This is a genomic window from Labilibaculum manganireducens (assembly GCF_963665805.2).
In the GTDB taxonomy this organism is placed as follows: Bacteria; Bacteroidota; Bacteroidia; order Bacteroidales; family Marinifilaceae; genus Labilibaculum; species Labilibaculum manganireducens.
Genome location: NZ_CAXXEE010000003.1, coordinates 1 through 115,343 on the forward strand (window position 1 = coordinate 1; position 115,343 = coordinate 115,343).

Annotated in this window: 92 protein-coding genes, 4 tRNA genes and 3 rRNA genes (1 of these 99 running past the window's edge); 53 read left to right on the forward strand and 46 right to left on the reverse strand. The window is 36.1% G+C overall.

What is annotated here, in order from left to right:
- Positions 1-55: 55 nt before the first annotated feature.
- Complete coding sequence (locus tag ACHZAX_RS00040) at positions 56-154, reverse strand: ATP-binding cassette domain-containing protein (RefSeq protein ID WP_394698196.1); 99 nt, start codon at positions 152-154, stop codon at positions 56-58.
- A gap of 609 nt (positions 155-763) precedes the next feature.
- On the opposite strand from ACHZAX_RS00040, the gene ACHZAX_RS00045 reads away from it, so the two are divergent.
- Both ACHZAX_RS00045 and ACHZAX_RS00050 read left to right on the forward strand, forming a co-directional pair.
- The gene (locus ACHZAX_RS00045) at positions 764-1,156 is read left to right on the forward strand and encodes a carboxymuconolactone decarboxylase family protein (protein ID WP_101309952.1); all 393 of its coding nucleotides are present in this window, start codon (positions 764-766) and stop codon (positions 1,154-1,156) included.
- Positions 1,157-1,288: 132 nt separating this feature from the next.
- A complete protein-coding gene (locus tag ACHZAX_RS00050) occupies positions 1,289-1,639 on the forward strand; it encodes a rhodanese-like domain-containing protein (protein ID WP_320017589.1) in 351 nt (116 codons plus the stop codon).
- Positions 1,640-1,703: 64 nt separating this feature from the next.
- On the opposite strand, the gene ACHZAX_RS00055 is transcribed toward ACHZAX_RS00050, so the two are convergent.
- From ACHZAX_RS00055 to ACHZAX_RS00085, 7 genes are all read right to left on the reverse strand, one after another.
- Positions 1,704-3,842 (reverse strand): hypothetical protein, encoded by a 2,139-nt coding sequence (locus tag ACHZAX_RS00055; protein WP_320017590.1) that lies wholly within the window; start codon positions 3,840-3,842, stop codon positions 1,704-1,706.
- A 4-nt stretch (positions 3,843-3,846) separates the two neighbouring features.
- Entirely contained in the window at positions 3,847-6,564 is a 2,718-nt protein-coding gene (locus ACHZAX_RS00060; protein WP_320017591.1) for a TonB-dependent receptor, read from the reverse strand.
- 11 nt (positions 6,565-6,575) lie between these two features.
- Positions 6,576-7,265, reverse strand: coding sequence for a hypothetical protein (locus ACHZAX_RS00065; RefSeq protein ID WP_320017592.1), 690 nt, complete (start codon positions 7,263-7,265; stop codon positions 6,576-6,578).
- 11 nt (positions 7,266-7,276) lie between these two features.
- A complete protein-coding gene (locus tag ACHZAX_RS00070) occupies positions 7,277-8,404 on the reverse strand; it encodes a DUF4249 domain-containing protein (RefSeq protein WP_320017593.1) in 1,128 nt (375 codons plus the stop codon).
- A 14-nt stretch (positions 8,405-8,418) separates the two neighbouring features.
- Positions 8,419-9,552, reverse strand: a complete 1,134-nt coding sequence (locus ACHZAX_RS00075) for a DUF4249 domain-containing protein (RefSeq protein ID WP_320017594.1) — start codon at positions 9,550-9,552, stop codon at positions 8,419-8,421.
- Positions 9,553-9,795: 243 nt separating this feature from the next.
- Positions 9,796-10,917, reverse strand: a complete 1,122-nt coding sequence (locus tag ACHZAX_RS00080; protein ID WP_320017595.1) for a DNA alkylation repair protein — start codon at positions 10,915-10,917, stop codon at positions 9,796-9,798.
- A 127-nt stretch (positions 10,918-11,044) separates the two neighbouring features.
- On the reverse strand, positions 11,045-11,485 hold the full coding sequence (locus tag ACHZAX_RS00085; protein ID WP_101309949.1) for an NfeD family protein: 441 nt from the start codon (positions 11,483-11,485) through the stop codon (positions 11,045-11,047).
- Positions 11,486-11,768: 283 nt separating this feature from the next.
- On the opposite strand from ACHZAX_RS00085, the gene ACHZAX_RS00090 reads away from it, so the two are divergent.
- From ACHZAX_RS00090 to ACHZAX_RS00115, 6 genes are all read left to right on the forward strand, one after another.
- Positions 11,769-12,914 (forward strand): acyl-CoA dehydrogenase family protein, encoded by a 1,146-nt coding sequence (locus tag ACHZAX_RS00090; protein WP_320017596.1) that lies wholly within the window; start codon positions 11,769-11,771, stop codon positions 12,912-12,914.
- A gap of 10 nt (positions 12,915-12,924) precedes the next feature.
- Positions 12,925-13,920, forward strand: coding sequence for a beta/alpha barrel domain-containing protein (locus tag ACHZAX_RS00095; RefSeq protein WP_320017597.1), 996 nt, complete (start codon positions 12,925-12,927; stop codon positions 13,918-13,920).
- A gap of 125 nt (positions 13,921-14,045) precedes the next feature.
- Entirely contained in the window at positions 14,046-15,377 is a 1,332-nt protein-coding gene (locus ACHZAX_RS00100; RefSeq protein WP_101309982.1) for a hydroxymethylglutaryl-CoA reductase, degradative, read from the forward strand.
- Between the two features lie 3 nt (positions 15,378-15,380).
- Positions 15,381-16,307, forward strand: coding sequence for a GYDIA family GHMP kinase (locus tag ACHZAX_RS00105; protein WP_143470888.1), 927 nt, complete (start codon positions 15,381-15,383; stop codon positions 16,305-16,307).
- A gap of 14 nt (positions 16,308-16,321) precedes the next feature.
- Positions 16,322-17,374, forward strand: coding sequence for a diphosphomevalonate decarboxylase (gene mvaD / locus ACHZAX_RS00110; protein ID WP_320017598.1), 1,053 nt, complete (start codon positions 16,322-16,324; stop codon positions 17,372-17,374).
- A 6-nt stretch (positions 17,375-17,380) separates the two neighbouring features.
- Entirely contained in the window at positions 17,381-18,343 is a 963-nt protein-coding gene (locus ACHZAX_RS00115; RefSeq protein ID WP_320017599.1) for a GHMP family kinase ATP-binding protein, read from the forward strand.
- A 49-nt stretch (positions 18,344-18,392) separates the two neighbouring features.
- Here ACHZAX_RS00115 and ACHZAX_RS00120 read toward each other — a convergent pair whose 3' ends face one another.
- From ACHZAX_RS00120 to ACHZAX_RS00130, 3 genes are all read right to left on the reverse strand, one after another.
- On the reverse strand, positions 18,393-20,321 hold the full coding sequence (locus tag ACHZAX_RS00120) for a tetratricopeptide repeat-containing sensor histidine kinase (RefSeq protein WP_320017600.1): 1,929 nt from the start codon (positions 20,319-20,321) through the stop codon (positions 18,393-18,395).
- Between the two features lie 245 nt (positions 20,322-20,566).
- Entirely contained in the window at positions 20,567-22,498 is a 1,932-nt protein-coding gene (locus ACHZAX_RS00125; protein ID WP_320017601.1) for a tetratricopeptide repeat-containing sensor histidine kinase, read from the reverse strand.
- Between the two features lie 227 nt (positions 22,499-22,725).
- Positions 22,726-23,976 carry an OmpP1/FadL family transporter gene (locus ACHZAX_RS00130; protein WP_320017602.1) on the reverse strand — a complete coding sequence of 417 codons (1,251 nt, stop codon included), beginning with the start codon at positions 23,974-23,976 and terminating at the stop codon, positions 22,726-22,728.
- 221 nt (positions 23,977-24,197) lie between these two features.
- Between ACHZAX_RS00130 and ACHZAX_RS00135 the strand changes: the two genes are divergently transcribed.
- On the forward strand, positions 24,198-25,352 hold the full coding sequence (locus ACHZAX_RS00135) for a Fic family protein (RefSeq protein ID WP_320017603.1): 1,155 nt from the start codon (positions 24,198-24,200) through the stop codon (positions 25,350-25,352).
- 70 nt (positions 25,353-25,422) lie between these two features.
- On the opposite strand, the gene sucD is transcribed toward ACHZAX_RS00135, so the two are convergent.
- Both sucD and sucC read right to left on the reverse strand, forming a co-directional pair.
- A complete protein-coding gene (gene sucD, locus ACHZAX_RS00140; RefSeq protein WP_101309940.1) occupies positions 25,423-26,301 on the reverse strand; it encodes a succinate--CoA ligase subunit alpha in 879 nt (292 codons plus the stop codon).
- Positions 26,301-27,470 (reverse strand): ADP-forming succinate--CoA ligase subunit beta, encoded by a 1,170-nt coding sequence (gene sucC / locus ACHZAX_RS00145; RefSeq protein ID WP_101309939.1) that lies wholly within the window; start codon positions 27,468-27,470, stop codon positions 26,301-26,303. Before sucC ends, sucD begins: the two co-directional genes overlap by 1 nt.
- 450 nt (positions 27,471-27,920) lie before the next feature.
- On the opposite strand from sucC, the gene ACHZAX_RS00150 reads away from it, so the two are divergent.
- The 8 genes from ACHZAX_RS00150 to ACHZAX_RS00185 all read left to right on the forward strand — a co-directional run bounded on the left by ACHZAX_RS00150 (position 27,921) and on the right by ACHZAX_RS00185 (position 34,562).
- Positions 27,921-28,316, forward strand: coding sequence for a YbjN domain-containing protein (locus ACHZAX_RS00150; RefSeq protein WP_101309938.1), 396 nt, complete (start codon positions 27,921-27,923; stop codon positions 28,314-28,316).
- Between the two features lie 20 nt (positions 28,317-28,336).
- Positions 28,337-29,041, forward strand: a complete 705-nt coding sequence (locus tag ACHZAX_RS00155) for a PspA/IM30 family protein (RefSeq protein ID WP_101309937.1) — start codon at positions 28,337-28,339, stop codon at positions 29,039-29,041.
- A gap of 30 nt (positions 29,042-29,071) precedes the next feature.
- On the forward strand, positions 29,072-29,608 hold the full coding sequence (locus tag ACHZAX_RS00160; protein ID WP_320017604.1) for a DUF4178 domain-containing protein: 537 nt from the start codon (positions 29,072-29,074) through the stop codon (positions 29,606-29,608).
- A gap of 75 nt (positions 29,609-29,683) precedes the next feature.
- Entirely contained in the window at positions 29,684-30,475 is a 792-nt protein-coding gene (locus ACHZAX_RS00165) for a hypothetical protein (RefSeq protein ID WP_320017605.1), read from the forward strand.
- A gap of 93 nt (positions 30,476-30,568) precedes the next feature.
- Complete coding sequence (locus tag ACHZAX_RS00170; protein WP_320017606.1) at positions 30,569-31,441, forward strand: DUF350 domain-containing protein; 873 nt, start codon at positions 30,569-30,571, stop codon at positions 31,439-31,441.
- A gap of 112 nt (positions 31,442-31,553) precedes the next feature.
- Complete coding sequence (locus tag ACHZAX_RS00175) at positions 31,554-33,095, forward strand: polyamine aminopropyltransferase (RefSeq protein ID WP_320017607.1); 1,542 nt, start codon at positions 31,554-31,556, stop codon at positions 33,093-33,095.
- A gap of 80 nt (positions 33,096-33,175) precedes the next feature.
- Complete coding sequence (locus ACHZAX_RS00180) at positions 33,176-33,526, forward strand: S-adenosylmethionine decarboxylase family protein (protein WP_320017608.1); 351 nt, start codon at positions 33,176-33,178, stop codon at positions 33,524-33,526.
- Positions 33,527-33,536: 10 nt separating this feature from the next.
- Positions 33,537-34,562, forward strand: a complete 1,026-nt coding sequence (locus ACHZAX_RS00185; RefSeq protein ID WP_320017609.1) for a potassium channel family protein — start codon at positions 33,537-33,539, stop codon at positions 34,560-34,562.
- 17 nt (positions 34,563-34,579) lie between these two features.
- On the opposite strand, the gene rnhA is transcribed toward ACHZAX_RS00185, so the two are convergent.
- From rnhA to ACHZAX_RS00215, 6 genes are all read right to left on the reverse strand, one after another.
- A complete protein-coding gene (gene rnhA / locus ACHZAX_RS00190; protein WP_320017610.1) occupies positions 34,580-35,038 on the reverse strand; it encodes a ribonuclease HI in 459 nt (152 codons plus the stop codon).
- Between the two features lie 458 nt (positions 35,039-35,496).
- A complete protein-coding gene (locus ACHZAX_RS00195) occupies positions 35,497-37,674 on the reverse strand; it encodes a S46 family peptidase (protein WP_320017611.1) in 2,178 nt (725 codons plus the stop codon).
- 266 nt (positions 37,675-37,940) lie between these two features.
- Positions 37,941-38,546 (reverse strand): ribonuclease HII, encoded by a 606-nt coding sequence (locus tag ACHZAX_RS00200; RefSeq protein ID WP_101309927.1) that lies wholly within the window; start codon positions 38,544-38,546, stop codon positions 37,941-37,943.
- A gap of 65 nt (positions 38,547-38,611) precedes the next feature.
- The gene (locus ACHZAX_RS00205; protein WP_320017612.1) at positions 38,612-39,691 is read right to left on the reverse strand and encodes a hypothetical protein; all 1,080 of its coding nucleotides are present in this window, start codon (positions 39,689-39,691) and stop codon (positions 38,612-38,614) included.
- 19 nt (positions 39,692-39,710) lie between these two features.
- Complete coding sequence (locus ACHZAX_RS00210) at positions 39,711-40,388, reverse strand: DUF4956 domain-containing protein (RefSeq protein ID WP_320017613.1); 678 nt, start codon at positions 40,386-40,388, stop codon at positions 39,711-39,713.
- A 12-nt stretch (positions 40,389-40,400) separates the two neighbouring features.
- Complete coding sequence (locus ACHZAX_RS00215; protein ID WP_320017614.1) at positions 40,401-41,549, reverse strand: metallophosphoesterase; 1,149 nt, start codon at positions 41,547-41,549, stop codon at positions 40,401-40,403.
- 131 nt (positions 41,550-41,680) lie between these two features.
- On the opposite strand from ACHZAX_RS00215, the gene ACHZAX_RS00220 reads away from it, so the two are divergent.
- The 15 genes from ACHZAX_RS00220 (at position 41,681) to gcvH (ending at position 61,266) form a co-directional block, all read left to right on the forward strand.
- Positions 41,681-42,133 carry a DUF4268 domain-containing protein gene (locus tag ACHZAX_RS00220; protein WP_101309923.1) on the forward strand — a complete coding sequence of 151 codons (453 nt, stop codon included), beginning with the start codon at positions 41,681-41,683 and terminating at the stop codon, positions 42,131-42,133.
- Between the two features lie 164 nt (positions 42,134-42,297).
- A tRNA-Met gene (locus ACHZAX_RS00225) sits at positions 42,298-42,369 on the forward strand.
- Between the two features lie 64 nt (positions 42,370-42,433).
- Positions 42,434-42,505: transfer RNA gene (locus ACHZAX_RS00230), tRNA-Met, on the forward strand.
- Positions 42,506-42,626: 121 nt separating this feature from the next.
- A complete protein-coding gene (locus ACHZAX_RS00235; protein ID WP_101309922.1) occupies positions 42,627-43,499 on the forward strand; it encodes a M23 family metallopeptidase in 873 nt (290 codons plus the stop codon).
- Positions 43,500-43,523: 24 nt separating this feature from the next.
- Positions 43,524-44,672 (forward strand): 1-deoxy-D-xylulose-5-phosphate reductoisomerase, encoded by a 1,149-nt coding sequence (locus tag ACHZAX_RS00240; RefSeq protein ID WP_101309921.1) that lies wholly within the window; start codon positions 43,524-43,526, stop codon positions 44,670-44,672.
- 78 nt (positions 44,673-44,750) lie between these two features.
- Entirely contained in the window at positions 44,751-46,106 is a 1,356-nt protein-coding gene (gene rseP / locus ACHZAX_RS00245) for an RIP metalloprotease RseP (RefSeq protein WP_320017615.1), read from the forward strand.
- A gap of 52 nt (positions 46,107-46,158) precedes the next feature.
- Complete coding sequence (tatA, locus tag ACHZAX_RS00250) at positions 46,159-46,359, forward strand: twin-arginine translocase TatA/TatE family subunit (protein ID WP_101309919.1); 201 nt, start codon at positions 46,159-46,161, stop codon at positions 46,357-46,359.
- A 219-nt stretch (positions 46,360-46,578) separates the two neighbouring features.
- Positions 46,579-48,027 carry a lytic transglycosylase domain-containing protein gene (locus ACHZAX_RS00255; RefSeq protein ID WP_180327291.1) on the forward strand — a complete coding sequence of 483 codons (1,449 nt, stop codon included), beginning with the start codon at positions 46,579-46,581 and terminating at the stop codon, positions 48,025-48,027.
- Positions 48,028-48,055: 28 nt separating this feature from the next.
- A complete protein-coding gene (locus ACHZAX_RS00260) occupies positions 48,056-49,054 on the forward strand; it encodes a DUF4837 family protein (protein ID WP_320017616.1) in 999 nt (332 codons plus the stop codon).
- A 3-nt stretch (positions 49,055-49,057) separates the two neighbouring features.
- Positions 49,058-49,438: a hypothetical protein gene (locus ACHZAX_RS00265; RefSeq protein ID WP_320017617.1), complete on the forward strand. Its 381-nt coding sequence runs from the start codon at positions 49,058-49,060 to the stop codon at positions 49,436-49,438.
- A 198-nt stretch (positions 49,439-49,636) separates the two neighbouring features.
- A complete protein-coding gene (locus tag ACHZAX_RS00270) occupies positions 49,637-51,076 on the forward strand; it encodes a leucyl aminopeptidase family protein (RefSeq protein ID WP_320017618.1) in 1,440 nt (479 codons plus the stop codon).
- Positions 51,077-51,325: 249 nt separating this feature from the next.
- Entirely contained in the window at positions 51,326-52,381 is a 1,056-nt protein-coding gene (gene pdxA / locus ACHZAX_RS00275; RefSeq protein WP_101309915.1) for a 4-hydroxythreonine-4-phosphate dehydrogenase PdxA, read from the forward strand.
- A 142-nt stretch (positions 52,382-52,523) separates the two neighbouring features.
- The gene (ruvA, locus tag ACHZAX_RS00280) at positions 52,524-53,105 is read left to right on the forward strand and encodes a Holliday junction branch migration protein RuvA (protein ID WP_320017619.1); all 582 of its coding nucleotides are present in this window, start codon (positions 52,524-52,526) and stop codon (positions 53,103-53,105) included.
- Positions 53,106-53,147: 42 nt separating this feature from the next.
- Entirely contained in the window at positions 53,148-60,716 is a 7,569-nt protein-coding gene (gene sov / locus ACHZAX_RS00285; RefSeq protein WP_320017620.1) for a T9SS outer membrane translocon Sov/SprA, read from the forward strand.
- A gap of 175 nt (positions 60,717-60,891) precedes the next feature.
- A complete protein-coding gene (gene gcvH, locus ACHZAX_RS00290; RefSeq protein WP_101309912.1) occupies positions 60,892-61,266 on the forward strand; it encodes a glycine cleavage system protein GcvH in 375 nt (124 codons plus the stop codon).
- 212 nt (positions 61,267-61,478) lie between these two features.
- Here gcvH and ACHZAX_RS00295 read toward each other — a convergent pair whose 3' ends face one another.
- From ACHZAX_RS00295 to rimP, 7 genes are all read right to left on the reverse strand, one after another.
- On the reverse strand, positions 61,479-61,742 hold the full coding sequence (locus ACHZAX_RS00295; RefSeq protein WP_320017621.1) for an IS66 family transposase: 264 nt from the start codon (positions 61,740-61,742) through the stop codon (positions 61,479-61,481).
- Positions 61,714-62,811: an IS4 family transposase gene (locus tag ACHZAX_RS00300; protein WP_320017622.1), complete on the reverse strand. Its 1,098-nt coding sequence runs from the start codon at positions 62,809-62,811 to the stop codon at positions 61,714-61,716. The genes ACHZAX_RS00295 and ACHZAX_RS00300 overlap by 29 nt, the downstream gene beginning before the upstream one ends.
- 83 nt (positions 62,812-62,894) lie before the next feature.
- On the reverse strand, positions 62,895-64,139 hold the full coding sequence (locus tag ACHZAX_RS00305) for an IS66 family transposase (RefSeq protein WP_320017623.1): 1,245 nt from the start codon (positions 64,137-64,139) through the stop codon (positions 62,895-62,897).
- 74 nt (positions 64,140-64,213) lie between these two features.
- Positions 64,214-64,576: an IS66 family insertion sequence element accessory protein TnpB gene (gene tnpB, locus ACHZAX_RS00310; RefSeq protein ID WP_320017624.1), complete on the reverse strand. Its 363-nt coding sequence runs from the start codon at positions 64,574-64,576 to the stop codon at positions 64,214-64,216.
- Between the two features lie 282 nt (positions 64,577-64,858).
- Positions 64,859-67,876 (reverse strand): translation initiation factor IF-2, encoded by a 3,018-nt coding sequence (infB, locus tag ACHZAX_RS00315; RefSeq protein WP_320017625.1) that lies wholly within the window; start codon positions 67,874-67,876, stop codon positions 64,859-64,861.
- 61 nt (positions 67,877-67,937) lie between these two features.
- Entirely contained in the window at positions 67,938-69,173 is a 1,236-nt protein-coding gene (gene nusA / locus ACHZAX_RS00320) for a transcription termination factor NusA (protein WP_101309910.1), read from the reverse strand.
- Positions 69,174-69,192: 19 nt separating this feature from the next.
- Positions 69,193-69,657 carry a ribosome assembly cofactor RimP gene (gene rimP / locus ACHZAX_RS00325; RefSeq protein ID WP_320017626.1) on the reverse strand — a complete coding sequence of 155 codons (465 nt, stop codon included), beginning with the start codon at positions 69,655-69,657 and terminating at the stop codon, positions 69,193-69,195.
- A gap of 355 nt (positions 69,658-70,012) precedes the next feature.
- Here rimP and ACHZAX_RS00330 point away from each other — a divergent pair, with 355 nt between their 5' ends.
- The 5 genes from ACHZAX_RS00330 (at position 70,013) to ACHZAX_RS00350 (ending at position 75,476) form a co-directional block, all read left to right on the forward strand.
- The gene (locus tag ACHZAX_RS00330; protein ID WP_320017627.1) at positions 70,013-71,266 is read left to right on the forward strand and encodes an HD domain-containing protein; all 1,254 of its coding nucleotides are present in this window, start codon (positions 70,013-70,015) and stop codon (positions 71,264-71,266) included.
- Between the two features lie 240 nt (positions 71,267-71,506).
- Positions 71,507-72,544: a UDP-3-O-(3-hydroxymyristoyl)glucosamine N-acyltransferase gene (gene lpxD / locus ACHZAX_RS00335; protein ID WP_101309908.1), complete on the forward strand. Its 1,038-nt coding sequence runs from the start codon at positions 71,507-71,509 to the stop codon at positions 72,542-72,544.
- 57 nt (positions 72,545-72,601) lie between these two features.
- Positions 72,602-73,993, forward strand: a complete 1,392-nt coding sequence (locus ACHZAX_RS00340; RefSeq protein WP_320017628.1) for a bifunctional UDP-3-O-[3-hydroxymyristoyl] N-acetylglucosamine deacetylase/3-hydroxyacyl-ACP dehydratase — start codon at positions 72,602-72,604, stop codon at positions 73,991-73,993.
- Positions 73,994-74,064: 71 nt separating this feature from the next.
- Entirely contained in the window at positions 74,065-74,847 is a 783-nt protein-coding gene (gene lpxA, locus ACHZAX_RS00345; RefSeq protein WP_101309906.1) for an acyl-ACP--UDP-N-acetylglucosamine O-acyltransferase, read from the forward strand.
- A gap of 287 nt (positions 74,848-75,134) precedes the next feature.
- Positions 75,135-75,476: a transposase gene (locus ACHZAX_RS00350; RefSeq protein ID WP_324292983.1), complete on the forward strand. Its 342-nt coding sequence runs from the start codon at positions 75,135-75,137 to the stop codon at positions 75,474-75,476.
- A 277-nt stretch (positions 75,477-75,753) separates the two neighbouring features.
- On the opposite strand, the gene thiL is transcribed toward ACHZAX_RS00350, so the two are convergent.
- The 13 genes from thiL to ACHZAX_RS00415 form a co-directional block, all read right to left on the reverse strand.
- Complete coding sequence (gene thiL, locus ACHZAX_RS00355; RefSeq protein WP_320017629.1) at positions 75,754-76,800, reverse strand: thiamine-phosphate kinase; 1,047 nt, start codon at positions 76,798-76,800, stop codon at positions 75,754-75,756.
- A gap of 505 nt (positions 76,801-77,305) precedes the next feature.
- A complete protein-coding gene (locus tag ACHZAX_RS00360) occupies positions 77,306-77,782 on the reverse strand; it encodes a hypothetical protein (protein ID WP_320017630.1) in 477 nt (158 codons plus the stop codon).
- Positions 77,783-77,837: 55 nt separating this feature from the next.
- A complete protein-coding gene (locus ACHZAX_RS00365; RefSeq protein ID WP_320017631.1) occupies positions 77,838-78,914 on the reverse strand; it encodes an efflux RND transporter periplasmic adaptor subunit in 1,077 nt (358 codons plus the stop codon).
- A 6-nt stretch (positions 78,915-78,920) separates the two neighbouring features.
- Complete coding sequence (locus ACHZAX_RS00370) at positions 78,921-80,171, reverse strand: ABC transporter permease (RefSeq protein WP_320017632.1); 1,251 nt, start codon at positions 80,169-80,171, stop codon at positions 78,921-78,923.
- The gene (locus ACHZAX_RS00375) at positions 80,164-82,329 is read right to left on the reverse strand and encodes a peptidase domain-containing ABC transporter (RefSeq protein ID WP_320017633.1); all 2,166 of its coding nucleotides are present in this window, start codon (positions 82,327-82,329) and stop codon (positions 80,164-80,166) included. The genes ACHZAX_RS00370 and ACHZAX_RS00375 overlap by 8 nt, the downstream gene beginning before the upstream one ends.
- Positions 82,319-82,855: a peroxiredoxin family protein gene (locus ACHZAX_RS00380; RefSeq protein ID WP_320017634.1), complete on the reverse strand. Its 537-nt coding sequence runs from the start codon at positions 82,853-82,855 to the stop codon at positions 82,319-82,321. Before ACHZAX_RS00380 ends, ACHZAX_RS00375 begins: the two co-directional genes overlap by 11 nt.
- 2 nt (positions 82,856-82,857) lie before the next feature.
- Positions 82,858-83,580, reverse strand: coding sequence for a hypothetical protein (locus tag ACHZAX_RS00385; RefSeq protein WP_320017635.1), 723 nt, complete (start codon positions 83,578-83,580; stop codon positions 82,858-82,860).
- 7 nt (positions 83,581-83,587) lie between these two features.
- Positions 83,588-84,991 carry a carboxypeptidase-like regulatory domain-containing protein gene (locus tag ACHZAX_RS00390; protein WP_320017636.1) on the reverse strand — a complete coding sequence of 468 codons (1,404 nt, stop codon included), beginning with the start codon at positions 84,989-84,991 and terminating at the stop codon, positions 83,588-83,590.
- Between the two features lie 78 nt (positions 84,992-85,069).
- Complete coding sequence (locus ACHZAX_RS00395) at positions 85,070-85,231, reverse strand: hypothetical protein (protein ID WP_320017637.1); 162 nt, start codon at positions 85,229-85,231, stop codon at positions 85,070-85,072.
- A gap of 347 nt (positions 85,232-85,578) precedes the next feature.
- Positions 85,579-86,955: a carboxypeptidase-like regulatory domain-containing protein gene (locus ACHZAX_RS00400; protein WP_320017638.1), complete on the reverse strand. Its 1,377-nt coding sequence runs from the start codon at positions 86,953-86,955 to the stop codon at positions 85,579-85,581.
- Positions 86,956-87,061: 106 nt separating this feature from the next.
- Positions 87,062-87,205 carry a hypothetical protein gene (locus ACHZAX_RS00405; protein ID WP_320017639.1) on the reverse strand — a complete coding sequence of 48 codons (144 nt, stop codon included), beginning with the start codon at positions 87,203-87,205 and terminating at the stop codon, positions 87,062-87,064.
- 141 nt (positions 87,206-87,346) lie between these two features.
- Positions 87,347-87,487, reverse strand: a complete 141-nt coding sequence (locus ACHZAX_RS00410) for a hypothetical protein (RefSeq protein WP_320017640.1) — start codon at positions 87,485-87,487, stop codon at positions 87,347-87,349.
- Positions 87,488-87,799: 312 nt separating this feature from the next.
- Complete coding sequence (locus tag ACHZAX_RS00415; protein ID WP_101309902.1) at positions 87,800-88,045, reverse strand: HTH domain-containing protein; 246 nt, start codon at positions 88,043-88,045, stop codon at positions 87,800-87,802.
- A gap of 581 nt (positions 88,046-88,626) precedes the next feature.
- On the opposite strand from ACHZAX_RS00415, the gene sufB reads away from it, so the two are divergent.
- The 16 genes from sufB (at position 88,627) to ACHZAX_RS00495 (ending at position 107,451) form a co-directional block, all read left to right on the forward strand.
- Positions 88,627-90,078, forward strand: a complete 1,452-nt coding sequence (sufB, locus tag ACHZAX_RS00420) for a Fe-S cluster assembly protein SufB (RefSeq protein WP_320017641.1) — start codon at positions 88,627-88,629, stop codon at positions 90,076-90,078.
- Between the two features lie 53 nt (positions 90,079-90,131).
- Complete coding sequence (gene sufC, locus ACHZAX_RS00425; RefSeq protein WP_101309900.1) at positions 90,132-90,884, forward strand: Fe-S cluster assembly ATPase SufC; 753 nt, start codon at positions 90,132-90,134, stop codon at positions 90,882-90,884.
- Positions 90,885-90,947: 63 nt separating this feature from the next.
- Complete coding sequence (sufD, locus tag ACHZAX_RS00430; RefSeq protein WP_320017642.1) at positions 90,948-92,309, forward strand: Fe-S cluster assembly protein SufD; 1,362 nt, start codon at positions 90,948-90,950, stop codon at positions 92,307-92,309.
- A gap of 43 nt (positions 92,310-92,352) precedes the next feature.
- Positions 92,353-93,579 carry a cysteine desulfurase gene (locus tag ACHZAX_RS00435; RefSeq protein WP_320017643.1) on the forward strand — a complete coding sequence of 409 codons (1,227 nt, stop codon included), beginning with the start codon at positions 92,353-92,355 and terminating at the stop codon, positions 93,577-93,579.
- 134 nt (positions 93,580-93,713) lie between these two features.
- On the forward strand, positions 93,714-94,136 hold the full coding sequence (locus ACHZAX_RS00440) for a SufE family protein (RefSeq protein WP_101309897.1): 423 nt from the start codon (positions 93,714-93,716) through the stop codon (positions 94,134-94,136).
- A gap of 10 nt (positions 94,137-94,146) precedes the next feature.
- Positions 94,147-94,458, forward strand: coding sequence for a metal-sulfur cluster assembly factor (locus ACHZAX_RS00445; RefSeq protein ID WP_101309896.1), 312 nt, complete (start codon positions 94,147-94,149; stop codon positions 94,456-94,458).
- A gap of 618 nt (positions 94,459-95,076) precedes the next feature.
- A complete protein-coding gene (queG, locus tag ACHZAX_RS00450) occupies positions 95,077-96,018 on the forward strand; it encodes a tRNA epoxyqueuosine(34) reductase QueG (protein ID WP_320017644.1) in 942 nt (313 codons plus the stop codon).
- Positions 96,019-96,180: 162 nt separating this feature from the next.
- The gene (locus ACHZAX_RS00455; RefSeq protein ID WP_320017645.1) at positions 96,181-97,032 is read left to right on the forward strand and encodes an alpha/beta hydrolase; all 852 of its coding nucleotides are present in this window, start codon (positions 96,181-96,183) and stop codon (positions 97,030-97,032) included.
- A gap of 3 nt (positions 97,033-97,035) precedes the next feature.
- Entirely contained in the window at positions 97,036-98,025 is a 990-nt protein-coding gene (locus ACHZAX_RS00460) for a GSCFA domain-containing protein (protein WP_320017646.1), read from the forward strand.
- Between the two features lie 617 nt (positions 98,026-98,642).
- A 16S ribosomal RNA gene (locus tag ACHZAX_RS00465) occupies positions 98,643-100,162 on the forward strand.
- Positions 100,163-100,308: 146 nt separating this feature from the next.
- A tRNA-Ile gene (locus ACHZAX_RS00470) sits at positions 100,309-100,382 on the forward strand.
- 107 nt (positions 100,383-100,489) lie between these two features.
- Positions 100,490-100,563 (forward strand) — tRNA-Ala (locus ACHZAX_RS00475).
- A gap of 120 nt (positions 100,564-100,683) precedes the next feature.
- Positions 100,684-103,560, forward strand: a 23S ribosomal RNA gene (locus tag ACHZAX_RS00480).
- Positions 103,561-103,666: 106 nt separating this feature from the next.
- Positions 103,667-103,778, forward strand: a 5S ribosomal RNA gene (gene rrf, locus ACHZAX_RS00485).
- The 16S, 23S and 5S rRNA genes sit together here with 2 tRNA genes alongside, the layout of an rRNA operon.
- 183 nt (positions 103,779-103,961) lie before the next feature.
- On the forward strand, positions 103,962-105,944 hold the full coding sequence (locus ACHZAX_RS00490; protein ID WP_320017647.1) for a putative porin: 1,983 nt from the start codon (positions 103,962-103,964) through the stop codon (positions 105,942-105,944).
- 172 nt (positions 105,945-106,116) lie between these two features.
- Positions 106,117-107,451 (forward strand): MltF family protein, encoded by a 1,335-nt coding sequence (locus ACHZAX_RS00495; protein ID WP_320017648.1) that lies wholly within the window; start codon positions 106,117-106,119, stop codon positions 107,449-107,451.
- Here ACHZAX_RS00495 and ACHZAX_RS00500 read toward each other — a convergent pair.
- From ACHZAX_RS00500 to gdhA, 7 genes are all read right to left on the reverse strand, one after another.
- The gene (locus ACHZAX_RS00500) at positions 107,440-108,099 is read right to left on the reverse strand and encodes an NUDIX hydrolase (RefSeq protein ID WP_101309599.1); all 660 of its coding nucleotides are present in this window, start codon (positions 108,097-108,099) and stop codon (positions 107,440-107,442) included. The genes ACHZAX_RS00495 and ACHZAX_RS00500 overlap by 12 nt on opposite strands.
- Before the next feature lie 117 nt (positions 108,100-108,216).
- Positions 108,217-109,599 (reverse strand): Glu-tRNA(Gln) amidotransferase subunit GatD, encoded by a 1,383-nt coding sequence (gatD, locus tag ACHZAX_RS00505; RefSeq protein ID WP_101309600.1) that lies wholly within the window; start codon positions 109,597-109,599, stop codon positions 108,217-108,219.
- Positions 109,599-111,572: a Glu-tRNA(Gln) amidotransferase subunit GatE gene (gene gatE, locus ACHZAX_RS00510; RefSeq protein ID WP_320017649.1), complete on the reverse strand. Its 1,974-nt coding sequence runs from the start codon at positions 111,570-111,572 to the stop codon at positions 109,599-109,601. The genes gatD and gatE overlap by 1 nt, the downstream gene beginning before the upstream one ends.
- Positions 111,573-111,674: 102 nt before the next feature.
- On the reverse strand, positions 111,675-112,148 hold the full coding sequence (locus ACHZAX_RS00515; RefSeq protein ID WP_101309602.1) for a DUF2059 domain-containing protein: 474 nt from the start codon (positions 112,146-112,148) through the stop codon (positions 111,675-111,677).
- A gap of 26 nt (positions 112,149-112,174) precedes the next feature.
- Positions 112,175-112,975: a class D beta-lactamase gene (gene blaOXA, locus ACHZAX_RS00520; RefSeq protein ID WP_320017650.1), complete on the reverse strand. Its 801-nt coding sequence runs from the start codon at positions 112,973-112,975 to the stop codon at positions 112,175-112,177.
- A 6-nt stretch (positions 112,976-112,981) separates the two neighbouring features.
- Positions 112,982-113,872 (reverse strand): CPBP family intramembrane glutamic endopeptidase, encoded by an 891-nt coding sequence (locus ACHZAX_RS00525; protein ID WP_320017651.1) that lies wholly within the window; start codon positions 113,870-113,872, stop codon positions 112,982-112,984.
- A 138-nt stretch (positions 113,873-114,010) separates the two neighbouring features.
- Positions 114,011-115,343 carry the 3' portion of an NADP-specific glutamate dehydrogenase gene (gene gdhA, locus ACHZAX_RS00530; protein WP_324292978.1) on the reverse strand. Its footprint extends 23 nt past the window's final position, so 1,333 of the gene's 1,356 nt are visible here — the last part of the coding sequence; its start codon lies off the right edge, out of view; the stop codon is at positions 114,011-114,013.

Genomic DNA, 115,343 nt, shown 5'->3' on the forward strand with positions numbered 1-115,343 from the left:
TAAATAGCCCAACATGTTTCTGATTTCTTTTCGGTTTTTTTCCAAATCAAACGAATCAATGGAAACAGAACCTATGCTTGGTTTCATTAAAAGTCACCAAAATTCGCATTAAGCTTGATTTCCCTGCACCATTTGGACCCAGTAAGCCAAACATTCAGGTACCAATTTTCCAGATTTACATTGTCCAGTGCTTTTTTTCCGTTTGGATAAATTTTGCTTAGTTCCTGAATATTGATTTGCATCTGTTTGTTGGTTTCAAAGTAAATAAGCTAGAATAATCTTAGACAGTAAATAGTAGATAAGGTTTAAATAAATTTTTGTCTATCGACCAAATTTACAATTTATGCTTAGTAATGCTTTCTCATCCATTCGTTTTTCGATAAACAGGATAGTTTACCTGTTCTACACAAAGTATGAGACAAGAAATGTGAACAATAGGTTACAGATTTTATCAATTTAATCTTCTTTCAATTAAAAGATAGAATAAGAATAGCATCTAATTTAAGCGGAATTAAATTCAGCTATTCTAAATAACTGGTAGTAAATGATTCTTTCGACACCAATGTTATGATTATTACAATAAGAGAAGTAAGTGTTCATAAACGAATATTGTTATTTGAAGGATAAAAGAATATATTCTGAGTTGTATTGTTTTTTTTGTGATGAGATTGTAGTATATCTTATTAATTTAGAATCGATTATTGGGTTGATTTTTGATGAGTAAAATCGTAAATTTAGTCTTATTAAAAATAAGGAGGAAATTATGAAGAGGAGAAGGATTTATGACGAAATTGAGCAAATGTTCGGCTTAGTGCCAACAATGTTCAAATCAATTCCTGATTCAACACTGGAATTGGAATGGGAGTTATTTAAAAGACTTCAACTGGAAGAAGGTGCAATTGGCGTTAAGAATCGTGAGTTAATAGGTTTGTCAATTGCAGCAGTTACAAAATGTCGTTATTGTGCATATTTCCATACTGAAATGGCCAGATTAAATGGAGCAACAGATCAGGAAATTGAGGAAGCCATTCATTTTGCAAAAGCATCAGCAGGTTGGAGTGCTTATGTTAATGGAATGCAGTTGGATTTTAATGATTTTAAAAAGGAAATTGATCATGCTTGTGATCATGTCCGCGATTTGCATTTACAGCATTAATGCAATAATTAATTTGGAGTAATTGATTATTGATTGTGAAAATAAAAGAAGGAGATCTTATTAATAGATTTCCTTCTTTTTGTTTATTATACTTATCTTTATTAAGACTAATAATAAACAATAGGAACGACAATGAGAGTTTTTTTTACTAATGATTCATCGGATAAGCTGGAATATACACCTCTGGAATTGGCACAGGAAATGGAGAAAAGGCAGGATCTTCTGATGCTTGATGTGCGTGAGCATACAGAGATACAAATTTGTCATTTGAAAGATGCAATGCACGTTCCTATGGGACAAATTCCTAATAGGCTGGAAGATTTGCCTAAGAATAAGGATTTGGTTGTATTTTGTCACATGGGCGTGCGCAGTAAGCAGGTGATAAATTATTTGCGAAAAAATGGGTTTTCCCGTGTATTTAATTTAAAAGGAGGTATTGATCGTTGGTCGGTTGAGGTGGATCCAAAGATTCAGAGATATTGATAAAGTATACATTTTAAGGAGCCTCATTCATAATGAAGTGAGGCTCTTTTATATGTTGTGATTTCTATTTTATAAATATGCTTTGTTTGAGAACAATGGGTTCACCATTTTCAGAAATTCCTTCAACAATTAATTCATACTCACCTTTCACATCACTTGCTGTAAATTCTAACTTAAAATCCTGTTCTTTGCTTAGTGTTATATTTGGCTCCCAAAGTAAATCAGTTCTGAAATCGGGCATAAATTTATCAGAATAATTCGGTTTGTTGGCTAAAGAATAACTTGAAGTGAATAAAGGCAGATAATATCGTTCTGTGTTTATTGGCAATTGGTCTATCTTACAATCTTTATCTTTGGAAATAGCGTGTATGATTCCGAAAAAATGGGATTTTCCATAAAAATATTCATATGGCATCACCTCAATCCTGTCAATTTCCGAGGGTCTTTTGTTTAGAATAATTCTGGGATTAGACACTATTAGTCCATCGTAAAGAATTAATGGAGCAGGTTTCATAACCTTTAGTTGATCAGGACTATATACATTGAAAAAGGTTTCTTTTTTCCGGTAACTAATTTTAACGGGAGAAATAAATTCATGAAAGTACTCCTCCAAAGAGTCCAAACGGATAAAGTTGTCTATTTTTATTGAAGAATATGGTTTCCCAAAGAAGTTACTCTCTCCGCGATACAAACATGTATCTTTTAATTCTGTATAAGTTTTCTGATTATAGATCGTTCTGATTCTATAATTTTCATAAAGTTTTTTTAGAAAGTCTATTTGGTCTTGATTTAAATCAGATTTTTTCCATTGTACAGATGCAAAACCTTTTTGGTTGAATTTTTCTTTTAGTTGGATAGAGCATTCTTCGAAGTTATTATCGTTAAGTTGAATGGAAATATCATGCAATCCTTTTTTTAATGGAAGCTGAAAGAAAAATTTACCATCTTGATGTGTTCTAAATGTGCTTATATCAGCATATTCGCCAATTTTAGACAGGTAAACATTTTTATTGGCAATAGCTTCTTTTGTTTTGTGATTTTTTATTTGTCCTTCCAAAATATAGGCTTCCTCTTCAGGATACTGACTTGAATTAACAAAATAATAGGGGTTACTATGTAAGTATATGGATTTAAGTCCATCTTTTGAAATCCAATCTTGTTCCGGTATTTTACTGAGTTGTTTAAAATAGCTACTCATTGAAGCACCAAAATTACTGTAGATATTGAAGAATTCAATAATATTAGCCGATGTATGAAAAGGTTCTTTTAATTTGATACTTGCTGAGAGATATAATAATTCAGCTTTTTTTGTAAAATCCTTACTTGTAAGATTCAGTTGAACTTTCTCTCGGGGAGAAACAGTAATACGTGGATTTTCAAAAAATACTCCTTTGTTATTACTTGCTAAATGAAAGACAGCTTCTGTTAAAATCTCTCCATCTGGATTTTTAACACAGATTCCATAACTTGGAGAGTTTAATTCCTTTTTATGAATTCGAAACTCCCAATTGTTATTTGTTAACTCAAATGATTGATCTACGATATTTCCTTTATTCGAAAAGATTTGAAATTTAAGTCCTTTATCAGGGACCGATGAAAGATTGTTTGATGAAACTGTAAAACGGATGTATCGATCCAGATCTTCAACTGAAGAAGTAATCGTATATGGTTTCTCCTCATTCGTATTGCTTTTAGTTCGTAACACAGTTCGGTCATTGTCTTTTAAATCATAGAATTGAGTTGATCCGTTTGTAATTTTTTGGTTGTCGAGACTATTTTCTGCAAGCTTGTAATTATTAAAAACAAAAATTGGGTTTACACTTGTTAATTCTTTTGAAGTAGAGTTCATCCAATGTGTATAGGCATTAATGGCGTAGTTTCCTGTTGATAATTGATCTGTTATTAGAAAACCGCCGGCTCCCATTCCTTGATTCAGGATGATCTTTTCCTGAGCAACAGCATAACCATTTTCGTCAATTAATTCCAGATAGGCAACTTTACTTAAATCGGACAGTTTCTGTGTGACAGAATTGATGCAATACAATTTTAACAGGACTGATTCTCCGGCAAGAAATATATTTTTTTGAATGTGAACATGAATTCTTTCACTTTCATGGCTAGTATTTTCTCCTTTGCCTGCAAAGTTAATAGCTAGTGAAACGGTCAAAATAAGCAATATGTATATATAGTTTTTATTTTTCATAGCTTTAAAATTCAATGTTATATGAAACTGTAGGGATCACGTTTCCAAATACAGATAGTTTATATCCAACTACAAAAGAATCTTCAGATCTAAAATAAACGGAGTAAGCATTATTGCGTGCTGTAAGATTATACAAACCAAAAGTCCAGGATGTGTGATAGGGTTTGTTTTTGCGTAAATTTCCCTCAACCAGCAGAGAAATATCGGTTCTAAAATAGTTTGGAATGCGATATTCATTTCGTTCAGAATAGTAAATAATTGGAATTCCTTGTAGGCTGTATTTAGCAATAGGATAGGTAGCAGGCCGACCAGTGTGATAAACTAAATTAGTTGAGAATATAAACCGTCTGGAGAGTTTAAAGCTGAAAAAGGCTTTGATATTATGTGGTTTGTCGTACGGTGCTCTATACCAATCACCATCATTAACTGCAAACTCGCCCGTATTATCTTTTGATCTGAGGTAACTTCTCGAATAAGTATAGCTCACCATTGTGTTAAACCTGCCTTTGTTTTTTCGGATGAAAAGTTCTACTCCGTAATTCTTCCCTTCTGCGTTAAGCACCTCATTTTCCGTATGCTCATTTAAATACAGTTGTGCACCATCCTTGTAATCTTTAGCATTTTGAACCTTTTTAAAATAGGTTTCTGCTGATAATTCAAAGTTAGAATTGAAAATATTCTTGTAAAAACCTAAAGAAATCTGATCCCCAATTTGAGGTTTTAAATACTTGTCAGAAAGTTTCCATGTATCTGTTGGAGAAATAGATGTTGTGTTTGATAAAAGATGTATGTACTGACGGGTTCTATTGTAACTTGCTTTTATAGATGTGCTTGGGCTTAATGCATAATTAATCGAAATACGATATTCAGGACCATGATATATATTATTCAAACCAGTAGATGTAATGGTGTCCAAAATATTATAACGACTTGTAATTCCATCTAAATAAGTTAATTCTTCCCTTTTTCCAACATTGCCATATAAGGAATATCTAATACCTGCTTCTGCAGTAATATTTCCCATAAATTCCCTTTTAAAACCTAAGAATAAGGCAGACTCAAGACCATTTTCTTCTGGTAAATTGTTATTATTTACTACAGAAGCTTCAGAATAAGGTTTCATGTCTCCCGGACTGATGTTGTAATATTTAAGCTCAGTACCCAGATCGATTGTTGTGTATAAATCTTTTTCAAGATTTAGATATGACTTAAATCCGCCTTCATTCACCTTATGAGTTAATTTAAAAGCATTACTTGCTATCTCTGCAGCACTCATATCATAAGAAAAGCTGGTGAAGTATCCACTGTTATTTATTTTGAGTCTTTCAGAAAAACGATGTCTCCAGTTTATTGAGCTAACAAAATTATTAAAGTTATAAATTGTGTCAGAATGCAACTGGAATTCATCCTTACTCTTGTAGTAACTTATTTCAAATTGATTGTTCGAATTAGGTTTATAATTTATTTTTCCATGTAAGTCATAAAAATTCGATTTAGAGTCTACTAATTCTTTAGAGTCTATCTTATCTACTATCCAGTCTGAATAGGTAAATCGGAAAGAATTCATTATTGAAAGTTTGTTCTTGAGTAAAGGCAAATTCAAAAATGCTTTTGTAGTAACCGGACTAATTCCAACTTTACCACTTATTTTATCATTTATTTGATTGTTTGCATGGATATCGTAAGTTGAAGAAATTCTTCCTCCAAACTGAACAGGGATACTGGATTTATATAAACTGGCTTCCTGAATCATGTCGTTATTAAATGCAGAAAAGAATCCAAAAAAGTGAGCAGGATAGTAAATGGGAGCATTGTCAATAAGTATTAGATTTTGATCGGCAGAACCTCCTCTAACATTGAAACCAATTGATCCTTCTCCAGCGCTTTCCACACCTGGTAACATTGTCGTGCTTTTTATTATATCAGGTTCACCAAGGGCTGAAGGTAAAGATTCAATATCCTTTGCCAGAATATGTTCTAAACCCATTGATGTTCGCTTTACTTTGTCATCTTTTGCTAAAACACGTATTTCCTTAAGATTTTGGGTTTCACTCATTAACTGAACATTAATTCGACCATCACCACGAAGATTAATTTTTCTGGAACTGGATTTTAATCCCATAAATTTAAAGTGTAAGGTGTAAAACCCTGGAGAAAGATCTAATTCAAAATACCCTTTTTTATCAGATGTTACTCCTTTTGTAAGATTAGGAAGATATATTTCAACGCCTTTAAGAGGTTGAGAGCTTTCAAAATGGCTTACTTTCCCAAACAGTTTTACTTTTTTCTTACCTAGGGCAGTTCCAATTTCATGAATTTTGTACTCCTGCTCCTGCAAGTTTGAAATGTCTTTATCTTCCTCAACATATTCAACTTCATTTGTAGAATTATCTACTTTTTCCTGAAGGCTAAATTCTTGTTTTAGATCTTGAAATTGTGTTAGTACAATTAAATTGTCTTTAACAATGAATCTTAATTGTGTGCCAGCAAAAATGTTTGTGAGAATATCTGTGACATTTTCATTTGAATAAGACTTTTTAAGACGAATATTTTCAACCCAATTTTTATCAAAAAATACTTTTATTTGATATTTCTCATTCAGATCATTTGCGAACTCAACAAATGTCATTCCTTTGTGACCAATACTTATTTCTTGTTCGCCTATAGCCAAACAGGGGAAAAGTATAAACAAACTATATAGTAGTAGGAGTGCTTTTTTCATTTTCCGTAATTTTATTGGTCAAATTTAATTAGTAGAGGTATTGCGTCTAATGGTTTGTGTTTATTTATTTTAAGCCGGTTAGAACGAAGGTATTGGTTCATTTCTTTCTTTTTGGAAGGAAAGAAATTGATAATGTCATTTTTGTTTTTTACGCTGTTCAACTTGCCTTCGTATATACTATACATATTAGTGTTATCTATATAGTTGAAGTGTCTTGAACCACTCCTTGAGTCAAGAATTCTAAGTTGAGTATATTTAATGGCGTAGGTTATTGTTGAACTTTCGAAAACCTGATAGTAGATGGTTGGGGATAATTCTTCGTGAATTAAATCTCCTCTTTTAAAATGATAATTTTTATTGCTATCAAATACAATAAATTCTTCTAATAAATTAGGATTAACAACAATATTACAGGTCGTGTTGTTCTCGGTTTGAATGGGAGTTATTATTTCCTCTTTTGAGAGGTCGTAGAAGAACTTCAGATTAGTATAGGTTAGTCCCTTAAATACCATACTACCGTTAAGCTCTAGTTTTTTAAGGAAAAATTGTTCAGCTTGTGCTACCAAGTGGGTAGGTATCCAAATTTTGCCATTAATTATATTTTCCTTGTCAGAGGATAATTTGGGTTGACCAAATGTATTGGAGCAAAATGCTACAATTAACAGAATAGGCGTGAGCAGGTTTAGTAATTTAGATTTCATAGTATATAGTTTTAAGGCCAAAATGAAGGTTTATTAACCGGATGAACAATATTACATTCGTAACATTCGTTTCTGCGAGCTATAAAAACACTAACTCCATCTACTATCTTGGTTCTGAGTATATGAAATTTCGCGGGATTAGGAGGATACATTCTAAATTCGATAGTTTCACATTCTTTAGGATAATTTGCAAATTCAAGTGTGAAATCATTTTCATGAAAGAATTTTGTTGTTCTACTTACTGAGGAAACCTCAAAATATCCAATGGCTTTACATTCTTCATCACATCCGCTTACATTCCCTTCAATATTTGCAGGGGTGATATCGTAAAGAGCACCTTCTGAGAAGTTAACAGATTTTGTTTTTTCCCAAAACTCGTAATTTGTTTGTGTTGTTGAAAGTAGAGTGATGTCGATCAGATAATTATACAATAATTTTACTTCATTAGTATATATTGTTGAAGTAGATTGTTGAGAAATGAATTTTGAACTTAGGTTTGAGGCATCGTAAATATTAACCACAGGGAAAGAGGTAACAGGGTAGCAGACTTTACTTGGGTTTTCAGTGATTTTTTCAGAATTTGAATTTTCAGGAGATCTCCATTCGTAACTTTCCCGGTATTCCCATCTTATGTAGTTGGCATCTGTATTATTTGCTTTTGCATCAAAATAGATTTTTACTGCGTTTTGTTTTTCGGAGGCATTAATAATTACCTCTTCTTCTTTTCCGTAGATCGATTCTATTTCAAAAGGAGGGGGCATTTTTTCCGGAGTTGATTCATACATCTCTCCTTCTGTAGTTTCTATTTCAATCCAATATGTTTGCCCGACTTCGCCTTTTATTATATTGTATACGGTTTGATAAACACCCGGCCGAATTTCCTGAAAAAGTTCACTGTTTCCTATATCATCATTTAATATGATTTTCGCACCTGTTTCTGGATTTAATGTGTCAACACTTATAAGGTCAACAGTTCTGAATAATCTAACTTCATAAGGGCCTGATTCATTAGTTATTCTACCGTCAACAACTAGAATTGAAACATCAGTGTCAATTTCTGGATAAAACTTTTCTGTACACGAATAGATAAGCGTGAAGAAAAATGAAAGGATAATAAATTTTATTTTGGATTTACGCATAGTATTTATAAAAATCAGGGCCAAAAAGAAGGTTTATTTTTTGGATAAACAACATTGCACTCATAACATTCGTTTCTGCGAACAACATAAATAGTGGCTCGTCCTTCAGCATAGCTTGAAAGGATCTGAAATTTGGTAGAGTCAGGACGGCTGTCTTCCTTTCTCATTTCGAAAGGTTCACATTCTTTAGGATAATTTGCAAACTCAAGTGTGAAATCATTTTTGGAAAAGAAATTTTGCATCCTGTTTACTGAAGAAACTTCAAAATATCCAATGGCTTTACATTTTTCATCACATCCGCTTATATTTCCTTCAATATTTGCAGGGGTGATATCGTAAAGAGCACCTTCTGAGAAGTTAACAGATTTTGTTTTTTCCCAAAACTCGTAATTTGTTTGTGTTGCTGAAAGTAGAGTGATGTCAATTAGATAATTATACAATAATTTTACTTCATTAGTATATATCGTTGAAGTAGATTGTTGAGAAATGAATTTTGAACCTAGGTTTGAGGCATCGTAAATATTAACCACAGGGAAAGAGGTAACAGGGTAGCAGACTTTACTTGGGTTTTCAGTGATTTTTTCAGAATTTGAATTTTCAGGAGATCTCCATTCGTAACTTTCCCGGTATTCCCATCTTATGTAGTTGGCATCAGTACTATTTGCTTTTGCATCAAAATAGATTTTTACTGCGTTTTGTTTTTCGGAGGCATTAATAATTACCTCTTCTTCTTTTCCGTAGATCGATTCTATTTCAAAAGGAGGGGGCATTTTTTCCGGAGTTGATTCATACATCTCTCCTTCTGTAGTTTCTATTTCAATCCAATATGTTTGCCCGACTTCGCCTTTTATTATATTGTATACGGTTTGATAAACACCCGGCCGAATTTCCTGAAAAAGTTCACTGTTTCCTATATCATCATTTAATATGATTTTCGCACCTGTTTCTGGATTTAATGTGTCAACACTTATAAGGTCAACAGTTCTGAATAATCTAACTTCATAAGGGCCTGATTCATTAGTTATTCTACCGTCAACAACTAGAATTGAAACATCAGTGTCAATTTCTGGATAAAACTTTTCTGTACAAGATGTGTTTAGCAGTATTAGTGCCAAAGCCCAACAAAATGGGGATTTTATAGGAGACATGAGGTTAGAGGTTTAGTTAATGGTTTCACTAAAAGTAGTATTTTAAGTTTATAATAAGGTATTATTGATGAGTAAATTACAATAGATTACCAGTATTGGTAGCTATACAATATGAAAAAGTTTAAAATGTAATGAATAACTGTCATACTTAATTGACATAAATAATTTGATTGGTTGCGAAATAGTTAGACTAATTTAAGTAGTTGGTGGATTTTGTGAAATCGGGATATAAAATCAGAATTTTTATTCTACAACAAAACTTACCTTTCCATACCTTCTTCCATTAATCTGAATCTCAATTTCATGTTGTCCCAAATAGTATTTTCTTGTAGTAATTGGTTTAAAAGAGATTTTTTTCTTGAAACAAATACTTCCATTGGCAGGGATTGATTTTTTTGAAAGCTTAAAAACTTTTGGAGCTGTCCTGCCATTTGCTTTCATGTAATGAACTATAAAATCAATCATCAAATTTTGCTTGTTGGCAGATGAGGATTGTATCTCGAAAGAGAATTCAATTTCATTGCCTAATTGACATGTTGGGGTGTTGACACTTAGATTATTTACTGCAATTTGCACATTCTGCGGAAATCCTAAAAGCTCCAATGCTTTTGGATGGCCTTGTTTAAGCAAAGTTCGGGAGGCGTGACCAATAATCCATTGCGTGCCTTTGTTGTTGGTTTTGTTCCAGCGATTTAGGGTTTTAATAACTAAATCAGGATGATCTTTTGCAATGTCATTCAAATTATTGGCAACGGATCTACGCACATAGAGTTCTTCATCTTCTTTTAATTTTTCTAGTAATTTCAGTACCGGTGATGGATCTTTCTGGAATTCTTTGAGAGGTGATGCCCAAGGCAATTTAGGCCGGCTTCCTTCCGAAACTAATCTGCGGACATGCGCGTTTTCATCTGTTGTCCAAAGATGAAGGTATTCTAATGTTTCTTCGGGATATTTCCTAATGAATGGGCGTATGGCAAATTCTGAAGTGAATATTTTTGTTATTTCCTTTAAGGCTTTCATCGAAAGATGAAAATCTTCCTTTTGCAATCCAAATTGAGACACATAAGAAGCAATAGGCATATAGTAGAAGCCTTCAATTTCTTTTTTGTCAGTTGTATTATTTTCTTCGGCAATTGAGTTTATTAAAATTGCCAGAGCTTTTGGGTATGATGCAGGAAGATGATTGAATAATTCGGTACAAATTAGTTGAGAACGCTCAGATAAGCTAAGAGGTTTAAGCTTAGATATGATGGCATTGACGAATGAAGAGGTGTTGAATTCCCCCCAGGATTTGACAATATTGGAAGCCATATTGCCGACTAATTGATTGTTATATACATCTTTAAATAGAAATCCTTTTTCCATAAAGTATTGGCTGATTATGAGTTATTTTGAGCAGAATAAATTAATCATTATTGTGAACTAAGCAAAATAAAAGAAAGGCTGGATGAGAGCATCCAACCTTTCCTGGTTTTAGGGTGTTTTATGATTGCTAGATCGTTTTTACAATTATAACAGAGTAGTCTATATTTAAAACTTTAACAAATGAATCTTTGGCAATTATTTCTCCGAACTGGGATTTGGCTTTCCATGTCGATCCGGAAAGAACTACTCTCCCTGTTTTTTTTCGGTCGTTAATTTCTTCCATAACAATAGCTTCTTTACCAATCAAATTTTTGTGGTCGTTATTGGGTTGGTATCTTTTACTTATGGAGTGTTTTGTAATGTATGGTTTAAGAAGGAGTAAACAGATTGCAGAGCATGTAATAAGTACAAGCAATTGTTCTGGGATAAGAAATCCCAAATAGGCAACTATTCCTGTCATCAAGGAGGCTATTCCATAACATACAGAAATAAAGTTTGATATAAAGATCTCAATTACAAAAAGACCTACTGCCAGTAATAACCAAATATGCCAAAGTTCTAATTCCATTTTATAACTTTTTAAGATGAAAGTAAATTTACATTGAGAATATGTTAATAACAAGTGTCAAATGTGCCAAGTTTGTCAATTTCACACCTGAATTGTTTTGTTAAATCAGGAAGATGCTTTATAACAGGAGCTTTGAGGTTTTTTCAGAAGAGGAATACAGGTAGTTGGTTTTGTTGTTATTGAAAATGGTTCTAAATATTTTTAATAAAATGAACTTTTTAATTAGGTTTGCGCTCTTATTAAAGAGTTGAAGGTCTTAAAATACATTGTAAAGCACATAAGCATGAACCCATACCTGACATCAGAGCACAAAATAATTCGCGAAAAAGTAAAGGCATTTGCCCAAAAAGAGGTAAAACCTGTGGCTTTCGAATTGGATGAAAAAGAAAAATTTAGTCCCCAACTTACTAAAAGAATGGGTGAGCTGGGCTTATTCGGTATATATTTGCCTAAAGAGTATGGTGGACAAGGGAAAGATTATCTTTCATTATTGATAGCTGTTGAAGAACTTGCCAAGGTGGATGCTTCTCAGGCATCTACTTTGGCGGCTCATAATTCTTTGGGAATTGGTCCCATTTATTATTTTGGAACTGAGGAGCAAAAACAGAAATATCTTCCAAAATTGACAAGTGGTGAAAATATTTGGGCTTTTGGATTGACAGAAGACAATGCGGGTTCTGATTCCCGGGGAACGGAGTCAATAGGAATTTTGAAAGATGAGAATTGGGTGATAAATGGAAGCAAGAGATTCATTTCAAACGCATCTTCCGATTTGTCCTTAGGAGTAACTTTGCAGGTTGTAACAGCTAATAATAATGGAAAAAAAGAATTATCTGCTATATTAGTAGAGCGAAGTGCAAAAGGGTTTCATGCTGAGCCTGTAAAAGGGAAAATGATGTGGCGGGCTTCGGATACAGCTCAGTTGACTTTCGGTAATTGCAAAGTTCCGAAAGAAAATTTGCTGGGAAATTTAGGGGATGGAGCCAAAATAATGTTACAAACACTGGATTCCGGTCGGCTAACGATTGCCGCAATGGGACTGGGCTTGGCTCAGGGAGCTTATGAGTTGGCTTTATCTTATTCGAAAAAAAGGGAGCAGTTTGGTAAACCGATTTCGAAATTTCAAGCCATTGGATTTAAATTAGCCGATATGGCTACGAAAATTGAAGCGGCCCGACATCTATTGTATCATGCATGCTGGTTGAAGGATAACGGTCATTCGTTTGGGAAAGAAGCAGCCATGGCGAAATTGTTTTGCTCTGAAGTGGCACAGGAAGTTGCAAATGAAGCCGTTCAGATTCATGGTGCGCACGGATTAATTAAGAATTCGGAAGTGGAGCGTTTTTACCGCGATCAACGAATACTGCAAATAGGCGAAGGAACATCAGAAATTCTTAGATTGGTGATTTCAAGACATATTGGTTGTTAATTTGTAATTTATGACAGACAGAAAAAAAGATCACATTGAATTGGCTTTTCGTTCTCAAATGAAGGACGCTTTGATTGATGAACGTTTTTATTACGAACCTATGCTTAGTTCTCATCCTAAGGCTGATGATACAACGTTTACTTTCTTGGGGAAGGATATGCAAACTCCAATATGGGTTTCCAGCATGACAGGCGGAACAGAATTGGCAGGAAAGATCAATCGAAATTTGGCGCGCGCCTGTGCGGAATTTGGTATGGGAATGGGGCTGGGTTCATGTCGGTCTCTTTTGGATAGCGATGAATATTTTTCCGATTTTGATGTGCGTTCAATCATTGGTGATGATTTGCCTTTGTATGCAAATTTAGGAATCTGTCAGCTCGAAGAATTAATTCAGAAGAAAAAAATCAGTAAGATCATAAGATTGGTTGGTCGTTTGCGTGCTGATGGATTGATTATTCACATCAACCCAATGCAGGAATGGTTGCAGCCAGAAGGCGATCGAATCAATCAATCGCCGATAGACAGTCTTGAATACTTGCTGGATGAGGTTGATTTTCCAATTATTGTAAAAGAAGTTGGCCAGGGAATGGGACCTGAAAGTTTACGGGCTTTATTGCATCTCCCACTTCAGGCAATTGAATTTGCTGCATTCGGAGGAACCAATTTTGCGAAAATAGAGTTGTTGCGTCATTCTGATTCTCAAATTAAATTGTTCGAGCCTCTCGCTCAAATTGGGCATTCGGCTAATCAAATGACGGATTGGGTGAATGAAATTGTTGCCAGTGATGATCAGGTAAAGTGTAAGGAAATCATTATTTCAGGAGGGATTCAAAATTTTCTGGATGGCTACTATTTAATGGAGAAATCTACACTTCCTGCAATTTATGGTCAGGCATCTTCACTTTTGAAGTATGCAAAAGAATCATACGAAGAGTTAAGAGCATATTTAGAATCACAAAGGAAAGGATTACAACTGTCAAAGAGTTTCTTACGTGTTCGAAAATAATAGTTTTACCTAAAAAACCTTCTGTTTTTTGGGACAACTACTTAAAAAATGTAATTTAGGACTTCAAAGTATTTTATTATTTTGTTGGTTGATTCAAAATCAGCGAAAGAATTAAGATGAAAGATATGAAGCGGAAAGCAATCATTTCAGGATTTTCCAAACTATCTCGTGAAGAGAAGATGGAGAAAATGGGCGAGTTAACTGGCAGTGCAGAGCGAATTAAATCGCAGCTGGATAGTTTTCGCCTCCAAAATAAGGAACAACAGGATTTGCTGGATGAGATTAGTGAGAACACTCTTTCTAATTTTTATCTTCCTTTTGGCGTTGCGCCCAATTTCTTGATCAATAATCAGTTGTATCACATTCCGATGGTGATTGAGGAAAGTTCTGTGATTGCTGCAGCATCGAGGTCGGCTAAGTTTTGGGCGAGTCATGGAGGATTTACTGCTCGTGTCGTTTCTGTTGTGAAATCGGGACAGGTTCATTTTATTTGGAAGGGTGATTCGAACAAACTGAATGACTTATTGCCTGAATTAAAATTTGATTTGTATCGGGCAACCAAAGAATTAACCGGAAACATGCGCCAAAGAGGTGGTGGAATTCAAAGTATTCAGCTGGTGAATCTTTCTGGTGAAATGGAAAATTATTATCAACTGCATGTGACTTTTGATACTGCAGATTCGATGGGAGCTAATTTTATTAATTCCTGTTTGGAGAAAATGGCTCATCAAATGAAACGATTCTTTAAACATTACGAAGGGCTTTCGGATGTAGAACGGGAATGTGAAGTAATCATGTCGATTCTTTCCAATTATACACCGGATTGTCTTGTTGAGTGTTCTGTGGAATGCAGTCTTGATGAGTTGGATGAAATTCATCCGGGGCTTAGTGGAAAAGAATTTGCGCATAAATTTCAGAAAGCTTCTAGAATAGCAGAATTGGATGTATATCGCGCAACGACGCATAATAAAGGAATTTTTAATGGAATTGATGCTGTTGCTTTAGCTACAGGTAACGATTTTCGGGCTATCGAGGCAAACGGACACGTTTACGCATCAAAAACAGGGAAATATAAAAGTCTGACGCAGGCCAGCGTATCTCATAACCGATTCCGGTATCAGTTAACCATGCCTTTGTCGTTAGGAACTGTTGGCGGCTTAACAAGCTTGCATCCTTTGGCAAAATTTGGTTTGGAATTGCTGGGGAAACCATCGGCGAAGGAATTAATGATGATTACTGCTGCCGCCGGATTGGCTAATAATTTTGGTGCTTTGCGATCTTTAGTCACAACGGGAATTCAGCAAGGACATATGAAAATGCATTTATCGAATTTGCTAAATGCTTTAAAAGCAGATTATGAAGAAAAGAAACAGGCCTTGGAATATTTTGCTCACAAGACTGTTTCTTATAGTGAAGTGGAAGCATTTATTAAATCACTAAGAACTAAGCTGCAATAGAATTTGAAGCCTCTATATAAATATTATTCGAACGCTAAATTTTTGCTTACAGGCGAATATCTTGTACTGCACGGAGCTTTGGCTCTTGCAATTCCCTTGAAATATGGGCAGGTTCTGGAAGTTTTTGAATCTGAGGAATCGGATTTGGAATGGCTGGCCTATGAAAAAGGGAAATTATGGCTCCAATTTTCAATCTCAAATCAGGACATTACAAATCAAACCGTTGAAGGAGAAACAGAAAAAGATTTTGTGTGCTTTCTTTTGAATAGAGCCAAAAGTTTAAATCCTTCTTTTTTGAATAGCTGCAATTTTAAAATACGAACAGAATTCGATTTTGATCGAAACTGGGGTTTGGGCAGCAGTTCAACCTTAATAAATAATGTTGCTCAATGGGCCGATGTGAATCCATACAATTTGCATTCCTTGGTTTCGAACGGATCTGGTTTTGATATTGCATGCGCAAATTACTGCAAACCAATCTTGTTTCGAAGGGATGGTGCTCATCCGTTAATATATCCTGTGGATTTTCCGGAAAGATTTGTGACTCAGCTGCACTTTGTTTTTTTGGGTAAAAAGCAAAAGAGTGCTGATTCTGTTAATAGTTTTCTTAATGAACGTAAGTGTACTGAGGAAGAATTGGATAGAATCACTCAATTCAGCAAGGATATTCTTTCTTCTAAAAATTCAAAGGAATTCGATCATGTGATTAAAATGCACGAGTTTTTGGTGTCTGAATTATTAGGGCAGGAATGTGTGAAAGAAAAATTATTTCCTGATTTCAAGGGTTCTGTTAAATCACTTGGAGCCTGGGGAGGAGATTTTGTTATGGTAAGAAGTGATTTGACTAAGAAAGAAATACAATCCTATTTTTACAGAGCGGGATTTACAAGTATCTTTTCCTGGAAAGAAATGATACTGGGAACAAATTAATTTACGGCTACGCGATGGCAGATTATAAAAATTCAGGATCGATTGGCTGGGAAAGCCCTTCAAATATTGCATTAATTAAATATTGGGGAAAGAAAGGAAATCAATTGCCTTGTAATCCTTCTATAAGTATGAGTTTAAAAAACTCGCTTACCCGAACTGTACTTTCTTATGAACCAAAAGGTAATGGGGATCCATTGAGTTTTTTGTTTGAGGGTAAAAGACAAGTTTCATTTGAGCAGCGAATAACAAAATTCATCGAAAACTTATCAGATCATTTTAAATTCCTTACCGATTATCAATTATCCGTTTCCTCAGAAAATACATTTCCACATTCAACAGGAATTGCAAGCTCTGCTTCGGCTATGAGTTCTATTGCTCTTTGTTTGTGTAGTATGCTAGAGGAAATTTCAGGAGTAGAAATGGCTGAGGATGAGTTTTACCGAAAAGCTGGTTTTATTGCCCGATTAGGATCCGGAAGTGCTTCACGATCGGTTTATGGAGGTTTCGTAGCTTGGGGGGAAAGCAATTCGTTTTCTAAATCTTCCGATGAATATGCTGTTCCTTTTTCGAAATACACACATCCGGTTTTTCAGGATTTTCAAGATGCTATTCTTTTGGTGAGTTCCAAAAAGAAAGAAGTTTCCAGTTCTGCTGGGCATCAGTTAATGGAAAATCACCCTTATGCATCAGCCCGTTTTGCTCAGGCAAATAAACATTTTGAAAGAATGTTAGGTGTACTGAGATCCGGCGATTTGGAAGAGTTTATTGAAATCATGGAAAATGAGGCATTGAGTTTACACGGATTAATGATGAATTCGACTCCTTCGTTTACTTTGTTGAAACCAAATACTCTGGAATTAATTGAGAGAATAAGATCCTATCGTTTAAGTAGTAATGTTCCTGTTGGGTTTACTTTGGATGCAGGACCAAATATACATCTGCTGTATCCTAAATCAGAAAAGGAAAGAGTAGTTCCTTTTATCGATTCTGAATTATCTCAGTTTCTTGAAAATGGAAAGTATATTGTTGATGAAAAGGGGGAAGGACCACAAAAAATAAAAATGTAGAGAGCTGTGAGAATACATCCTGACTTATTTTACGCGAAAATATTACTCTTTGGTGAGTACAGTGTTTTACTAAACTCGATGGGGTTAAGTATTCCTTATACCCATTTTAATGGAGAGCTAAATTTTATTGGTGATGATAAATATACCGATCGGAATTTTGCCAAACGATCCAATAGGGAATTGTTCAAATTTTTAAATTATCTGATTGATAATTCGGATAAATATGATTCTATACTTGATTTGAGAACCTTTGAAAATGATATTAATAAAGGTTTGTATTTTGAGTCGAGTATTCCGGAGAGCTACGGCTTGGGAAGTTCAGGAGCACTGTGTGCTTCTGTTTATAAGAAATATGGAATCAATCCGATTGGGAACAGTAAGAAGTTAAAAAATGGTGAAATTATTCAATTGAAGAATATTTTGGCTCAGTTGGAATCAGGTTTTCATGGTAAAAGTTCTGGTTTGGATCCTTTGAATTCTTATCTGAAAGTTCCTTTGTTAATTTACAATCAGAATGAAATTGAACAGGTAAGTTTGCCGGGGAAAAAATTTGGTGAAGACAGTGCGATCTTTTTAATTAATTCTCAGAAATCGGGAAATACAGAACCATTGGTTCGTTCATTTTTGAAGAATTGCGAGAACAAAGAGTTTCTGGCTTTAATGGAGCAGGAGTTAATTCCAATGAATGATCAGTGCATTCAGCAATTGGTGAATGGAAATGCAGATTCCTTTTTTACAGAGTTGGGTCAATTGTCAAAATTTCAATTGACTAATTTTAAGTCGATGATTCCAGAGAATTTCCTTGATTTATGGGCTGAAGGATTAAACTCGCAAAAATTTTGGCTGAAATTGTGCGGTTCCGGAGGTGGAGGCTATTTATTGGGTTTTACCAGAAATTATTCCACAACAAAAGGTCTTTTACTTGAAAAGGGATACGATATTGTGACAGTGTATGAGAATGAAAAATAGATTTCTGTTAAAGTTTGAAATGCATTAAAACGCTAATTCAACTTAAAAACTAGTTGCTGCAAATATTTATCGGGATGCTATAAGTTACCTGAGTTCCAGATTGATTTGGGTCGTTATTCTTTAAATCAGCAATTTCAAAGTTCATTTTTTTAGCAGATTTGAAATTATAAATTTTAACACGGTCAAGAGCTATAGATGTCGCTATGGATTTATGATTTATATTTGTGCGTGATTTCTTGGCCTCGTTTATACCAATCCCATTGTCTTTAATTTGAAATTGTACCGAATCCATATTTTTTGTAAGCGAAACCTTAACCTGTATTTTTGCATGGGGATTATTTCTAAGCATTCCGTGTACTAAAGCATTTTCGACAAAAGGCTGAGCCAGCATTGGTGGCACAAGAACCTGATCCTGATCGATGTTTTTATCAATTTCGAATTCATAACTTATTTCGTTTTCGAAACGTAATTTCTGAAGACCAATATAGTCCTTTAATGTATTGAGCTCAGTTCGAAGCGTTACAAACTCCTCTCGGGAGTTTTCCAATATTCCTCTAACCAAACTAGCTAATCGGGATAGATAATTGTTGGCTTCATCATTCTTTTTGTCGAGTATGAAGCTCTGAATGGCCGTTAATGAATTGAATAAAAAATGTGGGTTCATTTGGGTTAACAGCACTTTTTGGCGTAAATTTAAAATTTTATGGTCGGCTCTTAATCGGTTAATTCGTAAAGAGACTACAATGGCAACGGCACCCAATATCATTGCGATTATTAGAATAATGATCCATGAATTTTTTTTGCCTATTTCAAGATTTTGAATCTGACTTTTCTGAGTCAAAAGTTCAAGTTCTTTTTCTTTCTGTTCAGACTCATATTTCGCGGTCAGTTCTTTTACAGCTTTGTTTTGAAAAACTGCAATTAGAGAATCATTAATGAAATGGTATTTTTTTAAATAATTGATTGCTTCCTTTGGGTGATTTCTTTTTTCTAAAAATTGGGAATAGAAGAAATAGCTCTCTTTTAAATCGTCAAACAATTGATTTTCTATGCAAGCTTGAATGGATTTTTTAAAATATGCTTCTGCTTTTATATTTTTATTAATCTTCTCGTAAGCTAATGCTTTTAAAATGAATACTTTGCTCATTCCCCAATGGTCGTTAAGTTGGATTCGCAGTTTTTCACATTGATCTAAATATCCTAATGCTTTAACGGGCTGATTTGTTGCAAAATAAGATTCGCCAATGTTCAAAAGAATGGTTGACTTGAGTTGAGTATTGCCTGTTTCTTCATTTAGGTCTAAGGCACGAAGTCGATAAGAAAGTGCCTGTTCGTGATTTTCGAGTTCACTATACAGAACACCGATGTTAATAAAGATGTGTATTAGTCCTTTGTTGTTGCCCAGTTTCTCATATATTTGTTGGGCATACTGATAGTATTCCAGAGCTCTGTCAAAATCTCCCAACGTCTGATGCACTCCTCCAATGTTTACGTAGGCACTTCCTATGCCTTTCTCGTAATGCATAGATTTGTAGATACTTAATGCCTTTAGGTATTGTTGTAACGCTTCGTTGTATTTTCTTGTTCTGCGGTAAATAATACCGATGTTTGCGGTTATTTTTCCAATATTTAGACTGTCATCCACTATTTTATATTGAGCTATAGCTTCCCTGTAATAATATTCTGAAGAATCAAAAATACCTTGGAGCAAATAGGTTTCTCCCAACGATTTGTAGGCGGAGGCTAAAATGTTGGAATTGTTTGTTTCAAGAGCTAATACAAGCGCTTGTTTTCCAACTTTAATACTTTCGTTATATGATGAGTCTCTTAACTCCTCTGCTTTATTTAAAATTTGGGTTATTGGTATTTCACTTTGCAATTGAATTTTGAGTGTCGCGTCGGGTTTGGAAAAATTACTTGACAATAATTTGCTTGGCAACAAGCAATATATGAGGGATAATAAAATAAGATGTTTCATGTATAAATTTGTTTTTTATTGCCACATGGAACTAACCATGCTGGAATTATTATCCCCTGTGTGTCAAAATATCCTTGTTATGGACGTTTCATATCGCAAAAGTAATAGCGACACACCAAAAAGAACAATAATTATAGTGTTATTTCTATATTATTAAACATGGCAAGTGCCAAAAAAGAATATGAGACAATGAGAGTTAAAATTGCAGATAAAAATAAATTTTACGTCCGGGTAAATTTTATGAATTAGGATCTGTTGCAATAGAGGAGTAAAGGGATTGTGTAACAGACTTGAGTACCGTGAGAATTTTGATCAAGATGGTTAAGATCTATTATTTCGAAATGCATTTTTTTAGATGATTTAAAATTGTAAATCTTAACACGGTCAAGAGCTATTGACGTAGCGATGGATTTATGATTTTTATCCTGTCTGTTCCTTTTGGCTTCGTCAATACCAATTCCATTGTCTTTAATTTGAAACCGAAGCAAATCCAAATTCTTGTTTAGTGATATCTTCACTTGTATCTGAGCATTAGGATTGGTTCTCAACATACCATGAATTAAGGCATTTTCTACAAATGGCTGAGCCAGCATTGGTGGAACAAGTACCTGATCCTGATCAATATTTTTATCAATTTCAAATTCATAGTTTATTTCATTTTCAAACCGTAGTTTTTGCAAACCAATATAATCTTTTAAAGTTTCGAGTTCTGTTCTGAGTGATACAAATTCTTCTCTGGAGTTTTCCAGTATCCCTCTTACCAAACTTGCTAATCGGGAAAGGTAATTATTGGCCTCTTCATTCTTTTTATCGAGTATAAAACTCTGAATTGCTGTTAATGAATTGAATAAAAAATGAGGATTCATTTGAGTTAACAGAACTTTTTGGCGCAAATCCATAATTTTATGATCTGCCCGTAATCGGTTAATTCGCAGGGAGACCACAATGGCAACAGCACCCAATATCATCACAATCATTAGAATAATGATCCATGCATTTTTCTTGCCTAATTCAAGGTTCTGAATTTGACTTTTCTGCTGCAATAATTCCAGCTCTTTTTGATTTTTTTCGATTTCATATGCTGTTGAAAGTTCAGCAAAACGATTTGTTGTTTGAATATCGTTCAGAGAGTCAGATATCTGAATCATTTCATTCTGATGAAGATAGGCTTTCTTGTAATTTCCGGTTTTTCGATAGACTGTAGTTAAGGATTCGAGTATCTCCGCTCTCCATTTGAGCATACTATTTGTTACTGCAATTTTATCTGCTTCAAGTAGGTACTTTTCTGCTAATGTGTACTTTTTCTGGTCAATTGAAATTCTGGCAAGTTCTAGTTTAGCACTAACCATTCCGTCTTTATCTCCTATTTTTATTCTAATATCTTCTGCTCTTTGTACATAAATAATGGCAGAATCCAGCTTGGCTTGTGAATGAAGTAAGAAGCCGATGTTAAAAAGCAATTTTGATTCAAATAAAATATTCCCAATTTTCGAATTCTCGTGTAAAGATTTGTTGTAGTAACCGAGACTTGTTGCGAATTCTTTCCTGGTCTCAGAGACAGCGCCTAAATTGCAATAGGCATTTGCGATTTCTTTTGTTTTCTTAAATTTCTTAAAATTGCGGAGGGCGTATTGATAATAGGTTTCAGCCTTATTAAATTCATTTGTTTCAAAATATAAATTTCCAAGATTGTTGAAAACGCTACCCAGACCTTCTTCATAATTGGCTTCTTTATATATCTTCAGATTATTAAGATAATACTCTAAAGCCTTGTCATATTTACCTTGTTTTCTGTAAAGTAAGCCTATATTACCAAGCACTTTACCGATATCAACCTTTGAGTTGATGGCTTCGAACTGAGGAATTGATTTTTCGTAATAAACGAAAGCTGAATCATATGTGCCGGCATAGTAATGGTTAATCCCTTGTGTTTTATAAGATTTTGAAAGTAGATTGGGATCCTGACTTTCCTCTGACAATAATATGGCTTTTTGGCAAACCACTATACTTTGTTCAGAAGATACATTACGCAAATAAGCAGATGAATCCAGATAGTGAAGTATTTGCAGTGTGACTGAATTTTCAGCTTGATGATCAGGATCAACAAATTTATCGGAATAGGCTGAAGAACTAAAACAGATCAATATAAAAATCAGAGTCGTATGCAATAGCTTCATAATTATGAATTTGTAGTGACGGGAATCAATAGTTTAGATTGATTTCATTCTTGTACAAAATAAAGAAATTGTTTCAATAATTTGTACTAAAGATTTATTAATCTTAATCAAAGTCGAATGTATAGAGGGTTAGGAGTAGACTCTTAAATAATTACTTTAAGTTGTAGAGAAGAAAAAAAGCCTGATCTTTCGATCAAGCTTTTCAATGTAATGAGATACGTATGTAATTACAAGTTGTAGGTGATTCCAATTCCTGGTAAAAAACCAGTGTTTTTGTAAGCTCCTGTGAAACTACCACTTGGGTCGGTACCGGTGGTTTTCTCACCTTCGATGTACAATAAAGAAGCATCAAGGCTTAATTTATCGGTCAGCATGTAAGAGAAACCTGCTGAGATACCAATTTTATTAGCTCCTGGAGTTTCTGGTGTGTAAAACTTTTTGCTAGTTGGAGTTTCATCATAGTAGAAACCGGCACGAATGTCTAATTTTTCATTAGCCGAATATTGTGCTCCAATTCTGTAGGTCTGGGTGTTACTCCAGTTTCTTGTGCTTTTAGAGTCTAATACATTTGCAGGATCATTTTCAAAATCAAAATCCAGTGATTTGTATTTATTCCATTGTACGAAATTTACATCGGCAGAAACCAACCATTTTTCGTCAATTTTGTAAGCAAGTCCAACATTGAAGCTAGCAGGCAACGGTAAAGTTGCAGCAAGTCCACCGTCAGGAAAAACTCCTTTGATTTGTGCTGGTAAGGCTTCAGGTATTGTAAAGTCAGCTTCACCATCTGCATAGTCTAACTCAATATCTACTTGTGAGCGATAGGAAAGACCAATATTTAATTTTTCAGTTGGTTGTAGAAAAACACCTAGGTTGTAGCCATATTTAATTTTACTTCCACTTAGTTCTACTGCACCGTCTGCAATATAGGAACCGTCCGCAGGATTTCTAATTGGAAAAGCTCTATTTAAACTAAATTCACCATAAACAATATTTAGTCCGGCTCCAACACTAATCCAATCAGCAAGTTGATAGGATACGGTAGGCTGAATATAAATTGCTTTCAATTCAATGTCTTGAATCAAATATTTTCCAGACCATGTTTTACCCCAATCTACCTTATTTCCAAAAGGAGTATAAACACCCAAACCAATTGCAAGTTTTTCATTTACTTTCATCGATCCATACAAATAGAATGGAGTTCCTGTTGGGTTATCTGTTTTTTCTTTCCCTAAAGCGCCTGTGAACTCAGTTTTAATTATGGTTGCAAACCCTCCTACGGAGAAACTATATTTTTGATCTAGTGCAGCTAAAGCTCCTGGATTCCATTGCATACTACTTGCATCAAAATTTAATGCAGTACCCACATGCCCCATACCAGTTTGCTTATTCCCTTGAACGTTAACAGCGTAACCTTCAGCCTTTACATTAACAGCCATAACAATTATCGCAATGGCTAAACATATTTTTCTTATCATAAGTAGATGATTAATTAATTCGTGGGAAATATAATCCAAATTATAGGTATTGCAAGTAAAATATCAAAACACCGAGAGAATAAATCTCGTGTATCCCTTTGAAAATGGCATGTATAGATGTATCTAAATTTATAAGTAAGATGCATGGTTTTGCTTCTTGTATTAGTTTTTATTAAATTATTAATACTTTTAGCCTGAATAATAATTCCTTATTCAATTATATGAGCGTTAAGCTGAATAAAAAAAAAGGAGGAGATTTTGTTTATCAAAGTTTTAAGGAAGGCTACAAAAGCGTTACGCCCTCTTTAATTAACCGTTCGTTTGAATGGAACGACAAACAAATAAATATACTTTTAGAGTCTGCCATGCTTGAATTGGGGGAGCTAAATGCCTATTCTAAATTTTTCCCCGGAATCGATAATCATATTCCTTTATTTATAGCTCAGGAAGTTATTGCATCAAATTTAATTGAGGGAAATAAAAGTGACCTGTATCAAGCTTTCGTTCCTGATGTTTCTCAATCGTTTAAAAGTCAGTATGCACAAAAAGAGATAGCAAATCATATTAAGGCGATACATTGGGGAGTAAATGAACTGCAAAAGTTTCCATTGTCAGTTCGTTTGGTGAAAGAGGCGCATAAAATCCTGTGTTCCGATCTTCCTTCCAAAGAAGAATTTGGGGGAAAGTTAAGATCGTTTTTTCATGCTCATGAAAATCCTTTTGAAGAGGAGTCGAATTATTCGCCACCCAATAAACATGAATTGAAAATATTAATTAATGATGGTAAAAAATTCTGGAGAAATGACGATTTGGAATTACCACAACTCATTAAAATGGCTATTTCTTTGTATCAATTTGAAAATATTCTGCCTTTTTTGGATGGAAATGGAAGAACTGCCCGTATTTTAATTTTGTTTGAGATTATAAGCTTAAAATTTGTGGCCCGTCCAATTTTCTGTCTATCCATTTTCTTTGAAAAGAATCGTTTGGAATATTACCACCGTTTGAATCTAATACGTTCAAAAAATGATATTGAGCAATGGATTAAATTTGTACTTACCGGAGTAAAGGAAACAGCTTTGCATAGTAAGAATCTTCTGGGAAATGTTGAAGATCTTACTAAGTATTACGATTCGATCATTGAAGAAAAAATGAGTAAAAAAAGAAAGCAATCTGCTAAACAGTTGCTTTCAGAGTTTTATTCGAACCCATTTATGTCTGTTAGTGATGTGAAGGAAAAATTGCAATTGAGTTTTCAATCGGCAAACTTACTGGTAAAAGAGTTTGAAACACATAACATTCTTAAAGAGTATGCCGGTGCCCGCAGAAACAGGGTTTTCTATTTGTGGGAATATCTAAATTTATTTGAGTTGTAGTAAATATAGATGATATAAAAAAAAGCTTGATTCAAATGTGAATCAAGCTCTTTTTATGTTTGTGAAGCTCCTATTTACCTAAAACTTCTTTCATTTTCTTACCAATATCCGCAGGAGATTTTACAACATGAATTCCGGCGGCAGCCAAGGCTTTCATTTTTTCATCAGCAGTTCCTTTGCCACCGGCAATAATAGCGCCGGCATGACCCATTCGTTTGCCTGGAGGCGCAGTTTGACCTGCGATAAATGCAACAACCGGCTTGTCTACATGTTTTGCGATGTAAGCAGCAGCATCTTCTTCATCCGATCCGCCAATTTCGCCAATTAAAACAATGGCTTCGGTTTTAGGATCTTCATTTAAAAGCTTTACTGCATCAATGTGCTTGGTTCCTATAATTGGATCGCCGCCAATACCAATAGCTGTTGATTGACCCAATCCGGCTTCGCACAACTGATGAACAGCTTCGTAGGTTAACGTTCCTGAACGGGAAATAATACCAATTGTACCTGGTTTGTGAATAAATCCCGGCATGATTCCGATTTTAGCTTCACCCGGTGTGATAACTCCCGGACAGTTGGGGCCAATCAATGTTGTTTTTGGGTATTTTTTAAGATACTCATGAACTTTTAGCATATCCATGGTAGGAATGCCTTCGGTAATACAAACAACTAAAGAAACCCCTGCTTCTGCAGCCTCCATAATTGCATCGGCTGCAAATGGTGGCGGAACAAAAATTACAGATGCATTTGCACCTGTTTTTGCTACAGCACCTCTCATGGTGTTGTGAATCGGAATTTTATCCATGAAGAGCTGACCGCCTTTGCCAGGAGTAACACCGGCAACTACATTTGTTCCGTATTCTATCATTTGCTGGGTATGGAAAGCCCCTTCGGAACCAGTGATTCCCTGAACCACCAGTTTAGTATTTTTATTAACTAATACACTCATTATGCTTCAATTGTTTTAAGGGTGGCTACTACTTTTTCGGCCGCATCTTTCAATTCTGTGGCTGCAATAATATTCATTCCTGATTCTTCCAAAAGCTTTTTACCTTCTTCAGCATTGGTTCCCTGCAGGCGAACCACAATTGGCACTTTCGTATCGATATTTTTAATGGCTTCAATAACTCCTTTTGCAACGCGGTCACAACGAACAATTCCACCAAAAATATTTATCAGAACCGCTTTAACGCTGCCATCCGAAAGAATTATTCTAAAACCTTTCTCAACAGTTTCAGCCGAAGCCCCTCCTCCAACATCAAGAAAGTTAGCCGGTTCACCACCTGTTAGTTTGATAATATCCATGGTTCCCATTGCCAGTCCTGCGCCGTTTACCATACATCCAATATTTCCATCCAGTTTAATGTAATTTAAGCCTGATCTGCCTGCTTCTATTTCCAAAGGCTCCTCTTCATCTAAATCGCGAAGAGCAGTAATGTCTTTATGACGATACAATGCATTATCATCAAAATTAGCTTTTGCATCCAAGGCAATTACATAACCTTCTTTGGTTACTACCAATGGGTTGATTTCAAAAATTGAAGCATCAGTACCTACATATGCGTTGTAAAGAGCCATTAAGAATTTAACCCCATTTTTAAAAGCATCTCCGGTTAAGCCGAGAGAAAATGCCATTTGTCTGGCTTGAAATGCTTGTAAACCGACAGCGGTATCAACGGCAACTTTTACAATTTTCTCAGGAGTTTCTTCTGCAACTTTTTCGATTTCCATTCCCCCTTCGGTTGATACCATAAAGGTAACTTTTGAGGTCGCACGATCCATTACAATTCCGGCATATAACTCACGATCAATATTCGAAGCGGCTTCTATTAAAACTTTCTTCACCAAATTTCCTTCCGGACCAGTTTGGTGCGTTATTAGAGTCATCCCCAAAATATCGTTTGCGTAACGAGTTACATCCTGAGCGGTAGGTGCAAATTTAACACCTCCGCCTTTTCCTCTTCCACCTGCGTGGATTTGGGCTTTTACAACTACGGGCAGACCAATTTCGGCAGCTGCTTTTTCAGCTTCCTGAACCGAAAAAGCAATCTTGCTTTCGGGAACAGGTACACCAAACGACCGTAAAATTTCCTTTGCTTGATATTCGTGAATCTTCATTATTACTAATTTTTTGTTAGGCTTGGAAAAGACCTGCTATTGATCTGTGTTTATTGTTTTAATTGGTTTTGAACAAGTAAGCAAGTCGGTAGCTATTAATTATAAATGGTTAATTTTTTGACGAACCTAAATATATAAATATCTGCATGAAATAAAAAGTACATTTACTGTAAATTTAAAAGAGTTTTGAATCTTTTTGTTTTCTGAATTTTTGAAGTACCGGGAATGGTTGAAAATTAGCTAAACTAAGTTGAGAACAGAAAAACATGTAAAAACTTCCATTTATCGAATAAAATGAAGATTCTCCCGATAAAATGAGGGAAGAGACTCTCATATTTAGTAATTTCAAACTCAAAGCAAAAAATCCAGAGATGTGGCCAATGATGGTAAATATTTTATTAGGTTAATTATTTGTTTTAATTTTAATCAGAAATTTAAAAGCACAGAAAAATGAGCACATATTATAACAAGGTAAAAGATTACCTGTTGAATTTAGAATTCAATATTATTAAAGAAGATAAGACAGAAGAGCTGTTTGTGGTTGAAAATCCGGAAGGTGGAATTGCAAATCTGATTGTTGATTGTGAAGACCCGATTTTGGTTGTTGAAGGTGTATTGTTTGAGCTGACAGATGATAATCCCGAAATTTATAAGGCTTTACTGAAAAAGAACAGAGAAATTATTCATGGTGCATTTGTTCTCGACGGGTCAGGAAAAAAAGTTCTTTTTAGAGATACTCTTCAGTTAGAGAATTTAGATCAGAATGAATTAGAGGCAACACTTAACTCATTGGAAATGTTATTAAGTGAGTACTCAGAAGAGATTATTTCATATTCAAAATTGTAACCTAATAAATCAATATACAAATGGGAGTTTTTAGTAGATTATTCAATGTGGGTAAAGCAGAAGCCCATGCCGCTATAGATAAATTAGAAGATCCAATTAAGATGACCGAACAGGGAATCAGAGATCTGAAAAATGACTTGGATAAGAGTTTACAGGCTTTAGCAGAGGTTAAGGCAATGGCAATTCGCAGCAAGAGAGAATTAAATGAGCAAAAATCAGTAGCTAAAAATTACGAGCAAAAAGCAATATTATTATTGCAAAAGGCCGAAAGAGGTGAGCTTGAAATGTCGGAAGCAGAACGTTTGGCAACCGAAGCTTTAGCGAAAAAAGAAGATGCTGTTTCTACGGTAGCAAGATCTCAGGAAGAAGTTGTTAAATTTGATGCCAGCATTAGTCAGTTGGATACGAATGTGAAGAAGTTAAAATCGACCATTACGCGTTATGAGAATGAGTTGAAGACTTTAAAAGCCCGTGCCCGCGTCAGTCAGGCTACTCAAAAAATTAACAAGCAGCTTTCCGGAATTGATAGTTCGGGAACTGTTGGAATGTTGGAGAAAATGAAAGATAAAGTGGCGCAGCAAGAGGCAATGGCCGAAGCATACGGTGACATTGCTTTTGAAAACCGTAGTTTGGATGATGAAATTGATGCAACTTTAAACGAAAGCAATGTGAAAGCATCCAATGCGTTGGAAGAGTTGAAAGCGAAAATGAAGAATAAAGAATAGCTGTTTTTACAAATTTGAACGAAATTAAAAATGGGATTTACCGATTTTTTTAAAAGGAAACAGCCGAAATATGACACTACCAATATCCGGGTTACCGATCTGGATGTTGGTTTTGTTTTTGAATATGATCTGTCGAGCTGGGAAGTGCAGGCGAGTTATGAGTATGATTGGGGCGATAATTATTTCTCTAAAGAATACAAGATAAATAATGGCAGTAAAACACTTTTCCTTTCTGTAGAAGATGATGATGAAATAAGCCTGTCGGTTTGCGATAAGATTAAAGTTCGTGAATTGGGTGAGAAGGTACTTGCAGATTTATTATCAGATCAGAAACCTCCAACGACCCTAACCTACAAGGATAAGAAATATTTCCTTGATCAGGAATCACCGGGTTTTTTTAATGATAAAGCCCGTGGAGAGGATTGGGTGGAATTTATTTCATGGGATTTTGTTGATGAATCCGGAGAATACATTGTTACCATTGAGCAATGGGACGAAAAAGAATTCGAAGCTTCGGCTGGTAAGGCAATTAAGGAATTCGAAATATCTAATATTTTACCTAAATAAGTTAGTAAGAGTTATTAATGAAAAGCATCTGACTTTCATCGATAACTCTTAACTCGTAATTATAAACTACAATTTATGAACACAGTAACTAAAGTAATCATTGGGATTATTGTAGTGTTTTTTATAGCAAAGACTTGTGGACGATCAGGATCTTCCTCCTCTTCTTCAGTTGCTGAAACATGGCAAAAATCTCCCGTTGATAATTTGATTAAGGAGTTGAATAATGAACAGAACTTCTCGATAATTCTATTCGATATGGATGCTAATGAAGGTTCTGACAATTACCGTCATCAATATCAGGTGATTATTCAGCGTCCGGACACGGTAGTAGAACAAAAAACCACTTGGAAAAATGTGAGTGAGCCGTTCTTTTCTCAGAATTTGAATAATATGGGAATGGAAATTGCGTCTAAAAAAGATGGGGTCGTGACCAAGCAGGCTGTACCTGCAGGATACAATCATTACGTTGGAAATGAGAAATATGGACGATGGGAAAATCGGGGAGGATCTTCTTTCTGGGCGTTCTACGGACAATATGCTTTCATGTCGCACATGTTCAATATGGGATCGTACCGACGTTCTTACTGGGATGATTATCGTGGTGGCGGATATTATGGAAGTTCAAGAGGATATTACGGCCCTCGCGGAAGCAGTCCTGTTTATGGAACAAAATCCTATACCTCTTCCGGTTCGGGAAGCAACAGTAAGTGGGGAAGCAAACCTTCCACATTTAAGGATAAGGTTCGAAGTAGAGTAAGTCGTTCTTCAAGTTCAAGCAGTGCAAGATCATCAAGCAAAACAACAAGAAGTTCATCAAGATACCGCACAAGTTCAACACGTTCCCGCAGCGGTGGATTTGGAAAATAATTTTTGGTCGGGTAATTAGTACATAGTCTTTAGCCAAGAGGTTATATTTCTATTTACTAACTACTAATTACTAATGTACTAAAACAAGTATTTATGATATCATTATCAGAAATTTCGTTTATTGTTTATGATGCTGTGGTTTATATCATGGCAGCATTTGTCATTTTCCTAATCGGAAAATTTATTTATCAATTGCTTCATCCATCCTTTAAAGTGAAAGAGGAGTTGGTGAAGAAAGATAACTTTGCCTTTGCCATTTCTCATGTTGGATACTATATCGGCTTATTGTTTTCAATAGGAAGTGCAATTGTAGGACCATCAAATGGTTTGGTAAATGATGTGATTGACATTGCCGTTTACGGTTTATTGGCCATTGTGCTTTTGAATATCTCCATATTTTTATCTGATTATTTAATACTTAGAAAATTTTCAGTTCGTAAGGAGATTATTGAGGATCAGAATGCTGGAACCGGCGTTGTAGAAGGAGCAGTTTCGGTAGCATCAGGTTTAATTATTTTTGGAGCAGTTTCGGGCGAGAGCGAAGGTCTTTTGTTTGGAGTACTTACGGCTGTTGTTTTTTGGGCATTTGGTCAGATTGCTTTAATTGTAACCACACGTATTTACAATTGGATTACTCCATACAATTTGCACGAGCACATCGAAAAGGATAATGTTGCTGTTGGAATTGGTTTTGCCGGAGCTATCATTGCTATTGGAAATTTAATTCGTTTTGGATTAACAGGAGATTTTGAAGGTTGGTTGCCAAGCTTTGCCGAAGCTGGTTTTGAGCTTATTGTGGGAATTATTCTATTGCCGGTTATGCGTTTAATCACAGATAAGATATTACTGCCGGGCGAACGGTTAACCGATGAAATTATCAATCAGGAAAAACCCAATGTTGGAGCTGCCCTGATTGAAGCATTTGCTTACATCGGTGGATCCGTTTTAATCACATGGTGCTTGTAGTTAATTACGAATTATAAATGCTGAATTATGAATTAAAGATCGTGAGTTGGATATTGCCGTTTTTTGCATTCCAACTCATAATTAATAATTCTTAATTCATAATTAAAATGAAGTGTTCAAGAATAAATCAACATTATTAAAAGCGGCAATTTTTGCTACAGGATTTTCAGGTGTGGTGGCGGAGTATATTTTGTCCACTTTGGCTCAGTATTTCTTGGGTAATTCTGTTTTTCACTGGGTGATGATTATCTCACTCATGTTATTCTCAATGGGTTTGGGTAGTCGAATTACTAAGAATTTTGAGACCCGTTTATTGAAACGTTTTCTGATCTTGGAATTTGCGTTATCGTTCATCGTTTCGTTTGCTGCTTTATTGGTTTATATGGCTTCTGCATATACTCAATCCATAGGAATTCTTATTTACAGTCTGGCAATTTGTATTGGATTGTTGATTGGAATGGAAATTCCTTTGGTGATCCGTATTAACGATGATTACGAGAAATTAAGATTCAATATTTCAAATATTTTAGAGAACGACTATTATGGAAGTCTGCTTGGAGGTATCTTTTTTGCCTTTATCGGATTGCCGGTGTTTGGGTTGATTTATACTCCATTTATTCTTGGGTTTGTAAATTTCTCTGTCTCGATTGTGGTGTTGATTTTTCTTTGGGATCTTTTGAAATCCTCAGAAAGGAAAGCTTTGATTGTCTTAGGCACATTTGTCATGATTTCGCTGACAACCGGAATTTTTGTTACTGATCCTATCATTAAATATGGCGAGCAGCAAAAATATTCCGACAAGGTGATTTTTACGGAGCAAACTAAATATCAGCGTATTGTAATTACGAAATGGAAGAATGATTACTGGCTGTACCTAAATGGTAACGAGCAGTTATGTACGCGTGATGAATTGATGTATCATGAGCCTTTAGTGCATCCGGCCATGACATTGCATCCAAATCCGGTTAACGTATTGGTATTAGGTGGTGGCGATGGTTGTGCGGTTCGGGAAATTTTAAAATATCCCAGGGTTGAGAAGATCACCTTAGTTGATTTGGATCCGGCCATGACCAAATTGGGAAAGACGAATCCGATCTTGACCGAATTGAACCAAAACTCGCTGAATAATGCAAAGGTTGAGGTATTGAATGATGATGGTTACAAATATTTGCTGTCGAATGATGATTATTACGATGTACTAATTATTGATTTACCAGACCCGAGAGGAGTAGAACTTGGACGTTTGTATTCGCATGAATTTTATAAACTTTGTTATCGTCATTTGCGTCCGGGAGGTGTTATTGTAACTCAGGCTGGCAGTCCTTATTTTGCAACGCAGGCATTCTCGTGTATTTTAGAGACAATGAAAAGTGCGGGTTTCGAAACAGTTCCAATGCACAATCAGGTGATAACTTTAGGCGAATGGGGATGGAGTTTAGGGGTAAAACAGCCTGCTGATACCAATGTGAAAAAGCAGTTGCAAAATCTCGAGTTTCGTATACCAACACGTTGGATCAATAAGGAAGCTATGACCTTGATTACATCTTTTGGAAAGGATATTTATCCTTGGGAAAAAGACAGTGTTTATATCAATAGAATTCATGAACCTGTGCTGTATAAGTATTATTTAAAAGGCAATTGGGATCTTTATTAAAATAGGTGTAGTCTTGTAGCATGCTACAAGATATTTGAACCGATTCATCATCATAAATCAGCGTCTAAAATTAGTGTCGAATGAAGACGAAAACAAAAATATTAGCAGCAAAAATTCACAATCTTCGATTTTGGGTTTCGGAATGTGAACCTAAGGTCTTGCAAGCTCAGTTCCAAGATTATTTGGAGCAGGTTGGCTTTGTGATTTTGAATTTTACCGATCATCATTTTCCGGTTCAGGGATATACTGCTTTTTGGTTGCTGGCTGAATCACACTTAGCTATTCATACTTTTCCGGATAAAGGATGGGCGTATGTTGAGTTGAGCAGCTGCAACCAGAAAAAATCAGAAGATTTTCAAAGCCTGGTAAATGAAGGTGAGCTGAGCGTGAAATGGAACGGTGATGGTGTAGAGATTTGTGTACCTGAATAAGTAGAATCACATGAAGAAAAGGCTAAGTATTTTTATTGCATTTTTAATATACGTAATTGCCATATTGGGAATTAAATATTTTGAGGGGCAATCGCCCGATTCCAATATCAAGACAGTTGGAGATGCTTTTTGGTACGCTATTGTAACTCTTACAACGGTGGGATACGGTGATTTTTATCCGGTAACATTTGCGGGTAAAATTATTGGCTTACTTGTGATTATTGGAAGTTTGGGAATATTGGGATTTGTTATTGGTGAAGTAACTGTTAGATTTAATCAGTATATGGAAAAGAAAAAAAGTGGTTTCTGGGGAAGTGATTTTGATAATCATTACATCATTATTGGCTGGAACGAATTTGGACAAAAAGTAGCCAGTCAAATTATTCTGGCAGGACAAAAGGTAGCTTTTGTAACCAATAATAAAGCTGATCTGGATTTAATTGCTGATGTATATCCTTCTAAAAATACATTTAGTCTTTTTGCTGATTACTCCAATGTCGAAGCTTTAAGCAAAGTGAATGTTGAGTGTTCAAAACGAATATTTGTGAATTTCGATGACGATTCGGAAACTTTGGTTTTTGTGATCAATTTAAAGAAAAGATACCCTGAGGCAAATGTTGTTGTTACTTGTTTAAACCCTAGTTTGAGGGAAACTTTTGTGAATGCAGGTATTGTTCATGTAATTGCACAGAGCGAAGTTGCTTCAAAATTAGTTGCATCTTACTTGTTCGAACCATATGTAGCTACCTATACCGAAGATTTAATTTCTACCAGTGTTGCTGACGAAGATTCGGACATTCAGCAGTATATAATTACAGAAGAATGCTATTTTTCCGGTGAGGAATATATGGATGCTTTCATGAAACTGAAGCTGGATTACAACGCAATTTTGATTGGGATGGTGAAGGAGGGCAGGTTAATGAAGAATCCGCCAAAGGGAACAATGATTGCAACGGGTGATTACCTGATTCTAATCTCAAGCGGACAAAGCAAGAAAAATCTGGAAGATTTCTTTGGTGTGAAGGAGGGTGAATAAAGCTGAATAAAGCTGAATTATTCAGGATTATAACCAACATCATCAGGAAGATTTGGCACTTGGGAAGCCATAACCGCTAACTGGTCGGCACGTTCGTTTCCCGGAATGTTAGCGTGACCTTTGATCCAAACAAATTTCACATTGTGTTTTTTGTAAACTTCCAGGAATCTCATCCATAAATCTGCATTTTTTTTTCCTTTAAAGCGCTTTTGAACCCAACCAAAAATCCACTTTTTCTCTACAGAATCAACCACGTATTTCGAGTCTGAGTAAATCGTAACATCACATCCGGGTGTTTTTAATGCTTCCAGTCCAACAATAACAGCCATCAGTTCCATTCTGTTGTTTGTGGTAAGTTTAAATCCCTGATTTAAATCTTTTCGATGCTTTCCCGAAATTAAAACTACGCCATATCCACCAGGTCCGGGGTTTCCACTTGCAGCTCCATCAGTATACATGGTTATTTTAGTCGACATATTATTGGTTTGCGGTTTTCAAATCAAAAGTAAGAAAAAATGAGATGCAGAAAGGATGTATAAGAAAATTGGCTGCGGAATTTGTTCCTGATTTTTTCAAGTTGTAAGCAACTCAAATTATTTTGTAAATGGTGTAAGATGATTTTGGATAAGGAAAAGAGATTTCAGGTACCGGTACAAACCAATTGGTGTATGCTTACTTACTATTTTCGCTCTGCTTACTGCAACTTTTTGCATTGCTTACCGCAACTTTTTGCGGTAGTGTTCGCAATTTATTGCGATAAGCAGGCAAGAACAGACTATAAATTTGGATATTTTAATTTCTCCTTTGTGCCCTTTAAAATAATTAAAAAAAGGATGTCCGAAAATTCGAACATCCTTGTTAATCTATTTTGATATATTTTTAAAATTATCATGTAAGTCAATTTAATTACTCACATTTAAAATTTCAGTACTATTTATTTCACAATAGTCATTTCGTCAATTAGATTTTGAGCACCGGCAAACTTATCAATAATGAAAAGTGTGTAACGAATGTCAAGATTGATACATCTTTGCAGATTTTCTTCAAAATCGATATCACCTGACATGGCCTCAGAATTACCGTCAAAAGCAGTTCCTATTAACTCACCGTTTCCGTTAATTACAGGAGAGCCTGAGTTACCTCCGGTAATGTCACTGTTGGTTAAGAAACAAACAGGTAAGTTGCCGTTTTTATCGGCATACTGACCAAAGTCTTTTTTATTGTACAGCTCTTTTAGTTTAGCAGGAACAACAAACTCATCATTTGCAGGATCTTCTTTTTCCATTACTCCTTTAAGAGTTGTGAAATGTTTATAGTAAACACCATCTTTTGGAGTGTATCCACCAACATTTCCGTAAGTTAAACGGATAGATGAATTTGCATCCGGAGCCAGATTTTTCTTTTTATTGATTTGCATTAAACCATCAACAAACAGGCGTTTCCCTTTTTGCAGTTGATCAGATCCTTTTGATAATTCAGTTCTAATCTCTTTGTATTTAGCAATGATTGAGTTACCTATTTTGAAAGCAATATCATTTTCAAGAGTTTCCAGTTTTGGATCATCAAGAAATTTATTGAAACTTTCAGATGTTGCAAAAATGGAGTTTGAATAAACGTCAGAAGCTAATTTGTTAAAGTCGTTGTTGTATTCTTCGCTAAAAGTTTTGAATATCTCCGGCTGTTGATCTGCCGGGATATTCTCTGCGTACATTTTGTACATGCCGGCCATTAGTTTTTGATCGGTTGGAGCATTGTAATCTTTATAGAAACCTTCAGCGGCTTGACGGTAACCAGTAATTGCCTTCTCAATTGCCGTTGTATCCGGAGTTTCAGCCTCAAGTAACGATTTTAGACCTCCTAGCTGAATCGCAAAAACCGGCATTTCCGCACCGCTTAGCAAAGCTTCTCTTAAGTACGAACTGGCATTCATTACTTCTTTACGTTCTGCATAAACCTGAGCAATCATTTCAAGAGCTTTTCCATATTTAGCTTCTCTTTTTGATTTTTTATTTGCCCATTCAAGATATTCCTTTTCAATTTCTTTTTTGTGCCCCATTGTATTCAACTTTGTAAGAGCTTTGTTTTGCTCGTTTGAATATTTCCAATAGTTTGCACTCTGAGCATGTTTGGCCGCATATTGAATACGAACTTTTGCATCTTTAAGCATATCTTCCTTCATAATATCCAATTTTAAAGTACGGATATCGTAACGGTTTTGGTTGGTGATTTTCATTGTCTCTTCCAAACCAAAAGAGGTAAGATAGCGGTCAGTAGTTCCAGGGAATCCCATAATCATTGCAAAATCCTGTTCTTCTACACCTTTGGCAGAAACAGGAAGGTGATGATTTGGTTTTAATGGAATGTTATTATCCGAGTAATCAGCAGGTTTTCCATCAGCTCCTGTATAGATTCTGAACATAGAAAAATCAGCAGTGTGTCGCGGCCACATCCAGTTGTCTGTATCGCCGCCAAATTTACCCATTGATTGTGGAGGAGCTCCAACTAAGCGAACATCTTTATAAATTACATATACGAAAAGGAAATATTGGTTTCCTTCAAACATGCTTTGAACATTCGCTTTGTAATCTGTTCCTTCTTCAGCTTTTTTCTCCAATTCTACGGCAACTTTTTCAATCGCCTTGTAGCGATCTTCCTCAGTCATTTCGTCATTCACTACCGAAAGAACTTCTTTCGATACATCTTCCATGCGAACTAATATAGAGGCTGTAACACCTGGATTGGTGAGCTCTTCATTTTTATCGTAAGCCCAAAATCCATCTGAAAGATAATCATGTTCTGTTGTAGAGTGTGATTGAAGAGCACTGAATCCACAGTGATGATTTGTAAGAAATAAACCTTGATCAGAAATAATTTCACCAGTACAGAAATGACGGAATGGTCTTCCTTCAAATCCTAAACCCACAATCGCATCTTTTAAACAACTTTTATTGATGCTGTAAATATCATCGGCAGATAATTTTAAACCTTTTGCCTTCATTTCGGCAACGTTCTTATTTAATAAAGATAAAAGCCACATGCCTTCATCTGCTTTTGCATTGGAAAAGCTAAGTAGTAAGCTTAATCCCAAAATTAATGATGCAAATTTTCTCATTTGATTTACTTTAAATTTTTAATATAACCGAACCGGTTTTTGGTCAACCAGAATGGTTATCAGTTGTTATAAGTATTTAGTCGAATAGCAAAGTTAATATTAATATACAATTACATTTTTCTTCGAAAAGTGCTAAAAAGCGCATAAAAAAACAATCAACTATTAATCAGTGTGTTGTATTTTTATTGGATCATGAAAATTAGATGAACCCTGTATTTTTCTCGTTAAATAGAATTGATAATTGCTTGTTAATGAGCTGTTTTTCCTCAAAATTTCAACTCTAATTGATTTGGCAGGAGAGAAAAGGTTTTTCGGTGGATGGGATTGATTCCGTGCTCCTGAATGGCCAAGCGATGTTTTTTGGTTGGATAACCTTTGTTGTTTTTCCAATCGTAACAAGGAAATTTCTCATGCTCGGATAACATGTAATCGTCGCGATAGGTTTTTGCCAAAACAGAAGCCGCTGCAATCGATAAGTATTTCCCATCTCCCTTTATGATACAGGTGTGATTGATATTAGGATAAGGAGTGAAGCGGTTTCCATCAATAAGCAGATGTTCAGGTGTAATTTTGAGTTGCTCAACAGCTCTGTGCATAGCTAAAAAAGAAGCATTCAAAATATTAATCTGATCGATTTCGGTATGGCTGACAATTCCAACTGCCCAGGCAATTGCTTCTTTCTGAATTACTTCGCGAAGCAAATATCTGTTTTTTTCTGACAGTTTTTTTGAATCGTTTAATATTTTGTTCGAGAAATTTTTAGGTAAGATTACTGCCGATGCGAATACGGGTCCGGCAAGACAACCTCGTCCTGCTTCGTCGCAACCGGCTTCAATCATATTTTTGTGTAAATAGGAGGCTAATTCATTCATAGATGCAATATTTGTCTGTAAAAATAGATCGAATTTTCTATGGAATCAAATGTGCATCTGTTAAATTAATTTTTGTATTTGATAATTCGGGCGCCGTCAATAAATTCTGACTTTACACTTCTAGGATTGTCTATTATTTCATAGAATTCATCGAAATAATTCAGGGCGCGTTCTTTCTCTTTATCATCCAGATAAGGACAATTCGTGTATAGCTTGTATAAAAACTCTTTTTTCATTCTAAATTCCCTGAAAATGCATTCCAGTTCTTCAGCGGTTCGTTGATAACCTCTGTAAAGCCGTTCGTGAATAGACTGAATATCTAATTTTGCATTAGGGACGGCATAGGGAGCATCTACCAAACTGGCCCAGTCAAAATCATAGGGTACTGTTATTAAGCGAGAAGTTGGTGTCTTCGAAATAAGTTTGATGTTATGAAGGGTTGGAACTCCCCAATCTGTATTCCCAACCATGTATTGAAAGATGGCAAGTTTGGTTACCTTACTGATGTTGGTACGATCCTGATGAACTTTTTTGTCGTAACGGGCTATCTTGCCATTCCTTGCAGCCATTTTTTTAAAGTCTTCTATAAAGAATGCAAATTTTTCCAGAGGTTTAATTTCTTCTTTGCTGTCTTTGTAAGTTATCTTTACCAAACGAACTCTAAAACTTTCAGGTGTGAAAATATTATATGCTTTGTAGATCAGATATTCATGGATAATCATTTGTTCATACCTATCGTTTCGATTTTGACAATGAGAAACCAGTTTTAGCTTATTGTTATCGTGAAAGAGTGAATAGTTTGATTCTGCTTTGTTGAATTTTACAGTTAACGGGGGAAATGCACAAATGCTGCGGTCTTTCCTGAAATTACCTCTGGTTTTAAGCTCTACAATCATGGAAACTATCGAATCACCAAGTAGGTAGGAGAGTCTCCCCTTGTGATATTTGTTATTATCACCTACATCTTTAACCAATGACTTTAGATCAGTAGTTATTGATAATTCAATAAGTGAATCGGATTCAAATAAATCCGGAGCATGATAAACAGAATCGATTTTTTCCTGACCAATTGCAAATAGTCTTGTGCATCCCAGTGAGAATAGGAAGAGTATCAGAAAAGTCTTGTGTCGAAATATTTTTATCATAACAAAGATGTTTTATTAGTCAGGTACTCCTTTCGCTTATTTCGGCATCGGTTAATATATTAGGAGTTACAGACTCTTTGTAGAATACGATGAGTTTTATATATCCTTTTGCCAAATCTATTTGTCCGATACTAAATTTTGCGACTACCATTCCTGTCCGGGTTTCTATGTCATCAATTAATTCCTGATGCTTGCTGGGATGAATTAAATCAAGCCGGTCGTATACTATGGTTCTTCTTGCAAGATGACGTTTCATCCATACCCTTTCCATCACCCAGGTGGTTGCCATGAAAGCTGTGTTGGTAAAAGCAATTTCGCCAAAACTTACTTCACCTCTGGTTAATGCATTAATAACTGATATGGTAATGACAAGAAAAAGGTAGGTCATTTCCCGGATTGGTATGGTATCGGTACGGTATCGGATAATTCCAAAGATTGCAAATAATCCAAGAGCAAAACCTAGTTGTAATTCAATACTTCCAAGTAAGAAACAAAGAAAGAATACGGTTGTACTAATCATGATGTAGGTAAAAACGTAGGATCGTTTTCCTGTAGCTCTGAAATAAACGTAATTGATTACAAAAACTGTTACTGCTAAATTAAGTATGAACCTGAATAATAATTCAAGTATATTATTCGAGTCCATAAATGATGTTGGAATATTTGGGTTCGTTATTATATCAGTAATAAATTCCATGTTGTTTTCGTTTTATTGTAACCGTTCTTTTTCCTTATGTGCAAATATCCGATAATATTTCTGATTCTCTATAAGTAAGCCCTGATCAATATAGTTGGGATCGCCTATGGGCACATCCATTCCAATTAGTTTAAACGAATAAAATGGATATACTTTAGCGACAGGAGTGTGTCCAAAAATAATAACGTTGGCATGATAAAAATCAAGTGTCTTTAGTACTTCCTGTAAAGATATACGGTCATATTTTGGTGTTCTTGATAAATAGCCGCGATACCATAACGGACTATTTGAATATAAAAATAAATCAACTAATGTCGTGTCTTTTAGTTCGGTATAATTATTTAAGTGGTATCTCATAACGGTATTTACTTCATCAATACTCATTTTTTTCTCTAAAAGATCGGGAGAAATACCACCATGCACAAATAACTGTTCTCCAATACGAACAATTGTGTTTTTAGATCGCAGCCATTTGCCCAAAACCGAATGTTTGTCGAAAAAATGTGAGTAATGAAAGTGAATATAATGAGCCGCATGCTGATATTTATCAACAACATATCTATCATCAAAAAGTAAAGCCATCATTTCATGGTTTCCCAGAAGGTAATGAACCATTCCACCTTGTTTTTTCGCTTGAATTTCCAATTGAAAAATGAACCATAAGCATTCTGTTACTTTATCCCCTCTGTCAAATACATCGCCGGTAAAAACGATTTGTCCATCACCAAAATTCCATTTGTTTTTTTTATCAATAATTTTGTTGTAGCGAAGAATAGCCAATAATGATTCAAATTCCCCATGGATATCTCCCAGAACGACTATCTTATTATTTGAAGGGTTTTCCCCTTCCTCAGGTTTTATTTTATCGGGAATAATATAAGTCAGAGTATCATTTCCTGCAAATCCGAGGAAGGTTACTGTGTCATTCTTAAACCGGAAAGTCTTGCTTATTTTTCTGGTTTTGTTTTTTATGCTGTCGTGAACAATGTAGAAAGCCTCCACTCTTGTTGGAGAAATATATCTAACATGCGGACCTTCCACATAGCTGGCAACAATCAAGGAGTCTTTGCAAATTGTATCCTGGTCAAAAGATGCGTGAGACTGAAAAGAACCAAGCAATAATATGAGGAGTAAATATATGTAGACCTGTTTTATCTGCATTAATTATCTGATTGCGTTATTTAGAGTGTTTAAAGATAAGATTAATTTCCATTTTAATTAAATGCGGATTCATTTCCTGTAAACCATTATATCTTGTAAGATATCCTTATTTTTGTAAAAAAAGCAGAGCTATGTATACTAAAGAAGAATCTAAAGAAGTCAAAATCCAATTTTGGGATGGATTTAAGAGATATTCAAAAGAAAAGGGAAGAAAGATGACCTCATGGGTTTTACGTGGAACTCAGATTAAGGAAGTGCAGTTAAAGTTTGATCTGAATGAGAATGGAGCGTTTGTTATTATTCAGATAGATAGTAAGTTGGATTCGAAAAGACATTCTGTTTATGAACAGTTCGAAAAGTATAAGCCTGTAATAATGAGTACTTGCGGAGCGGATTTAAAATGGGAGAAAGACTATTTTATCGAGGGATTTAAAGATGTAGGTATGATTTATTACCATTTGGAAGGAGCATCGATTTATAACAAGGGTGAATGGAAAAGCTATTTCGAATTCATGTTCTCGAAAATGACAATTTTAGAAGAAGCATTTTTAGATGTTAAAGATGTTGTACTGCAAGCTGTGTAGGATATTTTTTTGGAGACGTATCTGCGTGGTAAACAGTGCTTATATCTTTGTTTAAAGCAGTGCCAGTAAGGATTTGTTTAAATTTTATCAGTATAATTTTGTTTTCGAACAAAAGCCTCCTATCTTTGCAACCGCAAAACGAAAGATATTTCTTAAAAATATATTGCGGGATGGAGCAGTGGTAGCTCGTTGGGCTCATAACCCAAAGGTCGTCAGTTCGAGTCTGGCTCCCGCTACTAAGAATTTAGGATTAAGCAGGCCTAAACAAGAAATAAAAGATAGTATCTTTCGAAAATATATTGCGGGATGGAGCAGTGGTAGCTCGTTGGGCTCATAACCCAAAGGTCGTCAGTTCGAGTCTGGCTCCCGCTACTAGCAAAAGGGCTTTGGAGAAATCCAAAGCCCTTTTTTATTGGCAATTTTTACCTTCTCAGAAGTAAACATTTTACGCTAATTCTCTTACCTTTGCGTAAATATTTTAGATCCGTTCATTATGAGTCGTTTAAAAGAGAAAAAGCCTTTACTTGAGAAATTAAAAAACAAATACAGGTTAACTATTTCCAATGAAGGTACTTTTGATGAGGTGTTATCGATTCGATTATCACGTTTAAATGTTTTTACGGTAACTGGATTGTTTTCAATTATCCTTATCGCGTTGGTGACTTTACTTATTGCATTTACTCCGTTACGTGAATATATTCCCGGTTACCCCGATGGAGAAATGCGAAAAAATATTGAGGATAACGCGATTTTAGCAGATTCCCTTATTGCAGAACTGGATAAAAGAGATCGCTTTTTTCAAGGAATTCGAAATGTTATTTCAGGAAATGATTTCGATAATGTTGTTGAGAATGCCGATGATTCAATTGTCGATCCCAAATACAAAGATTTAAGCTTTAGTATCTCTTCGAATGATTCTGCTTTTCGGAAAGAGCATGAGGAGGATGAGAAATATAATTTATCTCTTGGGAGTGCTCCCAAAGCCCGAGGTTTATCCAACACCTATTTTTTTGCACCAATTAACGGTATGGTTTCTAATCATTACGATAGTAAAATTGAGCATTTTGGTACCGACATTGTCGGGGGACTGAATGAAAGAATCTCATCGGTATTGGATGGAACCGTTGTGTTTTCAGAATGGACACTAAATACTGGCTACGTTATTCAAATTCAACATTCGAACAATTTATTGTCGGTTTACAAGCACAATTCTGAACTGTTGAAGAAAACAGGCGAGCACGTAAAAGCCGGCGAGGCAATTGCTTTACTGGGGAATTCGGGAGAGCTTACATCCGGACCTCATTTGCATTTCGAGTTGTGGCACAATGGGCAAGCTTTAAATCCTGAGGATTATATCAAATTCTAACTACAAACAAAACTCTAATTATTGATGAGTAAACATATTGCCATTTTGGGATCTACAGGTTCCATTGGAACGCAGACCTTAGAAGTGGTGGAAGCCAATCCTGATGAATTTATTGTGGATGTGCTGACGGCGAATAATAATATTGAGCTGTTGATTCAGCAAGCGAAAAAATTTCATCCCGATGTTGTTGTTATTGCCTGCGAAGAAAAATACACTGAGCTTTCCGAAGCTTTAAAAAATGAACCCATAAAGGTTTATGCCGGAATTGATGCAATAGCACAAGTCGTGCAAATGTCAGCAATCGATATTGTGGTTACGGCAATGGTTGGATATTCAGGACTTCTTCCCACTATTAAAGCAATTGAGGCAAAAAAGAATATTGCTCTGGCAAATAAGGAAACTCTTGTGGTTGCCGGTGAAATTATTCAAAAATTAGCTTTAGAGAATGGTGTTAATATTTACCCTGTTGATTCTGAACACTCAGCAATCTTTCAGTGCTTATCCGGCGAGTTCGATAATTCGATTGAAAAGATTTATTTGACTGCTTCGGGAGGACCGTTTCGAGGCAAGGATAAAAAATTTCTAGAAAACGTAAGTTCTAAGCAAGCCTTGCAGCATCCAAACTGGGACATGGGAGCAAAAATAACCATTGACTCTGCCAGTATGATGAATAAAGGTTTTGAGGCGATTGAAGCCAAATGGCTGTTCGATTTAAAAGCTTCTCAAATTGATGTGATTGTGCATCCGCAATCAATTGTGCACTCAATAGTGCAGTTTGAAGATGGATCGATGAAAGCACAAATGGGATTGCCGGATATGAAATTACCTATTCAGTTTGCTCTTACCTATCCGAAAAGATTAAAAACAGATTTTCCACGTTTTAATTTTTTAGATTATCCGAATTTGAGTTTCGAAGCGGCCGATTCAAAGAATTTTAAAAATTTAAATCTGGCTTTTCAGGCAATGGAAAAAGGCGGGAATTTACCATGTATTGTAAATGCTGCCAACGAAATAGTTGTTGATGCCTTTTTAAGAGATGAAGTTGGGTTTCTACGAATGAGCGATATTATAGAAGACTGTATGCACAAAACCGGATTTATTAAAAATCCAACCTACGAAGATTATGTGTTAACAGATAAGGAAGCAAGGAAATTGGCATTATCTATGTTGTAAAAAATACCTATCTTAGGCATCCGCTAATTTGCTGATCCTATTAGTCGGCAAAGAGTTTAAATTATTAATTGAAATTGAATGGAAGTAATCGTTAAAATAGGACAGTTTTTGTTGAGTCTGTCCATCTTGGTTGTGTTACATGAATTGGGGCATTTTACCTTTGCAAAATTATTCAAAACCAGAGTTGAAAAGTTTTACATGTTTTTCGATCCTGGATTTTCTTTGTTTAAATTTAAAAAAGGAGAAACAGAATACGGTATTGGATGGCTGCCTCTTGGTGGTTATGTGAAAATATCAGGAATGATTGATGAATCGATGGATAAGGAGCAGATGAAATTGCCTCCTGAGCCTTATGAATTCAGATCGAAACCGGCATGGCAAAGGTTATTGATCATGGTAGGTGGTGTTTTGGTGAACTTTGTTCTTGCATTTGTTATTTATGTTGCAGTGCTTTACACTTGGGGTGAGCAATATCTGCCGGCGGAAAATGTGAAGTATGGTGTTGTTTGTGATTCTTTGGCCGAGAGTATTGGATTGCAGGATGGTGACAAAATTGTTGCTTTGGATAATCAAAAAGTAAAAAAGTTTAATGATATCGTTCCGGATATATTGCTAAATAGTCCTAAGTCGATTCAATTCATAAGAAATAATGAGCAGCTAAGTATTGATATTCCTTCTTCTTTTGTGCCGGCATTATTGGAGGAAAGCAGTAAGGGATTCTCTTTAAGTCCTGTGTTTGATATTCGTTATCCTTACAGTGCTGTTTCTATTGGAAAAGTGTTGAAAGAATCTCCTGCAAGTGAGGCCGGAATTTTGAAAGGAGATAAAATTGTATCGATTGATTCTGTTGGTTTCAGCTACTACGATCAATTTCAGACTTTTTTACAGTCGAAGAAGAGTCAAAGTATTTTGGTTCAGTTGAATCGAGACGGAAAGTCCGAACAAGTTCAGCTAACTGTTGGTGATGATGGGAAAATTGGATTCTATCCACAAATAGAATCGGGTTTGTTCGAGTATGAAACATTGGAGTACACTTTCGTTGAATCAATTCCTGCAGGTTTTAATAAAGGGATTGATAAGCTCGGATCCTATTTAAAACAGTTTAAACTGATTTTCTCTTCTGAAACTAAAGCATATAAATCAATAGGTGGTTTTATAACTATTGGTAATATTTTTCCGGGTGTTTGGAATTGGGAGGCCTTTTGGAATCTGACTGCATTTCTCTCAATCATTTTGGCGATCATGAATATTCTTCCCATTCCGGCTTTGGATGGCGGACATGTAATGTTTTTGATGTATGAGATCATTACAGGAAGAAAACCAGGAGATAAGTTTATGGAGTATGCACAGATAACCGGAATGGTGCTGTTGTTTGGTCTTTTACTATTTGCAAATGGTAATGATGTTGTAAAATGGATTTCTAATATGAAATAGAAATTTCAGTAAAATTAGTAACTTAGTATTCTAAATCATTAAATAAATAGATATGAACCTTTTTGTTTTAGCCGGAATGGTTGGTCCCTGGCAAATTATAATTATAGTATTTGTAATTGTACTTCTTTTTGGTGGAAAAAAAATTCCGGAACTAATGAAAGGATTGGGTCAGGGAATGAAAGAGTTTAAAAAGGCTACTGATATGGATGACGATAAGGATAAACGTAAGGATAAAGAATCCGACAATAAATAGATGGGAAAGGCAGGAGTTACTTCCTGCCTTTTTTGTCACGTCCTTTTTCCCTGAATAGGATTAAAATAATAATGATCTTAAAACTAACTTTTTAGTTATTTAGATTCATTTTGAGCGGAACATTTAGAAATAAATGTTTTTTTTATGTTATTTTGTTGATGAAATATCTTCATTTCGTATTATTTTACGAAATTTAGGAGCATTTAAATGCTGACATATATGAGGAAATATTTACTTCTTATTTTGATTTGCTTTGCTTTTGCTATTCAGGCAGATGCACAGTCTCTTTTTAATATTCTGAACAAAGAAAAGCCTGAGAATATTAATGAAATCAATCAGCGCTTGATTCATTTCACTTCGGAAATATTGAAAGAAGATCTTCCGGAAAATACTGTAATGGATGCTAATTATATTCCAGTTTTTTCTGATGAAGTATATCAGGAGAGGATGGATAAGCTCAATGCAAAAAGTCCGGTTCAGTTGGATTTTAAGCCAATTGTCAGAAGATATATTGACGCATATGCAATTAGGCATCGTGAAAAAACCGCAAAAATTATAGAGCGTTCCGAATTGTATTTCCCTTTGTTCGAAGAGTATTTGGATAAGTACCAGCTTCCATTGGAATTGAAATATTTATCAGTTATAGAATCAGCTTTGGATCCTAAAGCAAAATCACGATCAGGAGCCATTGGCTTATGGCAGTTCATGTTTAATGCCAGTAAAATGTTCGACTTAAGAATCACTTCGTATATTGATGAGAGAATGGATCCGGAGAAATCAACAGAAGCAGCCTGCAAATATCTTCAGTATTTGTATCGGATTTTTGGTGATTGGAAACTCGCATTGGCAGCTTACAACGGAGGGCCTGGTATTGTGCGTGAAGCGATTCAACGTTCAGGAGGAAAGACTGATTTCTGGGAAATATCACCTTATCTTCCCGAACAAACCAGAAATTACGTGCCGGCATTTATAGCCGTTAATTATGTCATGAATTATAGTTCCGAGCACAATATTGTTCCTGCGAAAAATGTATATCCATACTTTAGAATATCTCCAGTTACTGTAAATAAGCCAATTTCGTTTCAACATGTTGCCAAAGTGCTTGATTTACCCATAGAGGCAGTTCGGGAGTTAAATCCAATTTACAAGTGTGATTTGATTCCTTTGTGTGAACTTCCGGCTAAATTGATTCTTCCAATAGGAAAAGTGGGCAAATTTATTGATTTGGAAGAGGTTATTTACGGAATGAAGGATGAGCCTAAAAAATATCTTGATCTTCAAAAGGATCTTTCAACGACTGAGGGGAAATACTGTATAATACATAGTGTAGAGGCGGGAGAGTATTTTCATAAAATTGCAATGAAGTACGGCTGTACAATAAATAATATCAAGGAATGGAATGAGATGGATAGTCCTGATATTTTTATTGGACAAAAACTGAAAATCTGGGTTTACCCTTCCGATACCTTGGCTCAAAAGCCACAAAGGGATCCTTTATTGAAGAAAAGTAGTTTTTTACTTTATGAAGTTCAGACTGGAGATAGTTTAAGCTCGATTGCAGATAGATTTCAACTTGAATCGACTACCGATTTGGTTGAATTAAATAGTATAACCCGTTCTAAGAAATTAGTACCGGGAATGGTATTAAAAATAGTTCATTACGAATAGAAACATTTGTCTCTGTAAATTTAAAATTATGAAGAGAATAATTCAAACAACATTACTTTGTTTGCTTGTAACGGTAAGTATTTCTTCCTGCAAGAAAACCACACAAGGACTAAGACCTGTAGTAACCGGGAAATCGGGAGAAATAGTTGTAATAATAAATGATGCTTTATATGAAGGAAGTGTTGGAGATACATTAAAGTCGGTATTAAATGATACTCAAATTGGATTGCCGCAAGATGAGACACTTTTTGATATACTGCAGATTTCGCACAATGAGTTTTCCAGTATGTTTAAAACTCACCGAAGTATTTTGGATCTTAGGGTTTCGTCGAAAGTTAAGGAAAATAAGATCTCAGTAAAGAATGAATTGTATGCGAAAACACAATCGTTTATGAAGATTGAAGCTAAGAGCAACAAGGAGATGATCCAGCTCTTGAGCGAAAATAAAAATAAGATTATTGCCTATTTTCATATTGGAGAACGAGAAAGGAAAATTAAGGTTTTTAAAAAGAATGTTGTTCAGGAAATTTTCGAAAAGCTAAAGGAGAAAAATAATTTCACTCTATCTTTCCCTGCGGGATATACCATAAATAAAGAAGAACCTGATTTTCTTTGGGTAAGCAAGGAGACTCCCTCAACGAGTCAAGGGATGTTTATTTATACCTACGATTATATTTCCGAGGATTCATTTACGAAGGATGAGGTGATTAAAAAGAGGAATTTATTACTTCAGAAGTTTGTTCCGGGACCTAAGGAGGGTAGTTATATGAGTACTGAAATGGATTTTCCAATTTCGAACCGTCAATTCGAGTTTTTCGGGAACTATGCAACGGAAACAAGAGGTTTATGGAAAGTGAACGGAGATTTTATGGGAGGTCCTTTTGTAAATATTACTTTTCTTGATCAAAAGAACAACAGAGTTGTGTGTATGGATTCGTACGTTTACTATCCAAACCACGATAAGCGTGAATTGTTGAGAGAACTGGAAGCGATCATGTATTCTTACACAAGCATAGAAAAGGAATAGAACGTGAATTTACCCGATTTAAAAAATTTGAGTATTGAACCTTATCGTAATCGCGAAGAGATGATTCGGCAGGTTGCGGCTCAGATTGAGAAAGATTTTGATCAGTTTGGATTGGAAGTGAAATTTTCCGGAGAAATTCACAATGCATACGAAGAACTTTTTAGTCAGTTAAATGAACATTTAACTCATTTATTGGATCGGGACTATCATCGTTTAATACTATTGCTGTATCAGATAGATGTGAGTGAAAAGCAGATTATTAAAACAGAATTAAATTTTCCTGATGTTCCAAAATCAGAATTACTTACTGAGCTAATTATTTTAAGGGAACTCAAAAAAGTATTGATAAGGAATTATTTCAAGGAAAATCCGGATAAATTATAAGAAAACCGCAGCATCAAGCTGCGGTTTTCTTTTTTCCTTATCAAGGAGTAATGTTTTCCGCTTAGTTTTTTACTATTTTTACTTGGCTGTAAAAATCACAGGAAATATCTGTTTATCAGAACTTGAAAATATCAAGTTCGAAGTATTGAGGAATTACTGTGTTGATCGATATGGTTTTTCACACTAACATGAGTTCCGATGAAAATAGAAGTAAAAAGCTTTCAGAAGCCAGATGAGAACGAGAACATTCTTTTTTTGGCAACTGCCGGGAATTATAAAAACCTTCCTCTTTCCGAGCAGGAGATGAAGTTTGCTGAAGAGCAAATTGCCGCCGAGAATACGTTAATAGAGTTGAATCGTTATACGCACAAAATTTATTTGCATGTGGCAGATAATAAAAAGTATACTAATTCCGATTTGGAGAAAATGAGGAAGCTGGGCTTCTCTTTTCATACCAGGATTCAGGAAAGTAAAATCACCAAAATTGTTTTGCAGGATTATCTGAACGATGCAGAGGCTATACTTGCTTTTGCTGAAGGTGTTGCCCTGACAAATTATCAGTTTCTAAAATATTTTACCGATACAAAAAAACAAAAGCATACTCTGGAAGAAGTAATTATCTATAGTGACGCTGTCAGCTCAACACAGCTTAATGAGTTAATTGCACTTGTTGAAGGGGTGAAGTTTGCACGCGAACTTGTAAACGAACCTTTAAGTTATCTTACAGCTGAAAAATTAAGTGAAGAAATTCAGGAAATGGGAGTTAAAGCTGGATTTACTGTTGATGTTTTTGGAAAGAAAAAGATTGAAAGTTTAAAGATGGGCGGACTTTTGGCCGTGAATAAAGGCAGTCTCGACGAGCCTACTTTTTCTATATTGGAGTGGAAATCGAAAGAGGCGGTTAATTCGAAACCAATTGTTTTTGTTGGAAAAGGGGTTGTATACGATACCGGCGGATTGAGCCTTAAGCCAACTAAGGACAGCATGGATCTGATGAAATCTGATATGGGTGGTGCAGCATCGGTAGCCGGAGCAATTTATGCAATTGCGAAAGCTAAACTGCCAATTCATGTAATTGGCTTAATTCCTGCAACAGACAATCGTCCTGGTGGAAATGCTTATGTACCCGGCGATGTTATTAAAATGTACAATGGGAAAACTGTTGAGGTTTTAAATACAGATGCTGAAGGAAGAATGCTTTTGGCCGATGCTCTTAGTTATGCAGATCAATATCAACCGGAATTTGTTGTCGATTTAGCGACATTAACAGGTGCTGCGGCTGTGGCTATCGGGAAGTATGGCATGGTGGCAATGGGGAATGAGGATAGTAAGGATAAGATGACTCAATTAAAGGAGTCAGGAGAGAAAGTTTACGAAAGACTGGTAGAATTTCCTTTTTGGGAGGAATTTGGAGAGCTGATAAAATCGGATATCGCAGATTTGAAAAATATTGGTGGTCGTGATGGTGGAGCAATTACAGCAGGAAAATTTCTGGAACATTTTACGAATTATCCATGGATTCATCTCGATATTGCCGGACCGGCGTTTGTAAGTACAACAGATAATTACAGAGGTAAAGGAGGCACAGGTGTTGGGGTTCGCTTGTTATTTGAATTTATTAAACAATATCGATCGTAGGAATAATTGAAAAGATGATGCTCTTTTATTGAATCTTTCTATTTTTGTAATGATTTTTTTAAAATTTAAGGCACAAATGTTTTGCAAATGTATTTCTTAATCACTCTGTTAATCGTATTGATAAAGTCAGAGAGTATAAGAAGTAACGATATAGCTGATCATTTTCCAGTTCACTCTATTTAAATAGCATCGGATTAAAATTGGACTTTTGAAAGTGATATCAGTCCACTGATATAAAATAAACAGCAGATGAAAAACACTAAAATAAGAGTTGGAATCACTCATGGCGATATTAACGGAATTGGCTACGAGGTTATTATTAAAACCTTGATGGATGAAAGGATGTATGAAATTTGTACTCCAATTATTTATGGCTCTCCAAAAGTTGCAGCTTATCATCGAAAAGCACTCAACATAGAAACTTTTAGTTTGAATAATATTAAGGAAGCTCAGGAAGCACATCCTAATAGAACAAATATTATTAACTGTGTTGATGAAAATATAAAAGTTGAGTTAGGTAAATCAACAAGCAGTGCCGGTGAATCTGCATTTAAGGCTTTAGAAGCTGCTGTTGCAGATTTAGAAAAGGGATTAATTGATGTGTTGGTTACAGCGCCAATAAACAAGAAGAATATCCAATCTAAGGATTTTGTTTTTCCGGGGCATACAGAATATTTGGAAAGTAAATTGAATTCCGGTAAATCGTTAATGCTTTTAATCAGCGATAAGCTAAGAGTGGGTGTTGTTGCAGGTCATGTGCCTATTTCCAAGGTGCCTGAGGTTGTTTCAAAAGAAAATATTATTAGTAAGCTAAATATTTTGAATAGTTCTCTTCAGAAGGATTTTGGAATTAGAAAGCCACGAATTGCTGTCTTAAGTCTAAACCCGCATGCAGGTGATGATGGATTGATTGGAACAGAAGAGATCGATGAAATAATTCCTGCTCTGGAAGAGGTTCGTGAAAAGGGAATAATGGCTTTAGGTCCCTATCCTGCTGATGGTTTCTTTGGTTCTTCAGATTACATGAAGTTTGATGCCATTCTGGCAATGTATCATGACCAGGGCTTGGCTCCATTTAAAGCTTTGGCATTTGATTCAGGGGTAAATTTTACCGCAGGATTATCTAAAATACGCACATCGCCTGCCCATGGTACAGCATATTCTATTGCCGGAACAAATGTTGCATCTGAAAAATCTTTTCAGCAGGCATTGTATATGGCTATTGATGTTTTTAGGAACCGGGAAAATTTTGAGGAAATTAGTAAGAATCCTATGCAAACATCAGAAGCATCAAAAAATTCGTAATAAATTATTAACAAAATAGTAAAAAGAGCGGTTAAATTTAAATCGCTCTTTCTTTTTTTGTTAAAAGCGAAGCATTGATTATAAAATTTGCATATTTTTACATATTTTAAGGATCTAAACAGAAAAATTCAATTCATATTTTATGTTTGAGTATATTAAGGGAGTTATTGATGATCTCACACCCACCTCAGTAGTTATTGAAACTAGCGGAATAGGTTATTTTTTAAATATTTCATTGAATACATATTCGAAATTGTCGGGGCATAAGGAGGCACAATTGTATTTGCATCAGGTTGTTCGAGAGGATGCTCATATATTTTTCGGTTTTTTTGATGCTAATGAACGCGGTGTTTTCCGACATTTAATTTCGGTATCAGGAGTGGGAGCTAATACAGCACGAATGATGCTTTCATCTTTAACGCCTTCCGAAATTCAAACTGCTATTGTTACAAGTGATGTGAAAACGTTACAGGGAGTTAAAGGAATTGGAGCCAAATCGGCACAACGAATTATTATCGAATTAAAAGATAAACTTGGAAAAGATACTGATATCTCTGACTTTTCTTTACCACAGAACAATACTACTAAAGAAGAAGCGTTATCTGCTTTAGTGATGTTAGGTTTTGCGAAGAATTCAGTAACTAAAGTTATCGATAAAATATTTACAGCAAATCTTGATGCAAGTGTAGAGGATTTGATTAAGCTGGCCTTGAAACAATTATAATTGAAGAACGTAATTGCTTTACTAACCTAAGGTAATCAACCATTGAAGAAACTTATTAAATATACTCTGACCTTATTAATAGTGTTGTTCTGTAGTGCTTTGGGAAGTAATTACAGCTTAAGTGCCCTTAATTCTAATCCTGAATTTGGCATTCAAACTGTGCAACAACAGGATACTGTCAAACGATCTAAAAATGACTCAGGACGTGTAATCAATTTGAAATCACCATTTCATAAAGACAATCCTGATGCAAAGGACAATTCACTTCCTTACCCCTTTGATGATGTAAACGATAATCAAGAGTTTGGTTCTCAAAACCAATCTCCATTGTATCTTAAGGATCCAAAAAATATTCTGACATCTATTCAGTACGATGCTGTTACTGGGAATTATATTTTGGTGACGCGAATTGGAGATGTCGATTACCGTCGTCCGATTAGTATGACTGCAGAAGAGTACAAGCAATACGAAGCAGAAAAATCTCTTCGGGATTATTGGATGGAACGCAGCCGGAGTGATGGGACTGCAGGAAGTAATGAGTTAGTGCCGGATTTAAAATTAGGAGGGCAATTTGTTGATAAAATTTTTGGCAGTAATACAATTTCCATAAAACCGCAAGGATCAGCCGAGTTAACTTTTGGTATTAACACAACCAAGGTCGAAAACCCAACTCTTCCTGTAAATCTAAGAAAAACAACTAGTTTCGATTTTGATGAGAAGATTCAAATGAACGTGACTGGTACAGTTGGCGAGAAGTTGAAGATGGATGTGAATTACAATACCGAGGCCACTTTCGATTTCGAAAATCAAATGAGGCTGGAGTATTCCGGTGATGAAGATGAGATTATTAAGAAAATTGAAGCAGGTAATGTTTCCATGCCTATTTCAAATACCCTTATTACAGGGGGACAAAATTTATTTGGAGTTAAAGCCCAAATGCAATTTGGTAAGCTATCTGTAACTTCTATTTTTTCGCAGCAAAAAGGGGAGACCAGTGTTGTTGAGATGGAGAATGGAGCGCAAAAAAATGAGTTTGAGATTTCAGTAGATAAATATGAAGCCAACCGACATTTCTTTCTTTCCAAATATTTCTACGATCACTACGATCAATCTCTGCGAAATCTTCCTGTAATTAATTCAGGAGTTACAATCAATAAAGTTGAAGTTTGGGTGACTAATAAAACCTCTAATTTTCAGGATTCCCGTAACCTTGTGGCTTATGTTGATTTGGGCGAAGATGGTGCAAATATTTCCAATCCTTCAGAATTTTCGCAAACAGGAACGGGAACTTTGCCTAATAACGAGTTGAATGATTTGTATCAGAAAATGACAACCACTTATTCTGGCATAAGAGATATTAATCAGGTTACAAGTACATTATCCCCATTAGCTCCTGGTTTTGTTAGCGGAACAGATTACGAAAAAGTTGAAAATGCCCGCAAATTATCTGAATCGGAATATTCTGTGAACGAAAAATTGGGTTATATATCCTTAAATCAGGCATTAAACGCGGATGAGATTTTGGCTGTTTCGTATGAATATACCTACAGAGGACAGGTGTTTAGAGTTGGAGAATTTACCAGCGATGGAGTGAGTGCTCCTCAAACACTCATCATGAAATTGCTGAAAGGAACCAATCTTAGTCCCCAAATGCCAACATGGAAATTAATGATGAAAAACATCTATAACATTGGGGCTTTTCAGGTTAACCAAGAGGATTTCATATTAAATGTGCTGTATCAAAACGATAATGCGGGGACGGCAGTAAATTATTTGCCGGAAGGGGACATTAAAAATAAAATTCTTCTCGAAGTCTTGAATGTAGATAATCTGAACTCACAATTGGATCCGGGTGCAGATGGAATGTTTGATTTTATTGATGGGATTACAATCTATTCTACAAATGGCCGAATCATCTTCCCGGAAATTGAACCTTTTGGCAACTACCTTAGAAAAAAGATTAACAATGATGCAATTGCAGATCAATATGTGTTTGAGGAGCTTTATAATTTAACTCAAAATGATGCACAGCAAATTGCCGAGAAAAATAAATACAGTCTGAAAGGTAGTTATAAATCGTCAACAAGTTCAGAAATCTCTTTGAATGCTTTAAATGTGGAACCAGGTTCGGTTAGTGTTAAAGCTGGAGGAAGAGAACTAATAGAGAACATTGATTATACTGTTGATTATACATTGGGAAGGGTGAAAATAATCAATCAAAGTTTATTGGAATCAAGTACTCCAATTTCCATTTCTTCGGAGAATAATTCGCTGTTTAACATTCAGACCAAAACGTTGATTGGGGTTCAAATGGATTATCAGTTTAATGATGATTTCAATCTGGGTGCAACTATGATGCATCTTTCAGAGCAACCTCTTACACAAAAGGTTAATATTGGTGATGAACCAATTTCGAATACTATTTGGGGTCTGAATGGCAGCTATAGAACCGAATCGGAGTTCCTGACCCGCATGGTGGATAAAATTCCATTTATCGAAACAAAAGAACCTTCATCAATTGCTGTTGAAGGTGAATTTGCTCAATTGGTACCAGGTCATAATAAAGCAATTGGTAGTTCGGGTACGGCCTATATCGATGATTTTGAGGGAACCGAGACTTCGATTGATATGAAAAGTTTGAGTTCATGGGTTTTGGCTAGTACTCCCCAAAATAATGAAGCTTTATTTAAGGAAGGAGATTTGAATAATGATTTAGCATATGGATATAACCGGGCAAAACTGGCTTGGTATGTAATTGATCCTTTATTTTTGCGCAATAGTTCTGCAACACCGGGGCACATTAAATCGGATAAGGATCAGCAATCAAATCACTTTGTCCGAGAGATATTTGAAGAAGAAATTTGGCCAAATAAAGAGAGAGCCTCCGGGGTTCCTACTAATATTTCGGTTCTGAATTTGGCCTACTACCCTGATGAAAAAGGGCCTTATAATTTTGATGTTGATGGACAAGCCGGGATTTCTCAGGGTATGAATCCTGATGGTACTCTTAAAGCTCCGGAATCGAGATGGGGTGGTATTATGCGTAAAATTGAAACCAACGATTTTGAAGCTGCAAATATTGCTTACGTTGAGTTTTGGATGATGGATCCATTTGTTTACGAGCCAAATCATAAAGGGGGAAATTTATATTTTAATCTTGGAAATATTTCCGAAGATATATTAAGAGATTCAAGAAAATCATTTGAGAATGGGTTGCCTGCGGATGAAAATATTACTTTGGTAGATAGTACTAAGTGGGGACGGGTTCCTTTGGTGCAATCACTCGTAAATGCTTTTGATAATAATACAAATGCAAGAAGATATCAGGATGTTGGATTGGATGGATTGAATTCCAAAGATGAGTTGAGTTTCTATAAGGAATACATTCAGGCAATTAGTATTTCGGCAAACCTCGGGACAGGTTCCGAGGCATATGTTTTGGCTCAGAATGATCCGTCAAATGATGATTATCATTATTTTAGAGGAGCAGATTACGATAGTGATGAGCTAAGTATTTTGGAACGTTATAAAAAGTATAATGGTCCGGAGGGGAATTCACCAACATCTGAGCTATCAGGAAGCGCATATCCTACATCCGCAACAACATTGCCTGATGTAGAAGATATTAACCATGATAATACTCTGAGTGAAACCGAAGCATATTATCAATGCAAAGTACATTTGGCACCGGCAGATATGCAGATAGGTCAAAACTTTATTGTGGATAAAGTGACCAGTAATGTGGATTTAGCTAACGGAACGAATGGCTCGGTTGATTGGTATCAGTTTAAAATTCCGGTTGATGAATTCAAGGATACGTATGGTAATATTAGTGACTTTACGTCGATTCGTTTCATGAGAATGTTCTTAAGGGATTTTGAAGAAGATGTGGTTCTGCGTTTTGCCACCCTTGATTTGGTTCGTGATGATTGGCGAAGATATGATCAGTCTATTAACGAAAATGAAACGGATGATATCGTATCAGAAGCTGGTTTCGATATTACAGCGGTAAATATTGAGGAGAATGCAAGTAAAGAACCGGTAAACTATATTTTGCCACCGGGAATTGATCGGGTTGTGGATCCGAGTAATCCTCAGTTAATTCAATTGAATGAGCAGGCTATATTGTTGAAAGTTACTGATTTGGAAGATGGAAAAGGGAAAGGGGCCTACAAAACTCTTAATATGGACATCAGAAAATATGGTAAGTTCAAGATGGATGTTCATGCTGAGGGGATTGAAGGTTATTCTGTGAGAGACGAAGAAGTGAGTGTATTTGTTCGTTTGGGATCAGATTATCAGGACAATTACTACGAATATGAAATTCCCATGCGGTTAACACCTGCTGGTCTTTATAACGGCGATATTGAAGAGGATCGTTTAGCAGTTTGGCCTGATGAAAATAGGTTTGATTTTAAGCTTCGTTTGTTTCAGACAATAAAGCAGTTAAGAAACGATGCTGTACGCGGTACTAATGCGAAATATTCCGACATATATGATTTAACAGTTGGTGATTTGTCTAATGATGCCGATCCGCAACATCAAAATCATATTGTAAGAATAAAAGGAAATCCAAATTTGGCAAACATTAGAACGGTTATGATTGGGGTGAAAAATCCCACCAATGATGCTGCCGGAATGGATGATCATCAACTAAAATCGGTAGAGGTTTGGCTGAATGAAATGCGATTGACGGATTTTGATGAAGATGGAGGTTGGGCTGCAAATCTGCGGGTAACAACAAAATTAGCTGATTTTGGTACAGTAACTTGGGCTGGAAGTAAAATTACATCTGGTTTTGGAGGGATAGAAGATGGTGTTAATGATCGATACAAAGATGATATATTTCAATATGATTTATCAGCCAGTTTTGAGTTAGGTAAATTCTTTCCTGAAAAATCGGGAGTTCGTATTCCATTGTATTACGCTATTTCTGAAGAAACAAAAAGTCCGGAGTACAATCCTTTAGATCCGGATATCCCACTGGATGTAGCACTTGAGAATGCGAATTCAAAAACAGAGCGGGACTCCATCAAAAAAATGTCTCAGGAATATACGAAAAGAAAGAGTTTTAATTTAACGAATGTTCGTATAGAAAAGGCGGAGGGAAAACCTAAATTGCTTGATGTTTCGAATTTATCTCTTACCTATTCCTACAACGAAACTTATTCAAGAGATGTGAATACGGTTCGTGATTTGGAAAAGAATTACAGAGGTGTATTGAGTTATAACTATAATAATGTGCCGAAAAATGTTCAGCCGTTTAAGAGGGTTAAAGCATTTCAAAATCCGATGTTCAGATTATTAAAGGATTTTAATTTTTACTATCTGCCAACACAACTTTCTTTCCGATCTGATTTGCAGCGCTATTACCGTGAAATTGAGAAAAGGCATATTCCTGAAATAGGAAGTGGAAACACAGAGCTTGCCACTATTAAAATTAAACCTACTTTCGATAAGGATTTTATATGGTATCGTTATTACGATTTAAAATACAACTTAACGAAAGGACTAAAGTTTGATTTTTCAGCGACAAATACATCTCGAATTGATGAACCGGAAGGAATTGTTGATAGAGATAGAGATCGTGAAACCTATAATATTTGGAAAGATTCCATTTGGAATAATTTAATGGATGGTGGGCGAAATATTCAGTACCATCATAATTTTAATCTTACTTATACGGTTCCAATAAATAAAATTCCATTGTTGAACTGGACATCCGTTACAGCACGGTATGCGGGGGCATATGATTGGAATGCCGGAGCAATAACTGCCGATACTATCGAGTTGGGAAATACCATTCGAAATTCCAATAATATACAGGTAAACGGGCAGCTAAACCTTGTTAATTTGTACAATAAAATTGGTTTGCTGAAAAGAATTAATCAAAAATATGGTTCGAACCGGAAATACAAAAAGAAAACAGAGAATTACAAGAAGGTTAATTATGAAGGTACTGTTGCTGAGTTGAAAGCTGGAATTCCTACCTCTATATACCATAAATTGTCAACCGAGGATATCTCCATTAAGGTTTACGATACTCAGGGAAAAGAAGTAAAGGTTAAGGTAAAATCTGTAACAGGTAACAGAGCTAAGATTACTTCAAGCGAGAATGTGAAAAATGTTCGGGTAAGAGTCAATGGCAAGCTTTCGGAGAGTGAAGGAGTTTTTGCCTTAATAGGGGAGAATTTTCTGAGAACAGTAATGAGTGTTCGTAATATTTCGGTTAATTATTCAGAGATTAACTCAACAACTTTACCTGGATATATGCCGCAAACAAATTATTTTGGTGGTGAGTCATATAACGGAACCAAGGCTCCTGGTTTTAACTTTTTGATTGGTAATCAGGATAATAATTTTGCCAGAAGTGCGGCCGAAAAAGGTTGGATTACGACCGATGAAGCTTTGAATGAACCATACGTAATGAGTCATACTCAAAATTTTACCATAAGAAGTACTGTTGAACCGGTAAAAGGATTGAAAATTGATTTAACGGCAAATCGTAATTATTCAAGAAACCGAAGCGAATACTATATTTACGATTCGGGGAATGATAATTTTACAGCCGAGAATCTTGTTAAATCGGGTAATTTCAGCATGAGTTTTTTAAGTTTGAAATCGGCCTTTTTTACAATAGGGAATACAGGAGATTACTCTTCGGCCTATTTCGATAAATTTTTAGATTTAAGAAAAGAAGAAAGTTTACGATTGGCAAAAGAGAGATATGGTGAAAATTATGAGGACAAAAAAATATTCACAGAAGTTGTTGTAGGAACAGAAACAACGAAAGTAGAGACGGATTACTATGAAGGTTACGGAGAAACATCTCAGGAAGTTTTAATTCCTGCTTTTCTTAAAGCATATGGCAATGGAGGAAAAGGGTATAATAGTTTGTTCCCGGCCATTTCCCGGATGAAACCAAATTGGAGAGTGACTTTCGAAGGCTTATCCAAACTTCCGTTAGTTAAGAGGTATTTCAAATCTATAAATTTGAGTCATTCATATAGTGCAACATATGATGTGGGTTCGTATAATACCAATTTAACTTACGAGGAAGGTGACGACGGATACAGTATTATTCAGGATATGGCGCATAATTTTCTACCTCTTTATGAAGCCAATTCAATTTCCATAAATGAGCAATTCAATCCTCTGATAAACGTCGATATGATTTGGAAGAATAATTTCTCGACGAGTTTTGAAATTAAGCGCACACGAAATTTGATTCTAAGTTTATCAAATACCCAGTTAACAGAAGTGGCTTCTAATGAAATGATTTTTGGTTTGGGATATCGATTTGATGATTTTGGTATGATAATAGGTTCGGGGTCTAAGCAAAAAAAATATAAGAGTGATCTTAATTTGAGGGGAGATCTATCAATTCGTAAGAACAATACCATCATTAGAAAAATTGTTGATGAAGTGGATCAGTTAACATCAGGACAGAAAGTAGTAACAGTTAAGTTTAGTGCTGACTATGTTTTGAGTAACAGATTTAATTTAAGACTGTATTACGACCGGATTGTAAATACTCCTTATGTTTCGCTTTCATACCCAACTACAACTACTGAATTTGGTGCGAGTATTCGTTTTACTCTTGCGAATTAGAGGTTTTACTGTTATGCACTTATATTCTGATTTTGCAGTGATTATTAATCATCAGATAGAATGAATAAGAATAAGTTCTAAAACATTCAATTACGTATGACGTGATATTTTATAATTAAAAAAAAAATGTAAATTTGGGCAGTAATTTAATACTCTTAATAAACAACATACTATCATGAATGTACCTGAAAATTTAAAGTATACCAAAGATCACGAATGGATTCGTGTTGAAGGAGAAGAAGCCTTTGTTGGTGTTACTGACTTTGCTCAAGGAGAGCTTGGAGATATCGTTTTTGTTGAAGTTGAAACCGAAGGCGACGAATTAGATAAAGAAGAAATATTCGGAACTATTGAGGCAGTTAAGACTGTTTCAGACATGTTTATGCCAATTGGGGGTGAAGTGTTAGAGTTCAATGAGAAATTGGAAGAGGCTCCGGATTTGATCAACTCTGATCCATATGGTGAAGGTTGGATTGTGAAAATTAAAATTGCTGATAGTTCAGAATTAGAAGAATTATTAACTGCAGAGCAATACAAAGAATTATTGTAGTTATTCAATATGTAATGAAACCCTCATACCAACCGTGTGAGGGTTTTTTTATGGATTAAAATCTTTAGTGTAAAAAAATAATTTAGGATTTATGGTAAGCGTCTCCGGGTCGCCACTCCGTCAAAAAAAAACACCCCGTCAAATTTTGGTTCAAAATTGACGGGGTATTAAAATATCAGATATTACTCAGCCCACTTATCAGGAAGCAAGTTTCACATTTGTTCGTTGGTCATGGTTTGGTGTTCTGCCAGATGCTGTATCACATCTTTGAAATAAGAAAAGGTATTCACATTGTTGAGTCTGCATGAAATAGCCAGAGAATATAGTTTCGCAGTTCTGGCAGCTCCAGCATTAGAGCCACAGAAAAGCGAATTGCGACGACTAATGCTAATGTAACGCATTGGTCGTTCAATCCTATTATTATCCAAATCGTAATCTGTAGATATTCTAAGTACATGACAAAAACTTGAACACATTTATATTGTTCTGATTTTCTGAATTTAACAAGACGTTTGCAATGTAAGATAATCCACATTTGAATATACTTTTAGCTTTTCGTCCATGTTTTTTTATTTTAATTTTCTTCACATTTTCATGTATGAATATTCCGATTTTATAACACCAGACGAAAGCTATCATAACAAGAAGAGTCAGTTTCTCAATTCGATCAATGGCTTGTAAATGTGTTTTCTCAATGTCAAAGCCACTTGATTTCATTGCTCTGAAGCAAGTTTCTATTTGCCAACGCTCTTTATAATTTATTTGAGCCTGCTCTGGTTTATTGAACGATACGATCATCAATAATTCTTCCTCTTTTTTTTTGCCTTTTTGTTTACATCCAGAGATATAGCAAAGCTGTGATCCCATTCTAACAATTCGTTTATAATGAACAAACTCCCCAAACTTAAGCGATTTAAACAACCATGCTGCTTTAATTTCCTCATTTTTATGAGGCACGTAAATTTTGAAATTATTCCTGATTCGGATATAATATCGAATACGATTTTCATTTAGATATTCGATCCATTTATCTCCAACAAATTCACGGTCAGCCATCAAACAGTCAATACATTCCGTTCCGAAAAGCCGTATGAATCGGTTCACTAAATCAATTCTCTCCCGGCAATTGGAATTGCCACGTTTATCCAGCATAGAAAACAGCAGAGGGAAAGCCACTCCTTTATAAGTTACACCAAGCATGAAGATATTGATATTAGTTTTCCCAAATTTCCAATTTGTTCTGTCAATACTAAGTCTCAAGTTTTCTTTTTGGGGTAATAATCCAAAAATGAGTTTTGCAACCAAATCAGAATCTAACATGAACTGCGCGATAAAACGTTGAACACGCCTTAAACATGATTCTGCCTGAGCCTTACTATCAAATGCGTTAGCTAATTTTTCGAAACCTACAGTCTGGACTTTGCATAGGGCAAACACAAACATGGAAATAAATTTCAGACGTGATAAATTAACTTTTCCTTCAAAATGGGTATTCAATATTGATATGAATTCCTTACTTTTACTCTCGACGTTGATTTTCTTCATTAGAAAAATGAGTGGTATTATTCTTCTAAGATAATGAAAATCAACGTCTTATCTAAATCTACAGAGACTTATTTTATTGATAATCAATGATTTGTATTATTGTCATGTACTAAGGTAGATATTATAATATTGTAAATCGATTCCAGTTCGTTGAGACAGTATGCAGTGGCTTTATTTAAAATATGGTTGGGTAGTATTTCAGGGTCTCGATCAATAGTCCTGAGTTTTTTTTCTAAATCGGTGTAAACTTTCAAGGATTCTTCTTTCCATTTTTCTTTTGGTTTCTTTTTTCTGATCATGTAAAACTGGTTGTACAGGTCAATAATATTTTGTGCTTTTGGTTGTTCTTGAATCTCTATAAATTTTCGTTTGCAATGTTGAATACAACCTAATCGCATTGCTTTTGGATAATTCCACCCTTCAAGTACTTTGTACGAGCTGTAACCATCAGTCTGAACGGCTCCTTTATAATCTTCGGACAGGTAGTTTGTAAATACCTTTTTGGCTCTTGATCCATTTTCATAAATGAACTGAATCAAATTATTTTGATGGGACAAAGCACTCCAAAAGTAACCTTTGCGACTTCCTTTATCGCCGTCTAATACGGTATGATAGGTTTCATCGAAATGGATATAAGGATCTGCAAGAATAGCATCCTTAAGGTGTGGCATCAATCTATCGAGCAGGTCCGCTGATTTTTCGATTAAGCCATGAACAGTTGCTTTGGGGATATCAATGCCCATCTCGTTCAAGTATTTCATAATGCGTTCTACGGGCATGCCGTACACATATCTTTGTTGAATTAGGTGTGCCAGTATCGAGCTATCGAAGTTGGAGTTCTGAAATGGCGCCACTGGAGCTTTTCCTTCAAAAAAGTTATCACCCATCCGATATTTCCTGCAGCGATAAATATGTTTGATCAGTCGGGGTGGTATATATGTATACCTTATCACGTCACGGTGAAACAAGTAAACAGCAACTTTTTCATCAAAGCCGGCATCGCAAGGCAGTACATCTTCTACAAGCTCTTCAATATTATCGTAAACCTTTCGTTTAGCACCATTATTACCTCTTTCTTTTGGGGAAGGAGCTGGTTTTTTATCGTCTGCAACAGGAGCTGTATATTTACGTTTTTCGGTCTTTTTAGGAAAGTTTATATTCGCAAATCGCTTCAACTTTAGGGCATCTTTATCCTTCTCTAAAAGTACTGCCTTTAAAGCAGCTAACTCTTTAGCTTGTTCTTCTATGGTTTTAGTCAAAGATGCCAGTACATCTGTTAATTCTGAAATCTGTTCCTGATAAAAAGCACTTAACTCTCTGTTTGTCATGATATAAAGATACAAAAACAGTAGGGTTTCACCATGCAAAACACATACTATTTTTGTATCTTTTACGCTCTGTATCAAGTCGTTATCATGGCTTTTAAGCGAAGTTCGTTCGAATTGCTTTTGTGTTTTATTGAGTTGACGATTTGATCAAGAATAGTACTTTCTACCTCAAAGAAAGGTGCATCGCCTACTTGTTGTGGCAGAGTATAGCAGCCCAATTCAAGCTTCTTGTTGTAAAGAACAAATCCTTCTTTTTGCCATCGTAAAACCTTAATTGATTTACGCGTGCTACCAACAAAAACATAAGCATTGCCATTTAGTGCATCCTTTTTACCTAAAGTCTTTACCAGATGATAAAGCGAATGGATTCCCTTACGCATATCAACTGGTTCGCGAAAAAAATAAAAACGTGTCGTTGCCGTGAAATTGAAAATCATAGTACATCCTTTTTATGTGAATTTTAAGAATGTAAAAATCTAAAATCTTATCGAAAATCCATATGCGCTATTGTGGAGACGGATACGATTTATGCCTTTTGAATATTAGTAATTTCGAACGATACAGAGTATTAAATTGTAGCCCTTTATACTCTTAACTTGCAATTTAAAAAATCTGGAATACTGATTTAGGAATATCCTGACATTAAAACTAATTGCAAAGTAAGAACATAAAAAAAGCAGGCTGAACAGCCTGCTTTTTACTATTTATAGAATTGTATTTTACAATTTCTTTTTCACCTCTATTTCTTCAAATGCTTCTACCATATCGCCAACTTTAATGTCATTGTATTTGTCGATATTTAATCCACATTCGTAACCTTTCGCTACTTCTTTCACATCGTCTTTGAAACGTTTCAGAGAACCAAGTACTCCTGTGTAAACAACAATACCATCGCGAATTAATCGGATTCTAGAGTTACGGTTGATTTTTCCATCACGAACAAGACAACCTGCAATATTACCCACTTTGGTAATGTTAAATACCTCCACAACCTCAACAGTAGCAGTAATTTCTTCCTTAATTTCAGGAGAAAGCATACCTTCCATTGCTGATTTTAATTCATCAATTGCATCGTAGATAATCGAGTACAAACGGATATCAATTTCTTCCTTCTCAGCAAGTTTTCTTGCTCCAATAGAAGGTCTAACCTGGAATCCAACAATAATAGCATTAGAAGCTGTTGCAAGCAATACATCCGATTCGGAAATCTGACCAACTGCTTTGTGAATAACATTCACCTGAATTTCCTCAGTAGAAAGCTTGATTAATGAATCAGAAAGAGCTTCAATCGATCCATCCACATCACCTTTTACAATAACATTAAGCTCCTGGAAGTTTCCAATTGCAATACGACGGCCAATTTCATCAAGTGTAATGTGTTTCTGAGTACGAAGACCTTGCTCACGTTGCAATTGTTCACGTTTGTTAGCTATGGAACGCGCCTCTTTTTCACTTTCCATTACGTTGAAATTGTCACCAGCCTGCGGGGCTCCGTTCAAACCAAGAATTAAAGCTGGTTCTGAAGGACCAACCTTCTCTATTCTATTACCACGCTCATTGTACATTGCTTTTACGTGACCAGTGTAACTACCTGCCAATAGAACATCTCCAACTTTTAAGGTTCCTGCCTGTACTAATAATGTTGTAACATAACCTCTACCTTTATCTAATGATGATTCAATTACCGAACCAATAGCCCGTTTATTTGGATTTGCTTTAAGTTCCAGCATTTCTGCTTCTAAAAGAACTTTTTCCAGCAACTCTTCAATGTTAATACCATTTTTTGCTGAGATTTCCTGACACTGGTATTTACCACCCCAGTCCTCAACTAAATAGTTCATATTTGCTAATTCTCCTTTAATTCTTTCAGGGTCAGCACCAGGCTTATCAATCTTGTTAATTGCAAATACAATAGGAACTCCCGCTGCACTTGCGTGATTAATTGCCTCAATTGTTTGTGGCATTACGTTGTCGTCAGCCGCGATTATAATAATTGCAATATCTGTTACCTGAGCACCACGTGCACGCATTGCGGTAAATGCCTCGTGACCTGGAGTATCAAGGAAAGAAACTCTTCTTCCATCATCAAGCTTCACATTGTAAGCTCCAATGTGCTGCGTAATTCCCCCAGCTTCACCTGCAATTACATTCGCGTGACGAACGTAATCAAGTAGGGAGGTTTTACCATGATCAACGTGTCCCATAACAGTAACAATTGGAGCACGGGATAATAAATCTGCTTCTTCGTCAACTTCTTCTTCAATTGATTCCTGAAGTTCAACACTTACAAATTCAGCTTTAAAGTTAAATTCATCAGCAACAATGGCAATAGTTTCTGCATCTAATCGTTGATTGATAGACACAAATAAACCTAATCCCATACAAGTTGCAATAATATTGGTAACAGGAACGGCCATCATCGTTGCCAACTCATTAACTGTAACAAATTCAGTAAGCTTTAAAATATTTTTTTCAGCTTCAATTTGTTCTGCAATTTTTTCTCTTTTTGCACTTTCGCTGTCACGTTTATCTCTACGGTGTCTTGATCCTTTCGATTTACCTCCTTTTGATGTTAAACGGGCAAGAGTATCTTTAATCTGCTTTTGTACATCTTCTTCGCTAACCTCTTTTTTAACGACTCTTTTCTTCTTCAGTTTATTGAACTTAGCAGCACCAGCGCCTGTCCCTTTAAGTCTTACCTCAGTAGTTCCTGGTTTTCCTGGCTTTCCTTGTCCGGGATTAGCTAAATTTACTTTTTCAGTATCCTTTTTAATTCTTTTACGCTTCTTACGCTGATTGGCAGATACTTTATCTTTATTCCCCGCACTTGGCTTTTTCTCAACTGGAAGTTCAATCTTTCCAACTACAGTAGGGCCAGCTAGTCTTTGGGTAGAAGATTTAAAAATTTCTTCTTTTCCTGAGCCTGAATTTTCCTGAGCCTGAGGTTTTGAAGCAGGAGCTTTCTGTTTTTCCCTTCTTTCAACTTCTTTTTCAGCCTTGGTTTTTTTTGTTGGTCTGGTTTTTTGATTTAATGCAGATAAATCAATCATGCCAACCACTTTAAGCTCATCTTTTTTCTCCTCTTTAGGAGCTCGGGCTTTTTCCTCTTTTTTCGGGGTTTCCATTTTAACAGTTTGGTCATCAGAAACTGGATTTTTAGCAGGTTCAGATGTTTGTTCAGTAAGTTCTACTTTTGGAGGTGTAACTATTTTAACCACAGGTGTCTCTGCAGTCACATCCGCCTTAGGAGCTTCCTTCTTGGGAGCTTCAGACTGAACTGGCTTAATAGTTTTTTCTACCTTATCCGGATTCGTTTTTGCAACGACTTCCTGTTTTGTTTCCTGTGGTCGTTTTGCTTTAGGTTTTAATGCATCTAAATCAATTTTACCAACTATTTTAACAGGTTCCTTTTTAGCAATTACTTCTTCTGTTTTTTCAACAGATTTTTCTTTACTACGAGTTTCAGGCTCTGAATCTTCAGAAATTTTTTCAATTGAAACTGTTTCTTTTCTTTCGCGGGTACTTTTCAGATTTACCTTTTCAGATTCCTTTTTCAGATTTAAGTCAGAGCTATACTCTTTAGCGAGGATATTATAAGCCTCTTCTGAAACTTTGGTATTTGGATTGGAATCAATCGGAATGCCTTTTTTGTTCAGAAATTCAACAATTGTTGAAGTACCAACGTTTAGTTCTCTTGCTAATTTACTAAGTCTTATATTTTTATCGACTTTCACCATATTTAAAAGTTAACTGTTAAAATGTCCCGTTTCAAAAATTTACATCATGATTCTGAAGAATTTAATTATCGAACTCGGATTTAAGAATATTCAAAATCTCATTAATGGTCTCTATTTCAAGATCAGTTCTTTTTTCTAACTCCTCAGGAGATAAATCAAGAACGCTTCTCGCTGTATCACAACCAATTTTCTTTAACTCATCAATTATCCAGGCATCAATTTCATCCGTAAATTCTGATAAGTTTACATCTTCTTCAACTTCCTCCTCAGACTTCTCACGATATACATCAATTTCATATCCTGATAACTGACTTGCCAGTTTGATGTTTAAACCACCTTTACCAATAGCTAAGGAAACCTCTTCAGGATCCAGATAAACTTCAGCACGTTTGGTTTCTTCATTAAGTTTTACTGAGGAAACTTTCGCTGGGTTAAGAGCTCTTGTGATAAATAGCTGAGTGTTGGTTGTGTAGTTAATCACATCGATGTTTTCGTTACGTAATTCACGAACAATACCATGTATTCTCGATCCTTTCATACCTACACATGCTCCAACAGGATCAATTCTTTCATCGTATGATTCAACTGCAACCTTAGCTCTTTCACCTGGAATTCGAACAATATTTTTAATAGTGATTAAACCATCAAATATTTCCGGTACTTCCAGTTCAAATAATCTCTCAAGGAAAACAGGAGAAGTTCTTGAAACAACAATAAGAGGACTGTTATTTTTTACCTCAACACGAACAACTACCGCTCTAACTGTCTCTCCTTTACGGAAATAGTCAGAAGGGATTTGTTCTGTTTTCGGCAGAATTAATTCATTTTCTTCATCATCCAGAATAAGAATTTCTTTTTTCCAGATTTGATAAACTTCACCGGTAACAATTTCGCCAACCCGGTCTTTGTATAAGTTAAAGATATTGTCTTTCTCCAATTCTAAAATTCTCGCAGAAAGATTCTGACGTAAAGTTAAAATCGAACGTCGGCCAAAATCCATAAATTTCACTTCGTCAGTAACTTCTTCACCAACTTCGTAATCATCATCTATCTTTTTCGCTTCAGAAAGTGAGATCTGTAGGTTTTCATCTTCTACTTGTCCGTCTTCTACAATTTCTCTATTTCTCCAGATCTCTAAGTCACCTTTGTCTGGATTAATAATGATATCATAGTTTTCGTCGGTGCCATAATTTTTCAATAGAAGATTTCTGAAAACATCTTCTAACACGCTCATCATTGTAGCGCGGTCGATGCTTTTCAACTCCTTAAATTCTGAAAAAGTCTCAATAAGGTTCATGTATTCAGCTGTTTACCTGTTAAAAAGTAATAATATCTTTTGTTGATTTAATTTGATCTAAAGTGAAGAAGTAATTTTTCACAACAAGTTGCTTCTTCTTTTTTCCTTCAACCTTTTCCATTTCTTCAACTTCAATTTCTATTTCATTATCACCAACGGTGATCAGTTTTCCTGAGAATTTGATCCCCTCAGTTGTCAATACCTCAACATCTTTATTAATGTATTTGCGGTATTGTTTAAAAACCTGAAAGGGTTGACCGATTCCAGCTGAAGCAACTTGTAATTCAAAGTCTTCAACTTCACGATCAAAATGCCCTTCGATAGCTTTGCTTAGTTCGATACAAGTAATGATCGGTACTCCGTTATAGCTATCAATTACAACTGAAATGGCATTTCCAGATGAAACACTTACATCAACCAGAAACAGGTCGGTGTCAGCAATTTCATTTTCAATAATTTCAGTTATAGTTTTCTTATCAATCATATATCGGTTAATATCAATAAAATAGGGGACTTTTTGTCCCCTAAAGCTCACAATTTGTTTACTTTTCGATGCAAAATTAGAGATAAATGTTCTAAAAAACAAATGACATCCCTCTAAATTATTGTATTCTAATCGCTAATGAAAAATTATTCTCTTGAAAATGAGTTTTTTTAATGAAATTTGATCTCTTCCTTTGTTCAATTGAATGATTTTAACCCATTTGAACGATTTTACTTTATTTCAAGAAAGATATTTTTATTCACAAGCCAATTTTAATTGGGGTTTGAATAGTACTAAGATAGGCTTTTTTCGCTACTTTTTATACATTTGTTACCAGCCTATGATACAAAAGCGTATGAGTTTAAATACTGGGAGTAAGAAAAAAATAGTAAATGATCCGGTTCACGGATTTATTCATATCCCATCCGGGATATCGTACGATTTGGTTGAGCATTCTTTTTTTCAGCGTTTGAGAAGAATAAAACAGCTGGGGCTCTCCTACCTTGTTTTTCCGGGAACTTTTCATAACAGATTTCAGCACGCTTTGGGTGCCACTCATTTAATGAGTCTTGCAATAGAAACCATTCGATCGAAAGGGCACGTAATTACTCAGGAAGAGGAGGAAGGAGTATATGCGGCAATATTACTTCACGATATTGGACATGGGCCGTTTTCTCATGCATTAGAGTATAGTATTGTTGATGGCATAACTCACGAACAGATTTCTGAATTATTTATGAAACGTTTAAATCATCAATTTAAGGGTGAGTTGGATGTGGCCGTAAAAATATTCCGGAATGAATATCCAAAGCGTTTTTTGAATCAGTTGGTGTCGAGTCAGTTGGATATGGATCGTTTGGATTATTTACGGCGCGATAGTTTTTTTGCCGGTGTTACCGAAGGGGTGGTTGGATCGGCACGGATCATTAAAATGCTTGATGTTCGTAATGATCAGTTGGTAGTGGAGGCTAAAGGTATTTATTCAATTGAAAAATTTCTGATCGCCCGGCGTTTGATGTATTGGCAGGTGTATTTGCACAAAACAGTTATTGCTGCAGAAGAGATGTTGGTTCATATTTTGAAGAGAGCTAAATACCTTGCCGAAAAGGGAGATGAATTGTTTGCGACTCCGTCCTTAACCTACTTTTTGTATAACAAAGTAGGTAAGATGGAGTTTGAAAATCCGAATGTTGTTTGTAATGGTCGAAATGCCTTGGAGATGTTTGCCGACCTTGATGATGACGATATCATGGTTAGCATTAAGGTTTGGGCTGACCACAGCGATAAAGTTCTTGCTTATTTGTGTAAATGCATACGCGATCGGCAATTGTTTAAAATTGAGATTCAAAAAACGACCTTCACTAAAGAATATATTGATCAAGTGAAAAAACGGGTGGGGCGTTATTTTGGATGTTCAGATCATGCCCTCGAATTTATGGTGATTTCAAATTCGATCAGCAATAATGCATATAGCTCGGATGATGATCAAATAAATATTTTATATAAGGATGGCACGCAGTGCGATATAGGAGAGGCTTCGGATATGCTGGATGCTTCTGTCTTGTCTAAAACAGTAAAAAAATATTACCTCTGTTATCCTAAAATTTAAGAGTCATTTGTGTGATTTACCAGCTCTTAAGAAGTGATTTCAATTTCATTTTCAAGAATACTTTTTCTATAGATAAAGCAGGCAATAGGAGAAAAAATTTCATGCGCATGAAATAATTATTAGATTTGCAGAAATTTTTTTCTTATAAATCAGCTATATTGGATGATTTGTGCTTGGTGTTTGTATTGTGAATACCGGATATAATGAATCATTTTTTTGATCTGATAAAAAATAGAACGAATGGAATTTACAGCAGAAGATATTGCAGAGTTTCTTAACGGAGAGGTAGATGGGAACGCTAAGGTTAAAGTTACCAATGTTTCCAGAATTGAAGAAGGGAAGCCTGGAACTCTTTCATTTTTAGCAAATCCTAAATACGAGCACTATATATACTCTACACAGTCATCAATTGTTTTGGTAAACAAGGATTTTGAGACTGAAAAGGAGATTGAGACAACACTTATTCGTGTCGATGATGCTTATCAGGCATTGGCTCAGTTGTTGGAAATGTATGAGCAAAGCAAACCTCAGAAAACAGGAATTGAAGAGCCTTCTTTCGTGAGCAAGTCATCGAAATTGGGTGAGAAGATTTATATTGGTGCCTTTGCATATATAGGTAGTAATGTTCAGATTGGAAATAATGTAAAAATTTATCCTCACTGCTATGTGGGTGATAATGTGACTATTGGTGACAATACCATATTAAACTCAGGAGTTAAAATTTACGAAGGATGTAAGATTGGTGCTGAATGCATTTTTCACTCCGGTGTTGTAATTGGCGGTGACGGATTTGGTTTTGCCCCTTCATCGGCAAACGACTACAAAAAAGTTCCTCAGGTAGGTAATGTGCTTATCGAAGATCATGTTGAGATTGGTGCAAATACATGTGTTGATCGTGCTACTATGGGATCAACAATCATCCGTAAAGGAGTGAAGCTGGATAACCTGATTCAGGTTGCTCACAATGTAGAAATAGATGAAAATACAGTGATTGCCTCTCAAACCGGTATTGCAGGAAGCGCAAAGATTGGTAAAAATTGTATGATAGGTGGCCAGGTGGGAATCGTAGGTCATTTATCGATTGCAGATGAAGTGAAAATTGCTGCTCAATCTGGTATTGGCCGTACGGTTAAGAAAGAAGGAACTGTATTGCAAGGTTCACCGGCTTTCGATTTTGGGCCTTATCAAAAATCATATGTGCTGTTTAAGAATTTGCCAAAAATGAGAGAGCAAATTATTGAACTGGAAAAGGAAATAAAAAGATTAAAGGAAGAGTAAAGGAAAGTTTTACTTTCAATTAGTTAACCTGGGATTTAAAAATATTGATGTCAAGTTATGGCAGATAAACAAAGAACATTAGCAAAAGAATTTACTCTTACAGGAAAAGGACTTCATACAGGACTGGAAGTCTCTATAAAGTTTCTGCCTGCATCCGAAAATCACGGATATCAATTTAAACGGGTAGATTTAGAAGGTCAGCCTGTTATAGAAGCAAGTGCCGAGTATGTTGGTGATACTTCGAGAGGAACTGTATTGGAAAAAGGAGAATGCAAAGTTCAAACTATTGAGCATGCATTATCAGCTTTGTACGGATTAGGCATTGATAATTGCCTGATTGAGATGAATTCTACTGAGCCTCCAATTTTAGATGGGAGTGCGAAATTTTATGTTGAAGGAATTGAAAATGCCGGTATTGCAGAGCAGGATGCAATTCGTGAGTATTACGTGCCAAAAGAGAAGATAACTTATAGGGATGAAGCACGTGGTTCTGAAATTACGATTCTGCCTGACGATGAATATAGTGTGGATACAATGATTTCATTCAACTCTAAAGTGTTGAGAAATCAGTATGCCCGCTTAAGTTCATTAAAAGATTATAAAGAGGAAATCTCGATGTGCCGTACGTTTGTATTTGTACGGGAACTGGAATTTCTGTTAAACCACAATTTAGTTAAGGGCGGAGATTTGGATAATGCCATTGTTATAATGGACCAAATGATGGAACAGAAAGAGTTAGATCGTATTGCTGATTTATTCGACCATCAGTATGTTGAGGTAAAGGAAGGAATTTTAAGTAATTTAGAACTTTATTTCGATAACGAGTGTGCACGTCACAAACTATTGGATGTGATTGGCGACCTTGCTCTCTGCGGTAAGTTTATTAAGGGAAAGGTTATTGCAACCTGTCCTGGTCACGGACCGAACACCGAAATGGCAAAATTATTAATCAAACGAATTAAGAAAGAAATGGGAAAAGATTCAGTTCCGGCTTATGATCCAAACAAAGAGCCTGTATTAGACATTAATGGCGTAATGGGTTTGTTGCCTCACCGTCCTCCATTCTTGTTGGTTGACAAAATTATTGATATTCAGGATGACAGTATTGTGGGGGTGAAGAATGTGTCTATGAACGAGCCGTTTTTTGTTGGCCATTTTCCGGGAGAACCGGTAATGCCAGGTGTTCTTATGGTGGAGGCTATGGCTCAATGTGGAGGTATTTTAGTACTTAACCAGGTCGAAGATCCTGAAAACTATTCTACTTATTTCCTGACTCAAAACAATATCAAGTTTAGAAAAAAAGTAGTTCCCGGTGATACTTTAATTTTTAAATTGTCATTTTTATCTCCTATTCGTAGGGGAATTGCTAACATGCGCGGTTTAGCTTTTGTTGGTGATACTATTGTTGCCGAAGGTGAGTTTATGGCTCAAATCGCAAAGAAAAAATAATTAATTAGTAACTACTGCTACGCAACAACTTCTTGAAACGGGAGTTTTGCATAAAACGAAATATAAAAAAAATGAAGCAACCGTTAGCATATGTACATCCTGAGGCTAAGATCGCTGATAATGTAGTGATTGAGCCCTTTGTTACTATTGACAAAAATGTTGTAATTGAAGAAGGAACCCGTATTGGCTCGAATGCCACAATCATGGAGGGAACCCATATTGGTAAAAATTGTGTGGTATTTCCGGGAGCCGTTATTGGTGCTGTTCCGCAGGATTTAAAATTTCGTGGCGAAAAAACAACTGTTGAAATTGGCGACAACACCACCATTCGTGAGTGTGTTACCATTAACAGAGGGACTGTAGCCAAAGGGAAAACCATCATTGGAAGCAACTGTTTGTTGATGGCCTATGTGCATGTAGCGCACGATTGTATTATTGGTAATAATTGTATCATTGGTAATGCAACTCAAATTGCCGGTGAGGTAATTATCGATGATTTCGCTATTCTTAGCGGACTGGTTGCTGTTCATCAGTTCGTTCACATTGGTTCACACGTAATGATTTCAGGTGGATCTTTGGTTCGTAAAGATGTTCCTCCCTTCGTAAAAGCTGGTCGCGAACCGGTTTCCTACATTGGTGTGAATTCAATTGGTTTGCGTCGTCGTGAATTCGGGAATGAAAAAATCCGTGAAATTCAGGATGTGTACCGTTACCTGTACCAAAAAGGAATGAATAACTTTAATGCACTGGAAGCTATCGAGGCCGAGATGCCTGCTTCTCCTGAGCGTGATGACATTATCTTATTTGTAAAGAATTCGAAACGTGGAATTATGAGAGGATATTTTCCTGAGTAATCCCGATAGATTTATCTGGCGGAATTATATCATTTTTATTCTGAGTAATCCCGATAGATATTAGATATAAAAAAGTGAGACTTTCAGTTGAGAGTCTCACTTTTTTGTTTTTAAATGGTTGTAGTGGTGATTAATATTAAATGATATTGTTAACTTAAGTGCGATTTAGCGCCACAAAGTGGCAATTTATTTCAGCCCAAAGCAATGCTTTGGGTTGGTAAATATATAGAGTAATTAAACGCCCTGAAAGGGCAGATTTATATTTTATGGCACAATCATGATCCAAACTGTTTGTTCACATTATTTTTCATGTGAAGAATAATACTACTAAAATAAGCAAGGAAAACCGAGCAGAATTGTATGCATATATTGGTGCCATTATAACGGATAACGATTCAATTCCGATAATAATTAATGGAGTCGAAGATCATGTACATATATTGTGTATAATGTCCAAGAATATTGCACTTGCAAAGTTGGTTGAAGAGATCAAGAGGCATAGTAGTCGTTGGATCAAGACAAAGGGAGCTAACTACTCAAGATTTGCCTGGCAAGGAGGCTATGTTGGCTTTTCTGTTAGTTCTTCTGTGCACGATAAAACGAAACAGTATATTGAAAATCAGGAATAACATCATCTAAAACTGACATTTAGAGATGAATATCTTCTATTTTTAAAAGAGTATGGAATTGAATATAATGAAGAATATTTGTGGAGAGATTAATAGTGAGTACTGATATAACATGCCTGATCGTGCTGGCTTAATGTCCATATGTATTTGAAGAGGTTTTGAGTGTTAAGTAGGTATAAATTGCCCTTTCAGGGCGTATTTCAGCAAGCATAAAAATACCCGGGGAAATATCCCCGGGCTGAATTAATTGGGCTTTCAGCCCGAATATTTAAAGCTTTTACTCTTCTTTAATTGGATTCCAGCCCTGAGCCTGCAATTCAATTTCCACACCATCGCGCGTCACCAAATATTTTCCTTTCGAGATATCGGTGATGTGACCAATTATTTTCACATCCTCTATTTTTTCAATCGCATCGAATTGATCCAAAGGAACAGTAAACAGCAGCTCGTAATCTTCACCTCCGTTTAACGAAAAAGTACTGTAGTTCATGTTCAGCTCCTCGGCCATTTTGTGTGTTTCGTAGTCAACAGGAATTTTTTCTTCGTAAATCTGGCAGCCAACTTTCGATTCCTCGCAGATGTGCATAATATCCGATGACAATCCGTCCGAAATATCAATCATCGAACTAGGAACAATATTTGCTTCCTGCAAACGCTCATAAATGTCTTTTCGGGCTTCAGGCTTCAACTGACGCTCTAAGATGTAATCATGCCCCGTTAAGTCAGGTTGCATGTCTGGATTGCTTTCGTAAACACGTTTTTCGCGCTCCAACAGCTGTAATCCGGCAAAGGCCGCCCCTAAATTTCCGCTTACGCAGATTAAATCATTCTCTTTTGCTCCGCTGCGGTAAGCCAGTTGCTCAGCATCAGCTTCGCCAATTGCAGTTACCGAAATGCACAATCCGGTTAAAGAGGATGTGGTATCGCCACCCACCAAATCGACATTGTAATTTTCGCAGGCCAAATTGATTCCTTCGTAAAGCTCCTCGATAGCTTCCAGGGTGAATCGTTTCGAGATGGCAATAGAAACAGTTACCTGCTTTGGCAAAGCATTCATGGCATAAATATCCGAAACATTCACGGCAATACATTTGTAGCCTAAATGTTTAAGCGGCGTGTACATTAAATCGAAATGGATACCTTCCAGCAGTAAATCGGTGGTAACAACAGTTTTTTTATTCTGATAATCCAAAACAGCAGCATCATCGCCCACACCCACATTGGTGCTTGCGTGTTTTAGTTTTATATTTTTGGTAAGGTGTTTAATCAATCCGAATTCGCCCAATGTGGCAATATCGGTTCCTTTGGCATTGTTTTCCTGCATAGTCTCCTTAATTATTGATATTTGCCTGCAAAGATAGCTAAAAATTGGAAATAGAATTGAGTGGAGATGGGAGGGGTTTTAGGATTCTGTCAGGTATTGAGAGTGTTAACAATAATTTTTTAGGTTCCAAATTAAAACTTTTAGGTTCAATTGTGGTGCGAACCACGATTCCTGTCAAACTTTTTGACCGGAAGTGTGTCTCGATACTCGATTTTCGAGGGTGGAACCACACTTTGTGTTAAATTTTTTAATCGCAACCGTATCTCGATACTCGATTTTCGTGCTTCGATACTCGATTGAACCTAAAAAAGGCAGTATGTGCAAGGGTGGGGTAAAAAGAAAAGAGGCAATCCAAAAAGGAAGAATTCGAATCGGCTTGTCATGTTGAGCGAAGTCGAAACATCTGTCTCCCAATGCAGCAGATTCTTCGACAAGCTCAGAATGACAATTAAAGCGGAACTTTTGTTTGATTCCGCTTTTTTAAATTCAAATAATTGAAGGGTATTTATTCTTCCTCCTTTGATCCATTCTTATGGTTGGGGAAGAATTGCTTCAGCTCATCATACAAAGGCATTGCTTCCTGATCGTGTTCGCTGGCAAAGTAGCGAACCGAACGGTAATAGGCCATTGCATCCTGATAGTTGTCGTTATCCAGCAGGATTTTGGTGTCGCTTAATTTTTGTTGAATCTGACCCACTTTTCGCAGCATCTCTTCAATCACCTCTCTGGCTCTAAAATCCCGGTCAAACTCATCCATACTTACAAAGTTGGGTATGTATTTAGGGTTTTCCTGCATAATTACTTTGGCTTTGTTCACCAGTAATTTATTGGTTTCGTTAATAGAACCAAAGGTAGAGCGTTGCTCGGGAGTTAAACCGGGTGCATTTTGGTTGGCAGAAACCAGCAGAGCATCTAAATGGGCATTGTTCTCGGTCAATTCTTCTGCTGTAAATGTGACCTGGATTAAATCGTTGTTTTTCATGTTGGGTTGTTTTTAAATTATTAAAAATATGGTTTGCAAGCAGGGCTTGCATGGGTTAATTTTTCTGAACAACTACTTTGTCTTTCAAACTTATTCCTTCTGTGATTTCAATTCGTAAACCATCGGAAAGGCCTGTTTTAACTAATTTCTTTTGTTTATTGTAACTTTTATCAAGTAATTCAACAAATACGCTATCATTTCTGAAGATTAGGTTGCGCTCTTTAATGGTTAATACACTATCTCTGCTGTCAAGAATCATTTCAGCAACAGCTGAGAAACCAGGATAAAGTATAAGGTGCGATTCATTTTTCACTTTGGCCTCGATATCAAATTTCATAATACCGTTTTCTTCTTTGGCTTTTGGTGTAATATGACTAAGTTCAGCCTGAAGTTTTTTGTCTTTTAATGCGCTGATTCCAATATTGAACAACATTCCATTTTTCAGATAGGCCACATCCGATTCGCTTACTTTGGCTTTGAATATTAGTGTTTGCAAATTGGCAATACTTGCCAGGCTGCTTCCTTCGTTGTAGTTGTTTCGTTCGGTAATACTTGCTCCTTCTTTTAAGGGAATTTCGAGTACTGTTCCTGATACGGTTGATCGAATAAAGTTTGGAATGTTTTGCTGTTCTTTGGTATATCCTTTTTCAATAATTTCCAATTGTTTTTTTGCTGATTCCAGTTCTTCTTTACTAAGAAGATACGCTTCCTTATACTTGTCAAATTCCTGTTCGGCAACTACTTTTTTTGCGTACAGATTTTCGTACTGTATGTACTCTTTTTTGCACTTGTTAAAATTGATCTGACAGGTAGATACTGTTTTCGATGCAGTCTCAATATTTTGCGGGTTGGGAAGAATACTAACTTCGGCAATTAAGTCACCACTTTGGATTGTATCGCCGGCTTTTACATATATTCTTTTCAGTATTCCGGATATTTGAGATTTAATTTCAACCTCTTTTTCTGGAATAAGAATTCCAGAAACATACTGTCGTAGTTCCAGGTTCTTAATTATTGGTTTTTCGGCAGCAATGTATTTGTTTTTTGTATCAGAAAAATTTAGGAGTAAAAATCCTCCAATGATCATTAATATTAGTATGCTGATGGTAATATTTGCTTTGTTTTTCATCATAAATAGTTATTGGTTGTCAGAGTTTAGTGCCTTTATTGGCATAACCGATGCGGCTTTTCGAGCTGGGTACAGGCCTGCGAAAGCTCCGGCAAGTATTAGTAAAATTAATGCGCCCAGAGCAATGGGAATATTGATCTCAAGACCTTTAAAAACTGAATTTTTATCCATTATCATTGAGCCCAATGATGCATTTATTAGAAACACTACAACGGAAGCGCTTATTAGTCCGGAGATTCCAGCAAGTAGTGTGACTACAATTGATTCATTTAGAATCATAAAAAGGATGCTTTTGGGTGGAGCTCCTATAGCTTTTCGAATGCCTATCTCTTGAGTTCTTTCTTTTACTACCACTAACATGATATTGCTGACACCTATGATTCCGCTTAGCAGCATACAAATGCCTACAAGCCACAGGAATAGTTTAATCGATTTAAAAAGACTATTAAATGTTTTTACTTCAGCCTGAAGATTCTCAATGTAAATAGCATTTTTATCGTCTTTGTGAAATTTGTATTTCTGGGAAAGATAAGTTATAAATCCCTCTTCAAATTTTAAAGGAGGAGTGTCTTTCGCCAACGCAATCGCAAAACAGTTTACGTTCTCACCGTAATTAAATTGATCTTTTAGCGTTTGGTAAGGTAGGTATATGTATTCCTGATTGTCGGAGAAGAGTGATTTTTCAGCCAATATGCCTACTATTTGCAGCCATACTCCATCAAGGGAGATGAATTCACCAATAGCTTCTTCTTTACCAAATAATCCTTTGGCGATTTGTTGTCCTACAACAGCTACCTTGGCATGAGTTAATTCATCGTTGGGGTTTAATAAGCGTCCCTTCTCTACTTTAAATGTTTTAATGTTAAAGTAGGAGCTCTTTATGCCAAAACATTTGAACCTCTGGTAAGATTTATGTTTGCTGTGTAATTTTTTACCAGAATATGTTACTTCCGGTGATATTTCTTTTATTTCGGGATACCTTTTGGAGAACATATATAGTTCATGCTCCTTAAAACTAATTGTTCTGCCAGACCTTTGTCCTGGCTTCGACATGCTGGTTTCTCCGCCATATATCCATAAGCTGTTTTGTGTGTAATCCTGAAATAGTATCATTATTCCTTTTTGCAGGCCATTTCCGGCCCCCACTAACAAAACCAGTATAAAGATTCCCCAGGCGACACCAAAACCGGTTAATAAATTTCGGTTTTTATGTTGCTTTAGAGAGTCCCATATTTCTTCAAACTGATAAAAACTAGGCATAGAGTAAATCCTTCCAATAGTTACTGTATAAATTGTTTCCGCTTAGTAATTGATCATGATTTCCATTGGCCTTTATTTTACCGTTTTCCATCACGAGAATATTTCCGTCGAATGATTTTAGGATGTGTAAGCGATGAGTAATGAATAGTATTGTGATCTTTCCCTTAAAACTTTTGAGTAAGTTGAGTACAAAGTTTTCAGTGTTTCTATCCATGGCTGATGTTGCCTCGTCGAGTATCAGAATTTGTGGGTTTCGATACAAAGCTCTTGCAATCGCAAGTATTTGTTTTTCTCCACCAGAAAGATTAATGCCTTCTTCTCCAACCAATGTGTGATAGGAATAATGTAGTTTGGCAAAGAACTGGTCTAATTGAAGTTCTTTGCAAAAATCAATAATCTGATCTTCCTGTTCTGTTCCGTTTTCCATACAGATATTATCGAGAACAGAACCATTAAAAATTTTTATTTGTTGTGGAACTACTCCTATAATATTTCTCCAGCTTACAGTACTGATCGTTTTTAGTTCATTCCCATTAATTGTAATAGATCCGGAATAGTTCGAATAGAATTTCATTAGTATTTGCAGTAAGCTGCTTTTACCACATCCATTTTCTCCTAGTATTGATGTTATGCTGCCCTGTTGAATTGAAAATGAAATATCTTCCAATAAAGCGCTTTGACCGGGGTAAGAAAAATTTAAGCCATTTATATCTAATTGCTTAAATTTTAAATCTGTGTATTCCTCCTTCGGAACGGTTTCCTTTTCTTCTTCGGTAAATTCGAACATGCGTTCCAAGGCAACTTTAGCCTCTTGTATGTTGATGTTTGCCAAAACCAGTTTTTCAACTGATTGAATAAGGATACCTACAATTGTTAAAGATGCAATTAGTTCTCCCAATTGAATTTTTTGTTCCATATATAGAAAGGAGCCAAAGGCAATCGTTACTAGTAAACAAATTGTATTGATTGTGTCGTTGGATAAGTCAAATCGTAAAGCAAGGGTTTTAAAAGAATAAATACTTTTCTGATACCTGTTGTAAGTTTGTCGTGTCTTTGAGTGGAAATATTCTTCTTTTTGATGTGTTTTTATCGTATGAATGCCATTAATGGTTTCGATATAGTTTGATTCGTTTATTGCATGTTGGTGCATAACCGACTTTTGTTTTTGCTTTATTGGTTGTAAATAGATTAGAAGCAGCAGTATAAGAAGAGGAATTATAGCCAAAGCAAACAAGGCTGTTTCTTTATTGTAATAGAATAAAAAGCCAAAAGAAACGAGCAAGAGCAGTGCGTCTATGGTCGCTTGTCCAAAAACATATTGTACCGCTGATTGAATTCGTTGACTGTCATTCATCCGGGCAATCATATCTCCTTGTTTTTTGCTGTCGAAAAATGTTTTTGGAAGAAATAATAGTTTGCTTAAAAAATAGGTAATAACACGTTGATTGAATTGGAAGGCCTGACGGGTCATTAATAATTCTCTGATGTAGCTAAATAGATTGTTTAAAAGTAAGAGAACTCCCCAGCTGCAAATGGCTTTAATAAGAAGATTAAAATCTTTTTTTGGTAGAATATCGTCAACGAGTTGTTGCGTGAATACAGCAGTTGCCAGTCCCAAAAAAGCAAGGATTAATCCCAGAAATATAGCGGAAACGAACAGGGGTTGATCGTCAATCAGGTTTTCTTTTAACCATTGGTAACTTTTATCTGAGATTAATCCTGTCTCTTTATAATCAGAATTAGGTGCAGCATCTAACAGATAACCTGATTGCCAAATGTTTTCAAGCTCTTTCTCGGTATATCTTTTAACTCCGTGAGCAGGATCGCCGATTGTAAATTTATCTTTTGAAAACTGAAAGCATACCATGTAGTGCTCAAAATTACCTTCCAAATTAACATGTAGAATTACAGGGTGTTTTAGTTTTTTTAGTTCTGTAATATCTCCTTGTAAACCTTCGGCATTAAAATTATTTTGCATGGCAGATTGATACAAACCAAGCAGACTCGTTCCTTTATTATTTGTTCCACTTTCTCTGCGAAGTTTTTCCAGAGAAATATCACTTCCATAATATCTGATAATACTTTTTAAGCAGGCTACTCCGCAATCTTTTTCATCGTGTTGCAGTACAATAGCTTTTTTTATTCGTTTATCTATCATTTGCTGCTCGAGTATATTTTATAAGGGTTTTTGCACTTACACCCTCTTCAATCTTTTTTAGGAGATGAAATTGAGTGTCGAAAATAAAAATGGATGGGAGTTTGTGTGTGCCAAACAGTTCTTCAAATTTATCTTTCTTGTATTGCAGAAATTGCAAATTAGGAAAGTCATTCAATTGATGTTTTTCGGAAAATTGGGTAATGCTTTTTTTACTGTGATTTGAGACAAATAATATTTGAGAATTCTCAAATTCAGAATAGTAATTGAAAATTATTTTTGCTTCCTGATCGCAAAAACTGCAAGTAGGGCTAAAATGAATTATTAAAACACTTTTACCTGTTTCCAAGTCAAGGTTTGAAATAGATCTGTTTTCGGTATTATCAAATTCAAATTCTGGTATTTCTTTCAATTCTACAATTGTTTTTTCGGGCATGCCTGCTTTTACTTTTGATGCTTTCCGAATTGTTAAAAAAAGCATTAAAACCATAATAGAGACTATACTGATGCCTGCTGTTATTTTTCTCATAACTAAAGAGCTGTATAAGCCATTACACTCTCGTACAGTGCAAAGCCACAAATAAAAGGGATGAAAATATTTAAAGCCAACTTTTTGTAGGAGAGATTGGTGCTTAATTTGAGGAATAGAGGAATAAGGAGAATATAGGCCAACAGGTACAAATTTAAATCTCTAAAAATATCATAAAGAATAGATTCCTTGTCGCTAAATCCAATTGCATCTTTTAGCGAGAAGGCAATTCGATCATTTATATGCTGTATATCTTCATATTGATAGTTCGATTTAAATATGAGAAAATAAATAGCTTTAAAAATACTGTCTAAGAAAAATATCAAATATGCAAGAATGGATGATTTAAAAACAGTTGAGAATTTAATGTGTTTTAACTGCTCTGTAAACTGAAAGCTTATAAAGATTAAAGCGGCTAAGCCGATACAAACTATAATGAAAGGTGCCAAAATCATAACTGAATCCATAAGAAGAAAATCCCATCCATAGGCATCATCCTCTTCTGGTAGGTCAACTCCCTTTAAGTCTTCTTCAAAATCCGCAATGTATTGGTCATATTCATCATTGTATTTCTGATCCTCCTTTTGAGCCAAGTATTCGTACCAAACTTTGTCATTGATTACAAAATCAGTATTTAATAACTGCAGGCAAAATGCAAAAGTGAAGAAAAATAAGATAAGTAAACCACTGTTTACGTTTAGTATGGCTTTAATAAACTTTTTCATATAAATATTATTTGTCTGAAAGTTTTTTTATTAGGTTATCTTTTAACAATTGCTCTTCTTGTGTTGGTAGTAAGGAGAAATAATTTTTCCAAAATTTTTCATTGTAAGGCAGTTTTTCATACTGGTCTCCTTTCCAGTTAAGAGTGCTTAGCTGTTTACGAATAGAATCCGGATTGTTAATGATTTCAGTATTTGATAATTCTTGAATTAAACGCCTCCTGCGTGTAAGATCGCTGTTGTAATCGAATCTGTTTGAATATAAATAGCTTAAATATAATTTCTTGTTGGATTCTTTAAATTTAACTTTGAAATGGAAATAATATTTTGATTTTCCTTTAGAGTATTTGTAGTTTGGGTTGTTAATATAGCCATAATCTAAATCTAAAAATGCATAGTCACTAATGCGGATATATGCAATACCAATAGGAATAAGGCTCCTTTCTTGATATTTTATGTTGGGATATCTTTTATTTGGTAGAATTTTTATTTTATAAACGGGATCATTATTAAACATCAAAATAGTATCTAACTTAAACTGATGTTCCTTAATAAAAGACTCGGTTATAACAGGTCTTCCATTTTTAAAATGAGGATTGATTGGTAGTGATTTTTTACGGTTTCCTTTTTTAATGCCGCGAATCATATTCGTGGCAATGTAAAATTTTGAAAATAAGGCCTTGCTGTGATCCAAATCTTGAAGTAAATATTGCTGAATTAAAGGATCTTTGTATGAGGAATTTGATGTTATTCGGGGATCTCCAGCATGTTTTTTTTTCTTTCTGGCATATAGGTATTGATGTAGAAGTTTTTTATAATCTATATTTCTATTATCAAGACTTGATTGCAATTCGTCAATGTTGAATTTGCAGGTTTCAATGTCATTGTTTATCCCAGGGTCATAAATGCTTACGGCTGCTTCTAACAGTCGATTAATTGATGTGTCGAGTTGATGACTTTGTCGAAAATAATATTTACCAATATGAGGCGAATCGTCCAGTAGATGAGGGAGTTCGGCAATGGCATTTGCAAATATCTGTTTGGCATCTTTCAGAATTTCTTGTTTGCCAACAATCACTTCTTGTAGTTGATAGGATTGTTTTTTTAAGGTAAGATGAATTTCTTGTTTTTTCTTTTCTTGATCAAATAAAGAATCGATCGGAAAAATTTTGGTTTGATATCCAATACAGGATATCTGAATATTTTTTAATTCATTTGTGCTGGTATATTTAATTTCAAAATATCCATCAGCGTTTGTGATAGTTCCTAATAATCCAGGCATAATTTTAATGGAAGCATAAGGAATTGCCTGATGTTGAGAATCTTCAAGTCTGCAGTTTAATTTTGTTTGGGCTAAAGTACTAAAAGTGTAAGCAATACTTGTTACTAGGAGGGCAAGAATAAATTTATACATTTTTTTACTTTAAAAGATGAATTTAGCCTGCTGAAGATTTACTTCAACAGGCTTCTTTTTATTGGATTTTAAATGCCACTATTTTGAATAGTCACACCCTGCAGCTACAGCTTTATTGTACATTCTTGTTTTACCTGAACCATTACCATCCTCTGCATAGCCCAAAAATCTTCTTTTGTACCTTTCACAAGCACCTCCACCATTTACTTTTTCCATTTGTTTTAATTCTAACTTTTTCATTTATACAAAATTTTAAGTGTTAATAATAAAAATAACTTTAATTTTGCCCGTATCTCCTCGAACGAGATTTTAGGACTTGAGTTTTATTGTGCGCATATTGATAAGCTCGAGAACCAAGTTATGAAAACTCACTGCCACTATTTGGCAGTGAGCTTATTTTTATTAAGTCTAATTGAATAGGTGGGAATGTGCTGTGTTTGTTGCTGTTATTGTAATTGCAACAATTTACACAATAGGAAGGTGATTGGGTCATTCTAAATAAGCGAAAAATTGAATATCATTTTTCATTATTAATTGCGTTAAATAAACAGGATGAGAATTAGTTGAATAAAAATGCTTTTTTAGTGTTAAAGCTTTTTTAATTCCAAAGCTTCTCGAAGTGTTTTTTGCTCTTTAGTTTCTACCATGTTAGAATATTTATTCCAGAATTCTATATTATAGGGTCGTGGCGTAAATAGATTATTATTCCAAGGTTCCTCTAAGCTTTTAGTTATGATGGTATTGTCGATTATAATCTCGTTAAAGATGACTTCTTGTGTTTCGTAGTAATAATCTTCAGGATTTACTTTAGAACCATCGAATGTATTGGTCATTACTCTATACAAATTGTTGGATTTTGGTGCTTTAAAGATGATGTGTTTAGGGTACATTTTGCCATCTATCTCAATAAATTTTATATGAAAAGAGGATGCTATTTTTGATCTATGCAGATGTGTGAAAATTTGTCCTTTTTTACTGTTTATGAGTGTGTATTCTAACTCAATAATGGCATAGTCCTTTGCCCTAATGTATATCCACCCAACAGGTAAGCAGTAGGTGCCGAAATGTCCATTTAGTTTTGCAGGAGGTAATTTCGGAGTGATTTTAATTTTATATATCTCATCTGCGTTATAGGCTAAAACGCTATCTATTTTAAAATTGTGTTTTTTTAGTAAGCTTTTATCGAAAATAGCATCCTTTTGTTTGTAGTATCGAATTACATTTAAATTTCCTGTGAATAAACGACTAGGACTACTTAATCTACTATCTTGAAACCGGATGGAATTTTCAATTTCTGTAGAGTCTTCTTTACTTATATGTTTTTTTCGTGTAGTTGCTTTTTTATGAGAGAGCTTTCTAAAATCCCATAAGTAAAATCCATAAATATTAGCAGAGTCTAAACTTCGGTTATCAATGCTTCTCTTAATTTCTTTAATATTTAACTTTATCTCTTTTGAAGGTTTATTGAAGCCAGGGTCGTAGATTTCAATTGCTGCATCGACCAGCCATTTGTATTCTGTAGGTGTTTTTTCTGTGTGTCGAAGAAATGCTTTTCCAATGAAGGGATTTGAAGGGAAATTTTGATAGTAATTGTTAAAAGCATTTTGTACGATCTCATTTGCGTTAGTCGCTTTTACTCTTATTGTAATTTCATCTAAGTTTATAATATCGGTTTCAAGAATAATCTCATATTCCTTTGAGTTTTGAATCGTATTGATTAGAATTTCCTTTGTTTTATAACCTATCGAGGAGAATACCAGAGTGCTTTCTTGGTATTCATATGGAATATTAATATTAAAATCCCCATCAAGATTGGTAATAACCCCAATGGCAGTATTCTTTATCACAACATTTGCATAAGGGATTGGTTTTTTATCTACGTCTATTAGTTTTCTTTTTATGCTTATGGACGAGAAACAATAAAAAGGCAATAATAATAGAATTAAGCTTAGTGTTTTTTTCATAAAAGGATATGTTTTAATATTCTCTCAGAATGAAAATAATTGAATTGCTCTTTTGTATTTATGATCATTCTGAGAGCTATCATTGCTTATGTCAAGCCGATGTAAATTAACAGTTCTTAACGAATCGACCTCCTAGTCTAGAGGTTTCATCATCACCTCTTCTTTTCAATCTGGCGTACATTCTGGCACATCTGGCAGCTGAAGCACCACCATTTACTTTTTCCATTTGTTTTAACTCTAACTTTTTCATTTTATGAAAATTTAAATTTTATTTAATTATTTTGCGTTGACCTTATCTAATCGATAGGGACTTTAAGGTTAAATGAACAGTTTTGCCACAAATAAAGTTTTCTGAACGACCTCAAGGTTTTCAGCGATCTTTTTTTAATCATTAGCAGTTTTTACCGATTCTATTCAAAAGTCTTGTGTCTCCCATCCCTCTTCGAGCCCATCTTAAAACCATTCTATCACATCTAGCAGCTGAAGCACCACCATTTACTTTTTCCATTTGTTTCAAATCTAACTTTTTCATTTTGTCAAAATTTAAAGATTAATACTAAAAATAACTTTAATTTTGCCCCTTATCTCCTCGAACGAGATTTTGAGCCTTGAGTTTTATTGTGCGCATATTGATAAACTCGAGAACCAAGTTATGAAAGCTCACTGCCACTATTTGGCAGTGAGCTTATTTTTATTAAGTCTAATTGAATAGGTGGAAATGTGCTGTGTTTGTTGCTGTTGTTATGATTTTAGCAATTCGCACAATAGAAAGGTGATTGGGTCACTCTAAATAATGGGAAAATTGAACATCATATAATACAGATATTAGTACACCGAAAGAAATCTATTTATCCTTGCAGAGAAATTTTTGCAATTGTACTTCCTCTTTTTCGTTTGCATAACAATAGCTTTGTTTGCATCTGCTGTAAGTAATGGAGTGCCCCATATTCTTTAGGGAGGAGATGATTCGGTACAAACTGCGTTCCGAAATGTTTAATCGTTGGGCTAACTCTGTTGGCGTTCCAGTGCTTTCTTTTTCTGCATGTTCTTTAATGAACTCTGCTTTCTCTAAAATATTCAAATGTGTCATATGATTACTTTTTGGGCTGCTTGTGATTTACTCATTAGTTCCCGTCATGTTAAAAAGGTAACCCTATTATTTGTTAAATAATGTTAAGTTATTAATGGTGGACTTTGAGAATATTATGTAAGTGTAATGTTTTCAAACTGTTAGTTCTTAAATTGTGAGGTGGAATTTTTTGTTAGATATTATTTAATTCTGTTAAGCTGTTGTATTTATCATACTTTGGCGAAATCATTCAAAACGATTCATGAAACTGTTTAGAGTAATTCAAAATAGAAAATGTAGTATCAAAAAGCATTGGAAAATCTTCTTTTCGTAAATGTATCCTTTCTGTTTAAATTACGTTAATAAATAAAAGGACTTCGAGGTATTTTATTCGTTTCAAGTAAAAAGATATCTAAATACTTTATTATATTTGCATGAAATTCCATTGGGGCATGCAATTGTGAGTAAGCTGAACGATTTAAAATTTCTTACGCGATTTAAGGTCTGTACTCTTCCCCATTAATTTAAAATATTGAATTCTTTTAAGGAAATGCGACAGATCTCATGTGATTTTGAAGCTTTCTACCTGATACTTAAACAACATGGCAAAAGAAGAACAAGATAAAATATTAGATGAGGTAACGCAGAGCGATTATAAATATGGCTTTGTTACTGATATTGAAAATGATGATATAGGCAGAGGTCTTAGCGAGGATGTTATCCGCATGATATCGGCTAAAAAGAACGAGCCCGAATTTATGCTCGAATTTAGATTGAAAGCGTATCGTCATTGGCTGACTATGAAAATGCCGGAATGGGCATACTTAAAAATACCTGAAATTAATTATCAGGATATCATTTACTATTCAGCACCAAAACAAAAAGCGAAGTTGGAGAGTATGGATGATGTTGATCCTGAAATTCGCGCCACTTTCGATAAGCTGGGTATTCCTTTGGATGAACAAAAACTGTTGTCGAATGTTGCAGTTGATGTGGTGATGGATTCATCATCAGTGAAAACTACATTTAAGCAGGCTTTGGCCGAAAAAGGAGTTATTTTCTGTTCGTTTAGTGATGCCGTTCAGGAACATCCCGATTTAATTCAGAAATACATGGGAACAGTTGTTCCAATTCAGGACAACTTTTTTGCATCTCTTAACTCCGCAGTATTTTCCGATGGTTCTTTTGTATACATCCCGAAAGGAGTTCGTTGCCCAATGGAGCTTTCTACCTATTTCCGTATCAATGCGGAAAATACAGGGCAGTTCGAGCGTACATTAATTGTATGTGAAGATGATAGTTACGTGAGTTATCTGGAAGGATGTACGGCACCAATGCGTGATGAAAATCAGCTGCATGCGGCTATTGTTGAAATTATTGTGAAGGACAATGCAGAGGTGAAATATTCTACGGTTCAAAACTGGTATCCTGGTAACAAGGAGGGATTGGGCGGTATTTACAATTTTGTAACCAAACGGGGTATTTGCGAAGGTAAAAATTCGAAATTGATGTGGGCTCAGGTGGAGACCGGATCGGCAGTTACCTGGAAATACCCGTCTACCATATTAAAGGGTGATGGCTCGTCGAGTGAATTTTATTCGGTTGCGGTAACCAATAATCATCAGCAGGCTGATACCGGATCAAAAATGATTCACATTGGCAACAACACCAAAAGTACGATTATATCAAAAGGAATATCAGCAGGAAAAAGCAGCAACTCTTACCGGGGATTGGTTAAAGTAACCAAGAATTGTGAAGGAGCCCGTAACTTTTCTCAATGCGATTCATTACTTTTAGGAGACAAATGTGGAGCACATACATTCCCATATCTCGAAATAGGCAATAAATCGGCTAAAGTAGAACACGAAGCTACTACTTCTAAAATTGGTGAAGATCAAATTTTCTATTGCAATCAGCGTGGTATTTCTACCGAGGATGCCATTGGTTTAATTGTAAATGGATACGCAAAAGAGGTAATCAACAAAATGCCAATGGAATTTGCTGTAGAAGCTCAAAAGCTTTTGGCGATTAGTTTGGAAGGATCTGTAGGATAATAGATATATAATAAGTAGAACCCAACGCATAACTGCGACAAAATAGAAGTGAAATGTTAAGTATTAAAAATTTACACGTTTCCATTGATGGAAAAGAAATCTTAAAAGGAATTAATCTTGAGATTAAGCCGGGAGAAGTTCATGCTATTATGGGACCTAATGGTGCTGGTAAAAGTACTTTAGCTTCAGTATTGGCAGGAAGAGATTTGTATGAAGTAACCGAAGGTGAAATTATCTTTCAAGGGAAAAATTTGTTGGATATGGCACCTGAAGATCGTGCTAAAGAAGGAATTTTCCTGGGGTTTCAGTATCCGATAGAAATTCCAGGAGTTTCAACGGTTAATTTCATGAAAACCGCGGTTAACGAACATCGAAAGCACAAAGGCTTGGATCCATTAACAGCATCTGATTTCTTAAAGCTAATGCGCGATAAAAAAGCATTGGTCGAGATCGACTCGAAACTGACAAATCGTTCGGTAAACGAAGGATTTTCAGGCGGAGAGAAGAAAAAGAATGAGATTTTTCAAATGGCGATGCTTGAACCTAAATTGGCAGTTTTAGATGAGACCGATTCAGGATTGGATATTGATGCTCTTCGTATTGTTGCAAATGGGGTGAATAAATTAAAAACTGCTGAGAATTCAACAATTGTAATTACTCACTATCAACGTTTATTGGATTATATTATTCCTGATGTTGTTCATGTTTTGTTTGACGGCCGAATTGTAAAAACTGCCGGTAAAGAGCTTGCTCTTGAACTGGAAGAAAAAGGATACGACTGGATTAAAGAAGAAAACGGAAAATAGTAGAGGTGTTGGAAATTGGATTTATCTTATTTCTCATATCTATTATCTAATATCTAAAATAACATGGCCAACATAGATACAATAAATAAGGATTTCGCTGATCTGTTCGAACAAGGTAAGGAATTGCTTTCGAATGGTTCTTCTGATTGCATGAATAAGACTCGTGAAAAAGCCTTTGTTCAGTTTCAGGAATTAGGCGTACCTACTCGTGTCAACGAGAATTATAAATATACCAATCTAATACCAGCTTTCGATTATCCATACAATGTAAATCTTCGTTATATGGAAGTGGATGTTGACCTGAATGATATTTTTCAGTGCGATGTACCCGAGTTGGATACCAATATGGTATTGCTGACAAATGGTTGGTATTACGGAAATAATAAAGTGCTTACCGAATTACCCGAAGGAGTTATCGTTTGTGGAGTTCAGGAAGCAGCACAAAAATATCCTGATATTTTTAATGCTCACTACGGCAAATATGCCAAGCCCGAAGAGGATGGTATTGTAGCATTAAATACAGCCTTGGCAAAAGATGGTTTATTCATTTACGTGCCAAAAGGGGTTGTGATTGAAAAGCCGATTCAGGTGGTGAACCTTTTGCGTTCCGATCGCGATTTAATGGCAACTCAACGTAACTTATTTGTGATTGAGGAAAACGCGCAAGCCAAAATCATTGTTTGCGATCATACCTTAACACATCATAAATACCTAAGCAATTCAGTTACAGAAGTAAATGTGGCATCCAGTGCAGTGTTCGATTTGTATACCTTGCAAAATCAGCATTTGAATTCAGTAATATTGAATTCCATTTTTATTCGTCAGGATAAATATTCAAATGTGTTGACCAATACTATTTCTCTTTACGGAGGAACCATTCGTAACAATCATCACGTATTGTTGGATGGCGAGCATTGCGAAAACAATACATACGGAATGTATTTGATGGATAACAAGCAGCATGTCGATAATTTCACGTCGATAGATCATTCAAAACCGAATTGTTTAAGCAACGAGCATTTTAAAGGAGTAATGGATGGTGAGGCAACTGCAGCATTTGCAGGTCGAATATATGTTCGCCGCGATGCTCAAAAAACATTGGCCTATCAATCAAACAACAATTTATTATTGAGCGATGATGCTCAAATCAACACAAAACCACAGTTGATTATCGATGCCGACGATGTGAAGTGCAGTCATGGTGCTACAGTAGGTCAAATGGATGAGGATGCACTGTTTTATCTGCGCGCAAGAGGAATTGATGAGAAAGAAGCGCGTCAGATGCTGATGTTTGCTTTTGCTCACGAAATAATTGAAAAAATTAGAGTGGAGCCGCTTAAAGATCGAATTGATGCCTTGGTTGATACAAGATTAAGAGGTGAAATATCGAAATGCAATACTTGCGCACTTGCTTGTAAAAATTAGATTTAATTAATTCTGGTACTGTCGTACTTGATTCTCTTATAGAATGACAATAGATATCAATAAAATACGTAAAGATTTTCCCATTCTTGAGGAATTGATTCATGGTAAGCCTCTTGTTTACTTCGATAATGCCGCAACTACGCAAAAGCCTCGTCAGGTAGTTGATAAGTTGGTTGAGTACTATTACAAGTACAATTCGAATATTCACCGTGGCGTTCATTATTTGAGCAACAAATCCACCGATGGAAACGAGAATGCAAGAGTAATTGTGCAGAATTTTATCAATGCAAAACATTCGCACGAGGTGATTTTCACCAGCGGAGCCACCGAATCTGTAAATTTGGTTGCCAACTCGTTTGGCAATCGATTCATTTCCGAAGGCGACGAGGTGATCGTATCAGAATTGGAGCATCACTCCAATATCGTTCCCTGGCAATTAATTTGTGAAAGAAAAAAAGCGGTTTTAAAAGTATTGCCTTTTAACGATCATGGAGAATTGATGATTGAGAAATTGGACGAATTAATTACAAATCGTACTAAAATCGTTGCAGTAAATCACATCTCCAATTCATTAGGAACCATAAATCCTATTCGTAAAATAATTGAGATTGCGCATGCTAAAAATGTTCGTGTTTTAATCGATGCGGCTCAATCCATTCAACACAAAAAAATTGATGTTCAGGATTTGGATGTAGATTTTTTGGTTTTTTCAGGACATAAAATTTACGGACCTAACGGAATTGGTGTTCTGTATGGCAAAGAAGATTTGCTGAATGAAATGCCACCATGGAAAGGTGGAGGTGAAATGATTTCCGAAGTAACTTTCGAGAAAACTACTTATAACGAACTTCCTTATAAATTCGAAGCGGGAACGCCCAATTATATCGATGCCATTGGTTTAGGTGCTGCAATTGAGTATGTTGAGAATGTCGGAATTGAAAATATCGATTCTTACGAACAGGAATTGTTAAAATACGCAACCCAAAAATTGCTTTCAATTGATGGTTTACGAATTTATGGAACTGCTGCTGAAAAAACTTCAGTAATTTCTTTTCTGGTGGAGGGAATTCATTTCTACGATATGGGAATGCTTCTCGATCAAATGGGGATTGCAGTAAGGACTGGTACGCATTGTACCGAACCGGTAATGCAGCATTTCGGAATCGACGGTACTGTTCGTGCGTCATTTTCATTCTACAATACAAAGGAAGAAATTGATTCACTTTATAACGGAATTCTGAAAGTCTGCAAAATGTTTGCAGTAAAATAGTCCGTTGGTTCGATTTTCACAGATAGAAAATTATTGTAACTTTCGGCTGAAAAAAATATAAATTAGATACGTTCGCAGATTTGGAATAGGGGATTTTTTCTCATATCTAAAATCTCATATCTAAAATCAATAGTATGACAATAAACGAAATTCAGGAAGATATAATTGAAGAATTTGCAGGTTTTGAAGATTGGATGGACAAATACGCCTATCTAATTGAGTTGGGAACAGATCTTTCCGGTTTGGATGAAAAATATCAAACAGAATCGAATCTGATAAAGGGTTGTCAGTCTAAAGTTTGGTTCAATGCATCACTCGAAAATGGTGTTGTAAAGTTGGAGGCCGACAGCGATGCGATCATCGTAAAAGGAATTGCAGCTTTGTTGATTCGTGTTTTCAACAATCAAACTCCTGAAGATATTATGAATGCCGATTTAAAATTCATCGATGAAATCGGCTTAAAGCAGCATCTATCGCCCACTCGCTCTAATGGATTGGTTTCCATGGTGAAACAAATAAAAATGTATGGAATTGCTTTCAGTCACGTAAGCAAATAATCAGGAAAAGATGGGAAAAAAAGAAACAGAAGCAATAATCGTCGAGGTTTTAAAAACCATTTACGATCCCGAAATTCCAGTGAATATCTACGACCTGGGATTGATATATGAAATTGATATGTATGAGGAAGATGAGGTGAAAATCCTGATGACTCTTACAGCGCCAAATTGCCCGATGGCCGACCAAATTTTGGAAGAGGTAAATGAAAAAACTAAATCACTGCCGCAAATCGAAGATGTGACCGTTGTGTTAACCTTCGATCCGCCTTGGGACAAGGATATGATGACCGAAGAAGCAAAACTCGAATTGGGTTTTCTCTAAATATATCAAAGGGCTGTTTTTTTACAGTCCTTTTTTAGTTCCGGCTAATTTGGTTTCCGATTTTTGTTTTGGGCGTTTCCTTCGTTCCTCAGGTCGGGCTTTTCGTTTTTACTCCTCGCTCATTCTTCGCTGTGGGGTAACACTTCAATCCCTAGCGCAAAAGTTTTACTAATGCTGACTGGTTATTCTATTCAGAGATTAAAATTGATTTGCATGAAAAAAATAACGGAAAATGTTTTCGAAAATTAGAATTTGAGCGAGAGTTGTCAATAGAGCGTGCCACGTGCTGCTTAAGTTGGTTTAGAATACTGAAGAGCTTTCTATTGACTTGATTCTTTTGCTTACTTTTCTCATTTAAGGAGAAAAGTAAGAGCCGTCCGGCTTAAGGACAAAGCAATTGAAAAGATACAATGTTTAAATTTCAGAGAAATAAACAAATTTAAGAATGTTATGCTCTGACCATAACCAAGCAATCCATGTCAGGGTATGACTTGATTCTAAACCCAAAAGAATTATTTATTAAAATGAGCTTCTATATTAATTTGGTATTATTAGAAAATGCAACATGTTTATTCTACGTTTATCGTGAATTGTCGGTAACAATCTTAATTTAGCACAATGAATCTTACCCTCTCTGCCAAATCAAACCTCATAAAAGCCAAAGCTATCGAGCTTGGTTTGGATCTTTGTGGAATAGCAAAAGCAGATTTTCTGGAAGATGAGAAAGAGAATCTTCGATCTTGGCTGGATCAAAAATATCACGGAGAGATGTTGTATATGGCCAATAATATTGAGAAACGATTAGATCCTCGTTTATTGGTTGAAAATACCAAGTCAATTGTTGTTGTTGGTCTGAACTACTTTCCAAAGGAGCTGCAGCAAGATTCCGAAGCACCTGTTATTGCAAAATATGCGTACGGAAAAGATTATCACTTCGTATTAAAGGATCGATTAAACCAGCTTTTGGAATATATCAACACAGAATTTGGTGAAGTTTCGGGTCGCGCATTTGTCGATTCCGCTCCAATATTAGAGCATGCTTGGGCAAAAAAAGCAGGTCTTGGCTGGATTGGAAAAAACTCATTATTACTCAATCGTAAAATAGGATCATTTCTTTTCCTGGGCGAATTGCTGATTGATATGGAGTTGGAGTATGAGGAAGAAAAATATCAGGATTTTTGCGGAGGATGCAGTAAATGTATTCGTGCTTGTCCTACCGGAGCAATTACAGAACCCTATGTGGTGAATGGCAGCAAGTGCATTTCCTATTTCACCATTGAACTCAAAGGTGAAATTCCCGAAGAAATGAAGGGTAAATTCAAAAATCGTGTATTTGGTTGTGATATTTGTCAGGATGTTTGTCCTTGGAATCGAATGGTAAAATCCAATTCAGTTCCTGAATTTCAACCTAATTCTGATCTACTTTCTTTGTCAAAGGCAGAATGGGAGCACATGGATGCTCATAAATTTGGAGAGATATTCAAAAACTCTGCAGTAAAACGAACAAAATTCAAAGGATTAAAACGCAATCTCGATTTTCTTCATAAAGAGTGCGAATAGCTTATATTGAATTGCTTCCTATAGGTTTTAGTAATGAACTTTTGTTTTCGCTTTTTTTATATATTTATACATTCAATAAGTCGTTTTCACTTTTATTTTGTTCTTCTCGGTAAAATTTGATGCTCTGCGCATGAATTTTATTCGTCGTTTATATCAAATTTGATGATACACAATATCTACAATCTAACTACAAATGACAATACGCGTTTGTTTTTTCAAGTTTGGCAACCTGCAATTCCACCCAAAGCAGTAATTTGTTTGGTTCATGGCATTGGTGAACATTCTTCCAGATATCACAATTGGGCTGAATTGTTCGTTGAAAAGAACATTGCTGTTTTGAGTTACGATCAGCGTGGGCATGGTTTGTCTGATGGAAAAAGAGGAGTCATTCAATCTTACGAAAAATTAATGGATGATATTGATTTCGCTCTGGAGGAGGCACGAAACCTTTTTGAAGATGTCCCTTGTTTTCTTTATGGTCACAGCATGGGAGGAGGTGAGGCCTTAAATCATATGATTTCGCGAAAATCGAATTATTTAGGAGTCATTTCTACTTCACCTTGGATTGTTACACAGGCAGCACCTCCTAAAATAGTAATGTCTTTTCTTAGGCTGCTGGCAAATTTAGTTCCTTTTTTTAGTGTAAAAACGAATTTTGATACTAAAATGTTATCTCATAATAAGGATGTATGCATTAAATATGATGAGGATGAATTGGTACATCATATGGTTTCATTCAGATTATTTGTCGATGCTTATGATGCCGGATACGGTATTTTGCAGAATCCGGATAAAGTAAAAAAGCCATTATTGTTACTGCATGGAAATGATGATCAGATTACAGACTCCAATGCAAGTAAAATTTTCTCAGATGGAGTTAAGGATTGTTGTACATTTATTCAGTACGATAAAGCTTATCATGAATTGCATAATGAATTCTGTCATCAAGAGGTTTTTACATATATTATAAATTGGCTGGACGCTCTGTTAGCGAATAATAAGCAAATTATTTAGAATATGACAATTTTTAGAACTGAGGTAAAGATTCCAGCATCGCGGGATAAGTTTGGTTACAATTCAAAAGCAATTATGCTGGGTTCTTGTTTTACCGAGAATATTGGTGAGCAACTCAGCAAATATAAATTTGATGTCAATATCAATCCGTTTGGAGTAATTTATAACCCAATCAGTGTTGGCAATAGTTTAAAAATACTAATCGAGAACAAAAAATTCTCCGAAGAAGACTTAAATTTCGTCAATGATATGTGGTTTAGTTTTTCTCATCACGGACGATTTTCAAATGCCGATGTGAATGAGTGTTTGGATGCAATCAATACTGAAATTAAAAAGTCATCATTAGATCTTGCAAATTCAGATGTTCTTTACATTACATTCGGAACTGCCTGGGTTTATGAATTGCTCGATACAGGAGCAATAGTTTCCAATTGCCATAAATTACCAGCAAAGGAATTCCATCGCTACCGACTGGATGTTGATGAAATTGTACAATTCTATAAAAAATTGATTGTCTCTTTAGCAATTTTCAATCCGGATTTAAAAATTGTTTTTACGGTGAGTCCAATTCGGCATTGGAAAGATGGAGCACATGGAAATCAGCTTAGTAAAGCTACTTTACTTTTGGCAATTGAGCAGTTGGTGGAGTTGTTTGAACAGGTGTCTTACTTTCCTTCTTATGAAATTGTTATGGATGAGTTAAGAGATTATCGATTTTACGGAGAGGACATGCTGCATATGAATACCACATCTGTCAATTATATTTGGACTCGTTTTGTTGATACATATATGGAGAATGAAACACTTGCCGTGATGAAACGGGTAGATAAAATTGTTTCGGCAGCCAGTCATCGTCCTTTTAATCCAGACACGGTCAGTCATCAGGAGTTTATTACCAGTACATTAAGTGATGTGCAGAAGTTAGAGAGTCAATATCCAAATATTGTCTTTGATAAAGAAAAATCACTTTTATTAAAAAATCTTCACCATTAGTCTGGACATTCTCATTTGAATTTTGTAATTTGTTTTTCCCCTTCGGATAAAAAAATAGCTTCTGATTATCAGGCAGCTATTTCTTTTTGTGAAAAAACTTCATAAAATGATTAGGAATTGGGAAAAATAATCATTTATCTTTGCACCGCTTTCAAAGGAAAGTGTCCGGTGTTTAGCGTGATTTGGGGAGTAATTTTTTTATCACAGGAACGGGCTTTATTTTTTTTGAAATTTTTTCACTTAGGGATTAGGATTTATTAAAATAAATGATTTATCTTTGCACCCGCTTTCAGAGCTAACGAGCTTTTGGATCACTAGGAAACTTGGGGATTACAGCGAAATTACCCTGAAAAAAAAAGTTGAAAAAAGATTTGCAGATTAGGAATTAAATTCTTTATCTTTGCACTCGCTTTCAGAGACAGAAACGACTGTCTTATTAGAGAATGAAATTTTAGAACAGGCTGCCTTTTTAAGGAAGGGGAAAACGGCCGGCAGAAGTTCTTTGAAAATATTGGAAACAAGAAGTTAGGTAAATACAGGGAATAATAACCTTGTCAATAAAGAATTACGATAACTATAAATACATCCAGGAGCAGAATTACAACAAAAGTTTTTATACAACGAAGAGTTTGATCCTGGCTCAGGATGAACGCTAGCGACAGGCCTAACACATGCAAGTCGAGGGGTATAGGCAGCTTGCTGTCTAGAGACCGGCGCACGGGTGAGTAACGCGTATGCAACCTGCCTTTTACCGGGGGATAGCCCAAAGAAATTTGGATTAATACCGCATAATATATTTAGATCGCATGGTTTGAATATTAAATCTACGGAGGTAAAAGATGGGCATGCGTAGCATTAGTTAGTTGGTGAGGTAACGGCTCACCAAGACGATGATGCTTAGGGGGTCTGAGAGGATAGTCCCCCACACTGGTACTGAGACACGGACCAGACTCCTACGGGAGGCAGCAGTGAGGAATATTGGTCAATGGGCGCAAGCCTGAACCAGCCATGTCGCGTGCAGGATGACGGCCCTATGGGTTGTAAACTGCTTTTTTACAGGAATAAACTTTGCTACGTGTAGTGAACTGAAGGTACTGTAAGAATAAGGATCGGCTAACTCCGTGCCAGCAGCCGCGGTAATACGGAGGATCCAAGCGTTATCCGGATTTATTGGGTTTAAAGGGTCCGTAGGCGGGCTTTTAAGTCAGTGGTGAAATCCCGGAGCTCAACTCCGGAACTGCCATTGATACTGAAGGCCTTGAATTTAGTTGAGGTGGGCGGAATACGTTATGTAGCGGTGAAATGCATAGATATAACGTAGAACACCGATTGCGAAGGCAGCTCACTAAGCTAACATTGACGCTGATGGACGAAAGCGTGGGGAGCGAACAGGATTAGATACCCTGGTAGTCCACGCCGTAAACGATGATTACTCGTTGTGCACAATACACCGTGCGTGACTGAGCGAAAGCATTAAGTAATCCACCTGGGGAGTACGTTCGCAAGAATGAAACTCAAAGGAATTGACGGGGGCCCGCACAAGCGGAGGAACATGTGGTTTAATTCGATGATACGCGAGGAACCTTACCTGGACTTAAATGTAGATTGACCGGCTTGGAAACAGGCTTTCTCTTCGGAGCAATTTACAAGGTGCTGCATGGTTGTCGTCAGCTCGTGCCGTGAGGTGTCGGGTTAAGTCCCATAACGAGCGCAACCCCTATCGTTAGTTGCTAACAGGTTAAGCTGAGGACTCTAGCGAGACTGCCACCGTAAGGTGAGAGGAAGGTGGGGATGACGTCAAATCAGCACGGCCCTTACGTCCAGGGCTACACACGTGTTACAATGGCCAGTACAAAGGGCAGCTACCAGGTGACTGGATGCTAATCTCAAAAGCTGGTCTCAGTTCGGATCGGAGTCTGCAACTCGACTCCGTGAAGTTGGATTCGCTAGTAATCGTAGATCAGCAACGCTACGGTGAATACGTTCCCGGGCCTTGTACACACCGCCCGTCAAGCCATGGAAGCCGAGGGGACCTGAAGTACGTAACCGCAAGGAGCGTCCTAGGGTAAAATTGGTAACTGGGGCTAAGTCGTAACAAGGTAGCCGTACCGGAAGGTGTGGCTGGAACACCTCCTTTCTGGAGCTTGGAAGTATTGTACTATAGGAATTTTGATTCGATAAGAGTTATAGTCTGTATTTCCTGACTGATTGTTTTCATAAATTTATTTATACCATAACCCATAGCGTTAGGGTGTTTTCACCGCTAAGCAGGTAGGTAGTAATAGTCCTGTAGCTCAGTTGGTTAGAGCACTACACTGATAATGTAGGGGTCCGCAGTTCAAATCTGCGCAGGACTACTATTAAGTTATGAATTAAGAATTAGGAATTATGAATTACGAAATTGAAAGAGGACGTAATTTGGAATTAAAGATTTTTAATTAGTAATAGAGTGAAACGATACTATGGGGGATTAGCTCAGTTGGCTAGAGCGCCTGCCTTGCACGCAGGAGGTCATCGGTTCGACTCCGATATTCTCCACACAAATACGATGGTGTATTTAAAGTTCTTTGACATATTGAAACAAAATTAAAGTAGAAGTAACTAAAGTAAAGAAACAGGGATGAATACCGGTAACGGGATTTATTTTTGTTAACACAATAAGAAGTAATTAAGAGCGTATGGCGGATGCCTTGGCTCTCAGAGGCGATGAAGGACGTGATAAGCTGCGATAAGTCATGGAGAGGTGCAAATAACCTTTGACCCGTGAATTTCCGAATGGGGCAACCCACCTGTTTTAACAGGTATCCAGCAATGGAAGCAAACCCGGAGAACTGAAACATCTAAGTACCCGGAGGAGAAGAAAACAAAAGTGATTCCCCCAGTAGTGGCGATCGAACGGGGATCAGCCCAAACCTGTATTGTTTCGGCAATGTAGGGGTTGTAGGACTGCAATACGAGAAGTGGCGTGAAGTGGAAGTGTTTGGAAAGACACACCGCAGGGGGTGATAGTCCCGTACACGTAAGCAAAACCAATCCAGCAGTATCCTGAGTAGCGCGGAACACGAGAAATTCTGTGTGAATCTGCCGGGACCATCCGGTAAGGCTAAATACTCCTGAGAGACCGATAGTGAACAAGTACCGTGAGGGAAAGGTGAAAAGCACCTCGAACAGAGGAGTGAAAAAGTACCTGAAACCATACGCTTACAAGCGGTCGGAGCACCTTTTGGTGTGACGGCGTGCCTTTTGCATAATGAGCCTACGAGTTACTCCTCACTAGCGAGATTAAGGGCTTCAGGTCCGTAGTCGAAGCGAAAGCGAGTCTGAATAGGGCGTAAAGTTAGTGGGGGTAGACGCGAAACTTGGTGATCTACCCATGGTCAGGCTGAAGCTCTGTTAATCCAGAGTGGAGGGCCCAACCCGTTGACGTTGAAAAGTCTTGGGATGAACTGTGGGTAGGGGTGAAAGGCCAATCAAACTGAGAAATAGCTCGTACTCCCCGAAATGCATTTAGGTGCAGCGTCAGAGTCGAGAGTTATAGAGGTAGAGCTACTGATTGGATGCGAGGGCTTCACCGCCTATCAAATCCAGACAAACTCCGAATGCTATAACTTATATCTGGCAGTGAGCCCGTGGGTGCTAAGGTCCACGGACGAGAGGGAAAGAACCCAGACCATCAGCTAAGGTCCCCAAATGTATGTTAAGTTGAACTAACGAGGTGAGATTGCATTGACAGCTAGGATGTTGGCTTGGAAGCAGCCATTCATTTAAAGAGTGCGTAACAGCTCACTAGTCGAGCGATCCTGCATGGATGATAATCGGGCATAAAACATACTACCGAAGCTATGGATTTAGAATTTATTCTAACTGGTAGGGGAGCATTCCAGCGGCGCAGAAGCAGTGTGGTAATGCATTGTGGAGCTTCTGGAAAAGCAAATGTAGGCATAAGTAACGATAATGCGGGTGAGAAACCCGCACGCCAATAGACTAAGGTTTCCTGATCAACGCTAATCGGATCAGGGTTAGTCGGGACCTAAGGGGCAGCCGAAAGGCGAACTCGATGGACAACGGGTTAATATTCCCGTACCGGCATTAACTGCGATGGGGTGACGAAGAGATGAAAGCACCGCGAACTGACGGAATAGTTCGTTGAAGACCGTACGTGATGATAGATGCAGGCAAATCCGCATCTTGAGCTGAAAGTCGATAGTACTGCAATGCTACGGCAGCGCAGATAGTGTGCCTAATTTTACTTCCAAGAAAAACCTCTAAGCATCAGGTTAAAGCTGCCCGTACCACAAACCGACACAGGTAGTCAAGTAGAGTATACTAAGGCGCTCGAGTGATTCATGGCTAAGGAACTCGGCAAAATAGTCCTGTAACTTCGGGAGAAAGGACGCTCTCAGCGATGAGAGCCGCAGTGAAATGGCCCAGGCGACTGTTTATCAAAAACACATGGCTTTGCAAAAACGAAAGTTGAAGTATAAGGCCTGACACCTGCCCGGTGCTGGAAGGTTAAGTGGAGATGTTATTTTCGGAGAAGCATTGAAATGAAGCCCCAGTAAACGGCGGCCGTAACTATAACGGTCCTAAGGTAGCGAAATTCCTTGTCGGGTAAGTTCCGACCTGCACGAATGGTGTAACGATCTGGGCACTGTCTCAGCCATGAGCTCGGTGAAATTGTAGTATCGGTGAAGATGCCGATTACCCGCAACGGGACGGAAAGACCCCGTGCACCTTTACTGCAGCTTCACATTGATTTTGGGTAAGTAATGTGTAGGATAGGACGGAGACTACGAAGCGGGTTCGCCAGGACTAGTGGAGTCAACCTTGAAATACGTCCCTTTGCTTATCTGGAGTCTAACGTCTGACGACGGACAGTGTGTGGTGGGTAGTTTGACTGGGGTGGTCGCCTCCAAAAGAGTAACGGAGGCTTCTAAAGGTACCCTCAACACGTTTGGTAATCGTGTGAAGAGTGCAATGGCACAAGGGTGCTTGACTGTGAGACATACAGGTCGATCAGGTACGAAAGTAGAGCATAGTGATCCGGTGGTTCCGCATGGAAGGGCCATCGCTCAAAGGATAAAAGGTACGCCGGGGATAACAGGCTGATCGCTCCCAAGAGCTCATATCGACGGAGCGGTTTGGCACCTCGATGTCGGCTCGTCACATCCTGGGGCTGGAGAAGGTCCCAAGGGTTGGGCTGTTCGCCCATTAAAGTGGCACGCGAGCTGGGTTCAGAACGTCGTGAGACAGTTCGGTCCCTATCTGTTGTGGGCGTTGGAAATTTGAGAGGATCTGACTCTAGTACGAGAGGACCGGGTTGGACGAACCTCTGGTGCATCTGTTGTGGCGCCAGCTGCATTGCAGAGTAGCTACGTTCGGAAGGGATAAGTGCTGAAAGCATCTAAGCACGAAGCCTACCTCAAGATGAGATTTCCTTTAAGGGTCGTTGGAGACTACGACGTTGATAGGTTGCAGGTGTAAAGGCGGTGACGTCAAAGCCGAGCAATACTAATTACCCTAAAACTTCTGAGTGGGGTGTTCATTTCTGAATTTTTTCGGAAGTTATTTTTACTTTGATTTTTTTGATATGTCTATGATATTATCTTGAGGGTGTAAGCCCAATATTAGATGAATGATTTTAGGTGTCTATTGCATCGGGGTTCCACCTCTTCCCATTCCGAACAGAGAAGTTAAGCCCGATAGCGCCGATGGTACTGCCTTTTTGGTGGGAGAGTAGGTCGACGCCAACTTTTAAAGAGTCTTGTTCCAATGAGGAATGAGACTCTTTTTTGTTATATGTGTAAATTTTTAGAAGCAGAATTTCAATACAGATCCTAAATATATTCTCCTCTTTAACTCTCTCTAAGGTTTTTTAACCTATATTTTGAATCAATCCATTCAACTTAATAACAGTTTGTTTATCTTTGTTGGCTATGAAACAATTCTTCCTATTAGTAACAATTTTAGTTTGTCTTTGTCTGAATTCTTATGCTCAGGTATATGATGGTGGTCCTGATAATCTTCAAAGAGGTAAATTGGGAAATAGAGATAAATTGGGAAAGGAAGGTAATGAACTTGACAGTTTAGGCTACAATAATGTAAAATCTGTTATAAAGAGTTGGAAACTTACTGATTTTGCTTCGAGAAATGAGTCAGTTGAATTGGATACAATTTTGGGCTTTCAACATAATTACAACCCAATATTTAAAAAGAGTATTTCCAATACTTATTTAGGCAATTTAGGTTCTCCATATTTATCAAATATTTATAGAGATCGTAATGTCAATGAACAGTTCCTACCATTTTTGCCTTATAGAAACTATATGCTTAAACCGGAAGATATCGTATTCTTTAATACAACCACACCTTTTACAAGTGTTTATTACGAAACTGGTGGCCCTAAGGGACGAGCGGAGAATTTATTGAGAGTGTTGCAAACACAGAATATTAATCCTAACTTGAATGTGGGTGTTAGTTATAACTTAATTTCGAGTGATGGGCAGTATCAAAATCAGAAAACAAAGTTGTATGATTTTAGCTTTTTCTCTTCTTATAAAAAAGAAAGGTACGGGTTGGATTTTGTTTTGAATCAAAATAGTCTGAATAACGAGGAGAACGGTGGATTGTCTGAAGATACTGACTTAACTGATAAAAGTGAGGATCCGGAAAATTTGAAAGTACGGCTTTATGATGCTAAAAGTAAATTGACCAATTTTAATTTTTTCATGAATCATTCCTACGGCATTGGTGAAGAAAGAGAAGTTATTCAGGAGAAGGATACAACTTATTCTTATCCTATAAATTTTATTTATAATTTTAAGTATGAATCAGATAGTTGGAGATATAAGGAAACAATAATCGACAATTCTTTTTATTCACATTATTATTATGATACTAAGGCGACATTTGATAAAGTTGAATATTCAAACATTAGAAATACGTTTCAGCTTGTATTTAATGAAAATAAAAACAAGTGGATTCGTTTGGGAGCTAGGTTTGGAATTATAAGCGATCTTGGAAAATACAACACCAGATTAGCGGTAAAGGAAATTTCCTTTCATCAAGCGGACACGAAAATTCATAACAATCAACTTTTTGCCAGTTTGTTTAGTTCAGCAGGTTCATCTTTAAACTGGAATGCAACCGGAAGGTATGTATTCGAAGGATATAAGCAAAATGATTTTGAGCTAAAATATGAATTAACAAAATGGATTGGAAAAAAAGATTCAATTCATCACGGGGTATCTGTTCTTGCTAAATTAAATTCTAAAACACCTGATTTTCTTCTTTCTAAGTACTATGGAAATAACCAGCAGTGGAATTTGAATTTGGATAAGATTACAGAATTAGAGCTTGGAATTGAATATTTTAATGAGAAAAGGAATTTAAAAATAGGTGGGCAAATTAACCAAATTGATAATTATACTTATTTTGGACTGGATACTATTCCAGAACAAACAAGCAAAGGAATTACGGTATTGACCGGATATTTAGAAAAAAGATTCAAGTTGGGAAACTTTTATCTAAACCAAAAGTTAGTTGGTCAAAAAGGATCTGAGGATAAAATTTTACCATTACCAACTTTTTCAATCTATAGTAATAATTATTATAAAAATACATTTTTTAAAGGCGCACTTGGGCTTCAAGTAGGATTTGCAGTGCATTACAATACTGCATTTTATGCCCCTAACTATATGCCATCAACAGGACAGTTCTTTTTGCAGAATCAGAAAGAAATTGGTGATTATCCTAAGGTTGATGTATACTTTAATTTTAGAATTAGACGTACTCGAATATTTGTTATGTATGAGCACATGAACGCGTCGATTGGCAGTAAAAATTATTTTGTTGCTCCACACTACCCTCTCAATCCAGCCATGTTAAAATATGGACTAATCTGGACTTTTTACAATTAAGGATTTATTATAAAAACCAAGAACTGGAATCAAATATTTCTAGGTTGGAAATCTGATTTTTTCTAATTTTTAATTAGGAAAGGAAAAAGTTATGTCTGGAATCAAATATTTAAAATTATTGATCCCCGTGATTTTCATGGTCTTTCTTCAGACTTGTAATCAAAACCGTAAGATGGTTGGGTTGCAGATTGAAGAGAAACCAGTTGTGGAGTTAAAACATGTAAAGCTTCGTGGGAAGTTGCGTGTGGTTACGGATTACAATTCCACTAATTACTTTGTATACAAGGGGCATACAATGGGGTTTCAATATGAAATGCTGGAAGCTTTGGCTAAACACTTAGGTGTTAAACTGGAGCTGACTGTAAACATTGATTTGGTATCTGCTTTTGCTTCTTTGGAACGAGGTGATGTGGATTTATTAGGGATGAACTTGGCAGTAACAACTGATCGCATGGAGAAATTCAATTTTACGATTCCTCACAGTCAGTCGCCACAGGTATTAATTCAGCGGAGTCCTGTTAATGATTCTACTGGTTTCATTAGGAACAAGGCTGATTTAGGAGGTAAGCGAATTCATGTACAGGCAGGATCATCATTTCAAGAGCATTTGGTAAGACTCTCTAATGAAATGGAAATGCCTATTGATATAGTAGTTGTTGATATGTTGGAGGAGGAGGGGCTGATATCGATGGTTGCCAGTGGTGAGATCGATTATACTATTGCAGATGAAAATGTTGCGATGGTTAATTCTTCGTATTATCCGGGTATTGAGTTTAAGACAAGTGTGAGTTTACCTCAGAATCTGGCATGGGCCTTGCGCAAAGGCGCGAATCATTTAACTCATGATGTTAATATGTGGTTAATGGATTTTCAAAAAACGAAAGAATACAAACGAATATACCAGCGATATTTTAAGAGCAGCCGAATTGAAGAGATGATGCAAAGTGAGTATTTTACTGTAAAAAGTGGTAAGATTTCGGATTTTGATGATCTTCTTAAGGAAAAAGCGAAAATAATAGATTGGGATTGGAGATTGCTGTCAGCGTTGATATCTCAGGAATCTAATTTTAATCCTAAGGCGCAATCATGGGTTGGAGCTTTTGGTTTAATGCAATTAATGCCCGAAACTGCTTATCGATATGATGTTGATTCACTTTCTTCTCCTATTGAGAATGTTGATGCCGGAGTCAGGCATTTGAAATATCTAAAAGGGAAATTGGATGAGACTCTGTCTGACAAGACGGATGAGTTGAAATTTTTACTTGCATCTTATAATGTTGGATTAGGACATGTGCTGGATGCCAGACGTTTGGCTGAAAAAAATGGTAAGAATCCTGATCAATGGAAAGGAAGCGTCGACTATTATTTATTGAATAAATCGAAACCGGAGTTTTTTAATGATCCTGTAGTAAAATATGGTTATTGCCGTGGTTCGGAGCCTTATCAGTATGTGAATAAAATTTTGGAACGCTATAGTAATTACCAAAACATTGTATTACTGAATTAGGCCGGCTCGAAGAAACATTTCTCTTAATTCGGATAGAATCATTGCAGTGGCTCCCCAAATTTTGTGCTCTTTTGCTTGAAAATAAGGAGCGTGAATTTCGAATCCGTTTTTGTTAATTGTGAAATTGCTGATGTTGTTTTTTCCTAATAATAGAGAAACGGGCATTTCGATTATTTCCTCAACTTCGAATTCATTCAATTTAAATTCGGGTTTTTTTTCGCAATATCCTAATACGGGTAAAACCATAAAATTACTGACCGGAATGTAAAGTTCTGTTAAGAAGCCTAATATTTTTATTTTTTTGCAGTCGACACCAAGCTCTTCATTTGTTTCGCGAATTGCAGTTATTGTTCTGTTTGCATCACTTTCTTCATATTTTCCTCCGGGCAAACTAATTTGGCCGCTATGGCTGTTGTTTCCTGTTGTTCTTTTCATGAAAGGAATATACAATTGACCATTGTGAGGATAAAATAATAATAAAACACTGCTATCCCTGGCAATACTAGGATCACTTGTTTTAAGGGCGTGATCCCGAATCGACGGGGACATTAGATTTTGAGCCTCGAAACCAGGCAATCCATTATTTAGTTCATTGTTTACTAAACTGGTAAATTGTTCAAGGTCAAATATCGTTTCTAAAGTACTCATAAAGGCTTTTTTCTAATAGTACTTAAAGATAACAATAATGTTTCCCTCTAATAAGAAAAAATTATTAATCTTTTTTAGATCTGCAAAAAGTAACCCCGAAAAAAATCGGGGTTTAAGTTATTTTCTAAAGTTTTTAACAAATTGTTCTACTTCAGGAACTCCTCCCTGATAAAGAAGATATCCATTATAAGGTTCTCTTTTTGTTGTTTCATCGTTTATAGGGTTTTGCATAATGTCAATTACCTCTTGTCGTTTGGTGGTTTGGCCTAGTGTCCATCCCAATTTAATATAGGCAGCTTCGGGTAACATATTATCAAGCGGAACAATTCCCATTGAGAGTAAGTCTCGTCCTGTATCGTAAACAAACATGTGAGTGTAACCCCAAAGAGTTTGAACGGTCATGAATATATGAACCCCTTTTTCAACTGCTCTTTTTAAGGCAGGGTAAACCGGTTTGTTGACATGACCAAGGCCAGTACCAGCGATAATTATTCCCTTATAGCCACAGTCAACTAATGCATCGATAATATCGGGTTGCATATTAGGATAGTAGTACAGTATTGTAACTTTTTCTTCGAAGTAAGGAAGGATTTTTACGTTTCGATCTTTTCGTCGGTGATTGTATTGTTTTTTAATTGCTTTAACTCCTTTTCTGGTAACCGTAGCTAAAGGTGTATCGCCAAGAGTTCGGAAAGTAGATCGATAACTCGAATGCATTTTTCTCACTCTGGTTCCCCGGTGCAGAAATCCATATTCATCTGAAGTTGGGCCAAACATACAGACCATTACTTCTGCAATATCACCATGACCGGCAGCCACTGCTGAGTGCATTAAATTTAAAGCTGCATCTGATGACGGTCGGTCTGATGATCGCTGAGAGCCTACTAAAACAATTGGAACGGGTGAATCCTGAACCATATAGGTTAAGGCGGCAGCGGTATGATGCAATGTATCTGTTCCATGAGCGATAATAATTCCATCAATCCCGTTTTCAATTTCTTTTCCAATTGCAATAGCTAAGGAAATGTATTGTTTTGGCCCCATATTTTCACTGAACACAGCAAAAACTTTTTCGGTAGATAGGTTGCATATATCGGCCAGTTCAGGAACAGATCCATAAAGTTCTCCAGGCGAGAAGGCCGGAATTACAGCTCCTGTTCTATAATCTAAGCGGGATGCTATTGTTCCTCCGGTTCCAAACAGCTTTACAGCTGGTTGTCCGTTTGTATAAGGAAATTCTTTTTCGGGAACTTTATAATTGGCTTTTTTGTAACCGGTTTCCTTCATTTCTTTTATGGTTGTAACATTTATTCCGATGTTGTAACCTGTTATTATTTTAAGCACAATGTGTTGGTCATCATCGTTTTCTGCTCTGGGTAAAATCGTTCCGTCGAATTCGCCTCGGGTGGTAACAATATGCGTTTTGCCCCATACCCGAACACTGTATTTTTTTAGGGTCTCAAGAGCCATTCCTTTGTATCCTTGAAAAATATCTTCCATTAGTTAAGTCGTTTGTCGATGTTTATTCTTAATTCCCTTAATTCTATATTCCCAATTGCCTGACGGTGCAATTGCCCCATGATCCAGTGACTGGCATTTTCACTGTTCTCTGATGGATGTAAGTCCTTAAACTTTTCTTCCAGAAAATCAATTGGAGCGATCAACTCGGCCAGACTTCTTTTTTTAAATTTTAAGCTGATTAACATGGAGGCAAAATCCATACTTGGGTTTTGGTAGAGAATAGGGAACAGGTATCGTGCAATGTTTGGATGTAATTCCTGATCGTGAATGAACTTGAATAGTCCGACTAATTTTCGGTAATTGAATTCGGGATGGATGCTGTATTTTCCAATGATGTTTTTATAAGTGTGTCCAAAAAATATTGCGGTACTTTTAGGATCGAATTGAAATCTGTCAGCTATTTCTTTAATAATTGGATACAGATCTTTACTGAGAATAAAATGATGAGAATCTTTAGGTACTCCCCATTCATTCATTTGATTAATTCGCTCACAAATATCATTTGGTAAATCTTTACCAAGATTATTGATGTATTCATCAGATAAAGGAATTGGAGCAGAGTCTGTATCCGGATACATTCGATCGGCACCAGGCAGAACTCTCTCAAAAATTGTTGTTCCATCGGGCAACGATTTGCGTGTTTCGTTTGGGACACCATCAAAAACCATTTTACAACGTTCTTTTATTGTTTCGATTGCTGTAGGGATATCTTCTTTCGCTCCCCAAATAACTAATTGTGCATCATTTGAATTTGATCCTAATTTGGCAAGTATTTTACCAAAATCTTCTTTTGACAGCAATTCTTCTTCTTGCTCTGAATGTACTAAATTGGGATGTTCGATACAGGCAATTACTTTTAAACGCTGGGCAATTTCATTGGCAAAGTTTTGACCTGGTTGGGTGAAATGCGATAGTAATCCCTTAAATTCCGGAAGGTTAACAGCAATAATCTGATGTTCTTTTTCTTTGCATTCAATTAAGGGGGCATATGTGAAATTATAGTCGTGATAATCTAGTTCTTGTGTGAAAATGCACCAATCTTCTTTTTGAATTCGTTCGATTAATAGTTTTTTGATATTTAGCAAAGCCCATTGTCTGAAAGCCTCATTGTGTGAAAGTTCCGGAATCCATTTGTTGTGAGCAACTCCTTTAATTTCAACTCTCGATCCGCCTTTGCAGCTAACATTTACGTCTTCGCGGCCTGCTCCCATTCCTGTGCGAACCAATCCGGTGCTTCTGTTTAAAAAACGGATGTATTCTGCAGCTTCGCGCAATTCATTGGGAGTGTTTAGTTCGGGGGCAGTTACTGTTTCGATGAGTGGTGTTCCAAGACGGTCTGTTTTATAATACCGCTCATGTCCTATGTCTGAGATCTCACGGCAAGAGTCTTCTTCGATGCTTAATTGTATCAAATTCACCTTTTTATTGCTTAGTTGAATTTGTCCGTTTACACCTAAAATTGCGGTTCGCTGAAAGCCTGTTGGTATACTTCCATCCAAATATTGTTTTCGGGTAATATGTACTTCACCAACAATATTTAATTTGCACAAAAGTGAGATTCGAAGTGCAATTCCAAGAGCTTCCTGATTAATTCTAAAGGGAGGAGTATCATCAATTTCGTAAGTACAGGCTGTTTCGTTGTTGATACGATATATAATGTTTTTTCGGGTTTTAAACTCCATTAGCGCCGTGCCGTCATATCCGCCAAGTTCGCTCATTGCAGGGCGCATATGTCGTATTATTTCAGCATCGAAAGCTCCGTTTTTGTGAAAGACACCACAGGGACAGTGACAAAACAATTTTTCTTTTGTGTCAAGTTGCTGATGAACTTCCAGTCCGGACATGAAACCAATTCGACGATAATCGTCCTCGGTGGCTTGTTGGCGGGGGACATAGCCAATTTGTTCTTTGGTTTGGAGATAGTTTTTGTTGGGTGTGAATATAGTATTCATTGGGTTAGTTTTTAGTAACCCCAAAAAATACTAATAATCTGTTGGTTAAGAAATGATTTAATTCAGGTTTGCCCCCTGTTTTAATGAATTTTGATTTTGAAATTAGGGTGTAAACGGCAATCTGATTTTATAGCCTTTACTCTCAATATCTGCTTTTATTTTTGCTCCAATTGCTTGTCCCCACGACATTCCGGCCTGCATACTTTCAGTGGTGATTTTAGGTAATTTTTGGGCGATTCTTTTTCCGGCAACCGATTCGTAAAAATCAATCATGGCTAATACATCCTCGTGAGAAAGATTCTGCCTGTAGATTGGAAGAAGCATTTTGATTAAATCATTAACTGAAGTATTCACGAATTCAACTTCAGCTTTGTCCCAATATTCAGTTGGAATATTTGATTCCTGACTTCGTAGTTGAATAATCATCGCTTTAATTGATTCCTGATAGCTGGCTTGTGATCCGTTTATCTGAAACAGATATTTTAAATCTTTTTCGTACGTGTTGGTTTCTTGCCCTGAAGAAGCGAATGTAGATGTCGAAAGGGTAAGAAATAAAAACAATACTATATTTTTCATGGTTTTTTAATTTGCTGAGAGTTTTTTTATTTCGTTAATTGAAGATGATCAAGTATTTTGGAAACTATGATTTGCCTTTTAGGAGCATCATCAGAATTTTTAATATCGATATTAATTGCGAAAAAATATACATTCTCTCCTTTTTCAAGATAGCCAACATACCATCCAATTTGCTTGTTTACTCGAGCAACCCATCCTGTTTTTGCTCTGATTGTATAATCAGGAGTCTGTTCAACAATCATTATTTTTTTCACAATTTCTTGATTTTTTTGCGAAAATGGAAGTTGGTTAAAATATAATTTTTGCAAAAAATCAATTTGTTGGTTTGGGCTGATTCTAATGTCTCCGCTCAACCAGAAAACATCGATTCCTCCGTTTATATTTTTGTTGCCGTAATCTGATGTCTCTACCCAATGTTTCATTCTTTCTTGGCCAATTCTTCTTGCCAGCTCCTGATAAAACCAAACAGCAGAATATTTTAATCCGCTTTCCAGATTTTGATCCCTATTCCATTCGTTATATCCACGATCGATACTATCCCACTTAATGATTTCTTTTTCATCCTGAATCACTCCGGTTTCCAAAGCAATCATCGAATTAATTATTTTGAATGTGGAAGCCGGCAAAAATGCTGAATCTAATCGTTTCTCATTAAAACTTAATCCGGCATCATTTTTTAAATCATAAATGGTAAAACAGCCATTGATTTTTTCTGATTTGAAAATACCTTCTAAATCGGAAGAAGAGTAATTGTTTAAAATTGAATTTGATTGTGGTGAACAAGCAAAAAGGATAAACAATAAAAAAAATGAAAGTAAGGTTTTCATGATAAACTAGTTTGTAGTTGATAAAACATCCTGTTTTTTGTATACCATCCAAAATAATACAATTCCAAGAGAACAAAGAACGGTTGCAAGAATTGATCCTTCAAAACCAAATTGTCCTCCGGTAAGCATCTCATTGCCATTTATGGTTTGGGAGATGAATGTTTCTGATTTTGTTCCGCTAACTTCGAAACCGAAAATTGGTCCCTGAAAAAAATTCCAGCTAAAATGAAGAGCCAATGGAAACCACAGATTTTTAGTGAAGATATAGCCAATTCCCAGAAGTAATCCGGCAAGGAAAATGTTGGTCAGTCCTACAAGAGACAGGTTTGGATTCATTAAATGAAGAGCCATAAATACCAGAGATGATAAAATTAAAGCTGCATATCTGTTCATAGAAACCATAAAATTTCGAAGCAGATATCCTCTTACAAATACTTCCTCGTTTATTGAAACTAAAGTAAACAGTACTACTGACTGAGCTAATCCGATCAAATTAAAAGTAATGGAATCAAACGTTAAGTTTCCGGAAAAATATAAAATTAAACTGCCTGCTCCCATCATGATAAAACCTGCCAACAATCCGTAAAGAATATCTTTTGTTCGTTTTTGAAAGGAAAAACCCAAATCAATCATTTTCTTTCGATCAATAAATCTCGTAAAAATCCAAATGATCAATAAAGTGCCAAAAGTTGAAAATGCTTGTATAATTAAAAATCCAAGGGTTGGAATTTGAGATATATTTTTGAAGACCTCTAAAATATTATCATTTGAAATGGCAGCCCAGATAAAGGCTCCCAAAGCTTGAAAAATTACGCTGACTATAAAGAAAGGTATAATGATTAGTACTGCTCGAAGCCATCCTTTTTTAATTGCCGGTTCTTTTGTGATAGAATTCATTAAAAAATGTGTTTTGGTTAGAAAGGATAAAATTAACAAAATCCTGATGTTATAAAAGGGAAAAATAAGTTACGCTTAGTTTATTGTGACATAAAAAAGGGTTGTCCGAATAAGAACAACCCTTTATTTATTACTCATTTATACGATACCCTGTGCAATCATGGCATTGGCAACTTTTACAAAACCGCCAATATTTGCACCATTCACGTAGTTTACAAATCCATTTGAAGATTTTCCATACTTAACACATGTGGTGTGAATATCCTTCATAATCCTTTTAAGCTGATTGTCAACTTCCTCGCGGGTCCAGCTTAAACGCATCGCGTTTTGAGACATTTCCAAGCCAGAAACAGCAACACCACCGGCATTGGCCGCTTTGCCGGGACCATACAGAATTTCATTTTTAATATAAATATCCACAGCTTCGGGAGTAGAAGGCATATTAGCACCTTCCGAAATGCAAATGCAACCATTATCAATTAAGATTTTCGCTTCTTCAGCATTTATTTCATTTTGTGTGGCACTTGGCAAAGCAACATCACACTTCACTCCCCAAGGTCTTGCGTCTGGATAGTAGGCAACATTGTATTTCTTGGCATATTCTTCAATTCTGCCTCGTTTAATGTTTTTAAGTCTCATCACGTAAGTGAGTTTTTCTCCATCAATTCCATCCGGATCATGAATAAAACCTGAAGAATCGGATAAGGTAACCACTTTACCTCCTAATTCATTCACTTTTTCGACAGTAAACTGAGCAACATTTCCCGAACCGGAAACTGTTACGATCTTGCCTTTCAGACTGTCATTTTTAGTTTTCAGCATTTCTTCGGCAAAATATACATTGCCATAGCCGGTTGCTTCGGGACGGATTACACTTCCTCCCCATTCTGCACCTTTACCGGTTAAAACGCCTGTAAATTCGTTACGTATTCGTTTATATTGACCAAATAGATAACCAATTTCCCGGCCTCCAACTCCTATATCTCCGGCAGGAACATCTGTGTTTGGCCCAATGTGCTTACATAGTTCAGTCATAAAGCTTTGGCAGAACCGCATTACTTCATTATCCGATTTTTGTTTTGGATCAAAGTCTGAGCCCCCTTTTCCGCCTCCCATTGGGAGTGTGGTTAAGCTGTTTTTGAAAACTTGTTCGAATGCAAGAAATTTTAGAATACCAAGGTTTACCGTTGGGTGAAAACGCAATCCACCTTTGTATGGGCCAATTGCACTGTTCATCTCAATACGGTATCCGCGGTTCACTTGAATTTCCCCTTTGTCATCAACCCAGGGAACCCGGAAAATTAAGATTCTTTCAGGCTCTGAAATCCTCTCCAGGATTTTAGCTGTTTTGTACTTTGGGTTTTCCTCTAAAAAAGGAAGTAATGACTCCACCACTTCGTGAACAGCCTGATGAAATTCAATTTCTCCTGGTGTTCTACTTTTTAATTTGTCCATAAATTCCTTGCTGGAA

What these genes read in the sequence shown, in the direction of transcription:
- ACHZAX_RS00040 (WP_394698196.1), bottom strand. Translation starts at nt 154, where the DNA reads ATGTTTGGCTTACTGGGTCCAAATGGTGCAGGGAAATCAAGCTTAATG.
- ACHZAX_RS00045 (WP_101309952.1), top strand. Translation starts at nt 764, where the DNA reads ATGAAGAGGAGAAGGATTTATGACGAAATTGAGCAAATGTTCGGCTTA.
- ACHZAX_RS00050 (WP_320017589.1), top strand. Translation starts at nt 1,289, where the DNA reads ATGAGAGTTTTTTTTACTAATGATTCATCGGATAAGCTGGAATATACA.
- ACHZAX_RS00055 (WP_320017590.1), bottom strand. Translation starts at nt 3,842, where the DNA reads ATGAAAAATAAAAACTATATATACATATTGCTTATTTTGACCGTTTCA.
- ACHZAX_RS00060 (WP_320017591.1), bottom strand. Translation starts at nt 6,564, where the DNA reads ATGAAAAAAGCACTCCTACTACTATATAGTTTGTTTATACTTTTCCCC.
- ACHZAX_RS00065 (WP_320017592.1), bottom strand. Translation starts at nt 7,265, where the DNA reads ATGAAATCTAAATTACTAAACCTGCTCACGCCTATTCTGTTAATTGTA.
- ACHZAX_RS00070 (WP_320017593.1), bottom strand. Translation starts at nt 8,404, where the DNA reads ATGCGTAAATCCAAAATAAAATTTATTATCCTTTCATTTTTCTTCACG.
- ACHZAX_RS00075 (WP_320017594.1), bottom strand. Translation starts at nt 9,552, where the DNA reads ATGTCTCCTATAAAATCCCCATTTTGTTGGGCTTTGGCACTAATACTG.
- ACHZAX_RS00080 (WP_320017595.1), bottom strand. Translation starts at nt 10,917, where the DNA reads ATGGAAAAAGGATTTCTATTTAAAGATGTATATAACAATCAATTAGTC.
- ACHZAX_RS00085 (WP_101309949.1), bottom strand. Translation starts at nt 11,485, where the DNA reads ATGGAATTAGAACTTTGGCATATTTGGTTATTACTGGCAGTAGGTCTT.
- ACHZAX_RS00090 (WP_320017596.1), top strand. Translation starts at nt 11,769, where the DNA reads ATGAACCCATACCTGACATCAGAGCACAAAATAATTCGCGAAAAAGTA.
- ACHZAX_RS00095 (WP_320017597.1), top strand. Translation starts at nt 12,925, where the DNA reads ATGACAGACAGAAAAAAAGATCACATTGAATTGGCTTTTCGTTCTCAA.
- ACHZAX_RS00100 (WP_101309982.1), top strand. Translation starts at nt 14,046, where the DNA reads ATGAAGCGGAAAGCAATCATTTCAGGATTTTCCAAACTATCTCGTGAA.
- mvaD (WP_320017598.1), top strand. Translation starts at nt 16,322, where the DNA reads ATGGCAGATTATAAAAATTCAGGATCGATTGGCTGGGAAAGCCCTTCA.
- ACHZAX_RS00120 (WP_320017600.1), bottom strand. Translation starts at nt 20,321, where the DNA reads ATGAAACATCTTATTTTATTATCCCTCATATATTGCTTGTTGCCAAGC.
- ACHZAX_RS00125 (WP_320017601.1), bottom strand. Translation starts at nt 22,498, where the DNA reads ATGAAGCTATTGCATACGACTCTGATTTTTATATTGATCTGTTTTAGT.
- ACHZAX_RS00130 (WP_320017602.1), bottom strand. Translation starts at nt 23,976, where the DNA reads ATGATAAGAAAAATATGTTTAGCCATTGCGATAATTGTTATGGCTGTT.
- ACHZAX_RS00135 (WP_320017603.1), top strand. Translation starts at nt 24,198, where the DNA reads ATGAGCGTTAAGCTGAATAAAAAAAAAGGAGGAGATTTTGTTTATCAA.
- sucD (WP_101309940.1), bottom strand. Translation starts at nt 26,301, where the DNA reads ATGAGTGTATTAGTTAATAAAAATACTAAACTGGTGGTTCAGGGAATC.
- sucC (WP_101309939.1), bottom strand. Translation starts at nt 27,470, where the DNA reads ATGAAGATTCACGAATATCAAGCAAAGGAAATTTTACGGTCGTTTGGT.
- ACHZAX_RS00150 (WP_101309938.1), top strand. Translation starts at nt 27,921, where the DNA reads ATGAGCACATATTATAACAAGGTAAAAGATTACCTGTTGAATTTAGAA.
- ACHZAX_RS00155 (WP_101309937.1), top strand. Translation starts at nt 28,337, where the DNA reads ATGGGAGTTTTTAGTAGATTATTCAATGTGGGTAAAGCAGAAGCCCAT.
- ACHZAX_RS00160 (WP_320017604.1), top strand. Translation starts at nt 29,072, where the DNA reads ATGGGATTTACCGATTTTTTTAAAAGGAAACAGCCGAAATATGACACT.
- ACHZAX_RS00165 (WP_320017605.1), top strand. Translation starts at nt 29,684, where the DNA reads ATGAACACAGTAACTAAAGTAATCATTGGGATTATTGTAGTGTTTTTT.
- ACHZAX_RS00170 (WP_320017606.1), top strand. Translation starts at nt 30,569, where the DNA reads ATGATATCATTATCAGAAATTTCGTTTATTGTTTATGATGCTGTGGTT.
- ACHZAX_RS00180 (WP_320017608.1), top strand. Translation starts at nt 33,176, where the DNA reads ATGAAGACGAAAACAAAAATATTAGCAGCAAAAATTCACAATCTTCGA.
- ACHZAX_RS00185 (WP_320017609.1), top strand. Translation starts at nt 33,537, where the DNA reads ATGAAGAAAAGGCTAAGTATTTTTATTGCATTTTTAATATACGTAATT.
- rnhA (WP_320017610.1), bottom strand. Translation starts at nt 35,038, where the DNA reads ATGTCGACTAAAATAACCATGTATACTGATGGAGCTGCAAGTGGAAAC.
- ACHZAX_RS00195 (WP_320017611.1), bottom strand. Translation starts at nt 37,674, where the DNA reads ATGAGAAAATTTGCATCATTAATTTTGGGATTAAGCTTACTACTTAGC.
- ACHZAX_RS00200 (WP_101309927.1), bottom strand. Translation starts at nt 38,546, where the DNA reads ATGAATGAATTAGCCTCCTATTTACACAAAAATATGATTGAAGCCGGT.
- ACHZAX_RS00205 (WP_320017612.1), bottom strand. Translation starts at nt 39,691, where the DNA reads ATGATAAAAATATTTCGACACAAGACTTTTCTGATACTCTTCCTATTC.
- ACHZAX_RS00210 (WP_320017613.1), bottom strand. Translation starts at nt 40,388, where the DNA reads ATGGAATTTATTACTGATATAATAACGAACCCAAATATTCCAACATCA.
- ACHZAX_RS00215 (WP_320017614.1), bottom strand. Translation starts at nt 41,549, where the DNA reads ATGCAGATAAAACAGGTCTACATATATTTACTCCTCATATTATTGCTT.
- ACHZAX_RS00220 (WP_101309923.1), top strand. Translation starts at nt 41,681, where the DNA reads ATGTATACTAAAGAAGAATCTAAAGAAGTCAAAATCCAATTTTGGGAT.
- ACHZAX_RS00235 (WP_101309922.1), top strand. Translation starts at nt 42,627, where the DNA reads ATGAGTCGTTTAAAAGAGAAAAAGCCTTTACTTGAGAAATTAAAAAAC.
- ACHZAX_RS00240 (WP_101309921.1), top strand. Translation starts at nt 43,524, where the DNA reads ATGAGTAAACATATTGCCATTTTGGGATCTACAGGTTCCATTGGAACG.
- rseP (WP_320017615.1), top strand. Translation starts at nt 44,751, where the DNA reads ATGGAAGTAATCGTTAAAATAGGACAGTTTTTGTTGAGTCTGTCCATC.
- tatA (WP_101309919.1), top strand. Translation starts at nt 46,159, where the DNA reads ATGAACCTTTTTGTTTTAGCCGGAATGGTTGGTCCCTGGCAAATTATA.
- ACHZAX_RS00255 (WP_180327291.1), top strand. Translation starts at nt 46,579, where the DNA reads ATGAGGAAATATTTACTTCTTATTTTGATTTGCTTTGCTTTTGCTATT.
- ACHZAX_RS00260 (WP_320017616.1), top strand. Translation starts at nt 48,056, where the DNA reads ATGAAGAGAATAATTCAAACAACATTACTTTGTTTGCTTGTAACGGTA.
- ACHZAX_RS00270 (WP_320017618.1), top strand. Translation starts at nt 49,637, where the DNA reads ATGAAAATAGAAGTAAAAAGCTTTCAGAAGCCAGATGAGAACGAGAAC.
- pdxA (WP_101309915.1), top strand. Translation starts at nt 51,326, where the DNA reads ATGAAAAACACTAAAATAAGAGTTGGAATCACTCATGGCGATATTAAC.
- ruvA (WP_320017619.1), top strand. Translation starts at nt 52,524, where the DNA reads ATGTTTGAGTATATTAAGGGAGTTATTGATGATCTCACACCCACCTCA.
- gcvH (WP_101309912.1), top strand. Translation starts at nt 60,892, where the DNA reads ATGAATGTACCTGAAAATTTAAAGTATACCAAAGATCACGAATGGATT.
- ACHZAX_RS00295 (WP_320017621.1), bottom strand. Translation starts at nt 61,742, where the DNA reads ATGTGTTCAAGTTTTTGTCATGTACTTAGAATATCTACAGATTACGAT.
- ACHZAX_RS00300 (WP_320017622.1), bottom strand. Translation starts at nt 62,811, where the DNA reads ATGAAGAAAATCAACGTCGAGAGTAAAAGTAAGGAATTCATATCAATA.
- ACHZAX_RS00305 (WP_320017623.1), bottom strand. Translation starts at nt 64,139, where the DNA reads ATGACAAACAGAGAGTTAAGTGCTTTTTATCAGGAACAGATTTCAGAA.
- tnpB (WP_320017624.1), bottom strand. Translation starts at nt 64,576, where the DNA reads ATGATTTTCAATTTCACGGCAACGACACGTTTTTATTTTTTTCGCGAA.
- infB (WP_320017625.1), bottom strand. Translation starts at nt 67,876, where the DNA reads ATGGTGAAAGTCGATAAAAATATAAGACTTAGTAAATTAGCAAGAGAA.
- nusA (WP_101309910.1), bottom strand. Translation starts at nt 69,173, where the DNA reads ATGAACCTTATTGAGACTTTTTCAGAATTTAAGGAGTTGAAAAGCATC.
- rimP (WP_320017626.1), bottom strand. Translation starts at nt 69,657, where the DNA reads ATGATTGATAAGAAAACTATAACTGAAATTATTGAAAATGAAATTGCT.
- ACHZAX_RS00330 (WP_320017627.1), top strand. Translation starts at nt 70,013, where the DNA reads ATGAGTTTAAATACTGGGAGTAAGAAAAAAATAGTAAATGATCCGGTT.
- lpxD (WP_101309908.1), top strand. Translation starts at nt 71,507, where the DNA reads ATGGAATTTACAGCAGAAGATATTGCAGAGTTTCTTAACGGAGAGGTA.
- ACHZAX_RS00340 (WP_320017628.1), top strand. Translation starts at nt 72,602, where the DNA reads ATGGCAGATAAACAAAGAACATTAGCAAAAGAATTTACTCTTACAGGA.
- lpxA (WP_101309906.1), top strand. Translation starts at nt 74,065, where the DNA reads ATGAAGCAACCGTTAGCATATGTACATCCTGAGGCTAAGATCGCTGAT.
- thiL (WP_320017629.1), bottom strand. Translation starts at nt 76,800, where the DNA reads ATGCAGGAAAACAATGCCAAAGGAACCGATATTGCCACATTGGGCGAA.
- ACHZAX_RS00360 (WP_320017630.1), bottom strand. Translation starts at nt 77,782, where the DNA reads ATGAAAAACAACGATTTAATCCAGGTCACATTTACAGCAGAAGAATTG.
- ACHZAX_RS00365 (WP_320017631.1), bottom strand. Translation starts at nt 78,914, where the DNA reads ATGATGAAAAACAAAGCAAATATTACCATCAGCATACTAATATTAATG.
- ACHZAX_RS00370 (WP_320017632.1), bottom strand. Translation starts at nt 80,171, where the DNA reads ATGCCTAGTTTTTATCAGTTTGAAGAAATATGGGACTCTCTAAAGCAA.
- ACHZAX_RS00375 (WP_320017633.1), bottom strand. Translation starts at nt 82,329, where the DNA reads ATGATAGATAAACGAATAAAAAAAGCTATTGTACTGCAACACGATGAA.
- ACHZAX_RS00380 (WP_320017634.1), bottom strand. Translation starts at nt 82,855, where the DNA reads ATGAGAAAAATAACAGCAGGCATCAGTATAGTCTCTATTATGGTTTTA.
- ACHZAX_RS00385 (WP_320017635.1), bottom strand. Translation starts at nt 83,580, where the DNA reads ATGAAAAAGTTTATTAAAGCCATACTAAACGTAAACAGTGGTTTACTT.
- ACHZAX_RS00390 (WP_320017636.1), bottom strand. Translation starts at nt 84,991, where the DNA reads ATGTATAAATTTATTCTTGCCCTCCTAGTAACAAGTATTGCTTACACT.
- ACHZAX_RS00395 (WP_320017637.1), bottom strand. Translation starts at nt 85,231, where the DNA reads ATGAAAAAGTTAGAATTAAAACAAATGGAAAAAGTAAATGGTGGAGGT.
- ACHZAX_RS00400 (WP_320017638.1), bottom strand. Translation starts at nt 86,955, where the DNA reads ATGAAAAAAACACTAAGCTTAATTCTATTATTATTGCCTTTTTATTGT.
- ACHZAX_RS00405 (WP_320017639.1), bottom strand. Translation starts at nt 87,205, where the DNA reads ATGAAAAAGTTAGAGTTAAAACAAATGGAAAAAGTAAATGGTGGTGCT.
- ACHZAX_RS00410 (WP_320017640.1), bottom strand. Translation starts at nt 87,487, where the DNA reads ATGAAAAAGTTAGATTTGAAACAAATGGAAAAAGTAAATGGTGGTGCT.
- ACHZAX_RS00415 (WP_101309902.1), bottom strand. Translation starts at nt 88,045, where the DNA reads ATGACACATTTGAATATTTTAGAGAAAGCAGAGTTCATTAAAGAACAT.
- sufB (WP_320017641.1), top strand. Translation starts at nt 88,627, where the DNA reads ATGGCAAAAGAAGAACAAGATAAAATATTAGATGAGGTAACGCAGAGC.
- sufC (WP_101309900.1), top strand. Translation starts at nt 90,132, where the DNA reads ATGTTAAGTATTAAAAATTTACACGTTTCCATTGATGGAAAAGAAATC.
- sufD (WP_320017642.1), top strand. Translation starts at nt 90,948, where the DNA reads ATGGCCAACATAGATACAATAAATAAGGATTTCGCTGATCTGTTCGAA.
- ACHZAX_RS00435 (WP_320017643.1), top strand. Translation starts at nt 92,353, where the DNA reads ATGACAATAGATATCAATAAAATACGTAAAGATTTTCCCATTCTTGAG.
- ACHZAX_RS00440 (WP_101309897.1), top strand. Translation starts at nt 93,714, where the DNA reads ATGACAATAAACGAAATTCAGGAAGATATAATTGAAGAATTTGCAGGT.
- ACHZAX_RS00445 (WP_101309896.1), top strand. Translation starts at nt 94,147, where the DNA reads ATGGGAAAAAAAGAAACAGAAGCAATAATCGTCGAGGTTTTAAAAACC.
- queG (WP_320017644.1), top strand. Translation starts at nt 95,077, where the DNA reads ATGAATCTTACCCTCTCTGCCAAATCAAACCTCATAAAAGCCAAAGCT.
- ACHZAX_RS00455 (WP_320017645.1), top strand. Translation starts at nt 96,181, where the DNA reads ATGATACACAATATCTACAATCTAACTACAAATGACAATACGCGTTTG.
- ACHZAX_RS00460 (WP_320017646.1), top strand. Translation starts at nt 97,036, where the DNA reads ATGACAATTTTTAGAACTGAGGTAAAGATTCCAGCATCGCGGGATAAG.
- ACHZAX_RS00490 (WP_320017647.1), top strand. Translation starts at nt 103,962, where the DNA reads ATGAAACAATTCTTCCTATTAGTAACAATTTTAGTTTGTCTTTGTCTG.
- ACHZAX_RS00495 (WP_320017648.1), top strand. Translation starts at nt 106,117, where the DNA reads ATGGTTGGGTTGCAGATTGAAGAGAAACCAGTTGTGGAGTTAAAACAT.
- ACHZAX_RS00500 (WP_101309599.1), bottom strand. Translation starts at nt 108,099, where the DNA reads ATGAGTACTTTAGAAACGATATTTGACCTTGAACAATTTACCAGTTTA.
- gatD (WP_101309600.1), bottom strand. Translation starts at nt 109,599, where the DNA reads ATGGAAGATATTTTTCAAGGATACAAAGGAATGGCTCTTGAGACCCTA.
- gatE (WP_320017649.1), bottom strand. Translation starts at nt 111,572, where the DNA reads ATGAATACTATATTCACACCCAACAAAAACTATCTCCAAACCAAAGAA.
- ACHZAX_RS00515 (WP_101309602.1), bottom strand. Translation starts at nt 112,148, where the DNA reads ATGAAAAATATAGTATTGTTTTTATTTCTTACCCTTTCGACATCTACA.
- blaOXA (WP_320017650.1), bottom strand. Translation starts at nt 112,975, where the DNA reads ATGAAAACCTTACTTTCATTTTTTTTATTGTTTATCCTTTTTGCTTGT.
- ACHZAX_RS00525 (WP_320017651.1), bottom strand. Translation starts at nt 113,872, where the DNA reads ATGAATTCTATCACAAAAGAACCGGCAATTAAAAAAGGATGGCTTCGA.